Origin of the sequence: Pedobacter antarcticus (assembly GCF_900103515.1) — a bacterium.
Classification (GTDB): domain Bacteria; phylum Bacteroidota; class Bacteroidia; order Sphingobacteriales; family Sphingobacteriaceae; genus Pedobacter; species Pedobacter antarcticus.
Map to the genome: position 1 here is coordinate 1 of NZ_FNGZ01000002.1, position 115,343 is coordinate 115,343.

The following is a 115,343-nucleotide window of genomic DNA, read 5'->3' on the forward strand; positions in this document are numbered from 1 at the left end:
TTCGTATGGTACTCCTTGAGCTGATATTGTATACGATAACGGCTTCCTTTATACTCATCCCCCCATGGATAGCTCGAACAATCGATCGTTTTTCTGCAGTACTGTGAAGCTTGCGTTTATGCAAAATTGAACTGTACTTGTCCAACCACATCCCAAGGGTTTCTCCGGTCATTTTATAAGTCTTTATCAGATCCCTCCGGGGCGTCCCTTCTTCGGCCAGCTTAACAACATGAGCGATCAGTCGCTTGTCAAACTTCTGATTTTTACTCGTTCTTTCTGAGTAGAACAACTCTTCTTCTCTTTCCATACACTGTTTTATAGTGTATAGCTTTTTCAGGAATGGACATTGAAATGTAAAAAATAACGCCGTTGATAGCATCAGTGATATATTGAAATACCTTTGCGCTAAATATTGAAAATACAATGCATTCAGGAATAGTAAAAATACAGGAACATATTGAGCCTTTAAGGCAGGAAATTATCCATCACCATGTCTATAATGAGATAGAAGATCTGGAATCTTTAAGGGTATTTATGGAGTTTCATGTATATGCAGTTTGGGATTTTATGTCGCTGCTTAAAGCTTTGCAGCAAGGCCTGACTTGTACTACTACACCCTGGTTTCCTGTGGGTAACGCAAATACCCGCTACCTGATCAATGAAATTGTAACAGGTGAAGAATCAGATCTCGATCACCTGGGGGTCCGTAAAAGTCACTTTGAATTATATCTGGAAGCTATGGATCAGTGTAAGGCAAATACAGCTCCTGTTAAGACTTTCCTTTCTCATTTACAATCCGGACACTCCATAGAAGAAGCCTGCCAGATAGCAGAGGTGCCTTTGGCGGCACAGGAATTTATGAAGTTTACTTTTAGTTTGATTGACAGCCTTGACTATCCGCTTCAATCGGCTGCTTTTACTTTTGGTCGTGAAGACCTGATTCCCAATATGTTCATTTCAATCGTTGCAGATCTGAATCAGAAATTTCCTGATCAGCTGGGGATTCTCAAATATTATATGGAAAGACATATTGAAGTAGATGGTGATCATCACAGTAACCTTGCGCTGGAGATGACGGCTGAGCTTTGTGGTGAAAACGCGGAAGTCTGGTCAAAAGCGCAGCAGGTGACTATAGAGGCGCTGCAGCAGCGAGTGAAGCTATGGGACGGAGTTTATGACTCAATCAAAAAGATACGTTCTTACAAAGCGTAAATCTTGCAGCCTTACATAACCGAAAAGCGTTTTATCTCCGGAACGGAGGGTTGCAAATGCCCAGTTTCCAGGGAATACTTCTTCAATCTGCCATTGGTCACCGGCTTTCAGGAAGCCTTTCTTTCTGGATTGCAGGTTTGGTTTGCTGAAATAATAAGAGATATTCGCACTAACCTGATAATCGCCGGTCACCTGATCGGCGATTTTAGTATAGGTACCTGAGAAGTGTTCAGGAATCCTGTTAGCGTCACAATTCATAAATTCAATCTGAAGACCGGTTTCCGTGAAGTTTAGTTTGACTTTACAAGCATCACTATCGCTGCTGATCACAGCCTGCCCGTGTTCTAGTTTTCCTTTGCCATTAAATTGTCCATATGTTTCGGCCTGATCATTCCAGCGTGCCAGGATATTGATTTGAATTTCATCGCCGGTTTTGCTAACTGATACAGTATTTGATGACCCATCTTTTGGATTTTGGAGCTGGTAGGTGATGTTTTGCGCAGTAACCAGATTTGTAAGGCTTGTCAGAAGCAAGAATAAGCCAATTTTTATGTGCATTTCAATTGTTGTTTATTTTTTATACATTGTCCGCCAGGCCTGTTTATAAGGAATGCCTAAGCGGTCATTCGAGCTCAATCTGTTACAACGTATTTTGAGTAAAAATGTTCTGAACAATTTCAGATTGTTTATTTTTGTTTGTTTAAAATTTCACCAATGACGCAGATCACTATTAGAACCATAGAACCGCAGGACAATGAGGCGATAGCTGCTATTATCAGAAGCAGTTTAGAGGAATATGGGTTAAATCTCCCAGGGACAGCTTATTTTGACGAGAGTCTTGATTATATGTATGAGGCATTTCGCGAAGCATCAAGCCAGTATTTTATAGCGCTGGATGGAGATAAAATTATCGGAGGAGTAGGCGTTTTCCCTTCTGCAGGCCTGCCGCCGGATACTGTCGAATTGGTAAAAATGTATCTGCTTCCTGAGTATAGGGGACAGGGTTTAGGCAAGCTGCTCATTCGTAAATGTATAGGGCAGGCTCAGAATCTGGGTTACCGGTATATTTATCTTGAATCCTTAACGGAATTGAAAACTGCAGTAGGCGTGTATGAGAAACTAGGTTTCCGCTTATTAGACAAACCAATCGGCAATACGGGTCATTATTCCTGTACTATCTGGATGTTGTATGAAGTTGAAGCCTGAGACGTACCCGTAATTAATTATTGCTTTCAAAAAACATGAGGCCGAATATTAAATATCCGGCCTCATGTTTTATATTATAATCTGTTCTTTATTCGGATAACAATCTGATCTCATGATCACCAATTGTAATAATCCGTTCTTTATATAAAGCCCCTGTTGTTTTCTTGAATGCTTTTTTACTGATTTTTAAGAGGTCGTAAATATCATCAGGTGAACTTTTATCGCCAAGGTGGATAATTCCCTGGTTTTCTTCCAGCATTTTTAATAGGATTTCTTTCATGTCCAGGATGTGGCCGTAACCCATTGGCTGCAGGCTAAGATCTATTTTACCTTCAACGCGTACTTTTTTGATCCATCCTTTACGTACTTCACCTGGATTTAACTGATCAAATAATTCATTTGTGTACAGTAATCCGATATATTTATTATCAACGATCGCATTATATCCCAGGTCACTGCGGTCGGCTATTAACAAGCTGACTTCATCACCTTCTTCAAAATTGATCTCTTCTTCTTCCACGAAATTGGTCAGCCTGGAAGAGGCTACCATCCGGTCATTACTGTCATCAAGGAAAACATAAACAACATGTTTATCTCCTTTGAACATAGGTCTTTTTTGTTCTTTTTCAGGGACATAAACATCTTTATCGATTCCTATGGACATGAAAACACCATTTTCTCCGGCTTCAACTACTGTCAGATAAGCAAAGTCACCAACGCAGGCCAATGGTTTTTGAGATGTCGCATGAAGCTTTCCGTCTTTATGCATATAGACAAACACATTGATGTTTTCTCCTACTACTGCATCCGCAGGTACATGGTTATAAGGAAGAAGTGCCTCTTTGTCTCCATCAGAGAGAATCAGGCCCGCTTCAGTTTTATTGATTATTCTCAGTTCGTTGTATTGTCCGATTTGTATCATGGGTAATTTTGGTATAACTTCTGCAAAGGTAGCATTATCCGGGCTTAAACCTTACAGGTTCTTAACGGGATCTGTGCTCAGGGGAACATTTTTATCTTTGCGTTGTTAAAAGTATCAATGGATAAGAATAATTCACTCAAAATAGCTTTCCCTCCAATCATTCATCAGGATTGCACAGTTTTACTTTTAGGAACCATGCCGGGAGAGCGTTCATTACAGCTGGGACAATATTATGGACATGCGGGTAATCATTTTTGGAAGCTTATTTATGGTCTTTTTAATTTGCAGCCAAGCCTGGAATATACTGAACGTACTTCTTTTTTACTCGGGCACGGAATTGCGCTTTGGGATGTGTTAGAATCCTGTACTTGTGTTGGAAGTCTCGACAGTCAGATCAGAAATGCCACTGTAAATGATTTTGCCCGATTTTATCTGGCTTATCCGAATCTGAAGCATATCTTTTTTGATAGTAAAAAGGCAGAAGAGTTCTATCGAAAGCAGGTAGGATTTAGCGCCGATAAAAGTTACCATTTACTTCCTTCACCAAGCCGGGCTAACGCGGGTAAAACATTTGAACAAAAGCTAGAGGCCTGGCAGGAACTATTATTGTATATATAGTTATCTTTGCGGCTTTCTTACGATAATGATTTCTAAAAGTAAACACCGCATTTTTCTAAGTTTGTTTTTCTTCATGTCGGGATTCAGCTTTGCGACCTGGGCTTCCCGTATTCCAACTATTAAAACAGCATTTGGTTTTAACGAGGCCGAACTCGGTGCTATATTACTGGCGATGCCCGTGGGCTCGTTGATTGGTCTTCCAATTTCAGGTTGGCTTGTAGCAAAATATAACAGCCGGGTACCACTGGCAATCGGTTATGGGTTAAACGCATTGTCGCTGGCCCTGATCGGATTTACCCAGCAAACGTATTCTTTGGTAATTGCTGTAGTTCTTTTTGCCTTTACCACCCGTATTTTTAATATCTCGGTTAACACACAGGCTATAACGCTGCAGCAACAGTTTGAACAAAAAATTATCGGTTCATTTCACGGTTTCTGGAGTACTGGCGGAATTGCCGGAGTAGCATTCTCTACTTTATTGATTGCGCTGAACATATCTCTGCAGCTGCATCTGGTTATTGTAGCAGTTATTGCGCTGGCGCTGACATGTTATGCCTTTAAATACCTGTTGAAAGATGACAGGTCTTCAACTGGAAACAAAATAATTATGGGTAAACCAGATCCATATATTCTTTATCTTGGACTGGTTGTTTTTTGTTCTGCAATTTGCGAGGGTGGAATGTTTGACTGGAGTGGGATATATTTCCAGGAAGTTCTGAATGTGAAGATCTTCACTTATGGATATCTGATCTTCATGACCTTTATGGCGTTGTCGAGATTTCTTTCTGATCTGATTATTGCCCGGTTCGGGATGCCTGCCACTTATATTATGAGCGCATTATTCATCGTGGCCGGTATTGCAATGGCTATTATTGTCCCTACATTCTGGACAGCAATGATTGGCTTCTCGCTAGTGGGTTTTGGAACGGCAGCTGTAGTGCCTATGTCTTATGCACTGGCCGGTGCTTCATCTAAATATTCTCCTGGCATGGCTATCTCAATTATTGCAACCTATTCCATTACAGGTATGCTGCTCGGGCCACCTTTAATCGGTTACCTTGCTCATGCTTTTAATCTAAGAGTTTCTTTTATAATTTTCGGCTTATGCGGATTAATGCTCATACCAATCTCACAGATGTTTTTCAGACATCGGAAAACGCTGGGTGTATAATCTCGATCTTTTTTTGAAAAAAAATAATTACTACACAATAAAAGGATAAATAACGCGTCTTTATATGGAGAGCGTTAATTAAATGGCGGGGATATTCTTCTGGAATATCTCCGCTTCTTATTTTAAGGGGTTTTTCAGTTTTCTCTCCGGTTCACAGGTTTAACAGCGAAAAATTCCTATATTAAATATTGCATTTTTAAAATTTCTGCGCATGTCGAATTTTAATTCAATTATCCAGGCAGATCAGCCGGTGCTGGTCGATTTTTCTGCTGAGTGGTGTGGTCCATGTAAAATGATGGCGCCTATACTCAAGCAGCTCAAAGAAATGATAGGAGAGGATGCTAAGATCCTTAAAGTTGATGTGGACAAGAATCCTGCTGTTTCTGCGCAATACCAGATTCAGGGTGTTCCGACTTTGATTCTGTTTAAAAACGGACAGATTAAATGGCGGCAGTCAGGCGTGATTCCTGCTGCTCAGCTCCAGGAAATTATTCGCCGGTACATTTAATGCGCTTAAACCTGTGATTATTGGGTTTAAACGCATTTGAATTTGTATCAGTTGTTTTTATTCAGCCTGCTGATCATCTCCGCACTTTGTATGCGACCTTCTTCCAATCTGTCTGCAAAAAATGCTTTTGCCGCATCGAAATGTTGTTTGTAACCGTTTAAGTCACCATAACCTATTATCGAAGACCATTCTCTCACCGCAGAATGGAATTCCAGATCGTCTGCTCTGATCTGTTTATCATAAATAGCAGCTGCTATAGATTCTTCCAGCAAATCTTTATCTCTGAAAAGGTATTCTACTATTCCCAGTCTTAACCGGAAAGGAGGAGTCTGGCAAATCAGATTGTCATACGGATTGATCTGCAGGCGATACCAGGCATCTGCCATACTCAGTAAACTCAAGTGTGAGTTTGCCGTGTGTTGCGTTCCTAATCCTGAAAGTGAATATTCTTTCATGATCTGATTATCCAGCAGTAAGAACTGTTTGTCATCAGGGAAAAGATAATCCCGCACTTTATAAATCCGTTTGCGAAAATCGTCTTCCTTCTCCATAATCATCATCTTAAACAAGTCAGACTCTGATTGTGCGTATTTTTTGACCTGCAATTTCGCGTATGGGTTTAAAATAGCCAGGCCTGCATAAATGTGTGATTTATAACTGAAGATCCGCAGCATAGTTAAAATTTTCACATTGTCGATCCCGCCTTTATAGGCGCCATTTTCCCAGGGAAATATACCTGCTTCCTTCCAGGCTGTTCCCATACTTTCAAAACCCATATGGGTTACAGCCTGAGTATCTGCCACTATTTTATCGTGAGTATGATAGTCGGATATTTCTACAAGCTCAGAACCTAAAACGGTTAAAAGATCTACCATACGCATATACGCTTCCGCGCTACAACGATGTGGGATAACAATCAGCGTCTGTCCTACAGGTGCAAAGCCCGGCCCGTGTAAAGAATGACAGGTAATTATTTGCACGTCTTTTGGAAGGTGTTTTTCAAAAGCTGCTATTTCAGGTGTCTTAACTGAGGTCTGGCCGGCAACGATTGCCCCGTATTTTGTAGACGGACCGAACTTTGCCGCCACTTCATCTATCTTCTCCGCCTCAACAGCGTAGAAGATAACATCGCTTCTGCGTGACACTGCATTGCCATCTACCAATACCTGAATGCCGGATGGAGCCAGTTCTTCACTCAGTTTTTCATTAAGATGAGGCAAATCCGATCCACATACATCATATCCCGCTTTAGCGAAATGTTTCGCGTAAAGTTTGCCCATGTCTCCAAGGCCGATTATTCCTATTTGCATTATTTATTAATATGTGGCAAATAAGTGATTTTTTTGGCGAAAATAAAACGTTTTCAAGGTTTAAATCTAGGTAGAGGTGTAAAACTAATTTATATTTACAATATGGAGCAAACGAGTAAGGATGTCCTGGACATTTTCGCGGCCAGGGCAGCAAGTAATGCGGCGATAGCAGCTGCCGACGCAAAAGCAGTAGCGGCTTTCTGGATGGACGATGTCCATGTGCAATCCGGTGAGGGTGGACAGTATAAGGGAAAGAAAGAGTTGGAACAGATATTTTTTTCAATGTTTAAAAAAGATCCGCCTTTATTCGCCCGGAACCCCGAGGAGGTAATTCTTGGCGAAAGCGGCATTCTGGCCTGGGAAAAAGGCAATTGGAGTTATCAGACAGCTCCCTTCCGTGGCTTTTATGCAGCCATGTGGCGTAAAATTGGTAATAGATGGCTTATTCAATCAGAACTTTTTGTGTCGCTCGATTAGCCGCATCACTTGTATACCGGGCATATCGCGTGTATACCGGGCATATTGTGGAGAATGTCTACAGGTTATAACCAGAAGGGTTATGGTTAACTGTCTGTAAAACAATGTCTTGTTTATGTTGTTATGGTTTGGCATGTATTTGTTATATACCTTATTATAATACCAACAAATTATTTTGAAATCATGGAGCTAAACTGCTCTGCGGATGTGATCCATGATCTTTCATTAACAGTTAAACTTAAATTATATAGACATGAAAAATTTAATTTTATCCGCTGCCTTTATTGCAATGGCAGGTATCACGACAGTAAAAGCAAACGAAAATATCTCCACTCCGGTAATTATTCAGCAGGATAGTACGCAGAAGGTTCCAGTTAAATTGGAAGAGCTTCCAGCTCCTGTCACAACTACGCTCCAAACAGATGCGTATAAAGAATGGGCTCCAAGTGCAGCGTTTCTGGTTACTAATGCCGACAAATCTCAATATTACCATATCGATGTTAAAAAAGGTACTGAAGTAGCTTTTATTAAAATTAGCAAAGAAGGTGTGGTTGTACAATAGTATTCGCATAAAAAAACTAGCACAAATACAATAATAGAAGCCGGCAGGTCAGACTGCCGGCTTTTTGCGTAGCATAGTTTTTTACCAGATAGAGCAAACTAATCCGGTTGTTACCTGTTCTGTAATAAATTTCACCTATGAATTCATTTTTCAAAACTATTATTGCCGGTTACGGAGCAAAAAAACTAGGAGGAGGTTGTCTCTCTACTATCGTAATTTTTATTGTAATTTATATGGCTTTGGGCCAGTGTAGCGATAAGCCGAGACAGCGTGCTTACGAACCCGTAAAACCGGTTGCAGCCCAGCATAAATTCTAAGAGAAATTTTACCGGGAATCATTCATTCCAGGGATATTTAGGCGAATCTTGGTAAAAAGAGGTTAGATTTGTGCTAATAATAAAGCCATGCTAACCAAAATAATTACTACCTATAAAACTTCGTTTTCCGGATTGAGCAGGGAAACCTGGCTCTTGAGTACTGTAATGCTAATTAACAGGAGCAGCAGTATGGCTGTGCCTTTTATGAGTTTGTATATGACCCAGTATCTCGACCGGTCACCTTCGGATGCAGGTCTGATTATCACTCTTTTTGGTGTTGGCTCAATCGCCGGTGCTGCTGCCGGAGGTAAGTTAACTGATATGATTGGTTTCCGGCTGGTTCAGATTCTGGCTTCTGTGATCGGGGGACTGTTTTTTATTCTTTACGCTTCCATCATCCATTTTGATACTTTGTGTTTACTAACGCTGGTAATCAGCTTTTTTTCTGAAGCATTCAGACCTGCAAATTTTGCAGCGATTGCGACTTATGCTGCTCCCGGAACGCAAACACGTTCTTATAGTCTGAACCGGCTTGCTACAAACCTAGGATGGGCAGTGGGGAGCGGAATAGGCGGCATTGTTGCTTCATTCAGTTATCCAATGTTATTTATTTTGGATGGCACCGTGAGTATGCTTTCGGGCCTGCTGATTGTGATTTTATTACCAGCTGCAGTTGCCAGAGTTGCAATAGATAAACCGGAGCCCAGTGATCAGGAGATGTTGGGAACAGAAATAATGAAGCCCTGGAAAGATATGCTTTTTGTGAAATTTCTGCTGCTGACCACAATGCTCACCACTTGTTTTTTTCTAATGTTCCGAGTAGTGCCTCTGTATTACAAAACAGTGTGGCATATTAATGAGCTGCATATCGGGCTGATACTTGGATTTAATGGGTTAATCATAGCTGCTTTCGAAATGGTCATGATTAGCAAGATCCAAAATAAACGTTCAGGAACTTACTACATTGTGAAAGGTGTGCTCTTAATCGCGCTGGCCTATCTGATGCTTATGCTTCCTGGATTTACACCGGTAATGGTCGCACTGATTTCTATAGTGCTGTTTACGATGGGTGAAATGTTTGCGCTTCCGTTCATCAACACTTTCGTTATGAGCAGATCTAATAGTTATAACCGTGGGCAGTATGCCGCAGGATATACCTTAAGCTGGTCAGTTGCACAGGTAATCGGCCCCTCGGCTGGATTTTACCTGGCAGAAAGATTAGGGTATAGCTGGCTATGGGTCATGATCATCGTTCTGCTTCTGCTATGCGCAAACGGTTTCCGCTTACTTGGTAGAAGGATGGACTATTAATTAAGGTTTAATTCTGGGCTGTATTAGTATATTTCTCAAGATCAGTGCAAGCACAAATAAACCGAGTAGAATAATCATAATCTCGGAAAGGCCGACGTTTATACCGTATAAAACAAAAAGGGAATTGAACATTTTAATCTAGATTAGTTTGGAATTAGCTTAAGGTAGTGTTCTGTATACGGTATCGGGCAATATTTTTGATATCCATCAAACAATTATCCCTGGTATTCCTTTTATGTATATACATTTCTAAACACGCAATTATGGATAGGTTAGTAATCGAATCAATACTGGCAGAAGCAGATCAGATTCAGTTTGACGGTGCACAGCCGCAGGCTGATTCTTCCTGCGCTTTAGTTTTAGGTTTTAAGGCTGCACATACCGATCAGGTAATTCTTGCTTTTCAGGAGCTGAAGAAGATATCTGATGAAATTTCATTACTGGTCTGCCATACACAGGTACAGGGAATTTACGACCTGGAGATCCGGACGGCCGCACTTGATGAGCCTGTCAGGATTCTAAATAAAAGTATACCTGCAGAGGCTCTTGCGGAATTAAAGGAGTACCTAAGCCACAGCAATACACTTATATTGGGTTGTAACGTCTCCGAGCAAGATTCCTGGATTACATTAAGCAGTGTCGAAATTAAGGTTTGTGAATCTTAAAAGCTGCATGCAAAAAAAAAGCTCCTTAAAGAGGAGCTTTTTTTTAAAGGTGTGTATGTATGCCTATGATTAGAGGGAGAAATCTTCACTGTTGTTTCTGCTGGTACCTTCATGGTTTTCTGAATATTCGTAGCGTTTTTCTACTACATCCTGATGGTTTTTAATATAATCCACAGTTTCATTCAGACCTTCAGCAAACTTTTCGAAGTCTTCTTTATATAAAAAGATTTTATGCTTTACGAATACTCCGTCTTCAAGCCTTTTTTTGCTTTCGGTAAGGGTCAGATAATAATCGCCTGAACGTGTCGCTTTCACATCAAAAAAATAAGTTCGTTTACCAGCCCTTACTTTCTTCGAAAAAACTTCTTCTCTCTCTTTGTTGTCAAATTCTCCCATGTTTGGTATTACTGTTGGTTTTGGTTTGGGTAAATATAAAGTATTAATCAGTAAACTTCAAAATAGAAATTAAAGTGATTTTTTTTCTTCTTCAAGCAACTGGTTTCTATACATTTCTTCATAGATCCCATTTACTGCAAGTAGCTCTTTGTGTGTTCCTTTTTCGGCTACGCTGCCTTTGTCCAGCACGATTATAAGATCTGCTTTCTGAATTGTAGAGATCCGGTGCGCAATGAGAATACTGGTTTTTTTATGCATTACCCTACCTAGATTTTGCAGTATTTCCTCTTCTGTGCGGGTATCGACCGCGGAAAGACAGTCATCGAAAATAAGCAGCTGAGGAGATTTAATAAGTGCTCTGGCAATGGATACTCTTTGTTTTTGTCCGCCGGAAAGTGTAATTCCCCGCTCTCCAAGCATCGTTTGAAACCCGAGTTCGAAGCCTTTAATATTATGATATACGGCCGCATCTTTCGCAGCCTGTTCAACTTGTTCATCTGTGGTGCTGTCCAGTCCGAATGCGATATTGTTATATATGTGGTCGGAAAAAAGGAAAACTTCCTGCGGTACAAAGCCGATATGGTTACGATAAGGTTGTAACTGAACTGATGGGAGTGGCTTCTCATCTACGTAAATGGTGCCCTGATCAGTGTCATACATACGCATAATTAAGTTCGCGAGGGTAGACTTCCCTGAGCCTGTTCTCCCGATGATAGCAACAAACTGCCCGGATTTAATTTCGAAATTCAGATCTTTTAACGCAGTGATGCCAGTGTCCGGGTAAGTAAAGCTTACATTTTCAAAGCGGATATTGCCTTTGAAGTTGTCAATAGCCAAATCCCCTGATTGTATGTCGGGCTGCAGTTCCAGAAATTCATTAATCCTTTTCTGAGAAGCAGATGCCCGCTGTATGAGTGTGGTCACCCAGCCAAGCATGGTCACAGGGAAGGTTAACTGAGTTACATAAACAATAAATTCTGCGATGTTTCCGGCAGTGATAGAGCCGTCCAGTACTTGTTCTCCCCCTATATATACGGTTAAGATGGTGCTTAATCCGACGAGTAAAAGCATGGTAGGATAGAAAAGCGCCTGAACTCTAACCAGGCTCATAGAGCTTTCTTTATAGTTTTCACTTTCCTGAGCAAAGATTTTCCGGGTGTAATTTTCTCTTACATAGGACTTGATAACCCGGATTCCTGAAAAGCGTTCCTGCACGAAGCTGGACAGACTGGATAGTTGCTCCTGAATCTGCTCGCTTTTCTGATTGATCTTGGTATTGACCATATATATGATAATAACCAGTGCCGGGAGGGGCAAAAGGCTAAAGGTTGCCAGTTTCGCATTTACAGAATACATGGCGCTGATGATTAGCAGGAACAGCACAATAGTATTGATTGCATACATAATGGCAGGCCCTACATACATTCGGACACGGTTAACGTCTTCTGTAGCACGGTTCATCAGGTCGCCTGTATTGTTACGCCGGTAAAAACCCATACTCAGTTTCTGGTAATGTGCATAGATTTCATTCTTCATGTCGAACTCAATATGTCTGGACATGAGAATAAGGGTTTGGCGCATAAAGAAAAGAAAGAGTCCGCGGAGTAAATAAAGCAGGAGTACAAGCATGCCGAAGTAAAACAGGCTGTAACTGAAAATATCATAAACAAGCTGCTGCCTGTCAAATCCATTGAATAAACCGTAGATCTGGATGTTTTCCGTGATCAGGTTAAAAGCATGACCGATTACCTGGGCTGGGATGACACCAAATATATTCGAAATCACGACAAAAAACACGCCTGGGATGATCCACCATTTGTATTTATAGAAATGTTTGTTAAGAAAACGGAGGTGTTTCATGAGCTGGTAAAGTTAGCCAATTGAGTATGATTTTTGTAAACTGTTTCGTTAAAACAATGTAATTAATGTTTTTTATCGTTAGTTTTGCGGCCTGTCTGATAAACACATTTCTTATGACTGGTAATAGTTCTGCGGTAAACTCAATTTTAGATCAGCTCAGTGCCCTTGGGCATAAAAAGGTTGTTTTTTGTAATGATCCTGACACCGGATTAAAAGCCATTATTGCTATTCATGATACTACACTCGGACCAGCTCTGGGTGGAACCAGGATGTGGAGTTATGCTACAGAGAATGAAGCGTTGCAGGATGTTTTGCGTTTGTCAAGAAGTATGACTTACAAAGCCGCTATTACGGGTTTAAACCTGGGTGGTGGTAAGGCGGTAATCATAGGTGATTCCCGTAAAGGGAAATCTGAAGCCATGATGCGTAGTTACGGCCGTTTTATCCAAAATCTAAATGGTGAATATATCACTGCCGAAGATTTGGGTACAACGACCAAAGACATGGAATACATTCGTATGGAGACCAAACATGTTACCGGGGTTCCTGAATCTATCGGTGGAATGGGCGACCCTTCTCCAACTACTGCTAAAGGCGTTTACCTCGGAATCAAAGCCTGTGTAAAGGAAGTTTTTGGTACCGATATTCTGGCTGGCCGTTCTGTGGTCGTTCAGGGAATCGGTAATGTCGGCGAACAGCTGGTAGAATTGCTCAGAAAAGATAATGTAGAGGTATTTATCAGCGACATTAATGAGGAAAGGCTTGCTGAGGTGGCCAGGAAGTATAAAGCTAAGCCTGTAAGCGCAGACAAAATTTTCGGTCTTGATGCAGATATCTACGCTCCATGTGCTCTGGGTGCTACAGTAAACGAGAGAACTATTCCGAAAATGAAATTTGCAATTATTGCAGGTTCTGCAAACAACCAGCTGGCAGATGAACAGGCAAACGGTCAGTTATTGCTTGAAAAGAATATACTTTTTGCGCCTGATTACCTGATCAATGCAGGTGGATTGATTAATTGTTATTCAGAACTGACAGGTTTTGGAAAGAAAAGAACTATGCAGCTGACTGAAAATATTTACGAGGCAACCAGAAACGTAATACGTTTATCCAAAACAGATAATATCCCAACTATCCTGGCAGCAAACCGGATAGCTGAACAAAGAATAATAGACATCAAAAAAATAAAATCATCATTTTAATAACCGGTATTTATACCAAATCGTTCTTACATTCATGTTAAATAGAAGGCACTTAAGAATCAAAGTCCTGCAAAATATCTTTGCGTGGCAAATGACAGAGAAGAAAGATCTTATTTCTGCAAAGAAAGAGGTCATGCACAGTATTGACCAGGTGTATGAAATGTATGTCAGAATGCTGGCATTACTTTCAGAAATCACGGAATATACAGAAATCGACGCCATCGAAAGATCTCACAAACATTTTCCTACTGCGGATGACCTGAATCCGAATAAGAAATTATTGCACAATAAATTCATCGTGCTCCTGCAGGGAAATCCTGAATTTAAATCTGCTGTAAATAAATACCAGATTAACTGGCATGCAGATCCTGAGTTTATCCGTACAATCTACAATAAACTTAAAACTACGCCTGAATACACGGCCTATCTGAACGATCCCGATGAAAGTCTGGAAGGTTCTAAAGAAATTATCAAATTTATCTTCCGTAAAATTATCCTGAAAAGTCAGAATATTATCCAGGCTTTTGAAGACCGTTTTATAAACTGGTCTGTTGACAAGGAAGTAATGCAGGGAATGGTTGCTAAAACATTAAAGAATTTTGTTTCAGAAGACCCGTTCCAGAATAAGCTTACCCCAATTAGCGGAGACTGGAAAGAAGATAGCAAATTCGTTGAAAATCTATTTGTTTATACTGTCAAAAATAATAAAGAATACCAGGAGCTTATTGCCGAAAGAACCAAAAACTGGGAATCTGAAAGGATAGCTCTCATGGATACAATCTTAATGAAAATGGCTATCTGTGAATTGCTGAATTTCCCTTCCATTCCAGTTAAAGTGACGATTAATGAGTATCTTGATCTATCAAAAGATTACAGTACTCCGAAAAGTAATTCATTTATTAACGGTATCTTGGACAAAATTTTAGGCGACCTGAAACGTACAAACAGTATTAAAAAAATAGGCCGCGGTTTAATAGATGAATAAAATTAATTCCATGAAGAAAATTGTATTAATGGCCATTGCGGCTTTTGCTTTTACAGCTTGTCAACAATCTCAACCGGAAGCTGCACATGATAGTCATGAAGGTCATGATCACGCAGCGCATGCTGAAGCGGCACCTGGACAAACGGTAAATGCAGTGGCTTCACCTGATGCTCCTGTGATGAGTTTTGAACAAGGGTTGCATAATTTCGGCGCTATTCAGCAAGGGGAGTCTGCAACGCATGAATTTAAATTCAAAAATACAGGAAAAACTCCTTTGATAATCACGAATGCAACAGCTACTTGTGGCTGTACAGTTCCTGAAAAACCTACTGCACCTATTAAACCAGGTGAAACAGGAGTGATCAAAGTTGTATTTAATAGTGCAGGTAAAATAGGATTACAGGATAAAATCATCACAATCACTTCTAATGCAAACCCGTCAATTTCTGAAGTTCACATGATTGGTGACGTGAAGGAAGTTGGTTCTAAATAATTTATTTTTCAATATAATAATTTTATGACAGCTACAGTAATTTTACAAGCAGGCCAAAGCAGCATGCTGAGCACCCTGGTTCCAATGGTTTTAATCATGGTTGTTTTCTATTTCTTCATGATCAGACCTCAGGTAAAAAAAGCAAAAGATCACAAAAAATTAGTTGCTGACCTGAAAAAAGGTGATAAAATAGTGACCACAGCTGGTATCCACGGCAGAATCGTTGATATGAATGAATTAACATTCTTAATTGAAGTTGAGGGTGGAACTAAAATCCGCTTTGATAAGTCTGCAATCTCGCTTGATGCTACAAAAGCTTCTACAGAGTTGCCAAAAGCTTAATTTAATGCTATTAGTAAAAGCCGCTCCAGTATTGGTGCGGCTTTTTTGTTTTATTAAATTTGATTACTTTCAGCCATGCCATTCATTAAACTGACAAAAATAGAGCGGAAACGTTTCTTGGTGCTGCTTACTTGTGTGCTGCTGGCAATCGCGGGGTGGTTATTCCTTGCCCTCAATAATAAATACGTATACACGGCGAAAACTGTGCTGATGTATAAGAATTTCCCTCAGAAAAAAGCATTTCATCCACTGCAGTCAGATACAGTCGATCTTTTAGTAGAAGGAACCGGCTGGCAATTATTATTTGCCCGGCTGAGGATTAACCCCCAATATATTAGTATCAGCCTGGATAAACTAAATAACAGAAACTACGTTTTGTTCTCGGAACAGCTATATGCAGTTAATAATCAGCTGGAAACCTCCCAGAAAATTATATCTGTAAGACCCGATACCCTCTATTTTGATTTTTCTAAGAGAACGGTTAAAAAGGTGCCTGTAGTTTTGGTTCCTGATCTTAAGTTCTCCAGGCAGTTTGATATTTCAGGACCGATAGAATTTACACCGAATTATGTTACGGTTTCTGGTCCGCAGGAGGAGCTGGAGAAAATAGATTTCTGGAAAACGGATACGCTCCGTCTACAGGATATTCATAGTAACCGGGTTAGCAGGATTGCGGTGAAGCAAAATGTAATGAAAAACATCAGCGTCTTCCCCGGAGTGGTCGAAGTGAGGCTCCCCGTGGATGAGTTTACAGAAAAGACGGTCGAAGTTCCGTTGAAAATATTAAACAATAAGGAATTCTACAATGTGAAACTTTTCCCTAAAAAGGTAAAAGTGACATTTTTAGTTGCCTTGTCAAGCTATCAGCAGGTTAATGAAGATTTTATCGAAGCTGCAGTTGATTTGAATGAATGGAAGGAAAACCACCATGGTCAACTGACGGTGCGGTTGACCAGATTTCCAGAGTACTGCAAAAAGGTTATGCTTACGCCAGGTAAGGTGGATTTTATTATCGAAAAATAGATCATACAAATGAAAATAGGAATAACTGGCGGGATAGGGAGTGGAAAAAGTACAGTTTGCCGTGTTTTTGAAACATTGGGTATCCCTGTTTTTTATGCAGATACTGTGGCCAAACAAATTATGGTTAGTGATGTAGAACTGGTATCTGGCGTAATAAGTACATTCGGCGAAGAGAGTTACCTGGAGAGTGGTGCGCTTAATAATAAACATATCTCAGCAATAGTTTTCCAGGACGAGGCAGAACTAAAAAAACTCAATGCATTAGTACATCCGGCCGTAGCGCGTGCTTTTGACAGCTGGGCCGGGATGCAGGATATTTCACTGCCTTACCTGCTTAAAGAGGCAGCACTGCTTTTTGAAAGTGGTTCTTATCGGCAATGCGATCTTAACGTGGTGGTTACCGCTCCGCTGGAATCCAGGTTGTTCTGGGTAGAAAAAAGAGATGGGCTTAGCCGAGCCCAGATTATGGCACGAATGGATAAACAATGGCCTGAAAAGAAGAAACTTGAAATGGCCGACCGCATAATACACAACGATGATTCTACATCGGTTATCTTACAGGTGCTCGATCTGCACCAACAATTTATAGCGAAAAATTCTAAATGATATTAAACGATTTTGTGGTTTTAACCACAACCGGGCTGTATTGCAGCTACGGAAAGTTCTACCTTGATCCTAAAGAGATGGTCAGGGATGCCGTGATTTCACATGCACATGGCGATCACGCAGTGAGTGGTAATCAAAATGTATACTGTACCAAACCTACTTCTTTATTTATGTTGCACCGGTATAAAAAATTTGCTGCCGGTGAATTTCATCTGATTGATTTTAATGAATCTTTTACATTGAATGATGTGAAAATTACATTTTTGTCTGCCGGTCATATGCTGGGATCAGCAATGGTGCTGATGGAATATAAAGGGGTATCTTATTTGTATACTGGAGATTATAAGCTGCAACCGGATCCTACTTGCGAACCTATAGTTTTTCCTATGGCAGATGTACTAATTACCGAGACTACTTTTGCAGATCCTGAAGTATTACATCCGGATCCGGAACAGGAGATTCGTAAATTGAGTACAACGACTGGTAATATTATGCTTGGTGCTTATGCCTTAGGTAAAAGCCAGCGTCTGATTCGCATGATTAATGATTTTTGCCCTGAAAAGCGTATTCTGGTACATCATAATATTATTCCTTTTGTCCGGATCTATGAACAGGAAGGATTCAGTCTGGGCAATTATGAGGTCTATGATAGAAAGGTAATGAAGAATAATCAGGAAAACCTGATTTATCTTGTATCTCCTTTAGTCTTCAGAAGCTATATCCGTGCGGTTAATGTGATCAGGGTATTTGCAAGTGGATGGAAGAACCTCCAGCGGAGTAACGGAATGGAACTTTTGATCTCTGATCATGTGGACTGGAACGATATCATCTATACGATCGATCAGATAAAACCGTCAGAAGTCTGGACAATACATGGAAACGGGTCTCAATTGCAGGATTATTATGTAAACAATTTAATTGTTAAATTGCTTAATTAATGACAGAGGGCATTGACTTTTATTTCAATGAAGATGGATTAATGGTGTTTACTGCTGCCTATCACCTGAAAAGGGGATACTGCTGCAAAAACAAATGCCGACATTGCCCCTGGAACTATGGTAAATCTAAACAAGATACACATCCCGACAAGGATGCCAAAATTGACGAGTAATGCAAATTGAAAAAGAGGTCAGATTACCACGCTATGAAAGCGTTTTCCACGAAGCAATGGTTAACGTTGCATTTACCCACAATTGGTGCAGTGAGCAACTTAAAAATGCGGTACAGCCGTTTGAAATTACAGCACAGCAATTTAATGTGCTGAGAATATTACGTGGCCAGTACCCGAGTCCGTCAACCATAAATCTGTTGAGATGTAAAATGCTGGACAAGATGTGTGACGCCTCGAGGATTGTAGAACGTTTACTTCAGAAAGAGTTAGTTGTTAAGCGGCTAAATTCAAAAGATAAGCGCTCTGTTGATATACTGATTAGTAAAAAAGGATTGGATTTACTGGACAGGATGGATGCGGATCTGAATTTGTCTGGAGTATTATCTTCTCATCTTACTGCGGTTGAGGCCGAGCAATTGGTGCAGCTCCTAAAGAAAGCAAAAGGGGGCTAATGCGCGTGGCTATGCCCCTGTCCCGTGGTATAATATCCGATCAATGCAACAGCGATACCTAATAATACCGCTATCATTTTTCTTCTTGTTACTTTATGGTCAACACTGGATTCAAATAAGATAGTGGTGGAGATATGTAGGAAAATACCGATTACAATACCCATCATTTTATTGAAATAGATCTCTATTCCACCGATACGTCCGGTACTTATTCCATTGCTCACCCAGAATCCAAGGGGAGCCATCACAGCAAACACAGCTAAGTAAAACACGATTCCTCCCGGTTTGAATTTATTCTGCATCAGAATACTTGCCAGTGCAAAGGCTGCAGGAATATGATGCAGTGCAATACCAAATATAAGTGCATTATGCTGATCTGCGGCTAAAGGCATTCCCTCCAGAAAAGCATGAAGGCACAAACTGATCATAATTCCGTATGGGAAAACCTGTTCATGGTGATGACTATGGATATGGCCGTGCTCTACACCTTCAGAAAATTGTTCAAGCAGTACCTGCAGCAAAAAACCGATCAGAATGTAAATACCTATTTGCTGATGGTCAGGGCCGCTGTACGCATCGGGAATCAGATGTAAAACTGTAATGGCAAAAAGATATGCACCACTAAATGATAGGATCAGTTTTAGCAATTTTGACTTATCACTTCTGACCAGGAAAATAGTTAAGCCCCCTAAAAAGGCACATAAAAATAAAACGAGCAGCTTCCAGGATTCCATTAATATCTTTTGATAACGTATTTATAAATTTGAAACGTCAGCAGGCCTATACTTGTGCCCAGTGCTGCTCCTGCTATGGTGTCTATAGGATAATGCACACCTACATAGATCTGTGCAAAGGAGATAATAAAAGCCCAGGCCAGGCCGATAGGGAGGATAGGCTTCCATTTCGGGTAAAAAACCAGGATCAGGAATATAGCGATTCCAAAATGGTTAGTGGCATGTGCAGAGGGGAAACTAAAACCGCTTCCACAGGGAACCCGGCGGATAATCTCATCTGCAAGGGTAATTTCATTGCAAGGCCTGATACGGGAAATAAAGGGTTTGATCAGCCTGGATGAAATCAGATCTCCGATCGCAAATGTGAGCAGCACACCTCCAACAATATACAATCCCCTTTTTTTATATTCTTTAATGCAGAATATAATGATGAAAAGATACAATGGTGACCAGAAAAACCTGTTTCTGGTTAATGGCAGCAGCCAGTCGAAAAACCCATTGGATAATCCGCGGTGGATGCGCATAAAAAGCTCCACATCGAAGGTATGCAGCTGCTCGATCATATTTTTTTGCAGAGAAGTATCAATCTATCAGATTTAATCTCGTCAAATGGTTCCAGATTATAACTTCCAAAAATCTCTGTTATTTTTAAACCGCTTTTTTCCATCATCCTTTCGAAGTCTGCCAGCAGGAAGGCTTGTACGCGTTCTTCAAAGGCAAAGTTCTTCTGCTTGTGTTCAAAATTAATCTGTTTGATGATTTTTCCGTCGGCAACGAATTTATGAATATCGAATTCTATACCTTCAAGGGTTTTGCTTTCCCGGTGAGTCAGATTGCTTATGATCTTTTTGGTATTGAAATAATCCAGTACCAAGGTACCGTCTTCTTTTATGCTTTTACGGAATGATTTCAGGGCATTAACATGGTCTTTTTCTGTATCAAAATATCCGAAGCTGGTAAATAAATTCAGCGCAATGTCATAATAATTGATGTAACTCAGTTTACGCATGTCATGCACATAAAAATGCAGGTGCTTTTGTTCAAACTGCCGGGCGTAACGGATACTTTGTTCAGAGAGATCAATTCCCGTCACATCAAACCCTTTTTTGTTCAGGTATACAGCATGTCTTCCTCTTCCGCAAGCGATGTCTAGTATCCTGGCGTGTAGAGCAGGCTTTAAATGGGCTGTTAAATTGTCTATCAGATACTCGGCCTCGGCATCATTCCGCTGACTATAAAGGATATGATAATAAGGGGAGTTAAACCAATATTGAAACCATTTACGCTGCATAAATATTCAGGATTTAAAAATATGGGAGCAAATATAGTGATTTAGATGCAACGAAGTGGATATTCGATCTGATATTGTTTATTTGGGTTCCCTTCTTAATTTTTACTATTTTTGGGAAACAAAAATTATAACATTGACACTGATAAAATCAATCTCTGGAATCAGGGGAACCATTGGCGGATTAGCCGGAAATGGATTAACCCCTGTCGATATCGTAAAATTTACCGCTGCTTATGGCGCGTGGGTAATCAAAAATACCAATATTAAGAAAATAGTCCTGGGCCGCGATGCGCGTATTTCTGGTGAAATGGTTAATCATCTCGTTACTGGAACCTTAATGGGACTAGGAATCGAAGTTATTGATCTTGGTTTGTCGACCACTCCAACTGTGGAAATAGCGGTGCCTATGGAAGGGGCAGGAGGTGGAATCATACTTACTGCGAGTCATAATCCGAAACAATGGAACGCTTTAAAACTCTTGAATGCAAAAGGTGAATTTATCAGCGATGCAGATGGAAAAGAAGTTCTTGACATGGCAGAGCAGTCTGATTTTAACTTTGCTGAAGTAAATAGCTTAGGTAAGGTCATTCAGGACGACTCTTATCTTCAAAAACATATTGATGCTATTCTTGCGTTACCACTGGTAGATGTAGAATTGATCCGTAAAGCAGATTTTAAAGTTGCGATCGACTGTGTGAATTCAACCGGGGGTATATTTATTCCGGCTTTGTTAAAGGCACTAGGAGTAAATACGGTTTACGAACTATACTGTACGCCTGATGGTGAGTTTCCGCACAACCCGGAACCGCTTCCGGAGAACCTGACGGAAATAGCCAAAGTCGTTCAACAGAAAAATGCAAATCTGGGTATTGTTGTAGATCCTGATGTGGATAGATTGTGTTTCGTTTGCGAAGACGGTACAATGTTCGGTGAAGAGTATACACTGGTAGCTGTGGCAGATTATGTGCTGCAGAATACTAAGGGAAATACAGTATCCAACCTTTCTTCAACACGTGCATTGAAAGATGTGACGGTGAAAGCTGGTGGCGAGTATCATGCTGCTGCAGTAGGAGAGGTAAACGTTGTCAATCAGATGAAGGCTGTAAATGCAGTTATCGGCGGAGAAGGCAATGGTGGTATTATATACCCGGAGCTGCACTATGGAAGAGATGCCTTAGTTGGGATCGCTTTATTTCTAACCCATCTGGCGAAAACAGGTTTAACTATATCCAGACTTAAAAGTACTTATCCTTCTTACCACATATCGAAAAATAAAATTACCCTGACTCCTGAAATGGATATTGATGCTTTATTGCTAAAAGTTCAGGAGAAATATAAAAATCAACCATTGAGTACAATCGATGGGTTGAAAATTGAATTTGAGAATGAGTGGGTACATTTAAGACGCTCGAACACGGAGCCGATTATCAGGATTTACAGTGAAGCTGTCAACGAAACAGTGGCTGAAAATCTGGCTGCCAAAATCATTGCAGATATCAAAGAAATTTTAAAATTGAATTAATTCAAATGAACAGGATCTATTTAGATAATGCCGCAACAACACCTCTTGATAAAGAGGTCATAGCGGAAATGGTTAACGTAATGGAAAACTACTATGGTAATCCATCTTCTATTCATGCTCAGGGCCGCGAGGTCCGTACTTTGATTGAGAAGGCACGTAAGTCTGTTTCCGGTTTGCTTAACGCGGCACCTGCAGAAGTATTTTTTACTTCCGGAGGTACTGAGGCTGACAATACAGCAATCAGATGCGGTATTGCGGCATATGGTCTTAAACACGCCATTACGTCTAAAATTGAACACCATGCTGTTGAGCATACACTGGATGAATTATTAAAGAAGGGCGTTATTGATAAACTTAGTTTTGTAAATATTGACAGCAAAGGGAATATCGATTATGCTCATCTGGAAGAATTGTTAGAGAACAACCCGCGTACTTTCGTTTCGCTAATGCATGCTAACAACGAACTGGGTACTTTAACAGATTTGGAACGCGTAGGTGATATCTGTGAAAAGTATGATGCTATTTTGCATTGCGACACAGTACAGACTATGGGACATTATGTACATGATGCCAAAAAATTAAAGGCTCATTTTATGGTATGTGCTGCGCATAAACTGCATGGACCTAAAGGTGTTGGGTTTATTTATGTTAGCCATAAGGTTAAAATAAACCCTTTAATTTTTGGTGGTGCACAGGAGCGAAATATGCGTGGAGGTACTGAAAACGTGTATGGTATTGTCGGGCTTGCTAAAGCTCTGGAGATGGCATATCAAGATATGGGAGCTCATCAGCAGGTTATTCAGGAATTAAAATCTTATATGAAAACACGCCTGGAGGAAGAAGTTCCTGGTATTTCCTTTAATGGGGAGACCGAACCGGAAAAAAGCCTGTATACAGTACTCAATGTTTCATTCCCGGAAATGGAAATGGCAGATATGTTACTATTTAATCTAGACATCAATGGTATTTCGGCATCAGGTGGCAGTGCCTGTTCATCGGGGTCCAATATTGGATCACATGTGCTGACAGGTATTGGTGCAGATCCTAACCGTCCGTCGGTTCGTTTCTCGTTTTCAAAATTGAATACGAAAGAAGAAATTGATTTTGTAGTGGAAAAAGTTAAACATATCGTAGAACAGAATATTGCTGTTTAATACGACTCAATTCCATTTACTATAATATTATAACGCTGGTTTTCTCTGAAAGGCCAGCGTTTTTTTGTAACCAAAATATGAATCAGATGTATTTTCAATCTGTTGAATCCGCTCAAGATCCAAATCTGGATTATGTTTTTAAGTTGTACACGTCGGCATTCCCAATCAGCGAACGCAGGGACTGGCCGCAATTGCTCAGTATGATCGGTAACAGGCGCGAGATGGATTTAAATCTCATTCTGGAAGGTGACCGGATTATAGGATTTGTTATTCTCTGGCATCTTAGAGGTTGGGATTATATTGAACATTTCGCCATCGATCCGGATCAAAGAGGGAAAAGTTATGGAGAAAAGGTTATGCAGATGCTGTTAAAGGATACGCGTTTGATTTTGGAAGTGGAACCGCCGGAAACGACAGATGCCGTACGCAGAATACGCTTTTATGAAAAGCTCGGTCTCTATTGCCTGGAAGTACCTTACCAGCAACCTTGTTACCGGGATCCGGAAAGGGAATACAAATTGATATTAATGAGTAATTATCCGCAGGAAAGTGTGGATTTATACCTTTCAGTGATTAAAGAAATCAAAGAAAAAGTATATGGCAGGCAGTAGGTTTTTTTCTTTAATCTGTTTTTTTGACAAACAATAGGTTTATGCGGGTGTTCTCCTGATAACTAGTCTAATTGCTAATATTAAATTTTACTTAAATGGGAAATCAGGAAGAATTAAACCGCAATGATAGAGATAAGCTGAATCAACAGCATAATACTGAAGAGGAAAAGAAAACTGTTTATAAAGAGAATACGACAGACGAAGACGAGACGCTAAGCAGTGGAGAAACATCCTCTACAAGACATTCCGGACGTTCGGAATTCAGTAATCAGCCGCAAAGGAAGAACAAGCCACTGGGCTCCGGGCATGAACCTGGAGTAACACCCGGCAGTGATTTCTAAGATATAACAGAAGCCCATATTGAAAAATATGGGCTTCTTCCGTTCTGGGATAGGTTGTCATTTATCGTCACAATTCAGTTTCATTTTAGCTTGTGCATATCAATTCGGGTACATTAGCTGCCGGATAAAGGTTAAATTTCTATCCGATATATATATGAAGATGAAACGTGAATTTTTTGGAGTAATTACTGGTATCACCTCTTTATTGCTGGCGACTGGTTTTACTGCTGTAGCTCAAGACAAGGAAGTTATTAAGAAAAATGGATTTACTCTAAACTGGGAGATCAAAGACCCCAATTTTCCCTCAGCACTTAAAACGCGGATGACGGAAACTTTTTTTAAAGTTTATCCGGTGTTGAAAAAACAATACAATAAAAATACAGCAAGCGAAGTCACTTTTGTAATTGATACAGCTTATAAAGCAGTTGCTGAAGCCTCCAATGGAAGAGTACTTTTTAGTCCAAGCTGGTTTGGGAAAAAACCAGGTGACATCGATGTGGTTACACATGAAGTTATGCATATTGTTCAGGATTATGGTTCCAACAGCGGTCCTTGGTGGGTAACAGAAGGTATTGCAGATTATGTACGATACACGTATGGTGTTGACAATGCAGGGGCAGACTGGACCTTACCAGCATATAAAGCGGGTCAGAAATATGATCAGGGTTACCGCATCACCGCAAGGTTCTTCGTATGGCTTGAGAAAAACGGGTATCCTAATTTTGTTAAATCCATGGATAAAAATATGAGGGCACATACTTATACAGAATCAACCTGGAGAGATATCACCAAAAAGAGTTTAGATGAACTTTGGACGGCATACCAGGCCAATCCAGCAATCTAAAATTATTGCATAAAAAAAGCTCCGTTGATCAACGGAGCTTTTTTTATGCAATAATTTTATTAGTTCTTAACCATTTTAAGGAAGTTCGCCAGTTTGGCCTTCATCTCTCTTCTGTCGACGATGAAGTCAAGGAAACCGTGTTCCTGAACAAACTCAGCAGTCTGAAATCCTTTTGGTAAGTCTTTTTTTATGGTTTCTTTAATTACCCGGGGACCTGCAAAACCAATTAAAGCACCTGGTTCTGCGATATTAATATCTCCAAGCATAGCGTAGGAAGCGGTAACGCCGCCCGTTGTTGGATCTGTTAATAATGATATATATGGGATTTTCGCCTGACTAAGGAGCGCAAGTTTAGCAGAAGTTTTTGCCATCTGCATTAAAGAGAAAGCTGCTTCCATCATCCTTGCACCACCAGATTTTGAAATCATCAGGAAAGGAATTTTATGTTTAATGCTGTAATCAATAGATCTCGCTATTTTTTCACCAACTACAGATCCCATGGAACCTCCAATAAAATTAAAGTCCATGCAGGCAATTACAAGCTCTTCGCCATCAATTTTTCCTACAGCAGCGCGAATTGCGTCTTTTAACCCTGTTTTAGCTTGGGTGTCGACCAATCGTTCTGTATATGGTTTGCTATCTGTAAAGTGAAGCGGATCTCCCGATGTAAGATTGCTGAAAAGTTCAGTAAATTCATTTTGATCAAAAAGAACCTGGAAATATTCTTTGGAACCTACTCTTAAATGATAGTTGCAATAGTGGCAAACGTACTGATGTTCAGTTAAATCTGCACTGTGTAATGCTTTTTTACAATTAGGACACTTGTTCCATAAGCCATCCGGCGCTTCTTTCTTTTCTTCTGTCAGCGTACTGATACCTTTTTTTTCTCTCTTAAACCAAGCCATGTTATGTATGAAAAATGCGATTACAAAGAAACAAAAAAAAATCAGAACAGTTTAATCTCACGCTGACAAATCCTTTCTGATGAATTATTTAGCCCCGGAGATTTGCCCGGCCTGATATTTTTCCTAACTTCGGCTAACATAAATCTAATAATAATGAGTTTAAAAGGCTATAAAGGCGTAATTTACGGAGATGCCGTTCAGGAATTATTTGAGCAGGCTAAAAAACATCAATTTGCTTTACCAGCAGTAAATGTTACCGGTACAAATACGATTAATGCAGTTATGGAAACTGCTAAAGCAGTGAATTCACCGGTGATTATTCAATTATCGAATGGTGGTGCACAGTTCTATGCAGGAAAAACCCTGAATAATGATAATCTTCAGGCTTGTGTACTGGGTGCAGTTTCTGCAGCTAAACATGTGCATTTACTGGCAGAACATTATGGTGTTGCTGTAGTATTGCACACTGATCACGCTGCTAAAAAGTTATTACCATGGATTGACGGCTTACTTGATCACGGAGAGAAATTCTTTGCTGAACATGGTAAACCTCTTTTCTCATCGCACATGCTCGATCTTTCTGAAGAGAGCATTGAAGAGAACATGGAGATTTCTACAAAATACCTGGCACGTATGGCTAAAATAGGTATGACTATCGAAATTGAACTGGGTGTAACTGGTGGCGAGGAAGATGGTGTGGATAACAGTGATGTAGATAGTTCTAAATTATATACACAACCTTCAGAAGTAGCTTATTCTTATGAAGAATTGAGTAAAGTGAGTGATAAATTTACTGTTGCAGCTGCTTTCGGTAACGTTCATGGTGTTTACAAACCAGGAAACGTGAAATTACAACCGGTAATTCTGAAAAATTCTCAGGAATATGTAAAAGAGAAATTTGGACTGACTGCAGAGAAACCAATTAATTTTGTTTTCCATGGTGGTTCAGGCTCTTCTCAGGAAGAAATCAGAGAAGCAATCTCTTACGGCGCGGTTAAAATGAACATCGATACTGATATGCAATGGGCATTATGGGAAGGTGTATTAGATTACTACAAAGCAAATGAAGCTTATCTTCAGGCGCAGATTGGTAATCCAGATGGCGACGATAAACCAAATAAGAAATTTTATGATCCACGTGTATGGTTGCGTAAAGGTGAAGAAGCATTTGTTAAACGTTTAACTCAAGCTTTTGAAGACCTGAACTGCAGAGACGCAAGTGATAAATTATAATTTAACCCATTAACCTGTAATTTCAGGTAAATTTTATTCTAAAGGCCCCGGTATTCTACCGGGGCCTTTTTTTATTCCGGGCCCCACATAACCCACATTATTTATATGAAATAGTGTTTATTATTACTGACATTTAGCATAAAAAAATATGAAAAACAGTGATAAAAATTTTGTGTTCGAAAGATTCGCCAATGCTGCTACTAGATTTACCGGCAGTTCAGCTGCATTTATTATCGCATTGATGATAGTAATCATATGGGCAGTTTCCGGGCCGCTATTCAAATACTCAGAGACCTGGCAGCTGGTTATCAATACCGGTACAACTATTATTACTTTTCTGATGGTGTTCCTGATTCAGAAGGCACAAAACAAGGATGGTAAAGCAATACAACTAAAATTAAATGAATTGATTGCGGCACATGAAAGGGCAAGTAACCGAATGGTCGACATCGAAGATCTGACGGAGGCAGAATTGGACCAGCTGCATAAGTTTTATGTCACATTGTCAACTCTGGCGAAACAAGAAACAGATATTCATTGTTCTCATTCTATAGATGCAGCCATAGTCGTGGATCAGAATAAGAAAAAGCATATTTATAAACACAAAAGTGATGGAAATACTCCAAGTCAATAAAGCCAGAACTAAAGAAGAACTGGAAACGGTCTTCGCAATCCGAAATCAGATCTTCGCCGGGGAGCAGGGGTCTCCTGCACCAATGGAGTCTTCAGATGATGATGATGCAGTACATTATATTGCTTTGATGGACAATAATCCATGCGGCGCTTGTCGCTGGCGTAAAACTGAAGATGGCTATAAACTGGAACAGTTTGCGGTTTTACCTGAATTCCGCAATAAAAGGGTAGGGCAAGCTTTGCTGGCTGCGGCGCTGGCTGACATCCCTCAGAACTCAGAGTTAATTTACCTCAATGCACAAGCGGACGCGGTTGGGCTTTACGCCCGTTTTGGTTTCGCAATAGAAGGAGATCTTTTTGAAGAAGACGGTATACAGCAGTATCGAATGGTTAAGGTATAACGCATTAATTATAGCTAAATACTTCAGTAGATAATTGTAACGCTTCATTCCAGTAATAATCATCTATCCCGGTTGATTCCTTTCTGCTTTCCAGAAACGCCAGCAGCTCTTCTGTGGCTATGTTACCTGTCAGGTCATCCTTTGCCATAGGACAGCCACCAAAACCCCTTAGAGCACTGTCGAAGCGTCTGCATCCGGATTCATAAGCTGCCGTTATTTTTTCAATTCTTTTTTCAGGCGTACTGTGCAGATGCAGTCCACATTCAATATCCGGAAATTGTTTCTGAAGCATAGGCATGAGTATGCGGATCTGCTCGGCAGTAGAGACTCCGGTTGTATCGGCCAGTGAAAGTATCTTTGTCCCCAAGCCTGCTAAACTGGAAGCCCATTCTCCGACGATATCGAAACTATATGGGTCTCCATATGGATTGCCAAAACCCATCGACAAATAGATTACCGCAGTCTTTTGATGCCTGTCACAAAGTTCCAGAATCTGATCTACCGTGTTGAGAGAAGCAAGCATGCTCGAATTCGTATTCCGGTGCTGAAACGTTTCTGAGATGGAGAAGGGGAAACCTACATAACTGATCTCTGGACAAGCTACCGCTTCCTCAGCCCCCCGGAGATTAGCAGCAATTGCAAGTAATTTTGTAGAAGTACTGCTCAGATCAAGTTTTTCAAGCACATCTTTAGTGTCCTGCATTTGAGGAATAGCCTTTGACGAAACAAAACTTCCAAAATCAAGCGTGTCAAATCCGGCTTTCAGTAACAGGTTAATATAAGCAGCCTTGAGTGCCGTTGGTATAAATTCATGAATTCCCTGCATGGCATCTCTTGGACATTCTACCAGTTTCAAAGTGTTTTCTGTATTCATATGTTTTTGACTGATCAGGTGTTTCACACAAGGTATCAAAAAATGTGTATAACAAAAAAAGGCATCCCTGGGGATGCCTTTTTTATGCATTTATTATGAATTAATGCGCCGGATGTTTCTCTCCTTTTCCTAAGTCAATAACAATAGGAGTAGAGATACACAGTGACGAATAAGTACCGATAACACGTCCGATTAACAAGGCGAAGATGAACCCTCTGATGCTTTCTCCACCGAAGATGAAGATAACCAGTAATACAAAGAATACAGTTAAAGATGTTAAAATGGTACGGCTTAAAGTACTGTTCAGTGCAAAGTTGATTAATTGATTACGCTCTTCACCGTAAAGATCGTCTTTACCAGATTCAGCAAGTTTCTCACGGATACGGTCAAATACAACAACCGTTTCTGTCATTGTGTAAGACATAACTGTTAAGATTGCAGCGATGAAATCCTGACCAATTTCTAGAGAGAATGGTAACACCCCGTCCAGGATTGTATAGAATGAAAGAACAAGCAGTACATCATGAAATAATGCGATAACTGCACCTAAACCATAGTTTAGTTTTTTGAACCTTACGATGATATAGATAAACATCAGCAGACAAGAGAAAAGAATGGCACCATAAGCGCTGTATACTAAATCACTTGCGATGATCGGTCCTACCTTCTGGTTACTTTCGATTGAATATTTAACGTTTGTTTTATCCAGACCTGCTTTCAGTGCGTTTTCGACAAGTTTGTCTGCACCTGCATCCTGATCAGTAATATGATAAGTTGTAGTGATTTTAAGTTCATTGTCATTACCTGCCGTTTTAACCTGAATTTCTTCATGTTCAAAGCTTGGCGCAAGGACCTCCTTCACATCTTCGGTATTCATGCCTTTATCGAAATGAACGATATAAGTACGGCCACCTTTAAAATCAATACCTAATCTTAAACCACCATTTTTAAAGTAGAAGACAAAACCTAATACGATGATGATTGAAGAAATAGTATAGTAGATCTTTCTGTGTCCAACAAAGTTGAATGCAATATTTTTGAAGGCATGAATGGTGTATTTATTACCGAAAGTGATATTTGCATTTTTACCAAGCAGTGAGTCGAAAACCAGACGTGAGATTAATACCGCACAGAATAGGGACGAAAGAATACCGATACATAAAGTAGTTGCAAAACCCTGAACCGGGCCGCTACCAAAAACGTAAAGAATAACACCGAGGATTAATACTGTAACGTTCGAGTCAATAATAGAAGGCATTGCATGTTTGAAACCTTCGCTAATAGAAGCAGAAACAGATTTCCCATGATTTAGTTCTTCCCTTACACGCTCAAAGATCAGAATGTTTGCATCGACCGACAGACCGATTACCAGAATGATACCAGCAATACCAGGTAAAGTTAATACAGCACCCAGCGAAACCAGGATACCCATAATGAAGAATAAGTTGATAACCAATGCAAGGTTAGCTACCCATCCGGCTTTGTTGTAATATAAAGCCATGAACACCAGGATTACCACAAATGCAAGTACAAATGAAAGTAAACCATTGTCAATTGCAGCCTGGCCTAAAGAAGGACCAACAACAAATTCACCAACGATACGTGCAGGCGCAGGTAATTTACCAGCTTTTAAGATATTGGCTAAATCCTGAGTTTCATTCACTGTAAAGTTACCGGTGATTGAAGAGATACCGTTTGGAATTTCGTTCTGAACAGTAGGTGCAGAATAAACTGAATTATCAAGGACAATAGCGATTGATTTTTTATTGTTAGGATCTGCAGAAGCTTCAGCTGTGATTTTTTTCCATTTCTGAGCGCCATCGCCAGTCATGTACATTGTTACCTCAGGTTTACCTTTCTGATCGTAATCATGACGGGCATCACTGATTGCTTCACCACCTAAATCTGGTTTGCCATCTGGAGATAAAGATTTGATTGCGTATAATTCAAATACTTTAGTGCCGTCCATCGGTCTTACACTCCACATGAATTTGAAACTTTGTGGAATGATAGATTTTACTTCAGGTAAATTGAAATAGGCATTTACTTTGGCAGTATCTTTTTGAGCTACCCAGCCAACAGTCGGGCCTGGGCGTAAAGAAGGTTGTCCATTTTCAGCCTGGTAAGTCGGGATGTTTAAAACAGAGAACAGTGGGTTGCTTTTAGCAAGGTCGGCAGTTTTAGCATCAACAGAGTCTTTAGATCCGGCTTTCTTTGCCAGATTTGCTAAAGCACTTCCGCTTTTTGCCGCTGTATCAGTTTTTACTGCAGCAGTAGCTGTAGTGTCTTTTAAAGTGGAGGCAAGGGTTTTGTTGATGTTTTCCATCACAGAATAAACTTCTTCATTCTGATAAACCTGCCAGAATTGTAATTCTGCAGAACCCTGTAATAATTTATGAACCCTTTCTTTATCCTGAACACCCGGCATCTCAATCAGGATACGGTTAGTACCTTCTTGTTTCTGCATGTTCGGACTTACTACACCAAAACCATCGATACGGCTTCTGATAATAATGAAAGAGCGGTCAATAGCACTGTTAGCTTCTTTAGAAAGATAAGTCTTAACGTCAGAGTTGCTGGCGTTAGCTTTCAGCTGTTGTGCATTATCCTGATTGGAGAAATAATCAGCTAACTTAACGTTGGGGCTAAGCTTTTCAAATTCATTTACAAACAGGTTGATAAAATCTTTACCACCGGCATTCATCTGATTTTGTGCTGTTGTGATAGCTTTGTTGAAATTAGCATCATCCGGGTTACCAGCTAAAGATTTAACCAGTTCGCCTAATGAAATTTCCATAGTAACGTTCATACCACCTTTAAGGTCAAGACCAAGGTTGATCTCTTTACCTTTACAGAATTCGTAGTCGAAACCGAAGACCGGATAGACAGGTACACTAGACATGGAGTCTAAGTAAGCTTTTTCTTTAACCAGGTCACCTTTGGCATACGCTTTGGCGTCTTTTTCTACCTTCGAGGTGACTAGATTGAACGAGAGTGAATACACACAGACAATACCTAATAGTATTGCCATAAATTTAATGAAACCTTTACCTTGCATTTTTTGTTTGTAATTATTTGTCTATGCTGTATTATTTTTCAACAAGTCGGCAAATCTAATTAAATTTTTAATTTAATAGTCAGCCTAATATAATATTCGGACCGTTTAATTGAATTTAATTTCTTATGCAGCTTTTAGCTGCATTTTAAGCCATTTTTACGGTTTGGACATTTTGAACGGGCAGATCATTTAAATTAATTATCTGCGTATCAGGGTTAAAAAAGTATAATTCAATTGATTCTTTTCGTCCGCCGGAAAAGCCGTTCTTGACACCTCTTTCCATTGTGCAGGATCTGTTTCCGGGAAGAATGTATCTGCCTCAAAATCTCCTTCCACAATAGTGATCTCTAGTTTTCCTGTAACTGCTAAAGCAGCTGTGTATATTTGTGCGCCGCCAATAATGAAAACTTCTTCTTCGCTATTGCACAATGCAGTCGCATCTTCCAGGCATGAAACGACTTCTATCCCCGGTATTTCCAGATCCTGTTGTCTGCTAATCACAATATTTCTGCGGTTAGGCAGTGGTTTCCCGATGGAGTCATAAGTTTTCCTGCCCATGATTACGGTATGGCCGCTAGTCAGGGATTTGAAATGTTTCAGATCGGCCGGCAGATGCCATAGTAATTTATTATCCTTTCCGATAGCCCTGTTTGTGGCCATGGCGACAACTATAGTTAACATCATACGGCTACGGCTCCTTTAATATGCGGATGGGCCTCATAATTTTTCAAACTGAAATCTTCATATTTGAAATCGAAAATATCCTTTACGTCAGGATTTATGTCCATCTGTGGTAATGCAAAAGGAGTTCTGGTCAGTTGAAGCTTGGCCTGTTCAATATGATTATTGTATAAATGGGCGTCGCCAAGGGTGTGAATGAAATCGCCATACTGCAACCCGCATACCTGAGCCACCATCATAGTCAGCAGTGCATAAGAAGCAATATTAAACGGTACCCCGAGGAAGATGTCGGCACTGCGCTGGTAAAGCTGGCAGCTTAATTTACCATCGGCAACATAGAATTGAAAGAAAGCGTGGCAGGGTGGAAGGGCCATCTGGTCAATTTCTGCGACATTCCAGGCAGAAACAATAATCCTTCTGGAATCCGGATTAGTCTTGATGGTCTGGATAATCTGGCTGATCTGATCGATATGTGTACCGTCCGGGCGCGGCCATGAACGCCATTGTGATCCATATACAGGTCCCAGGTTACCCTGTTCGTCTGCCCATTCATCCCATATTTTCACCTGGTTATCTTTGAGGTAGGCTATGTTCGTATCCCCGCTCAGGAACCAGATCAATTCATGAATGATAGATTTGAGGTGTAATTTCTTGGTGGTGACCATCGGAAAACCATCCTGCAGGTTAAATCGCATCTGGTAGCCGAAGACACTGATTGTTCCTGTACCGGTGCGGTCATGTTTCTGCGTTCCGTGATCCAGCACATGCTGCATCAAGTCCAGATATTGTTTCATGTGTAGTATTTAATGTTTCCGCAAAATAACATAAAAAAAACACAGACACCCAAAATACCAGGGACATGATCATTTAATTTTGGCTATTACAAGGTAAAAATTACAAGAATGCTATTAATTTATTTTTCAGGGCAGATGCCTTAGCGCTTTTTGGTTTTTGTAAGTTTGCAGCAGAAACGACCTGCTATGCTCGCATTTGCCAACTGTAAAATTAATTTAGGTTTAAATATTACTGCACGCCGGGCTGATGGATATCATGAGCTGGAAACCATATTCTATCCGGTAAAACTTTATGATGTCGTAGAACTCAATGCGGCGGAACATACCAGTTGCCAGATCAGGGGACTTGACATTCCTGGCAGCGGTGAAGACAATCTCTGTCTTAAAGCCTTCCGCTTACTGCAAAAGGAATTCGATCTTCCGGAGCAGCAGATTACTTTACTGAAAAATATACCGATAGGTGCAGGTTTAGGAGGTGGTTCAGCAGATGCCGCGTTTTTGCTGAAGATGATCAATTCAAAATTTAGTTTAGGTATCACAGAAACGGAGCTGGAGCGCTATGCAGGGACTTTAGGTGCCGACTGCCCTTTTTTTATTCAAAATAAAGCAGTTTATGCTGCAGGTATAGGAGATGAATTCTCTGCAGTGAATGTGGATTTGTCCGGCTATCACATAACCATCGTCAAACCACCTGTTCATATTTCAACTGCCGAAGCTTATGGTGCAGTCCGGCCGGCAGCCCCACCGATATCACTTAAAGACGTAATTAACCTGCCGGTAAGTGAATGGAAAGGCAAAGTCAAAAACGACTTTGAATCACCTGTTTTTCAAAAATATCCTGAAATTGCACAAATCAAACAAATGCTTTACGACTCAGGTGCTACATTTGCCTTGATGAGTGGTAGTGGATCCAGCGTTTTTGGGATATTCGAAAATAACGTAAAACTGCCGGAGCTTGAGCAAAATAACCTAATATTTTACACCAGACCTTAAATTATGGAAATCAACCTGACCAGAAAAAATAATAAATTCAATTTTGAAGCGGAAAATTCATCTGGATTTAAAGTAGAATTAGATGCTAATCCAGCAATCGGTGGTGACGGAAAAGGATTCAGGCCAATGGAGATGCTTCTGGTAGGACTCGGTGGTTGCAGCGGAATTGATATGGTCAATATCCTCAGCAAACAAAAAGAAGAACTTTCGGATATCCGTATCCGGATTAATGCCACCCGGAAAGAAAAGGAAGTTCCAGCGATTTTTGAGGTGATCAATATTCACTTCGACCTATACGGATCACTTAGCGCACAGAAAGCAGAGCGTGCACTCGATCTGACATTTGAAAAATATTGCTCCGTATCCCATATTCTGGGGCATTCAGCGAAAATTAACTTCACCTATACCATCCATACAACATAACCATGCCGAACGATAACTTTGAAACCATTGCTATACGGCTGCAGACGGAACGCAGTCAGTATAAAGAACATTCAGTTCCGCTCTATCTGACTTCAAGCTATAAATTTGATGATGCAGAAGAAATGCGCGCGCTTTTCGCGAATGAAAAAGAAGGAAATGTTTACAGCCGCTATGCTAATCCGAATACAACCGAACTGATTGAGAAAATGGCAGCACTTGAAGGTGCGCAGACGGGATGGGTGACAGCGACAGGAATGGCTGCCCTGTTTACTACTTTCGCAACTTTCCTGGCTGCAGGTGACCATGTATTGTCCAGCCGCTCAGTTTTTGGCTCCACACATCAGTTACTGAATAATATTTTCCCAAAATGGAATATCAGCTATTCCTATGCAGACCTTGATAAAAAAGAGCAATGGGAAAATGGAATCCAGGAGAATACTAAAATGATCTTTGTAGAAACACCTTCCAATCCAGGGATCGATATCATTGATCTGGAGTGGATCGGGGCGCTTGCTAAAAAGCACGGTATCCTGCTGGTAGTAGATAATTGTTTCGCTACACCCTACCTGCAGCAGCCACTAAAATATGGTGCAGACCTTTCCATACACTCTGCCACTAAATTTATTGACGGACAAGGCCGTACACTCGGCGGGATTATCCTGGGGTCGGACGAACTGATTCGCCAGATTGAGGGCTTCGCCAGGCATAGTGGGCCGGCAATGTCACCGTTTAATGCATGGATACTTTCTAAAAGCCTGGAAACACTGGCTGTCAGAATGGACAGACATTGTGAAAATGCGCTGAAAGTTGCGAACTTTTTGGAAGCACGTGAGGAGATCAAACAGGTCAGATATCCATTTTTACCATCCCACCCACAATACGACATTGCTAAAAAGCAGATGAAGCAGGGCGGTGGGATTGTTACACTAGTGATTAATGGTGGTGGAGCGGCTGCTGGTCGTTTTATGGACCGTCTGAAAATGTTCTCTATCTCTGCCAACTTGGGAGATACCCGTTCGATTGCCACACATCCTGCAACCAGTACACATTCCAAATTAACTGAAGAGCAGAGACTGGAAGTCGGCATTGAGCAGGGTACAGTAAGGCTTTCTATTGGTCTGGAGCACATTGATGATATCATTGCAGATATCAGTCAGGCATTACAGGTTGATTAATTTGTTAATTTAAATTTTAATATTCAATAAAAAATGCCGGTTTCCTAATAGAGGACCGGCATTTTTTTATTGAATTCATTTTGAATCAGATCCAGCTTAGCTGATATAATCCCGGTCTTCGTCTGAAAGTGTGTTTTTTGGGTTTTCCTGAAGATGACCATCTTCATACCTGCCTTTTTCAAGCTGGTTATCATCGAAACGATTATCATAAGTGCTGATTACAGTTTTAGGCCTTCCCACCCAATATCCCAGTATAAATCCAACAAAAGTGCAGATCCCCACTACAAGGAGCTTAGAGATTTCACCAGTTCCGAAAATAAAGTTGAATTCGACAGCCTCTGTATTCATCATCAGGAAGATTGTGATCAGGACTGTGAAAATGATGATTAGAATAGTTTTAAAGCGCATAGGTTAAAATGTATAGTTGACAATCAATTCAAATATAGGATTCTGATGGTATTCCCGGTTTACAAAAATAAATCTGGTACCCACATCCACTATCGGCTGGTAACGCAGTAGATTCATGCTGCTGAATACCTCAAAGCCATATGTTTTGGGCTGCCCCAGATTTGATTCCCTGCCCAGATTCTCATAATGTGCAAACAGGCCCGCTCTCACACTGCGGATATAGGCCAGCGAGCTTAATTCTGCGTCAGGAAAGAATAACGGGAATCTGTAATTCATCAGCAACGAATTTTTCATCAGACTTTTTGCCCGGATATTATTATAGCCATAGACCGTGCTAACCTCATTGTTAAAGCTACGGATTCCGGAAGCAGACTGATAATTAAAATTAGCCATAAAACTGTGGTTGCGCAGTATTCCGGGGAAATAAAGAAAACCCTCCGCTGCGAACACATCTCCACTCAGCAATGCATCAAATGGCTGGCCAAGATAAGTTAGTCTCAGAATTTGTGCCCAGCGCGGTGCAAAATCTCTGGCTGAAGAGCGCACGATATGAGAAAAAGAAACTCCGGTTTCCAGTGGGAATCTGATTCTGGTAATATAGTTTTGCGGCATCTGTTCAGGCATATAACGTTGCGTGTAACTAGTGCCCGCTCTTACACTTATGCCGTAGTTGTGGTGGCCACTGCTAAAGTTAAAAGGAACCAGTGCTTCCAGTTTAACATAATTCTCCCGCCAGTCTCCTTGTTTAATTCCGGTGGGCGGAGTGCCGTAGAAAGTTCTGCGTGCTCTGTTACGGTAGGTCAGGTTGAAAATAGGGTAGAAGGTTTTTAAACTTATTCCGGCATTATACTCGAATCTGCCAAGGTCACTCTGATAAGCAATCCCTGCGTAGGAATCTACAGTGTTCAGCAGGTTATTCGAGACTAGCTGGATACCGCCTTTGTGTTCATCTTCAATAACCGGAATTACACTATGTATGCGGAAAAGGTTTCCCAGGGCATTATATCGCTTGCTGGTGTAGGTGCTGTCAGGGATGTTTTCGAACACACTGCCCGTATTTTCCTGTTTTTCAGCAGCCTGACCAAAGTAAACGAAAGTATTGGTTCCGGTTTCTTTAGGCTTATAGCCCATTTTTGCGATCGCATAACCATAAGAGCGATAATCGTTGAAGATTAAACTGTCTTTACCAGGAATGGCCGAAACATTAAATGCGCCGTATTTAGAGGCGCTCAGTGCCATTATCTTCTTGCCGGCTGAGTCTATGCTGTAAATGTTGTTTATTCCATTGTAATGCGCGTTAAATGCGATTGAGGATTTAATGAATACCGGTCTTGTTAGCTGCTGTCTGGTTTCTGGTATGAGAATCGTGGTTTTTCCGCTGCTATCCACAGTATTTAAAGTTTTTCCTGCTTCGCTACCGGTTATGTAGGCAATCAGGGTCCCTTTATCATTGTAGGCTGGCGTCTGGATCTGCAGATTCTTTGGATTAGGAAAAGTTCTGATAATTTTTCCTGTAGCTGCATCCAGTTCGATCAGGTTAATTTTGTTAGAAAGATCAATTTCCACTGCAGCTATTTTGAGTCCGTTGGCAGAAAGGGTGGGGGAGAAGATTCTTGTCCTGGTTGTTAGCTGTTTAACTTTTTTGGTTTCCAGATCGTAGATACAGACCACGCTATAACTTCGCTGGCGGAATCTCATATCGTAACGGATTTCATTCCAAACGATCTTGCCTGCTGAATAACTGAACCAGGGTTCTTCCTGCTGACCAATTGATTTAAGTCTGGTCTGTTTACCTTCAGGTGTCAGAAGTACAAAAGCCGGAGTTTCTGCTTTACTTTGCAGCAGACTTAAAATATTGCCGTTCTTCAGTTGAACCGGCAGCATGTAGTTAGTCTCGAATGTAGCAGGCGGGCTGAGCTGAGGATAAGTCTCCGATAAGTTCTTCCGGTCCTGCTGCAGCCACTCTTTTCCAATTTCACTGTTGACAGCATCGTACCATTGACGGCCGGTTTTACCGGTGAATTTTTGCAGGCTGCCTGCAAAAGGATAAAGCCTGAATGGTCTCTTTTTAATGTCTGTCAGTACACTATCAAATACAAATTTACCAGCCGATTTGCGGATGCCTGAAGACAGCAGGTAGCCTAGCTGATAATAGCCGGGGGTAATGTCTTTTTCCGATCCGAAATTTGCCTTGCTGTAGCTGAACTTTCTACCCTCCAGTAAGGCTGTTCTGTAGGGCATGATCCATGCAGGTTGCCTGCCGCGACCGGAGTAGGTAAGGGCTGTTTCTGTCGTTACGGCATCACCTTCAAAAAACCACATTGGGATGCTGGCTCCCATCCAGGCAAAGTATACTTGTTCAGGGAAGGGGTAGGGTCTGCTTCCGGTTAATTTGTCGAACTGTGCAGCATGCCGGAGCTCGTGAACAGCCAGGTTATTCAACCAGTCCTGGCTGTCGAAATTCTGAGGAGGTGTGCTGAAGAATTCGGATTTTTTAGGACCTAGCTGGACGAAGCCATTAGCGATTACTCCGCGATTTTGCAGGAGTATCGGAATGGGCGAAATCTTTACGTTAAGGCTATTTCCGATGGCAGGGGCAATATGTTGGAAAGTATTAGCCATACGCTGTGCATCTGCCTCCATTTCCAAGGGATAAATGATGCGGAAACTTCCGCTGGTAATTTGCTTCCATTTTACACTAAGTGGGTTCTGTTCCCCAGAATATACCTGTCCGATCGCCGTATGTGATGTACATATGGAAGTCAGTAGTACTATTTTGCTGATTATTAAATATTTATTTAGTGTAAAAAAACGCATTCAAGAGTTGTGCTAAAATAATTAGTAAAATTTAAAAATTAAATCCATTATTATATGATGTTTAACTTTATTTGTTTAGTTTAAATATCTGATAGTTAGTGTAAATATTTAAATATTTTATTCGAGTATTTTATAAGGTATTTTCTTTTTTTAATGCCGTTCTCCCGTAGTTTGTATTTGTTTTATTCTATCTTTTTATTTGGAAATAAAATTTGATGAATATACACTAATATTAGAAAATAAATAGAATGATTTTGTTTATTCCAGTTTGAAATAAGATGGCTTTCTACGACTCCTGCTTCCCCTACCCTCACGGAGTTTCCATACTTCTTCTGCCGGATAAACTGAGTATAGACCCCTTTGTTTGTGCTTGTTTTATTCCGCTGCGGAGCGCTGTTTCATCAGTCTGATCGCCTTATTTTTTTCTGAATTCTATTTGAAAATTGGCACCTGTATTAACTGTCGTATTGATTGAAGATTTCCTTTCGGATGCTGGGCTTAAATCTTAAGATATGAGTTTTGAGCGCGCATAAAAAAGGCCTCAAAGAGGCCCGGTCAATATAATATTAAGCTTGTTTTTATTTGGAGGGTCCGAGTTGACTTTGTCTTTTTTTATAGATTGGATAAAGAAAAACTGCACCCAGAATAAGGACAGTTCCACCGTAAAATCCAAGCGACATTGTCTCTTTATGATCAAAGAATAAATAGGCTAATATGATGCCGTATACCGGCTCCAGATTTGTGATTAATGCAACGCGGAAAGCAGACAATGTACGCATCACAGATACGCCGGCAATGTAGGCCAGTGCAGTACAAACAGTTCCTAATATGAACAGGTAAATCCAATCGGATGTGCTCAGGTTAAACGTTTCATGAGACAATGTTCCATCGAAAATTCTATATAATGTTATCCATACAAATGCGCCGGATATCTCATAAAACCCAATGATTTTGGCATCGCTTTTTTGGGCAAACATAGAGTTGAAAACAGAAAATGTTGCCGAGCAAAGTGCAGCAGATAAACCCACAATGATACCCATTGTGTAATTGCTTTCAAATTTAAAGATCATGTAAATGCCGGCAATAATTACCAGACCGATGATAATATCACTTAGCTGGATCTTTGTTTTTCTGAAAAAAGGTTCTAAAATGGCTGTAAATAATGTGAATGCAGACAGGCAGACCAGGGCGACGGAGACGGTGGATACTTTAATAGCCTCGAAGAAAAGGATCCAGTGCAGTGCTACAATACTTCCTGTAAAGAAGAATTGCAGAAATTCTTTCCGGCTTATTTTAAGGTTAAACTTACTCGCTTTAAAATAGAAAAAAAGGGTGATGCTGGCAATCATAACCCTATACCAGACCATTCGTACCGGATCTATCGATATTAAGGCACCCAGGATCCCCGTGAAGCCCCAGATTAAAATTGTACCATGAAGTATCAGTAAACTTCTGTTTTCTTCGTTGAGAGCGGGCTTTGTCATTTATTTTGGAGCTTTTCTTAAAAGATAGTAGCCTAGTAATCCGAAGAAAATGGTTGGCACCAGGACAGCGAGTAGCGGAGGAATTCCACCTTTAATGGAAAACATCTTGGCAAACTGGTTTAATACGATATATGCGAAACTCAGAATAATACCCACTCCGAGTGGCAGGCCAACACCTCCGCGAACCTTTCTGGACGAAAGCGCAACCCCTATGAGCGTCAATACAAAGGCCGATAATGGCTGTAACCACCTTTTGTATTGTTCAAAAAGCAGGTCATTCCTTATACCAGTTCCCCTGGTCTTTTCCTTCTCTATTTTATCGACTAACTCTCTATTGGTAAGTGTTTCGTATACATTCTCATAGGCTGAGAAATCGTTTGGACTCATGTCCAGAACAGTATCTTTGGTTTTGGTTAGCCCGTTTTCAAAGCTTTCTTTTAATCCGTTGATATGGCGTACCGTATAATTGGTTATTTTCCAGCTTCGTTTTAAGGAATCCCACTTAATATTTTCCGCAACTAATTTTTTAACCAGAACATCACCTTTAAAGTTATCCAGCATAAATTTATACCCGGATTTACTTTTGTTTTCGAAAGATTCGATATAGATATAGGTGTTGTCATCGAGCTTCATATGAATATTCAGCTTACTGGATGGGTCATTTTTCTTTACGTATGTATTTTCGAAGGTAGTCTTTAACTGATTAGTGTAGGGTAAAATATAAAGATTAGAACCCAGGTTAGCAGCGAAAATGATAAATGCTGAGATCAGGTAGGGCTGCAGGAACCGGTTAAAGCTTACACCACCGCTGAGGATAGGTACGATCTCTGTCTGATCGGCCATTTTTGCTGTGAAAAAAATCACAGCAATAAAATTGATCAGCGGGGACAGCATATTCACATAGAAAGGAATTGAACCCGCGTAATAAAGTGATATAACTTGCCAGAGCGTAAGGTTGTTGCCTAAAAAATCATCCAGTTTCTCTGAAAGGTCAAAGATTACAATGATAACCACGAACAAAGTCAGGGTATAGATAAACGTACCCAGATATTTGCCAATGATATAGCCGTCAATAATCTTAATTCTGCCTTTCAGGAAGTTCATTTACAGTTTATTACCTAATATAGTTACCATTTTATTTTTCCAGGCGTAAAACTCGCCGCTAATAATTTTTTCCCTTGCTTCTTTAACCAGCCAAAGGTAAAAATGTAGATTGTGCAGTGTTGCAATTTGTGCACCAAGCATTTCTTTAGAATGCATCAGGTGACGCAAATATGCTTTCGAATAAACCTGATCCGCATACAGATCACTATCTGCGTCAATAGGAGAGAAATCATCTGCCCATTTTTTATTCCCGATATTAATAATCCCGTTGCGGGTAAAAAGCATACCGTTTCTTGCATTTCTTGTTGGCATTACACAATCAAACATGTCAATGCCTAAAGCGATGTTTTCCAGGATATTAATTGGTGTGCCAACACCCATAAGATAACGTGGTTTATCTTCTGGAAGTACATTGCAGACCACTTCAGTCATACCATACATCTCTTCTGCAGGCTCGCCCACCGACAAACCACCAATTGCATTACCTTCGCGGCCCATGCTGGCAATAAACTCTGCAGACTTTACACGCAGATCTTTATAAACAGAGCCTTGCACGATAGGGAACAGGGTTTGCTCAAAACCATACTTTGGTGTAGTCTCATCAAAACGCTTGCAGCACCTCCTTAACCACCTGTGGGTCATGTTAATGGAATTTGCTGCGTATTTGTAGTCACAGGGATATGGTGTGCACTCATCAAAAGCCATGATAATATCAGCTCCGATAGTGCGCTGAATGTCCATTGCATTTTCAGGCGTGAACAAGTGTTTTGATCCGTCAATATGGGAGCGGAATGTAACACCTTCTTCTTTAATCTTATTCACCTTACTCAGGGAATATACCTGATAACCACCGCTATCCGTTAGAATAGGACGGTCCCAACCTATAAATTTATGCAAACCACCGGCCCTTTCCAGAACATCAAGTCCCGGTCTGAGGTACAGGTGGTAGGTGTTTCCCAGTATAATTTGTGCATTGATATCATTTTCCAATTCACGCTGATGAACAGCTTTAACCGTTCCGGCAGTGCCCACAGGCATGAAAATGGGTGTTTGAATCTCGCCATGAGCGGTAGTAACTGTTCCGGCTCTAGCTTTAGAGTGGATATCGTTTGCCTGTAAAGTAAATTTCATTTATATATACGCTTCCTAAAATCTCGGCAAAAGTAGCAAAAAACAGCCGGTTTACCGCCTAAATTTTTTATCAACAAAGGGCTGCAATACAGATTAAAAACCTGAAATTTGGCAGCTGTCAAAAACATCAATGTGGAATTAACTCTTATTGAAAGCTGTTTAACCGGCGCTCTCCTTTTTTGCTTTGCTATTCAACTCTATTTCAGTCTTTTTGTACACCTGAAACTAGTCACTGTTAGCGTGGAAGAAATTCCCGACCAGTCATTAGAACCGATCAGTGTAATTATTTGTGCCAGAAATGAAGCCGATAATCTCAGCCAGTATTTACCTCTGGTGCTGGAGCAGAACTATCCCAATTTCGAGGTTATTGTCGTCAATGACCGCTCGTGGGACCGAACCCGCGAAGTTCTGGAAACCTTGAGTGAGCAATATAAAAACCTAAAAATAGTGAAGGTTCCCGAAGGTGAAAAGTTTATTGCGGGCAAGAAGTTTGCCGTAACTATGGGTATAAAAGCAGCTTCGAACGAATGGTTGGTTTTCACAGATGCAGATTGTTCTCCAGCGTCGCCAAACTGGCTTTTGGGCATGCAGCAGCCTGCAGATGAGCAGGTTTCTATCGTTCTGGGTTACTCGCCTTATATGCGTAACAGGGGGATTTTAAACAGCCTTATCCGTTTCGAGACCTTTTTTACCGCTATTAATTATCTTTCTTTTGCTTTAAAAGGCATGCCCTATATGGGGGTAGGCAGAAATATGGCTTATAAAAGGTCGCTATTCTTTAAGAATAGGGGGTTTGCTGCACATATGCATATCCCTTCAGGTGATGACGATCTCTTTGTAAACGCAAATGCAACATCACGTAATACGGAGATCAGAATTAATCCAGATGCACACGTCTGGTCTGTTCCGAATACAACGCTAGGCGCCTACCTTCGTCAGAAGAAACGTCATTTCGGGGCCGGTAAGTTTTATAAGAAGAGTCATCAGTTTATACTCAGTCTTCAGATTATAGCACAGTTCCTATTTTATGCCTTGCTGACTGCGCTTTGTTTTTTCAAGTCAGGAATTTTGGTTGCGGGAGGGGTTTTTGGCCTGAGCCTGTTAATCAGATGCCTGATTTATCCCCGTTTATTAAAACGCCTTAATTATGCAGAATTACGCTGGTGGTTCCCGGTTCTGGACCTACTATTGTTTGTTTTCCTGATAATTAACGGCATTCTCTCTATATTTATTAAAAAAGTCAAGTGGAAATAAAATCAGCCCTACTGCAGAAGTATTTTACAAATCTAACAGAAGATCAGCAACAAAAATTTGAACAGTTGTATGATTTATATGTATTCTGGAATGCACAGATCAATGTGATTTCCAGGAAAGATATTGAAGAATTATACGAAAGACATATTTTACACTCACTGGGAATAGCTAAATTCTGTACATTCCAGCCAGGCGCATCCATCCTGGATGTTGGTACAGGTGGTGGTTTCCCCGGAATCCCCCTAGCCATATTATTCCCTGAAACTAATTTCCATCTGGTCGATTCTATTGGCAAAAAGATAAAGGTTGTAAATGAGGTAGCGGCGGCTTTAGGCCTCAAAAATATTAAGGCGACGCATTCCCGGGCAGAACAGGTAGAAGGGAAGTATGATTTTGTAGTTTCCAGAGCAGTAACCAGGCTCATCGATTTTTATCCATGGATTGCAGATAAGTTTAAAAAAGACTCTATTCATGCGATCCCAAATGGCATCCTTTACCTCAAAGGAGGTGATCTGGCAGAAGAAATCAAGGAATCCAGGTTAAAAGCAGAATTATATCCGCTCTCTGAATATTTTGATGAAGAATTTTTTGAGACTAAATACGTCGTATATATACCGCGTTAATCACACATAAAATGCTGATCCGTTCAAACGTCGCTTAAAGAAATTTAACAGGTTTCGTCTGCTATAAACTAATTTAGCAGATGAGCCTTATACATCAGATAGCACTTACACTGATCCCGTCAGTCGGTCCCGTAAATGCGAGAAAGCTAATCAGTCACTTCAAAGATGCTTCAAATATCTTTAAGGCAGGATCTTCCGCATTAATTTCAGAAACAGGGATGAGCGCTGCGATGGCGGCGCAAATATGCAGTTCCTTACCGCTGCAGTTGGCAGAAGAGCAGCTTCTGCTGCTCAATAAATACGGCTGCCGCCCACTATTTTTTACAGACCCTTTATATCCAAAGAACCTGAATCAGTGTCATGATGCACCCCTGTTACTTTATAGTAAGGGCAATGCGCAGCTAGAACAGGATCGCATTGTTAGTATCGTGGGTTCCAGAAAGACCACCGCATATGGGTTGCAAAGCTGTGCTGCGATCGCTGAGGTCTTGCAGGATTACGATGTAATGGTGGTTTCCGGGCTGGCTTATGGTATTGATGTTTGTGTCCACCGTGAGTGTCTGCGTCTAAATATTCCTACAGTCGGCGTTTTGGGTCATGGCCTGGACCGGATTTATCCTGCTGTACACCGGGAAACTGCGGTTGAAATGTTAAACTGTGGTGGTCTTCTTTCAGAGTTTCCATTTAAAACTTCGTGCAGGCCGGAGAATTTTCCCCGGAGAAATAGAATTATTGCTGGTATTGCCGCAGTGACGATCGTTGTGGAAGCAGCAGAAAAGGGTGGCGCCTTGATTACTGCCGATCTGGCAAACTCTTATCATAGAGATGTTTATGCCGTTCCTGGCAGAATTACAGATGTGGGATCGGCGGGATGTAATTATCTGATCAGGACAAATCAGGCAATTTTATTGCAGCATACAGCAGAAGTAATGGAAGCAATGGGCTGGAATAAAGTTCATAAGCGGCAACAGGAAGCGCAGCTTGCCAAAGAAAACGAAAAGGCTAACCAGCAAAAAATATTATTAACAGCAGAGCAGCGCGCTGTATTTAACGCACTGAGCGAAAAAGGATTGCAGGCAGATCAACTTTCAGCCGCACTTAAATTGGGAGCCGGCGCATTAGCGCTAACCTTACTTGATCTGGAAATGAAGGGTTTAATCTGCGTGAAACCAGGTGGATTGTATCAGCTATTGCATTAAGGATTGTGAAAAATGCCATATAATTGTTGCCTATCAATCAATATGACGGGGCTAATCAGAATTATATGCGGTATAGATTGATTATTCGGAATAATGTAATGATTATTTGTATTGATTAAATATCTAGGAATCAAGTCGTATTTTTGTAATATGTGGTATAACAATATATTGGAAACTATAGGCAACACACCGTTGGTGAGGTTGAATACAATTACAAAAGATATTCCGGCTACTGTGCTGGCTAAAATAGAAACTACTAACCCGGGTAACTCTATTAAAGACCGTATGGCTTTAAAGATGATCGAGGTAGCGGAGAAAAATGGGCAGCTGAAACCTGGTGGAACCATTATAGAAGGTACTTCCGGGAATACCGGAATGGGTCTGGCTATGGCTGCCATTATTAAAGGGTATAAGTGTATTTTTACAACAACAGATAAACAATCCAAAGAAAAGGTAGATGCCTTAAGGGCATTTGGTGCAGAAGTTATTGTCTGCCCTACGAATGTAGAACCAGAAGATCCACGCTCTTATTATTCCGTTTCTTCCCGTTTGGAGAGAGAGGTTCCTAATTCATGGAAGCCTAATCAATATGATAACCTTGCCAATTCTTTAGCTCATTATGAGCAGACAGGCCCCGAAATCTGGGAACAGACCGAAGGTAAGATCACGCACCTTGTGGTGGGTGTCGGAACAGGAGGGACTATTTCCGGTGCCGGAAAGTATTTGAAGGAGAAGAACCCGGCAATTAAAGTTTGGGGTATAGATACCTATGGTTCTGTGTTCAAAAAATACAAAGAGACTGGTATTCTGGATAAAAACGAAATATACCCGTATATCACAGAAGGAATTGGTGAAGATTTTCTTCCTGAGAATGTGAACTTCGATGTCATTGACCTTTTTGAGAAAGTAACAGATAAAGATGCTGCTTTGATGACCCGTGATATTGCCCGTAAGGAGGGTATCTTCGCCGGAAATTCGGCGGGATCTGCAGTTGCAGGACTTATGCAGCTTAAAGATCAGCTAAAAGAAGGTGATCTTGTTGTAGTTATTTTCCACGATCATGGTAGCCGTTATATGGGTAAAATGTATAATGAAGACTGGTTGAGAGAACGAGGTTTCTTGAAAGATGAGAAGCTAACTGCAAAATCTATTCTTGCCAAGAAGGAAAAATTGGAAATTGTGACTGTAGATTGTGAAAAGACGATTGTAGAAGCGATCAATACGATGAATGCTTTAAATATTTCGCAGATACCAGTTACTCAAAAAGGCATGGTTGTCGGTAAACTGGCAGAAGGAGATATCCTAAGAGCATTGATGGAGAACCCGGCTTTGAAGTCATCTCCGGTAAAAGAAATTATGTCTGCTACTTTCCCATTTGTTGATCTTAATACGTCAATAGATAAGATTTCGGCGCTGATCAATAAAGAAAATAGTGCCGTGTTAGTTGAAGATGAGCAAGGCAATTTTGATATTATCACCCAATATGATATCATTAACGCTATCTCTGCTTAAGTCTAATAATTTGTAATTCTATTAGATAGATACAAAAAAAGGCTTCCTGATTTTTATTCAGGAAGCCTTTTTGTTTAGAGTTAATACTCTTAATATAAATTAATGACTTGGTGCAGAAGCATCTACACGCTTAATCTGCGCACCTATTGCTCTTAAACGGGTGTCGATATCCTGATAGCCTCTTTCTATCTGTTCGATATTAAATATAGTCGATTTACCTTCCGCTGAAAGTGCTGCGATTAATAGAGAGACACCTGCACGAATGTCGGGAGATGTCATACTGATACCTTTTAACTGGTATTGTTTGTTAATTCCATTAACCGTAGCTCTGTGTGGATCGCAAAGAATAATCTGTGCGCCCATTTCAATTAGCTTGTCTACAAAAAACAGGCGGCTTTCAAACATTTTCTGGTGGATTAATATCGATCCTTTCGCCTGTGTAGCTACGACAAGTACAATGCTCAGTAAATCAGGAGTAAATCCTGGCCAGGGAGAGTCTGCTATAGTCAGAATCGAACCATCAATAAAAGTATCGATGATATAATGTTTCTGAGAAGGGATGTAGATATCATCGCCTCTGCGTTCAAATTTGATACCCAGTTTACGGAAAACATCAGGTATAACACCTAATTCGTCATAACAAACGTTTTTGATCGTAATCTCTGATTCAGTCATTGCCGCCAGGCCTATAAATGAACCGATTTCAATCATATCAGGTAACATCCTATGTTCTGTACCACCCAGTTTAGTTACTCCCTCGATAGTAAGAAGGTTGGAACCAATGCCGGAAATTTTAGCACCCATGCGGTTCAGCATTTTACATAACTGCTGTAAATAAGGCTCACATGCTGCATTATAAATCGTAGTTACACCTTTTGCCAGTACTGCTGCCATTACAATGTTGGCAGTTCCGGTTACTGAAGCTTCATCCAGCAGGATATATGCACCCTGAAGATTAGTTGCATCAACATTAAAAAAGGATGCTTTACTGTCGTAAACGAATTTAGCACCCAGTTTCTCAAAACCCAGGAAATGTGTATCCAGTCGTCTGCGGCCAATTTTGTCGCCACCTGGTTTAGGGATTGCAGCCTTACCGAAACGTGCCAGTAATGGACCTACAATCATAATGGAGCCTCTCAGGCTTCCGCCTTTAGATTTAAATACATCTGATTTAAAAAATTCCAGATTTATGTTTTTGGCTTCAAAAGTATAGGTATCTTTTGAAATTCTCTCCACCATTACACCGAGGTCACTTAAAAGTTCAATCAGTTTATTAACATCTTTAATGTCCGGAATATTACTTACTGTAATCTTTTCCTCCGTTAATAAGACGGCCGAAAGAATTTGTAAAGCTTCATTTTTGGCTCCCTGAGGGTGTATCTCACCCTTTAGTTTCTTCCCGCCTATAATTTCAAATGCATTCATATTGTGCTAACCTCGTATTTTAAATCTGCTTCCTAGTGCCTTTGCTTCGGATTGTTGTTGTTGCTTCTGGGGCGGTTATTATTGTTGTTGTTTTGTCTGCCCTTGTTGTTATTGTTATTATTACTGCGACCGCGGCCGGCATTCATAGATGGTCTGCTAACCGGAGGTCTGAATTCAACCTTGGCCAGGTTAATGTTTTCTTCCAGTTGCAGTTTTCCTCCCGAAAGTTCATAAAGGTTTTTAAGGATAGTTTCATCAGCTACTGTATCCTTATTCCAGGTTACGTAAGCCATTTTCATGAAATTAGCTATTCCCTGAACCATGGCTGCTCTGCGTTCCGGTTCATCTACAGCAAGTGCCCTGTCAATCAGAACTTCCACAGTTTTACCATAGTGTTTATACTTTATACGTTGCTGAGGATAACCAATATGTGCAGGTTTTACCAATGCTGCTTCGGGAGTTGGTTTAGGGTAAGGACTGTCAACTTCAATCTGGTAACCTGAAATAATATGCAGGTGATCCCATAATTTGTGTTTAAAATCTGCGACGTCTCTTAAATGCGGGTTTAGAAAACCCATCAGATCAATCACCGCCTGAGCGTATTTGTTTCTTTCTTCCAGATCGGACAGGCCACAGATATATTTGACCATATTCTGCACATTACGTCCGTATTCAGCAAGAATTAATTCGTTTCTTGTGGTATTATAATCGAAATTCATTCAAATTTATTTCTAATGGCCCTAACAGAAGGGGAGGTTAATAAACGCTTCGGGCCCTGTTATCGTATTATGGTCTTAAGGTAAGACTTATTTTACAATGCGCAATTTAGCAAATTTTAATAACAATTGCTTGTTTCCCAGACCCTGAAAAAATACAGTTGCCTTTACATCCGGTAAATTGCCCTCCAGATTCACAATTTTACCAAACCCGAATTTCTCGTGCTCAACTTCCATACCATTCTGGAAAGAGGCTGCCGCATCCGGTGTGAAACCAGGAGTGGGGATATGCGCTGTAGGCAATACCGTCGGTTTAGGACGATTCGCAATAGTTGAGCCGGAACTTTGTCCTGCAGGTTTTGGCTTGCTGAAACTATCCCGCTGCTGAGACCAGGATCTTCTTTCCCCGTCAAAACTATCAGAATCTATACTTGTTTTAGGTGCTTTAACCACTTCCAGCTCGAGGTATTTAGCGTTAATTTCACTAATAAAACGGCTCGGCTCGCAATTTGTCAATGTGCCCCAGCGATATCTTGAGGTGGCATAAGTTAATGTGAGTTTCTTTTCGGCGCGCGTGATAGCTACATAGAAAAGACGGCGTTCTTCTTCCAGATCTGTCCTGGAATTCAGTGACATCTGCGAAGGAAAGAGGTTTTCCTCCAGTCCAACGACATATACATTCTTAAATTCCAGACCTTTCGCAGAGTGGATTGTCATGAGAGAAACGGTCTCTTTATCCTTCTCATCTGCCCGGTCGTCATTGGTTAGAAGGGCGATATCCTGCATAAAAATAGCCAGGCTGCGGTCTTCAATATCTTCACGCTCTGCAAATTCTTTGATACCATTCAGTAATTCCTGAATATTCTCGTAGCGACTGCGGCCTTCGACACTTTCATCGATATGTAGTTCTTTAAGAATACCTGAATGTTGTGCTATGTATAAAGCAGTTTCATATGCATCCAGTTTTTTAGACTCAGCTGCAAAACTCTTAATTAACATCGAAAAATCATTCAGCTGATTGGCAATACGGCCGGCAATATATTTTTGCGGATCACAGATTACTTCCCACATGGTAATATCATGTTGGTCGGCTGCCACGATAATTTTATCAACGGTGGTGTCGCCAAGTCCTCTTCGCGGATAGTTGATTACTCTTTTTATGGCTTCTTCATCACTCGGATTGAAAGTTAGACGGAAATAAGCGATTAAATCTTTAATCTCCTTACGCTGATAGAAAGATAGTCCGCCATAGATTTTATAAGGAACATTGAGCTTTCTCAGTGCTTCCTCCATTGCCCTTGATTGCGCATTTGTACGATACAGGATCGCGAAATCGCTATAGCTAAGCCCGTTTGAAGTTCGGTCTTGCATAATGGATTCTGCAACAATCTTGCCTTCTTCGTTATCTGTAAAAGCACGGGAAACTTTAATCCTGTCACCAGATTCATTGTCTGAAAAGACATTTTTCTCCAGTTGGTTCTTATTGTTGGCGATAATGCTATTCGCCACTTCTACTATATTTTGTGTAGAGCGGTAATTCTGCTCCAGTTTATAAACTTTTAAGTCCGGATAATCCTTTTCGAAATTCAGGATATTCTGAATATTGGCACCCCGGAATCCATAGATACTCTGCGCGTCATCACCAACAACACAGATGTTCTGGTATGCCGCTGCCAGTTTTTTAACAATTGTATACTGCGAGAAGTTCGTATCCTGATACTCATCTACCATCAGGTATTTAAACTTCTGCTGATACTTATTCAGCACATCCGGATTATTCTTTAAAAGCACGTTGGTTTTGAACAGTAAGTCGTCAAAGTCCATTGCACCAGCTTTAAAGCAACGTTTGGTATAAGTTTCATAAATAGCACCAAGCATTGGCCTTTTATTAGAAACATCTTCGGCCTGTATTTCAGCACTGTTAATATACTCCACATGACTCACCAGATTGTTTTTGGCAGAAGATATACGGTTATATACAAAGTTGGCATTGTACAATTTATCGTCCAGCTGCATTTCACGGAGAATGGCACGGATCAGACTTTTACTGTCATCAGTATCATAAATTGTGAAGTTAGACGGATACCCTATTTTTTCGGCTTCCACACGCAGAATTTTAGCAAATACCGAGTGAAAAGTACCCATCCATAAGTTTTTTGCTTCCGTACCAACTACTTTCGAAATACGTTCCCGCATGTCTTTTGAAGCCTTATTCGTAAAAGTAAGTACGAGAATATTAAATGCGTCGACTCCTTTTTCGATCAGATGGGCTACACGGTAAGTGATGACCCTGGTCTTTCCCGATCCCGCACCCGCGACAATCATTGCTGGTCCCTGGGTGTTTTCTACTGCTGCACGTTGCTGAGGGTTTAATCCTGCTAAATAATCCAAATCTTTGTTGTTTTGCTTGATGTGCCGCTGTCAATTAAATTTAACAGCAGATGAAATGCAAAAATAATAAAACGTGCTCTCTTATTTTAAGGATAATGGAAAAATAGGTTAAAAACAATTTATGCGCTTAACGTTGCGGGTTCATAGAACCAGACTACTATACGAGGGGCGATTTCCCCGCAGAATAATAAATTATAATCTGGTTGCATTGCATATTACAAATGAAGTCTGCAGCAATTTTTGATGCGGATTAAAATTTGATGCGAACCGGAAAATGTGTCCAGGAAAATCGCGTTTAAACAAATACCATATATTTGCAGAAATTCAATTGTTATGCAAGAGATCAAAAAATATGTAGAAGACAATAAACAACGATTCCTGGATGAATTGTTTGAATTGTTACGTTTTCCGTCAGTCAGTGCTGATCCGAAATACAAAGCTGATGTACTTAAAACAGCCGATTTCGTAGCTGCAAAGTTGCAAGAAGCTGGTGCAGATAAAGTAGAAATCTGTCAGACTGCAGGTTATCCGATTATTTACGGAGAGAAAATAATCGATCCTTCTCTACCTACTGTACTGGTTTACGGGCATTATGATGTACAGCCTGCCGATCCTGTTGAATTATGGGATACTCCGCCGTTCGAACCTACCATTCGCGATGGTAAAATTTATGCGCGTGGTGCATGTGATGACAAAGGACAGTTTTATATGCATGTTAAAGCATTTGAACTGATGATGAAGACCGGTACTCTGGCTTGCAACGTGAAATTCATGATTGAAGGTGAAGAAGAAGTGGGTTCATCTAACCTGGGTGTTTTTGTGAAGGCAAATGCGGAAAGGCTGAAAGCAGATGTGGTTTTAATCTCTGATACCTCGATGATCAGCATGGAAAATCCGTCAATAGAGACTGGTTTACGCGGTCTAGCTTATATGGAAGTAGAAGTAACAGGACCTAACAGAGACCTGCATTCTGGCGTATATGGTGGTGCAGTTGCGAATCCAATTACCATTTTATGTAAAATGATAGCTTCTCTTCATGATGAAAATAACCATATCGTAATTCCAGAATTTTATGACCGTGTCGTAGAATTAACTCCGGCTGAAAAGGAAGCTTTAAATTCTGCTCCTTTTGATCTGGACGAGTATAAAAAAGATCTGAATATTCAGGCAGAATGGGGTGAAAAGGGCTATTCAACATTAGAGCGTACTGGTACAAGACCAACATTGGAGGTGAATGGTATCTGGGGTGGTTATATTGGTGAAGGAGCTAAAACAGTATTGCCTTCTAAAGCGAATGCGAAAATTTCCATGCGTCTGGTACCGCATCAGAATTCTGAAGAGATATCTGCAATTTTCCAGAAACATTTCGAGTCTATAGCGCCGGAGTTTGTGAAAGTAAAGGTAACGGCACATCATGGTGGCGAACCCGTAGTTACGCCAACAGATAGTATAGCTTACCGCGCAGCGGAGAAAGCTATTTTTGATAGTTTCGGTAAGAACCCAATCCCGACAAGAGGAGGTGGAAGTATTCCGATTGTAGCTTTGTTTGAAGACGTATTAGGCATTAAGTCTGTATTGTTAGGCTTCGGTCTGGATAGCGATGCATTACATTCACCAAATGAAAAGTACGATATATTTAACTATTATAAGGGTATTGAGACACTACCTCTGTTCCATAAATATTTCGCGGAACTGAGTAAATAATAGCAGTACCACATTTAATCTTTATAAAAAGGGTGGCCATAAGGCTGCCCTTTTGTATTTTTGCGCTGTGCCACCAGTTCAGAAGAAAACAACAAACCCAGCCCAGCGTCAGGCTTCAGCTAAAAAAGTCTTACAACCCAATAAACCAGCTACACGAAAGCGGAAAGCGCCGGCTAAGAAAAAGAAGCCTGTTCCGCTTGCACTTAAATTTGCTATAGCGGCTTTACTTCTTGTTCTGGCATCACCTTTATATTACGGCTATATTCTGAAAATGTTTATCTCTGCGAAGCAGTGGGTAATGGATATTGGCGAAGACCCAAATTACCGGTCCTACAAAAGTTATGCAATCAGAATACCCAAAGGATATGAAATTCATGGAATTGATGTCTCTTCTTACCAAGGTAAAATAGATTGGAAAATGGTTAGGGCAATGAAGGAGGATAAGGTTAAAGTTGATTTCGCATTTATTAAAGCTACGCAGGGAATATCTGGTGTCGACCCTTATTTTCAGCGGAACTGGAGAGAGGCGCCGAAAGCTGGCGTCGTCTGTGGTGCATATCATTATTTCATTCCAAGGAAGTCAGGTTTATGGCAGGCCAGGTTTTTTCTGCAGACCGTTAAATTCGATACCGGCGATTTGCCTCCGGTAGTAGATGTCGAAGAGTTAAGTGGGGTAGAGCCCGAAAAAATGCGTGCTGAGCTGAAGGATTTTCTGGATCATATTGAGCAGAAGACCAAGGTAAGGCCCATCATTTATTCCGGGCTTGTATTTTACAGGGATTATTTAAAGGGCCATTTTGATGACTATCCACTTTGGATAGCTCATTATTATCAGGCAGAACTCAAAGCTGGAGCGAAAACCAAGTGGTTTTTCTGGCAGCATTCCGATCGCGCTAAAATCAGTGGAATTAACCATGTGGTAGATTTCAATGTGTTTCGCGGAGATAGTCTCAGCTTTCAGCAAATGCTGATCAAGTAATTATATCCTTTTTATTCTGCAGTTGAATGCTTCTGATTTTTCATTTGATTTTTGTGAAGTCTCTTTTGCATTTCTTCGGGGTTGCTATACCGTTGCGATACCCTTGCTATACCGTTGCCATACCCTTGGTATACCCTTTGGGTAAAGGAAGGGTATCCCAAGGGTATGGCAAGGGTATATCAACCAAAGAGAACAAAAGAAGAAAGCCTGGCGTGAGGACACGATTCATTAACTGCGTATAGGAGCATGTTTTTATTGTTGGCTATTGTAAATCAATAGAATATGAAATAAGCGGGAACAATTATATATTTCCGTTGTTAAAACATAGGCGATGAAATAAAACAAAAATATATATTTGCCTGAATAAATCAGATCGGCTGGAGGTAACAAAGGTTGAAGAATCAATAAAATTAAAATAAAACAAGATTCCAATGAGTATTAAACCCAATACAGTAGTTTCATTAACGTATGAACTGCATACGACTAATGAAGAAGGACAACAAGTTTTCGTAGAAAAAGCTGATGAGCAGAATGCATTGGTTTTCTTGTATGGTACTGGTATGATGTTGCCTAAATTTGAAGAGCATTTAGCTGGACTGAATGTTGGTGATGAATACAATTTTGAGCTAACTGCCGCTGATGGATACGGAGAGAAAGATCCTGGTGCATTTGCAGATCTGCCAAAAGACATGTTTAAAGAAGTGGATTTACCTAATGTAGGTGATGTTATTCCTTTACAGGACAATGAAGGTAATCATTTCAGAGCAGGAGTTACTGCAGTAAATGATACAACTATTGCTGTAGATTTAAACCACCCGATGGCAGGTAAAAACCTGATTTTCGGTGGAAAAATCCTTTCTGTACGTGAAGCAACTGAAGAAGAATTAAGCCACGGTCATGCACATGGTGCTGACGGTCATGCTGGACACTAATCCAGAATTGGTATACGTATAAAAAAAGGCTGCAGATATCTGCAGCCTTTTTTTATTGTAGCTCTGTGCCGGATTCTGTCTCCAGCTGAGCACATTTCTCACATATACCGTAAGCAGTTGTGTTAGTCGTGACAGCTTTGAAGCCATGTGGCATTTTTAAATGCGGAGCTTTAACCTCCAGGCAATAGATCTTAAGGCAGCAAGTGCAATTAAAATGCACATGATCATCATGGTGATGATCTTCTGAACAGGCAGCGGAGCAAATGGCGTAATTTGCCGTTCCATTTATATCCATAATCCTGTGCAGGATGCCTTTATCCTGATAAATATTCAGGATTCTGTATAGAGTGACCCTGTCAATTTCCTTTCCTAGTTTCTTTTCCAGTTCAGGTTGCGATATTGCAACGGTGTCCAGTGCTATTTCTTCCAGTACTCTTACTCTTTGTCTGGTATGTTTCAGACCATTTTCTTTCAGTAGTGCTGTGGGGTTAATCTTAGTCATATCAGATAGATTTGGCATTTATTAATGCAACCGGCGGATTATCCATCGCATTGCCTTCAGTTAACCGGAGAGTTCCTTTTACTGTAATAGTGTGGTAGGTAAATTTAATAGGTTCGGCCAGTTCTACCAATACCATAATCGGTACGCCATTCTGACCGCAAAAGAAACACTGATTAATTGGAAGGGTAGACAACATAAACTTAGTCTGTTTCATTCCATCTTTGATAGGAACGAGGTATCCTTCCAACTCAAATGGCTTGTTAGCATACTTTTTAATTTCAGGCGTAAATTTCGCCACCATATGCGTGTCCTTAATAATCTTGAAATCCACCCCGCCGATAATATCCCAGTTCTGAGACATGATCTGATCATTCGGATCATGTTGTGCGTAGGTTTTAAATCCAATAAATAACAGGCAGATCAAAAATAATTTTTTCATGAGGTGTTTATAGGTTAGTTTTTAGCCAGTATTGCAGCGATATCTGCGCGATAAGCTTGCCAGGCAGGGATAATAGCCGCAAATATACCGATAGCCAGACCAGCGGCAAATAAATAAATTTCTTCTTTCAGAAAAACCAGCCCACTAAGCCTTGCCTGGCTGCTTTCCTGTCCTGAGCCAATCAGCTCTACGGCGATATGTCCAAGAAGGATGCCTGCAATTGTGCCGGTAAATGTTAATAGGAGGCCTTCTTCTATAACAATCCTGAACAATTTGATCCTGGAGGCACCCAGTGTCCGCATAATGGCCAGGTCATACTGTCTTTCTTTTAATGAATTATAGAGGTTTACAAAAACGCTAACCGCCGCAATGAGCATGATCAGAAATGCAAACCACTGCAAGGTGTCAATCCCTACGCCAATTAGGGAGAACAGTCTTGTGCTTTCCATGGCAGGGGAGGCCGCCTGTAGCTGGGTAGCCGAATTAACCATTCTTGGGAACATGACAACAGACATTGGCGAACGGTACTGGATAAGTAAAGAGGTAATTTCCCTATTTCCGGCTGGCTCTTCTTCTGCGTGTTCATGTTCATTCTCATCGGCATGATCATGCTGCGGTTCTTCATGCATCTTCCATACACTCGCTATGTTGGTAAGGATCAGATTATCTGTTACATTTCCTTGTTTCTGAAGGATTCCCGTTACTTTATAGGTATGGTGATCATGGACGTGTGTATTTTCCGTTAAGCCATGTGCACCCAGAAAGGTATCTCCGATTTTAAGCTGCTGCTGTTCTGCAACAGAAGCACCAATGGAAACTTCGAAATCTTTTTTCCAGAACTGGCCTGATGCGTTTTTCAACTGGTAAAGTGCGATATAATTACTGTCTGTACCGATAATCCGAAAGCCTTTGTAATTATCGCCCATGGCTAATGGCACAGCTCTTTTGACAAAGGGGCTGCGGGAAAGTCGCTGGGCATCTTCTAAAGGGATATTGCCGGTAGGATTGTCCATATAATAGATACTGCTCAGGATGAGCTGCAAAGGACTTCCTTTAGCACCGACAACCAGGTCGATATCTTTTGAGTTTTGTGTTAATTTATCGCCGATCTGTCTGGAAGCGAGTAATAAAATAGTAAGTATGCCTGTTCCAAATGCAATGAGCAATATATTTAGTCCCGAGGACAGCGGTTTTGATTTTAAGCTTTTCCAGCTGATTTGTAAAGGGCTCATTACAGGGTATAAGTATGTGTAAACGCTTCTTTAATTCGCTGATCATGAGTGGCAATGACCAATGTAGACTGGTTCAGCTCAGTTTGTTCTTTTAACAGGCGGAGAACAGTTCCGGCATTCTGGTCATCGAGACTGGAAGTGGGTTCATCAGCAATCAGTAAGGCTGGCTTATTAATCACAGCCCGGGCTATAGATGCACGTTGTAGCTGTCCCTGGCTGAGGGTAGAAGGGTATTGGTGTGAAGAAGCTGAAATTGCCAGCGATTCAAGTACTTCCTGAATCCTGTTGCGGTTTTCCGGGAGCCCGGCAAAACTCTGGGCCATCAACAGGTTTTCCTGAATGGTCAGGCTTTTGATCAAATGCGGACGCTGAAATACAATCCCGATATGCAATGCCCTGAAACGGTCAAGCTCTCGTGGTTTTAACTGATAGATTTCTGTTTCATTAATCTGTACCTGACCGGTTGACGGGGAAAGGATACCTGTCAGAATATGCAGGAGCGTACTCTTTCCGCTACCCGAATTACCCAGCAGCAACCATTGCTCTCCCTTGCTCACCTGCCAGTCGTCGAAGTTAATCTTCTTATCCTGGTTATAGGCATGTGCCAAAGCTTTAATACTGATCATCTGCTGCATACGGGTATGACCTGTTTTTTAACAGATTCCGGCTAACCCGGAAAAGGCGGTCATACAAATATACTAAATGCAATACATTTGCAAAAACTCAGGATGTAAATACTTTGTTAAATGAAGATTGGAGAGAATTAGTAATTTTCCAGGAATTCTATACCTTTTTGTGTGATCGTAGCAGAGGGATGTGCACTGTCATCATGGAGAATTACATAACCCAGATCGGCCAGTTCCTGATAAGTATCTTCCATTCCTCCAAGGATAGAAGAGCTCACTTGTTGTTCAATTGTTTCTAATAGTGTTTTGATTTCTGCTCTTTCCATGATTATAAGTTTTGATTTTCTATTAAACAAAAAAAGAGCCACATTGTGTGGCTCTTTTAAACAGACGGGATTAATGTCTGTATTCAGAAATCAAATTTATTTATATAAGTCAGCACGCAATTGTGCTACATCATCACTATTGATATAATCATCATAGCTCATCATTTTATCGATTGAGCCATTTGGCGTCAGTTCGATAACGCGGGTAGCAACAGATTCGGTTAGGGCATGGTCACGTGAAGTGAACAGAATAGTGCCTTTAAAATCTTTCATACCGTTATTCAATGCAGTAATCGACTCCAAATCAAGGTGATTCGTTGGCTCATCAAATAGCAGAAGGTTAGCCTGTTTCAGCATCATCTGAGAGAACATACAACGCATTTTCTCACCACCGGATAATACTTTACAGTTTTTTAGTACTTCTTCTCCTGAAAACAGCATTCTGCCTAAGAAACTTCTTACGAATTGTTCATCTTTATCGGTATCTGAATATTCTCTCAGCCAATCTACAAGATTCATATCCTTCCCTTCGAAATAAGAAGAGTTGTCGTTTGGAATATCACCGATATTAATAGTTACACCGTATTTAAATTCACCTGTATAATCGGTATCACGTCCGGTTAGTACGTTATAGAATGCAGTAGTTGCTAAACTGTTCTGAGAAACAACGGCAATTTTATCGCCTTTGTTAACCATAAAGTTCACTCCTTTAAACAGAAATTCACCATTCACAGATTTGGACAGGTTTTCTACCTGCAGGATCTGATCTCCAGCCTCTCTGGCCAGGTTATTAAACATAATTGCCGGATACTTACGGCTGGATGGTTTAATTTCCGTTAAATCAATTTTATCAAGGGCTTTCTTTCTGGAGGTTGCCTGTTTGGATTTAGAGGCATTCGCACTGAAACGCTGAATAAATTCCTGTAATTCCTTTACTTTCTCTTCCAGTTTTTTGTTCTGGTCACTTCTTTGTTTCAACGCCAGCTGACTGGACTCATACCAGAAAGTATAGTTACCGGAATAAGTATTCATTTTGCTGAAATCGATATCTACGATATGTGTACATACCGCATCCAGAAAGTGCCTGTCGTGAGATACAACCAGTACTATATTCTGATAGTCTGCCAGGAAGTTTTCCAGCCAGGCAATAGTCTCAATGTCCAGGTCATTCGTTGGCTCATCCAGTAAAAGAATATCAGGATTACCAAAAAGGGCCTGCGCTAACAAAACGCGGACTTTTTGCTTTCCGTCCAGTTCTTTCAGTTCTTTATAATGGAATTCTTCTTTAATCCCCAGATTGCTTAACATGGTCGCTGCATTGCTTTCCATGTTCCAGCCATCCATTTCTGCAAATCTGTTTTCCAGTTCTCCTGCACGTTCGCCGTCTTTATCTGAAAAATCTTCCTTCAGATAGATAGCGTCTTTCTCCTTCATGATGTCATAAAGCTCTTTATGACCGATCATAACCGTTTCTAAGACAGAAAAATCATCAAACTCATGATGATTCTGTTTTAAAACCGCCATACGCTCTCCAGGGGTAAAAGCGACGCTACCAGTGGTTTGGTTCACTTCTCCGGAAAGGATCTTCAGAAAGGTGGATTTACCCGCACCATTTGCCCCGATTACGCCATAACAGTTGCCATGAGTAAATTTAAGGTTAACATCTTCAAATAAGGTGCGTTTTCCATAACGCAGGGATAAATTAGAAACTGAAATCATATTGCACAAAAATAAGCCGCAAAGGTAATGAATATTTCATAATATGCCCGAATGCCTTCAGAATCATTAGATCATACGTAATTGTTCAATTTGTTTTTTTAATCTTGTAATTCTCAGATCGGCCTTTCGTCTGATTTAGATAGATTTTCCTTATCTGAGCCTAAACGGAAGATCCGTTCAAAATTTGAAACTGATTTAAAATGGAAAAAGAGATAGATATACTTGAATCAATTATTAAACGCCGCCGTAGTATTTTTCCGGTTTCCTATACTGCTGAAGAAATACCTGATGAGCAGATCAGAAGAGTATTGGAAAGTGCAAATTATGCACCTACTCATAAGCTAACTCAACCCTGGAGATTTGTCGTCTGCCGCAAAGAGGCTAAAACCAGACTGGGAAATGAGCTGGCACGTTTATATAAAGAAGAAACTCCGGCAGATCATTTTCTGCAGAAAAAATATGATAGTATAATCAGCAAGGCAGCGCAGTCAAGTTGTATTATCCTGCTTAATGTGCAGTTACATCCGGAGCTGATCCCTGAATGGGAGGAACTTGCGGCATTGGCCTGCGCTGTGCAAAATATGGCACTAACAGCCGAAGCCCTGCGGATCGGGGCATACTGGAGTTCTCCGGGAATGATTGAAAGCCTGCCCGCAGTATTTAACCTGCCGGAGGGCCAGAAGTGTTACGGACTTTTTTATATGGGATATCATCAGGATGTCCCGCGGGACGCTAAGCGTACCGCAATTGAGCACAAAATTACCTGGTTAGAGGACTAAAGAAGATGGAAGATTTGAAAATAGCATTATACCAGGCCTGCCTGGACTTTATACACCAAAGGATCCAAACTGCTGAAACTGCACTGGAGCAGGCGAGAGAAGCGAGTAATGACGATACCAAGAGTAGCGCGGGAGACAAATTCGAAACAACCCGTGAAATGATGCAACAAGATATCTCCAGAAATAAACGCCTGCTGGCAGATGCACAGCAGAATTTACAGATGCTGGAATCACTGCAAGATGTACCGGTGAGTCTGCAGGTTAAAAATGGAAGCCTGGTTCACACAGATAATGGTGTTTTTTATATCAGTATAAGTGCTGGTCAGATTAAGCTGGACAGTATTCAGGCTTTTGCAATTTCGGCAGTATCGCCTATCGGGCAACTTTTACTGGGGAAGAAAGAAGGGGAAAGCTTTAGCTTCAACCAGAATCATTACCTGATTGAAAAGATCAGCTAAGTATTCCGGGTACTATATAAAGATGAATTATAAAAAAGGCGGCCATTAATGGCCGCCTTTTTTATTAAAAGCTATTTTTAATACTGTTGCTCAATGTTTTTGGAGTCCAGTAACCGCTTGCTATAATTCTGCGGATGGTAAATAAAGGATCGTTCTCATCTCTCTTTGTGGAAAGTATAAAGGCAGATTTAAAACCTCGTTTTTTGAGTTCCGGGATAGCCTCCGGATTCCACAGACCAAAAGGATAAGCGAAATGATGAATGTCTTTTCCTGTAATATCTTCCAGGGTTTTAGTTGGTTTGTCTATTTGGGTTTCCCAGTCTTTACCCTGATATTTCTTAACATTTTGATGGTCCCAGGTATGGGAGCCTATTGTGTGTCCCTGGTCTGAAAGAGTTTTGATCTGCTCTCTGTTCATGTAATTTGGTCTGCCAATGGAAACAGTCATGATGAAGAAAACTCCCTTAAAACCATATTTTTTCATGGTTGGTTCAGCAATTGTAAACTGATCCAGGTCTGTATCATCAAAAGTAAGCATGATCGGTTTTTCAGGAAGAGGGGCGCCTTCATTCAGATAGGCATACAACTCATCTGGCTGAATCGTATGATAACCGCTGTCTGCCAGCATTTTCATCTGGGCTTTAAAAGTTTCTATTGGAATGATATAGTCTTTGGCCGATTTCGAATCTTTCGGTCTCCAGTCGCGAATCTGGTGATAACATAAAACAGGTACTTGCTTGCGTGCGAGGATAGTTTTAGCATCGGCAACTTTTATATTGGCCGTATTGACAGGAGTTTGCGGTTGATCTGCATTTGTGGTTGTCGTTTCTACGGTAGCGGAGGTGCTGTCAGTAAGTGTGTTTTTCTCTTGTGATTTGGACTGGCAACCTGCGCCGAATAATAAGGCAGCAGCAGTCAGACTAAGCAATTGTTGTTTCATATAGGTGAATAGTAAGATTGCTGCAAAACTAGGAATTCGAGGTTCATAACCCAAATATTACCTCTCAAATGATTAATCCATTTTTAAAATGGATAATTTAGGATTTTTAATATCCGCAGCCCCTCGGGCTGGTATAAATTCTATTGACTACATGAAACATAATTACCTGTTCCTGTTGTTTTTAGCAGGCTTAGGTGGTCAGAGTATTGCTCAGACCAAGACCTACACTCTGACAGAAACTATCAGCGAATCACCGAAAGCCAACTATCAGCTGGCATCTAGATTTTCCCCTGAAAAATTAAAAAAAATCGTTTACTCTACTTCTGTTGATCCGCACTGGTTAAAAAGTAAACGTTTCTGGTATGTTTATGAAACTCCTGCCGGAAAAGATTGGTTTATCGTCGACCCGGGTGCAAAGTCTAAGAAGAAATTGTTTGACCCGGTTAGTCTCGCAGCCGAAATAACTACGATTATCCGTGATCCTTTTGACGGGCAGCATTTGCCAATTGAAAACTTAACCTTCTCTAAGGATGAAAAATTCATCCGGTTTGAAGTGAAAAGCTCTGTTGATGAATTGAAAAAGGATCGTAAAGATTTAAAGGATGCCGATTCGATGCAGAAGAAAACCTATTTCTTTCAGTATGAACTGCAGAATTCAAAACTGAAAGTTCTGGAAGATTTTGAAAAGCCTAAAAAAAGACCGGACTGGGCTTCAATTGCACCAGATTCTTCGGCCGTTATTTTCACACGTAACTATAATCTCTTCTGGATGGATAAGGTGAATTACCTGAAGGCCGTTAAAAATGAAGAAGATAGTACCGTAGTTGAACATCAACTAACAAAAGATGGCCTTAAATATTATCCTTATGGCCGAAATGGAGATGGAGAAAATAATGAAGAACAGGAAAAAAATGATAAAAAGAGACGGGCTAGTTCTGTACTCTGGTCACCGGATTCACGGTATTTTGTATTAACGCGCGCCGATACAAGGAAAGTTAAAGACCTGTGGGTAATTAATAATATTTCGAAAGGCCGACCGACACTGGAAACCTATAAATATCAGATGCCCGGCGAAAAAGATGGTCCGCTGGAAGAAGTTTACTTATTTGATTTCAAGAATAAAACGGGCAAAAAATTAGCCGTTAATTCTTTTAAAGATCAGAGTTTGAGTGTTTGGAATACACCTGTGCTTAATACTGACAGGGACAATGAGTTTAAACCTGCCGTCTGGCTGGGAGACAACAATAAATTCTATTTGTCCAGAACAAGCCGTGATTTGAAAAGGGTGGACATCTGTGTTGTCGATCCAGCGACAGGTGCAGTTAAGTCTCTAATTGAGGAACGTTTTAACACTTATGTAGAAGTTAACCGCCCGGCAATAATTAAAGGAACCAATGAAATTATTCACTGGTCTGAGCGCGACGGCTGGGGGCATTTCTATCTGTACGACCAGAATGGTAAGCTGAAAAATCAGATTACAAAGGGACCGTTCCACACCGAAGAAATTATTAAAGTAGATTCCAAAAGCCGTGTCCTGTATTTTACCGCCAATGGTAAAGAGGCAGGTGAGGATCCTTATTACCTGCATTTTTACAGAATTAATTTTGATGGTTCCGGTCTGAAATTGCTAAACAGTGGTAATTTCGATCATACAGTAAGTATGCAGGACGACGGACCTTATTTTGTAAACAACTTTTCCAGGGTAAATACGGCTCCGGCTGCGACAATAATGGATCAGCAGGGCGGCCTGGTAATGAAGCTGGAAACTACCGATCTTTCTTTACTGATGGCAACGGGTTATAAATTTCCGGAGACTTTTAAGGTCAAAGCCGATGACGGGATTACTGATTTGTATGGTGTATTATATAAGCCATTCGATTTCGATCCTAAGAAGAAATACCCAATCATAGAGTATGTATACCCCGGTCCGCAGACTGAGGCTGTGAACAAGGCGTTCAGTAAGAGCATGGACAGGACGGAAAGGCTGGCACAGTTTGGTTATATCGTAATAACTGTCGGGAACCGTGGTGGTCATCCCGCGCGTTCTAAATGGTATCATACCTACGGATACGGTAATTTGAGAGATTATGGTCTGGCCGATAAAAAGGTAGCTGTTGAGCAACTGGCTGACAGGTTCAGTTTTATTGATATCTCCAGAGTCGGTATTACCGGGCATTCCGGCGGTGGATTTATGTCTACGGCGGCAATGCTGGTTTATCCCGACTTCTTTAAAGCAGCAGTATCTAATGCAGGTAACCATGATAACAGTATTTACAACAGATGGTGGAGTGAGAAACATCATGGTGTAAAAGAAATAATATCGGCCAAAGGCGATACGACTTTCCAGTACAGTATTGATAAAAACCCGGATCTGGTTAAACAATTGAAAGGACATCTGTTACTAATGACTGGAGATGTAGACAATAATGTCCATCCGGCTAATACCATTCGTGTAGCAAATGCATTGATGAAGGCTGGTAAACGTTTTGAATTCGCTATTATCCCCGGCCAGCGACATAGTTTTGGTACAATGACAGAATACGCTTTCTGGAAACTGGCAGATCATTTCAACAGGTATTTGCTCGGAGACTTTACGACACCTGCACAGGTAGATATCCTGGAAATGGATCGTGAGGTAGAGAAGAATGGTAAGTAATCTACGAATCTTCTAAACAGAAAAGGCCCCGCAATTTGCGGGGCCTTTTCTGTTTTATTCTGTTGTGTATAATTTCTACATATTATAAGTAGAACTGAACACCTAATTTAGGAGCGAAAAAGTTTGCACCTACACTGAAGTTTTTAGAACCACCTACTTTGTCACCGTCAGCATTTTCTAAACGGTTATCATTGTAGCTGATACCTCTAACTGAAAACTCAATACCAATTTTTTTGCTTGGGAAGAATGCAAAACCTGGAGATAAAGCTACACCAACTTGGTTGTTGTTACCAGTTTTAACCATGTTGTTACCTTCAGCATCACCAACTTTAGTGTTACCAAATGTCATTGGAACTGATAATTGACCGAAGAATTTAAATTCATCAGAGATACCTTTATAAGCACGTGCAAATGGGCTAACCTCAAATGCGTTATTTTTAACAGAAGCTGTAGTGCTATAAATCTTAGCGTAAGAGTAACCAATGCCTGTACCTACTGCGAAGTTATCAGAAACAAAATAACCAACTGAAGGAATAACTGCGAAATTGAAATCAGTTTTCTTAGCACCACTTGTTTTATTAGTGTTTAATTCAACGTTACCGCCGATCATAAATTTACCTTGTTCTGTTTGTGCTTGTGTAGTGAAAGCTAAAGCGGAAACCGCTACGAGTGATAATAATAATTTTTTCATTTTATTGTGTTTTTAATTTAACCTTAGCCAGAGGGTTAGTTTTTTAGTTTCTGACTATGTTTGTCATATAGTCAAGCTTGGTGCCAAACAATTATTTAGCTAGTGTGCAGGAAATGAGGTTTTTTGTAAACCGCTATCAGATAGGGAGATAATAAAAATTAGAAATTCCTTTATTATTTTGTTATGACATTCACAGAAAAATAACAATTTGTTAATTTTCTGTTCATACAGACACTTTGACTTTGATTAGTACGATTGTCAGTTTTTTTACGTTCTTGTCATGAAGATGTGACAGGAAAAGAAACATTTTATCTTGCTTTTCTGTGAACTAAAAAAAACTTAAATTCAGGAAATCATTCCGGCTACCTTAGGTGTTAATTAATTATGAGACTATTTATAGAACGCAAACCCGTTAAAGTTTATCCAGACCCAAAACGGGTTATCGCGAGATTTTTCTTTAACGGAGATGATCGTGCAAAAGATGTTATCCGGAAAGTTCTGGAACTATCACCCAAAGATGTTTTTGGACTGATATCACCAATTCTTCAGGAATACTCCAAAAGGCATCGCAATATCACCAAGATCCTGACCAGGCACTGTAAAAAAATAAAGCATGTAATGGACGATATCGAGATTGACTATGAAAGTCTCAGCAAAAATCAGCGTCTACTACTTGGATCGTATTTTACACATGAATATTCTATAGAATCGGCTGCTTTCTTTAATCCTTCTGTGGTCGAAGATCCGGATCAGTCGGAATTGGTAGAAGGGGAGAAGAGATTAATTATAAGTTTTAGGGCTGTAGGGGAAGGACATATTTCCTCCGTTGTATTTAGGCGTGCAATGGTAGATAAAAATGGAAATATAACAGTTAATCCTGCCGGTAATTATATTGATGAGGCGGAGATTATCAGAAATGCGGTGTATAGTAAAAAGCTATTTTTTAAGAAGGCGGCAGATGCTAGTATCGATTTAAGTATTTTGGACGAAATAGGTAATCAGCTGGAAGAAAAGTTTGACTATGCATTGTTGCGCAGAATTATTCACTCTTCTAAAAATCTGACAGAAGATGATCTGAAGAAGCTGGAATATGATAAAGTGCTTTGGTTATCGGACACTTATCATGAAATTAGTTTCTCCCGCGACACGGATATTTCAGACCGGGTTATTTTCCCCATTTCAGAATTTGAGCGGAAAGGGATTGAAGATGCCCGTTTTGTACGTTTTATTAAGGAAGATGGTTCCGTTATTTATTATGCAACCTATACCGCATTTGACGGCGCAATGATTCTGCCTAAATTGCTGCAAACTACAGATTTTTACGATTTTAAAATAAGCCCGTTACATGGGGCCGGAGCACAGAATAAAAATCTCGCTCTGTTCCCACGTAAAATTAACGGTAAATATGTGATGATGTCCAGAATTGACGGTTGTAATAACTACCTGATGTATTCTGATAAAATAAATGTCTGGGATAATCCTGTTAAATTGCAGGAGCCTAGATTTCCATGGGAGCTGATCCAGATCGGGAATTGTGGCTCACCAATCGAAACTGAGGCTGGCTGGCTGGTTATTACACATGGTGTGGGGCCAATGCGCAGATACTGTCTGGGCGCTGTGCTGCTGGACCTTGAAGACCCCTCAATTGAAATAGGGCGTCTGGATGAACCTCTGGTTATTCCAAATCAGGACGAGCGGGAAGGATATGTACCCAATGTGCTATACTCCTGCGGATCTATTATTCATAACGGAGAGCTGATTATCCCTTATGGTCTTTCTGACTACTGCTCTTCTTTTGCGACGGTAAAAATAGATTTGCTATTGGCTAAATTATTAGAAACGGGCCCTTAGGTTTCCGTTTCTAATAAGTATGTTTAAGATATAATCTGATGGTAGAGGCTTATATAGTCTGCTACCATTTTTTCTTTAGAGAATTGCGCAGCTGACCATTCCCGGCACAATGCCCTGCTGAGTGAGGGGACTGTGCTAACAGATTCTGCTGCCTCTTCTATATTATTCACCAGAAATCCCGTCTCGCCATCTTTGATGAGCTCTGGCATCGATCCGCGGTTAAACGCGATCACCGGGGTTCCACATAACATGGACTCTGCAACGCTCAGCCCAAATGGTTCATCAAAGCTTATAGGGTGTAGTAATGCAATTGCATTTCCCATTAATTCATTGCGCTTATCCGGGCCGGCAGAACCGGCATAAATGATCTGATCGCTAAGCTGCGGTTCTATTTTGTCAGTGAAATATTGCTGATCCTGTATAATACCTGCAATAATTAATTTCTGTTTACTTTTCTTAGCGATAGCAATGGCTTCTTCAGTTCCTTTATGCGGATGGATTCTACCGAAAAATAAAAGGTAAGCCTCTCCTTCGGGTTTATCCTGAAACCTTAGCGCAGCGGTGTCTATCCCGTTATATACGGTTGCCAGGTAGTTGAGGTCCGGATGCCGGTTTGACTCGCTAATGGATACATAATAATTTTTTGCATTGTATTTTTTATACACTGGAATAATCTTCTCTGAAGAGAAGCCGTGGATGGTGGTGACTACCGGTGTATCAATTAACCCGGTATAGCTCAGCGGTAGAAAGTCAAAGTGATTGTGAATAAGGTCAAAATCGGCAGCTGATTCCATCAGCTGCGCGATATGTAAGCACTCTATGACTTTGGCATCCTGATTACGGTCTTCTTCGTAACCTTGCTCAGTAATACTTCTTAGTTTTGCATTGGTCTGAGAACTTCCCGTAGCGAAAAGTGTTACCTCATGACCAGCCTCCACCAATCCTTCAGTAAGGTTTGAGGCCATCTGTTCCCAGGGGCCATAATGTAAAGGCGGCGTACGCCATGCGACAGTGGACAGAACGGCTATCTTCATTTCAGGAGCTCCTCTTTAATGGAAGCTTCTGTTTTATCGCTGAATTCATATTCCTGCTCCAGTGCTTTCAAAACAGTCAGGTGAGAAATCCAGTAGGCCAGCGTGCTTTCTGCACCCTGATTCCGGTTAACACCATAGGTTTGCAGCCCGTCACCACAACCCTTAGTTTCGTAGTCATACAGCGGCAGTCTCAAGCTGTTTTCGCCCAGGAACCATTGATAACTAAGGTCCATCTGACGAATATACTTCAGATCGTGTGTAATTTCATAGGCTTTAAAGTACATCAGTACCATAGCCATAGTTTCTATTGCCTGCTGATCATAGACGGCCATTTCCTGGTTCTGATACAACCATCCATCATTTCCTACAGGATTCAGATACCCTTTGTTCAAGGTTTTGCTGGTCAGATAATCCATACTTTCCAATGCTATGGCAAGTGATTCTTCATCATGGCTGATCTCATAATGAGAAAGTAGAGCCAATGGTAAGATCGCATTGTCATAAGTCAGCTGGCCTTCGTACCAGTGCCAATCATCTGTCCTGTTTTCTTTGTATGCTTTTTTAAGTGGAATGGCGAGCTTATTAAATTCTTCTTTAATAAATTCATCATGTGGATGGGCTTTCAGGAAACTGCTTAATCCGATCATTGTATTACCCAGCCCACGCAGATGTTTCAATTTTCCAAAATGAGGAATCGATCGCGCAAATAATTCTTTAGCGAATTCCCGGTACGAATTATTTGGTGCATTACTGCATAAGTACCCAAGCGCCCAGATTGTCCTGCCAAATGAATCTTCGGATCCAATCTCATCCAGATATTCTCTGCGGAAGCTCAGGAAGTTCCTGAAGTTTCCGTCATCGCACTGCATATATTGAATATAACTCAAATAAACGGGTAAGAGTTCTAGCGCAGCCTTACTCTTATTCTGCTGCCAGGCCATAATAACCATAATCAACGCTCTTGCATTATCGTCCAGGCAGTAGCCTTCTTTAAGATTGGGAATTCCGTATTTAGCATGCTGTACAATCCCGGTATCGTCGGTTAGACGCTGAACATGAGCCATGCTAAAAGCCGGCATCATATCAATATCAATAACCGGGCGCACTTCTTTCTTCCTTTGTATTGCAGCTGCGATAGATTTTCTCAGCGTATTAATAAATACACCACCAGTTTTCGGCCAACGTAGTTTTAAACCGTAATTATACGCATTGCTTTTAAGTGTCTTTAATTCTTCAGGATTATCCAGCAGGTCGTTAACAATGACAGCGAGATTTTGTGAATCTTTAAAGTCAAATAACCTTCCACGGTTGTCTGCCAGCAGTTCCTGAGCATGCCAGTACGGCGTTGATATCACAGCAGCCCCAGCTCCGATCGCATAGGATAGTGTACCGCTGGTAATCTGAGCTTCGTTCAGATAAGGCGTGATATACATGTCTGCCGCGGTTAGGTAGCCATATAATTCTTCTTCGGAGACAAATTTATTAACGAAGATGAGGTGATCTTCCACATCCAGTTTTTTAGCCAAACGTTTCAGACTGTCTCTGTATTCCTCTCCGGAATTACGAATAACACCCGGGTGAGTTGTCCCAAGTATGACATATACGACATCTGGGTGTTTGGCAACAATAGCCGGCAATGCTTCGATCACCGTTTCCAGCCCTTTATTTCTGCTGATCAGCCCGAATGTAAATAGTACAGTTTTGTTTTTAAAAGGGAGGGAGGCTTTGACGGGGTTATCTGCTCTGGGTTCCAGATCAGGAACACCATGTTCAATCAGTTGTATCTTCTCTTCAGGAATACCGTAAATCGTAGTGAGAAACTCAACTGCCCTGTTGCTCATAACAACGATCTTAGCAGAGTATTTGGCAATTTCCCTGATAATGGTCAACTGCATATAGGTAGGATCCTTCAGAATCGTATGTAGAATCGTTACTAGCGGTACCTGCAATCTGGCAATGAGCGGTAAGATATATACGCCGCTTTCTCCACCGTAAATGCCAAACTCATGCTCCAGTATACAGGAATCTGTAAAGCTGGTATTAATGTAGTCTGCAGCACGGATATAATCATTCTGATTTTCTTGCTGGATACTGAACTGCACCTCAGGCGGATACTCATATGGATTAACCTGTTCTGTGTCAGTTTCAGAGTCCGTCATTGCAACTACGAAGCTTTCTGCGGATACGGATGCTTTATCTGTTCCGATCGCATGCAGTAAATTCTGATTAAAAGTAGCAATACCGCATTCCCGCGGTGGATAAGTAGAGATATAGGCTATTTTCATTGATTAAACGAAATGTGTTAGTTTCTAGCTGTACAAGTAAAAAAGCCGGCAATTGTTTTAGAAAAGCCGGCTTTTGACAAATAAATGGTATTGGAATTACGTAGTTGGTTTTTTATTATTCAGAAACACAAATTTGTTATCGAACATATCCAGTTTAATTCTGCTGTCTTTATCTATAGTACCAGCAAGGATTTCTTTAGAAAGTTCATTCAGTATTTTTTTCTGAATAACTCTTTTCAGTGGTCTTGCACCGAATTGAGGATCATAGCCTAGTTCTGCAAGCCAATCAAGTGCCTCAGGACTTGCTTCTATCTCGACACCCATTTCTGCAAGGCTATCCTGAACATGTCTGAATTGTAAAGCTGCAATATCGCGAACTTCCTTCCTGTTTAATGGTGTAAACATAATCAGTTCATCGATCCTGTTCAGGAATTCTGGTCTGATCGTTTGTTTCAGTAATTCAAACAGCTCATTTTTAGTTTTGGCAACAACCTCATCATGATTAGTTTCATCCAGGTTTTTAAAGTTTTCCTGAATTAAATGAGACCCAATATTGGAGGTCATAATGATAATGGTATTTTTAAAGTTAACCAGTCTGCCTTTATTATCGGTTAGCCTGCCATCATCCAGAACTTGTAAAAGAATGTTGAAGACATCAGGATGAGCTTTCTCAATTTCATCCAGCAATACAACTGAATATGGTTTACGTCTGACCGCTTCAGTTAACTGACCACCTTCATCATAACCCACATATCCCGGAGGCGCACCGATTAATCTGGATACCGAATGCCTCTCCTGATACTCACTCATATCTATACGGGTCAAAGCGTTATCATCGTTGAAAAGGAATTCCGCTAGTGCTTTAGCTAATTCTGTTTTACCTACGCCGGTTGTACCCAGGAAGATGAAGGAACCGATTGGCTTTCTTTTATCCTGTAAACCAGCTCTGGATCTTCTGATCGCATCGGAAATAGCCTCAATTGCTTCCTCCTGTCCGGCAACTCTTTTGTGCAGCTCGTCTTCCAGGTGTAGTAATTTCTCCCTTTCACTGGATACAAGCCTGGTTACAGGAATTCCCGTCCAGCGTGCTACAACTCCGGCAATATCTTCTGCAGTCACTTCTTCCTTAAGCATTCTGCCTTCTCCCTGCTGCGATTCAAGCGTAACTTTCAAAGCCTCTACTTTATCCTGGGATTCTTTAATTTTACCATAGCGGATCTCAGCGACCTTACCATAATCTCCGGCACGTTCTGCCTGTTCTGCCTCAAGTTTGTAGTTTTCTATCTTCTCAAGTTCACTGTTAATGCCATCTACTACATCTTTCTCACCCTGCCATTTTGCCCTCAACTGATCGCGTTCTGCAGAAAGATTAGCGATTTCCTCACCAAGTGATTGTACTTTCTTATCGTCATTTTCTCTCCTGATAGCCTCACGTTCTATCTCAAGTTGCATGATCTTTCTATCCAGTTCATCTACATTTTCCGGTACGCTATCCATTTCAAGCCGAAGTTTTGATGCAGCTTCATCCATTAAATCAATTGCTTTATCCGGTAAGAAGCGATCTGAAATATAACGTTGTGACAATTCTACTGCCGCAATGATAGCTTCATCTTTAATGGTCACTTTATGGTGTGTTTCATATCTCTCTTTCAGTCCGCGGAGAATAGAAATCGCATCCTGAGTGTCTGGCTCATCTACAATTACTTTCTGGAAACGACGTTCCAGGGCTTTATCTTTCTCAATATATTTCTGGTACTCGTTTAATGTTGTCGCACCAATAGCTCTTAGTTCACCGCGTGCCAGCGCTGGTTTCAGAATATTAGCGGCATCCATCGCACCTTCACCGCCACCGGCACCAACAAGAGTGTGAATTTCATCAATGAACAAGATAATGTCTCCTTCGCTCTGCGTAACTTCTTTAATCACCGCTTTAAGCCTTTCTTCAAATTCGCCTTTATATTTTGCTCCGGCAACTAAAGCTCCCATATCCAAGGAGAACACGGTTTTTGATTTTAGGTTTTCCGGTATATCACCTTTGATAATCCTAAAAGCAATACCTTCTGCAATAGCGGTTTTACCGACTCCGGGCTCTCCAATGAGGATAGGATTATTTTTAGTCCTTCTGGATAAAATCTGAATTACGCGGCGAATTTCTTCATCCCTTCCGATTACCGGATCAAGTTTACCTGACTCCGCATATTCATTCAGGTTCCTGGCATATTTATTTAAAGCATTATAGGTCGCTTCTGCATTCTGATCGGTGACGCGGTTATCCCCGCGCAAAGATACTATGGCAGTTTTTAAGTCTTTTTCATTAACTCCCTGTTCTTTTAGAAATTTAGAGGTCTGGTCATTGACAGCCAGAATACCCAATAATAAGTGTTCTACGGAAACAAATTCATCCTTAAACTCTTTCAGATACGATTGAGCTTTCTGTAAGGCGGAATTCGCTCCGGAAGAAAGATATCCATTGCTGCCACTTACCTTGGGGTATTTCGCAATCTGGGTATCAAGCTGCTGGTTAAGCACGTTCATGTTAACATTCAGCTTCTTTAATACATACGAAACGACATTTTCGTCAACAGTGAGCAGACCTTTTAACAGGTGTGCTGTCTCAATAGCCTGTTGCTGATTGCCCTGGGCTATTTCGGAAGCCTGTTGAACTGCTTCCTGGGCTTTTATCGTAAAGTTGTTAAAGTTCATACAGCTCTTTGCTCAAAATAAATGCCACATCACAATAAGGATCAAAGACTGTTAAAATGTCGTTCAATGATATTTTATACTGAATAAATGTCTGATTTTAAGTTATTTGTACTGAATTTTTGTCTGAATTACAATCTGATTTAAAAATTTCTTGGTTTCCTGTCAGCGTTATTGTCCCTGAAATAGGTTGATTCTAAATGATTGATCTGTATCAGAAGGGTTTGCAGATAAGCTTACAATATTCTGCTATTTTATTAATCTGGATTGATTTCCTTTGCACCTGATTTTAGTAAGATATAATTAATGAAAAAGAACGCAATAAAAGGGGCCTTGTTAGTTGGCCTTGGTGCATCTAGCTATGGAGCACTCGCGACAGTAGTAAGGCTTGCCTACGACAAAGGTTTTACAACAGCCGAGGTTACAACAGCCCAGTTCAGTATCGGGTTAACAGGTATGTTTCTGATTAATATGCTGATTGGAAAAAAGAGTGGCAACACAGAAAAAGTAACCGGCAGTTCCATCTGGCGGTTAATGCTTGGAGGCTGTTCTTTAGGCCTGACCAGTATCTTTTACTATTATGCGGTTAAATTTATACCGGTTTCGGTAGCCATTGTACTGCTCATGCAGTCGGTCTGGATGGGTTTGCTGCTGGAGGCCGTACTTGATAAAAAAGTTCCTTCCGGGCTCAAAATTCTATCTACAGTAATTGTATTGCTCGGAACCGCTTTCGCAACCAATATTTTTTCTGATGTCCATGCCTTAAACTGGAAAGGTGTAGCCTGGGGATTTGCTGCTGGAATGTCCTATACGTTATCGCTGTATTCTTCAAACAGTATTGCTACGTATCTCAGACCAATGCAGCGTAGTTTATGGATGCTAATGGGTGGCTTATGTATAATCGTGCTGATCTTTGCATCTAACTCTTATGGTGATTTCAACTTCGGTATTTTTTGGCCCTGGGGTTTATTTCTGGCATTTTTCGGAACGATCCTACCACCTTTATTATTCACGAGCGGCATGCCTTTAACCGGTATCAGCCTGGGAACTATCGTCGCTTCAATTGAACTTCCGGTTTCTGTAATGTTTGCTTTCATACTTTTGAAAGAGCCAGTAAACCTTACCCAATGGCTGGGAATTGCGCTGATTATCTTTGCAATAGTCCTGATGAACGTCAAAAATATTATTCAATCCAGACAGGACATCGGTTCCTGATCCAGCGTTTTGTGCTATTCCTCTAATATTATTTAATGAAGAAGTTCCTTTTATTATTTTTATTCCTGATCAATATTTCTGCTTTTGGTCAGACGATCCAGGTTTGTTCCTGGAACCTGCAGAATTTCGGTAAATCCAAAACTGACGAGCAAATTACTTTTATTGCCAAAACTCTCCGGGAGTATGATATCATAGCCATACAGGAAGTTGTGGCCGGTCCTGGTGGCCCTCAAGCTGTAGCCAGGCTTCACGATGAGCTAAATAGAACTGGTGCCAAGTGGGATTATACGATTAGTCACGGGACATCCGGAGACAGATACAGTAAAGAGCGCTATGCTTACTTATGGAAAACGAGTAAAACTTCTTTAGTAGGAGAGCCATGGCTTGAAAGAAAATACAACCTGGAGATTAACAGGGAGCCATATATGGCAAGATTTAAATTGGGTGAGAAACAATTCACACTAGCTAGTCTGCATGCGGTACCTAAGGCTAAACAGCCAGAAACTGAGATCAAATACCTCCAGTACCTCCCAGCTGTTTACCCATCCGATATTTTGATTTTCCTGGGTGATTTTAATCTTCCGGAATCTCATACTGTTTTTAAACCCTTAAAAAGGATGGGTTATCCGCCTGCTTTTCAAAAGCAGAAAACGACGCTGAGGCAAAAATGTATACAGGGTGATTGCCTGGCTTCAGCCTACGATAATTTCTTCTATCAAAAAGCTTTTATCAATTGTATCAACTCGGGTGTGATACATTTCTATACTGCTTTTGAAGATCTGAAGGCTGCGAGAAAAATATCGGATCACGTACCGGTATATTTTAAATTCAGCTTATTGTAGCATTCTGTTTCGGTTCCAAACTGATAGTTGGGAAACAATTTCTGGGCATAAAAAAAGCTGATCTAAAGATCAGCTTTTTTTATGCCCAGAAACGGGATATTGAATATTGTGATATTAGGCTAATATTTCTGCTAATCTGCTTGTCTGGTGGTCTGCAAGTTTTTGTAAAGGACCTGCTGCCAGCATTTTCATCATCATATTAAGATCTGCCGATATAATATGTGTTGCGATAGTTGTCCCATCTCCATTATCGGATACGGTCCACTTTAACTCCAGATCAAAGGGTGCTTTTTCACTAGGAACAGCAATCAGCTCCTGATTTTCGATACGGCTTGATATCTTTAATGTAAGCTTAGCCATGTTTTGGATAGTAAAGTTGGCTTCATCTGTGGTAGAGGTCCAGTTATAGATATTCTCAGGCATCAGCTGCTGGTGATTATTCATGTCTGCTAAAAAAGCATACACCTGATCTACAGGACGATTAATAGTGGCAACACTTTCGATTACAGTCATCTTAGCTAGTTTTTTTGGTCTGCATTTTTACCCCATTCTGCCGGGTTTCTTCTCCATTGGTTCAACAAGTCTACTTCACTTTGTGCGATGAAGCTGTTTTCCGCAGCATATTGAATTAATGTATTATAGTTGGATAATGTAGCAAAGCGACATTTAGCTTCTTTGAAATTCTCTTCGGCGATATCAAAGCCATAAGTGAAAATAGAAACTAATCCGGCTACAGATAATCCTGCATCTTTCAATGCCTGAACTGCCTGTAGACTGCTCTTGCCGGTTGATATAAGATCTTCCACAACAACTACGCGCTGTCCTTCAATGATTTCACCTTCGATCAGGCTACCTGTTCCGTGTTCTTTTGCTTTCGCTCTTACATAAGCAAATGGCAGGCCTAATTCCTGTGCAACAAGGACACCCTGAGGTATTCCTGCAGTCGCAACGCCGGCTATCAGATCTACCGATCCGAATTCTTCCTGAATAAGCTGGGTAAGTTTTTGTCGGATGTATGTTCGTACTGAGGGATGGGAGAGCGTCACCCTATTATCGCAATAAATTGGAGATTTCCAGCCTGAAGCCCAAGTAAACGGGTTATTTGGCTGTAATTTTATTGCTTTAATTTGAAGTAAAAATTCAGCTACCTTTAATTCAATATCACTTTTATTATACATGATCCAAAATTACTCAAAATAATAGCTTTATTCCATAAAGCATTAGTTCTTTTTTTGCCAGTTATTGATACTCAGGGGTATAATTGCTAAATAGTCTTGTTTGGCAAAAAATATCCATTGACTTTGCGCAGCATACAGAATTTATTTACTTTTATTTCCTGATTTTAATTTATAAACATGAAGACCTACAGGATCTATATCAATAATAATGCACTGATTATTAGTAAGCAATTGCCAGTGATGAACGTTCCTGTACAGGAAGTACCCGTGAAAGGATTTAATTTTCTGAACTTTTATGCACAGCTGGATCTGGCTGGAAATAAACATTATGTACTAATTACTGATGATACCAAAGCTGTTTTCAAACAGCTTAAAAGTAGCTGTACGCTGGTCAAAGCCGCTGGCGGTTTGGTGAAAAACGCAAAAGACGGATATCTTTTTATATACCGGAATAAAAAATGGGATCTGCCAAAAGGTAAGGTCGAAAAAGGCGAGGGAATGCGTGAAGCAGGGTGGCGCGAGGTAGAAGAGGAATGTGGTGTTAAAGTATGGAAGAGCGGTAAAAAATTATGCAGGACTTACCATATCTATGTTTTAGGTAATAAATTGGCCCTGAAGAAAACGAACTGGTACGCAATGTCCGTAAAAGGGATTCCTGTATTGATCCCACAAAGGGAAGAAGGTATTACTAAAGCTGAGTGGCTTAGTGCAGATCAGGTGAGCGCTGTTTTGGAAAACACCTACCCGTCAATTATGGATGTGATGGAAGCAGGAAATCTGACAACTGATCGCCTGCTCCAATAATTTATAAACTTAGGCCTGCCGAAGGAAGGGAAACGCTTCCTTCGGCAGGAATGGGGTAACATCACCATGGTTTCGAAGTATATCCCGAACTATGGTGGAGCTGACTGCCGAATATTGCGGTTTGCTTAGTATAAATATAGTCTCCACTTCTGGCATCATCGTCTGATTAATCTGTGAAATAGCCCTTTCATATTCAAAATCACCAACAGATCGGATTCCCCGAATCATATAAGTAGCATTGATCTTTCTGCAAAAATCTACCGTCAGTCCTTCATAAGACTGTACTTCTACATTATCAAAGTCGTGGAATACAGCCTCTACAATTTGTTGTCTGACCTCTCCGGACAAGAAACTTTGTTTAGAGCTGTTCAAGCCGATACCGACTATTATTTTATCAAATAAAGGTAATGCACGTTTAAGAATGTCTGCATGTGCAATGGTCAGCGGGTCAAATGAACCAGGGAAAAGTGCTATTTTCATGGGATATGCTTATGGGATATAGTTGAAAAAGCTGAAAGAGGAATTTCCGTATCTTCTGGTCTCTGTATAACCTGGCTGATTATTCAGTTTTAGGAATGACGGGTGTTCTACCACAAGTAAACCGTTTTCGGTTAGTAATTGTCTTTGTGCAACAAGTTCCGGGATACGCGGGATAGTCGCCAGATCGTAAGGGGGGTCCGCGAAAATAATCTGATACTTTCCGTTATGCTGCTCTAAAAACTTGAATACATCTGCTTTTTGCAAATTGATGCCTTCGAGTTTATAATGCTCTATTACAGACTTTATCCAGTGGATGCAGCCTGAATGTTTATCAACAGAAGTAACGGACTTAATTCCCCGGGAGACAAACTCTATACTGATATTTCCCGTTCCGCAAAACAGGTCCAGGACGTCACAATTATCAAAATCGTAAGTATTATAGAGAATATTGAACAAGGCCTCTTTGGCCATATCGGTGGTCGGTCTTACCGGAAGGCTTGCAGGTGCATTCATCCTGATACCTTTGAGTGATCCTCCGATTATACGCATAAGTCAAAAGCTATTAAACTGCTGTAATAATGTCCCGGCATATCATCTAATATGGTGTGGTCGATATCGCCTGCAGGAGGCTGTGTAAAGTTAATTTTGCTGAAATATTTTAAGAGACAATTGTAGGTATCATCATTTTCATGAATAATTCCACTCAACTGCAGTTGGATGATTTTTGTATCCAGTTTAAGCTGTTTTATAATTAGTAACAGGAAATAATTGAATTCATCTGTATTTTCGAATTCAAAGTTATTGAGATAAACAAGCTTTCCATTCTCTAAAACAACAGCATGAAACGAGGCCGCAGTAAAGTCGAGGGACAAACTGCTGGTTTCGGATTTACCGGCTAATGCAAGCGCTGGCGCATGCTGATCGAATAACTCCGCTCCCGGCAGATGATCTTCCAATAACTTTACAGTAGACTTTTCAATATTGAACACTGAAGTAAATCCAAATTCTTTACAAGGACGTGTATAGAGATTCCCTGTTAATCCGGACGGAAAGAAATTACTGTATTCGGCGGCTTTTTCCGTCTGGTAAACAGCGTCTGGTACACTCAGATGATAAGAGGTGTAAACTGCAGCCCTTATTTTTTGAAATGGAAGCTGCAGGTAGCTGTCATTCTTAAGCGTATGCAACAGAGCTCCTGAAGCCGGATCACATTCCTGCATATCGAAGACCGCCTTCAATTGCCTTTTCTCCAAATCTATTATCGCGTAGGAAAGACTGTCTCCGGTTATTTTCATTAGCAAGCTGCAGGACGAGGCAGTCTTTGGATCAAACTCCGGATCTACCAAAAGTATACTGTTTTTGCTCTTGTTCATCTTAGCAAAATTAATTCTTTTTTCTATAACAACACCATTGCATATTTGTAAAATGGATAATGCAGTATTAATTGCCAGTTCTTACCAGTACGAGCCGACAGCCGAACAACTGAATTTTTGTGAACAGGTAGCTTCTTTCCTCACCGGGCGGGTTGACCAACGTTGTTTTATATTAAGGGGATATGCAGGAACGGGAAAAACGACTTCAATTGCGGCACTGGTAAAAGCTTTGCCACGTTTTAAAATGCGTAGTGTGCTGCTTGCGCCGACGGGTAGGGCCGCGAAAGTAATGCGTAATTATTCGGGCAGAACCGCATTGACTGTCCATAAGCGCATCTATAGAAAAAGGTCGGCTGTTTCTACCGAAATGGCTTTTCAGCTGGCGCCAAATCTTGCCGAGAATACGCTCTTTATTGTAGATGAAGCATCTATGATTGCTGATGAATGGAATTCTAAAAGTGGATCGTCATTCCTGAAAGATATTGTGGATTATATTTATAACGGAAAAAATTGTGCTGTTCTTTTTGTCGGCGACACAGCGCAGCTACCTCCGGTAGGCAGTCTGGAGTCACCCGCATTAAACAGGGATTATTTAGCTCAGACTTTCGGTTTTGAAGTATTTCATACAGAATTAAAAGAAGTGGTCAGGCAGGGAAGGGAGTCTGGTATTCTGGCTAATGCGTCTATGCTTCGTGTATTAATTAATGAAATGGAGCAAGAAGATGACCATTCTGAAGACAAGGCATTGATACCAAAGTTTTTCACTAAAGGATATAATGATATTTTTAGAATGACCGGGCTTAAGATGGTAGAAGGGCTGGAGTATGCATACCGGAAGTTCGAGATGGAAAATACGTTGGTTGTTTGCCGGTCAAATAAATCGGCAAATATATATAACCAGCAGATTCGTACAAGGTTGTTATACCGGGAGGAGGAACTCACGGGTGGCGATCAAATTATGATTGTCAGGAATAACTATTTCTGGTTACCTGATAACGAGGCGGGTTCTTTTATTGCTAACGGTGATATGGCGAGAATTGTGCGGGTAAGAAGGGAAGAGGAACGTTATGGTTTTCGGTTCGCTGAAGTTCAACTGGAGTTCTTTGATTATCCTGATGCGGGGCAGATTACCTGCAAGGTTATGCTGGACACACTTCAGGGTGAAACCCCTAATTTGAGTTATGAGGATAGTAAAAAGTTGTTTGAGGGGCTTTCAGCAGATTATGAACACATTACAAATCGGCGCGAACGGATGCTGGCAATCAAAGCAGACCCATTTTACAACGCACTGCAAATCAAATTTGCCTATGCTGTAACCTGTCATAAAGCACAGGGTGGACAATGGGATGCCGTTTTTGTAGATCAGGGTTATCTTACCGATGATATGATCGATATAGAGTTCCTCCGGTGGCTGTATACAGCTGTAACACGTTCGCGGAAAGAACTCTTTTTAGTAAATTTCTCCGCAGGCCTCTTTGAAGAGGCTGCTGAAGATCAGTATTAATTGTGTTTTTTCATACCGAAAGACCAGTAAAAAGCTAAAACACAAATTATTACGGTTAATACGAGCATGATCGCTGTAATTTCGCCGTTTCCTAAAACTGAGCTAATAGTTGTCATAATCCTTTTTTTTGGTGAAGATAGCTATTTAAATTTGTAATGATAAATTCAGAATCCGTCGAAAAGCCATTTATGTGCTGCTCAATGGGGATTGAAAGTAACAGTCGGGGATGTTTTTTCCTAAATTACCACATCAAACTTTTGTTCTATGATCTTACCTAGTGTATTGATAGGCAGAGTTATTGAGCTATTGCCCGGAGCTAATATCTTCCAGGTTCCATTGCTACGGGTTCTGGTGATTTCAAAGTTGCCTTTCTCACTGAACACCTGATAAAGGTTGATTTTAGCGAAATTTTGCACTACCTGATAGATTTCTTTTGCGATTTTAATCTGAATACTTTTCATAATTAATGTCTGATAAGATGTTTCCAGCTTTCTTTTCCCTGGTCTTTTAACCGTAGTTTTTAAAGGATTGCTACCTGTTTTTAACATACTGTCTTCTTAAGAATTTGCATTTTTCCTGCCAATCAGATATTATATTAGATATACAGGTTCCCTGCAGATAAAATGTATCTGTAATATTCATACTTAATTAAATATTTCAGGTAATTTAGTTTTATAATTACCCGATATGTGCCCAGATTATTTGGATAATAGATTACAGTTTATGTGTGGCGGAGGAGAGACCGGCAGGCTGGTCCGTAACTACAGCTGGAAGGAAACTTCTTTAGGAGCCCCTCATGAATGGCCTGAATGTATCCGCACTGCAGTGAGTATCTGTCTGAATTCCGCTTTCCCGAATGCGGTTTATTGTGGTGACGAATTTAATCTGATCTATAATGACTGTTATATTCAAATAGCAGGAAACAATCACCCCGATATCCTGGGGCTGCCCAGGTACAGGGCCTGGCCTGAATCCTGGAAACAAACTCAGGCTTTATTCGAACAGGTAATTTCTTCCCGGTCAGCCGTTAATGCAGTTGATGAGTTATTTCTGCTGAACAGATACGGTTTCATTGAACAAGCTTATTTTAATTATACTTTATCCCCGATAATAGATGCTTCAGGTAAGGTCTGCGGAATTTTTAATTCTCTTATGGAGACTACAGACCGTGTGCTGGCTGAGCGACGGGCGTCACTTCTAAAACAGTTCAAATCAGCATCTGCAAAATTTGATAAGCTGGGCAGCGCTTTTGAAGAAGTGCTCGGACCTTTACAACGGGAAAGAAGAGACATTCCTTTTGCGGCATTATACGAAACGGATAAGCATGGGGAATTTAATCTCAAACAGGTAGCAGGCGAGCTTATTATTGAAACAGATAGACTGGAATCTGCTTTGCCGGACGTAATTGCTTGCGGAAAGCCGTTGTTTCTGAAGCTGGAAAATAACAATGTGTTCTTAGTACCGGTAATACAGGGTGAGTTTCAGGTAATAGGTGTTTTTGTCGCCGGGCTGAACAGTCAGATCTATTTTGATGATAATTACAGGCAGTTTCTTGAAAATATAGGTTTCCTGATCGGTACAACCATTTCTTACTCTCTAAGGCGGGAAAAAGACAAGTTTGTTTCAGATCAGATTAAGTATAATGAAGATCAGTTTCAATTTGCTGTGGATGCAGCTGGACTGGCCACTTGGGATTTTAATACTGGCAGTCAGTTATTTACTGGAAACAGACGGTTGTATACTTGGTTCGGATTTCCAGAAGGTGACGGGATTACTCTACGTCAGGCTCTGAGTCGGATTGCCACCAAGGATCGGCCACACGTGGAAAAGGCATTAAATGATGCTTTGAAATTTGAAACCGGAGGATATTACAGAGTAGAATATTATATCTTAAATCCTGAACAGTCTGAGCCACGGCTGGTAAGAACGACCGGGCGTGCTTTATTTAATGACAAAAACGAGGTTACCAGGTTTAGTGGAACTTTGCAAGATATCACTGCGGAAAGAAATACATTGCTCGTTCTTGAAGAGACTAACAGCCGCCTTCAGATTGCTTTAGAGGCCGCAAGCCTGGGATCTTACGAATTGGAACCTAAGACGGGTAAAATGCTTTGCACGGCTCAATTTCTTGCTAATCTTGGCCGGCCTGCAGATGATTCTTTTGCTTACAACGATTTGATTTCGCAAATACTGCCCGACTATCATCAGTTAGTGAGTGATACAATACAAAAGTCGATTGCCGAAAGACAGATTTATGAGATAGAATACGCCGTGCGCTGGGCCGACGGTACCTTGCACTGGATAGAAGCCTATGGCAAACCGCAGTATGATGAAAATGGTGAGATCCTAAAAGTAGTTGGTGTGACGCAAGATGTTACTAAACAAATCAGTGATAGAAAGGAATTGGAGCGTGCATATGAGAAGGCGCGGTTATCCCGTGAAGCTGCACAATTCGGTACATTCGATCATGACCTCGTCAACAGCCGCATGGAGTGGGATGAACGTTGCCGCCAAATGTTCGGAATTACCCACCAGAGGCCTTTAAATATGGAACGAGATCTTATTAACGGGATGCATGAGGACGATCGGGAAAGAATGAGTGATCTCATTAAACATACTTTGAATCAGGAAAAAAGTAATGGAGACTATGATGCTGAATACCGTACTATTGGTGCGGAAGACGGAAAAACCAGGTGGATCAGAGCAAAAGGGAAAGCATTTTTTAATGAATATGGTGTCCCCTTACGTTTTATAGGAGCGGTCCTAGATATTACTGCTCAGAAAGAAAATGAAATCAGGAAGAATGACTTTATAAGCATGGTTAGCCATGAGCTTAAGACTCCATTGACCTCATTAAAAGCCCATGTTCAGGTGCTGAACAGGAAAGCCAGAATTCATAATGATAATCACACTTCTGCATCACTTGATAAGGTCGAATTGCAGATAGGGAAAATGAGTACCATGATTAATAGCTTTCTCAGTGTGGATAGACTGGAATCAGGACAGATTCATCTTGAAAAATCTGAATTTTTGCTAAATGACTTGATTTTGCAGCAAATTGAGGAAACCAGGCTGATTGTTTCCAGCCATAAATTATTTTTTGAACCGTCTGTACCGGTAAAGATATACGCAGATTTTGAAAAGTTAGGTCAGGTGCTGACAAACCTGATTAGCAATGCCGTTAAATATTCACCTCAGGGGGGCATAATAACGATTACTTGTGGTTTCAGAGCGGGGCAGGCATTTGTCAGTGTCAGTGATACTGGAATCGGGATCAGTAAAAGAGATATCGGCCATCTTTTCGACCGTTTCTATAGAGTGGAAGGGAAATATACCAAACAGATTTCTGGATTTGGAATTGGCCTATATCTGGCTGCGGAAATTGTACGCCGGCATGATGGTAAGATCTGGGTAGAAAGTGAAAAAGGTCAGGGATCGACGTTCTATTTCAGTATCCCTCAGTCAGTGGTATAAGTTTTTTCTGAAATCTTCTTTTAATTTAATGTATTTTACATTATTTTTAACTGTAATACAGGTTGTTCGCCTGTTTGGTGTATTTTTTTATCTAAATTATTCAATTATGTCAAAATTTGAAATTAAAAAGAGAAGCAATGGAGAATTCCAGTTTAGCCTGAAGGCGGGTAATGGAGAAGAGATTTTGGCGAGTGAGGGATATACGACCAAAGCTAATTGTGAAAACGGAGTTCAATCCGTCAAGAAAAACTCCGTATATCCAGAGCGTTTTGACAGGCTGGTTTCAAAAAACAATAAATTCTATTTTAACTTAAAGGCTAGTAACGGTCAGGTAATCGGCAAAAGTGAAATGTACGAAAGTGCCTCCGGAAGAGATAACGGGATCGAATCAGTAATGAAGAATGCCCTTGATGCCAAGGTAGTTGACTTAACGGTCTGATATCGTTCAAAAACGTTCATGCTTTTTTTATTTTTCTTAAACCCCTTCTGATTGAGTTTGGTATATTTATTGTACTTTTGTGGCAAGGAAAGCAGAAAAGCCTATGTTTTAAGTTTTCTTTACATATGGGGCCGTTTTGGATTTGACAGGGTGGAGGTACGTATGTTAGCATGCAGTGCGTTGTACGGAGAGCACTTAAAGTGAACGTTCACACTATAATTGGCGAAAATAACTACGCCTTAGCTGCCTAATTTAGAATTAGATAGCTTTTGTCCCTCTGGTTGCTGCGTTTTTAGGCCAGAATCCGGGGCATCGAAATAAATGACGCTGGCGATTGTAAGGTACGATACAGTCGCGAGATAAAGTACCTAAGGAGAAAGGCAAGGTAGGTTTCCGGCCCGTCTGATCCCGAAAATAAAGTGGAAAATAAGCATGTAGAAGGCATAATTTGCCACACAACTGGACAAGGGTTCGAACCCCTTCGGCTCCACCAAAAAAGCCTCTGAGATTATCTCAGAGGCTTTTTTTATTTAGAAACTTTTGTATAAATGCGGGTGTCTAATAAATTGATTAATTCCAAACCAATTGGCAAAACATTCAAAGAAACGGATTTTATAGGCTTGGTGAAAATCTTCGTTAGCTTTCCCTTCTTTGCCGTTCTGATGTGCCTCCCGCAAATGTTCTTTAAAAGCCTGGATCATCTTAGCGCTGTAGAAGTCACTTTTTCGAGAGCTATCTCCTTTTTTTGCTAAAAGCACTAGTGAATATGTCCAACCCAGCTGACCGTATTTACCATCATACTGAAGTTCATAGAAATTATTCCAATGAGTCGGGGTACAAAGTAATTGAAGGGATCTTGTGCTAAAATATTTAACTTTTACTCATATTTCAACGCGTCTACAGGGTTAGCTGTTGCCGCTTTGTAAGCCTGAAAACATACTGTTAAAAATGCGATTAATAAAGTTCCTGCGATTGATATCAGCACAATCGATAATGATATAGTTGTCCTGAAGTCAAAATTAGTGAGCCATTTGGTCATCAGATAGTAGGCTAGGGGCACACCAATAAATGCAGCCACCAATACCATTTTCAGAAAGGAAATGGAGAGCAGTTTCATAATACTGCCGACCGAGGCTCCCAGTACACGTCGTACGCCAAACTCTTTTGTCCGCTGTTCTGCACTATAAGTAACCAGGCCGTAAAGTCCAAGACAAGAAATTAAAATGGCTATGCCTCCAAATAAGTTGACCAATATGCCCAGGACTTTCTCTGAATGCAGCTTTCTGGAATACAGCTCATTGGCGAAACTTATTTCTACCGGATAATCCGGATTGATACTTTTGGCGACGGCTGAGATCAGTTCGATATTTTTTGTCAGACTGTTAGCTGTATTTAATCGCATATTTACGATTCCGCCCGGATCTTTATTGAAATCAATCACCATTTGGCGTCCGGAACGATAGGGAGAGTCCCAGACGAAATCCTTGAAAACTCCAATCACTCTCAGCTGTTTTCCAAAGAGATTTACATTCGTCCCTATCGGATCTTTAAGCTTCATGGCTTTCACAGCTGTACTGCTTAGTAAAATTGCTGCAGTATCTGAAGCGAAATCGCGGGAAAAATCACGTCCTGCAAGCATTTCCACCCCATTTGTTTTTACAAAATCATACCCCGTCTGCAGGCGGTTAAAAACAATATCCTTTCCCTGCTCTTCCATTCCTGGCCACTGAAAGCCATAAAACCATCCACTTGCATTAGTCATGCCTTGCGATGCCTCATTGACGGCCGTTACCGCACCGGTTTTCAGCAATTGCTCTTTAAACAATTCAAATTTGCCAGACAATTCTCCATCTTGAGGCATTTGAGCAAGTAAATCGATATTGTACCCCACTGGTCTGTTTTTTATAAACTGCATTTGTTTATAGATTACAAGCGTGGCAATGATCAGCATGATGGCAAAACAAAATTGCCCGACCACTAGTACCTGTCTTAGATTAAAGGGAATGGCTTTCGCACGGGCCGTTTTCTTTTTTAAAGTTTGAATCGGGCTAAATGCAGATAGGTATAATGCAGGGTAAGTACCTGACAAAAGTCCGGTCAGGATTGCTACCGTCAGGATTCCCAGCCAATAACCTGTATTAGCATAATCAATTCTTATATCTATTTCCAAAAGGTTATTGAAAAGGGGTAGACTAGATTCGGTAATGGCAACAGCAATCAACACAGCAATTGTAGTAAGGACCATTGCTTCAGTAAGGAATTGGGTAACCAGTGAGTTTCTGGTTGCGCCCATAGTTTTCTTAATACCCACTTCTTTCGCCCTCCGCTCTGATTTAGCAGTGGCCATATTCATGAAATTAATGCAGGCGACAAGCAAAATACCAAAGGCTAATGCCGTAAAAAGGTAAATGCGTTCGATGTCTCCACCTATGCTCTTACCATTCAAAAATTCACCATGTAAATGTTTATCGGCTAGCGGGAATAAGAAATTCTCATTCTTTTGTGCCGTGTAATTCTCGTTGAAAAGCTTTTTTACCTTCGAATTAATCAGGTCAATATTGGCCGGATTATTAACTTTTGCCATTGCCAGGAAGTTGAAATTTCCCCAACCTGGATTTTTAAGGTAATCGTTTATGCTTTCGAAGAAAGACCAGGGCATTAAATAATCAAACCTGAGAGATGTATTGGTAGGTAAATCTCTGATCACACCAGTAACATTTAGATCTTTTGCATTTTTATATCTCACGGTTTTATTCAGTACATCTGTAGTGCCGAATAATAATTTCGCTGTCTGAGCAGTTAATATAACCGAATTTGGCATACTGAGTGCAGATGTAGGATCGCCGGCGATAAACTCGTAGTTGAAAACTTTAAGAATCTCGGGATCTGCAAACAGGTCTTTTTTCTTAAATACATTTTGTTTATTGGCAATGAGCGACTCATCGCCACCTCCGATTCGGGTTATTGCGTCTACCTCAGGTATTTTGGACCTGATAGTCATTGCAATTCCATCTCCCGGCGAGCCTCCGGTACTTGTTATTTTCCCACTGGCATCCTGGAAATTAGTCATCACCTGGTAGATTTTGTCTGCATCCTTAAAACTACGGTCAAAATTTAATTCATAATTGACGTAAAGCAGCAGCAGCAAACACGCAGATAAACCAGCCGCCAGACCAACGATATTAATAACGGAAGAAGTTTTATTTCTCCAGAGATTACGCAAAGCGATTTTTAAATTGAGTCTGAACATAGCGGCATTGGTTTCAATGAAATAAATACGAGTTAGTTCGCAGTCTACCAAGTTTGTGCCAAGAGTAAATTAGCGTTCAAATAACTGTTGTACAGGTTTTTATGTTTTTTCGCTAACTGAATTTGTCCGTTATCGAACGATATACGTACACTGCCGGACATTTAGCTAAATACAGTTCAGCTTATTAGTCTCAGCTGAAGCTCAATTTTTCTTCTTCCAGATCAATAAATTGAAGGTGCTTACGAATAATATCTTCATCAAGTGCCTCCTCTTCCTGGTTTTTATTTAGCAGCCATAACCGCTGCTCGTTCAGGATATCCAGATAAATTACTTTACACTCTTCAGCCATCAGTTCATTACCTGCGGGTGAACTATTGGCTTCCCATTTAACAGCCATCTGTTGCAATATCGGTTGATTTTTTAATTGTGTGCTGTAATTTGTCCGCAAATGGGTAAGCGAATGCTGTGCTAGTTGCTTACGGATACCCTGATAAACTTCCTCTTCCGGTAAAGTTTGATCCAGATTGGGGATTCCGATTTTTCGGATAAGGTAAGGTAAAGTCAACCCCTGCAATAACAGCGTGACCAGAATAACAATAAAAGTGATAAAAAGAATAAGGTTGCGCTGCGGGAAGGCACTTCCGTCAGCCAACTGTACAGGTATTGATAATGCTGCTGCTAGTGAGACCACCCCGCGCATGCCTGTCCATCCAAGAATGAGGGGTACCTTATAGCCGGGGTTCCTGTTGTCGGCGACAGTGATAAACCTGCTTGCTATTAACGTGATAACCACTGCACCATATGCAGATAAGATCCTTCCCACGATCAGCACTGCGGTAATCAGCAGACCGTAACCCATCGCAGATGAAATACTGACACCTTCCAGGCCGGATACGATCTCCGGCAAATCGAGGCCTATCAGCATAAATACCAGACCGTTTAGCACAAAACAGAAGCTTTCCCAGAAGTTTACTCCACGCAGGCGTGATGTGCTGCTAAGGAAGAGATGCCTGTTATTAGATAATAAAAGGCCGCCGGCAACTACAGCAAGTACACCAGAGCTATGCACCTCTTCCGCTGAGAGATACATGATATAAGGAGCTAAAATTGTTAATACAATATCTGTATTAACGTCGGTAGGCAGATGTTTATGGATCTTCATGAAGACCCATCCGATTAGTACGCCAATACCTACACCACCAATCACCATCCAGCTAAAACTCAGTGCTGCTTCCTGCCATACGAACTGACCTGTTGCCACAGCTACTAACGCAAAACGGAAAATAATTAACGAAGAGGCATCATTCAGCAGACTTTCACCTTCCAGGATTGAAGACATCCGCTTGGGTATTTTTACGAATTTTAAGATAGCACCAGCGCTTACGGCATCTGGTGGCGAGACAATGCCGCCCAGTAAAAAGCCAAGGGCTAGAGAAAAGCCGGGTATAAAATGATTTGCGACAAAGGCTACCGACATGGCCGAAAGAAATACGACAACAAAGGCAAAGCTGGTAATAATTCGTCTCCAGCGCCACATTTCCTTCCAGGATACAGCCCAGGAGGCTTCATAGAGCAGTGGGGGAAGAAAGATAAAAAAAATAAGCTCGGGGTCGATATGCAGGGTTGGGATCCCGGGGAGGAAGCTGATCGCTAGTCCGGCTACAACAAGCAGTACAGGATAGGCGACCTTTATTTTATTAGCCAGCATAATCAGTAGTACTATGGCTAAAATTAAACTCAGGTAAAAAGGGAAATTTTCTAACATTATGCTGAGGTTATCATACTAAGTTAAGGTAGGAATTATTTTAGTGGATTGAATAGATCGGTACCGGCTTATTCTTAGTATTTTAAAATGTTTAAAAAACAATGCAACATTAATTCATGTGCTGCGACTACCCTATATAAAACATGTATTTTCAGGATTCTAACCGATAGATTATAAAATTATAAATGCAGTCAACAGAGAAGGTAACTGATCAGACGCTTATTGCCATGTGCCAGGCGGGTAACGACTCGGGGTTTACCGCATTATACAATAAGTATGCAAAGAGAGTGTACAACTCAATTACGCGTATTGTATCGCATACCGGGGAGGCCGAAGATATTCTGCAGGACACATTTTACACCGTATTTAATGATATGGGGAAGTTAACTGGAGTTTTGAGTTTTGAGGCATGGGTGAGAAGGATAGCGATTAACCGTTCGATATCGCACTTGAGGAAGAAGAAAATCCTGTTTTCAGATTTAGAACATACTGAATTTGCAGATGAAAATGAATATAGCATAGAAGAGGATGAATTATTCGATTGTCGGGTAGAGGATGTAAGAAGCTGTATTGAGCGTCTACCACCAGGGTATAAGACCATTCTGAATCTATATTTATTTGAAAATATGCAGCACGAGGAGATCGCAGGCGTATTGGGAATATCCCATAGTACTGTAAGGACGCAGTATCACCGCGCTAAGAAAAAAATATATCTACTATTAAAAGACAAGTCATATTATGATTGATCCTATAAAAAAATTTGTAGAAGAAAACAGAGCAGAGTTTGACCATATGGAACCGCCTGCCCACGTACTTCAGCAAATCAAAAGCAGATTGAAGGAAAGTAAGGAGCAAGAGAAAGAAGTAAAAACGGTTCCATTGTTCAGGAGGGAAATTTGGTATGCGGCGGCGGCAGTCTTAATTGCTATAAGTACAGTTTATCTTTTTAACACGAAAAACACTGTCGAAGGCAACCTTGAGCAGGTGGTACATCAGACCGCTCCAAAGGTTGAAACAGAAAAAACAGATGAGACCGGAGACTCTGGTTCGGCAGTTACACTAAGCCAGTCTGATCGTGTTACAGAACCCGGTAGTGTACCCTTGAAACCTGCAAGGGTTGTGAGGTCTGGGGCCGGAATGAATGGGATGCTGGCAAACCAAAATAGCAAACCTGTTTCTGTTCCAAAAGATGTGTATGTGCGTTTGGGAGATAGCAGTTCTGCAAGCGTCAGATTAGCAGCAGTATTAGATATCGAGAAAACTGGCGATGCTGGTAAGCACACGCTGGATAGATTGGCCAGAACTTTAAATTATGATGGAAACAGTAACGTACGTCTAGCAGCTCTTGGTGTGATCGGACAATATGTAAATAACGAGTATGCATCTTCTCTTCTGGTCCGATCATTATCTAGTCAGGAAGATCCAATGGTACAGTTAGAGTTAGTTGGATTGCTGGGGAATCTCAAAAATGCTAAAGTTGACGCCAGACTAATTGCTCTGGCAGATGATCCAAAAACATTTAGTGCCGTTAAGGACGAGGCATACACATTACTACTTAATAAAAATAAAATTTAAACATACTTAATATGAAAAAGCAATTTATAATACTATTCACCTTATTAACATTCAGCATCTCTGCCTGGGCGCAGAAAGAGTATAAGGTATCCAAATCTTCAGGGCGTCTTAACCTGAATGTAAACGGGGCGGTTGTAGAAGGATATAATGGGAATGAGATCGTATTCAATATTGTTAATGGCAAAGAAGAGCCTGTTGATGAGCGCGCTAAAGGTCTTAAGCCGCTAAGTGGGTCCGGATTCACCGATAATACAGGTCTGGGGCTGGATGTAAGCGTTAATGGTCAGGATATCAACGTAAATTCAGTTGTAAAAGAACAAAGTGGAATTCTTCAAATTAAGGTTCCTCAGAATGTGAAAATATCCTTTACTAATAACAGTACACTGTACAGCAGTGAACTTCTGCTGAGAGATTTGAAAAATGAAATTGAGGTGTCAGCAACGCACAATAAAATTAAGCTGGAGAATAACAGCGGACCGATGAATATAAAGGCAATATATGGGTCAGTAGATGCCAGTTTTACTAATGAGGTAAAAGGACCGATATCTATCATATCTGTTTATGGTTTGGTAGATATTTCAATGCCGGTGTCCACGAAAGCCAATATTGAGCTGGGCACATCATATGGTAAGCTTTTCGCTGCAGAAGATTTTAAAATAGCAGTAGACAAAAACAGAGCGCAAAACAAAAATCAGAACGATCGCGGCCGAACAAATGTTACAGGATTTGAGGGTACCGACCGTACGAAAAACATTACTGACAATGCAGCGACGACTGTCTCTGGTGCTAATATTGAAACCGTAACACTGAGAAGATCTGACAATGCAGGAGAGAATATCAAAGGAACCGTTAACGGCGGCGGTGTTGATCTGATCTTCAAATCAAATTATAATAATGTATATCTGAGACAGAAATAAATCAGCATATGAAACTTATCATCACCGGCTTTTTGTTAGCCATTATACCAGGTGCTACTTTTTCCCAGAGCACTGTTAGCAGGACTTATCCGGTAGCAGCTGGTCAGAAAATAGAATTAAAGTTTGACTATCCGAAGATTATTCATGTTAGCACATGGGATAAAAAAGAAGTCGAGGTTACTGCCTCTGTGAACATAAATGATGGTGAAAACGACGGTGCATTCACACTGTTGGAGAGCAGGAAGGACGGGAAAATATCAATTAGCAATAAAGTCGATCTTTCACAGATTCCCGACGCCTATTATGTAGTAGAGAATGGCATAAAGATCCGTATGAATAGTAAAGCAGAATTAGATGCATACCGGAATAAACACCCGGGCGTAGGTGCCACTTATCAGCAAAAGGATATGGCAATCACCATTGAAGTTAAATTGCCGGCTAATACGAATGCAGATATCGTTTCAACCTATGGAATTGTCGAACTCGAGAATTTAAACGGGAATATCAGGGTCGAAGCCATATATGGCGGTATAGATGCTTCCCTGAATGAAAAAAAGATTGGAGAAATCAAATTGACTAACCGCTTCGGTAAAATATATAGCGACCTGCAACTGAAACCAACACAGCAGACCGAAAAAAACTTTTATACTTCTATAACCGCTTCTCCCGGAACTGGTTCTACTTACGACATCAGCTCTTCTTATGGTAATATCTATCTGAGAAAAGGGATGAAATAATTACCACCGGGACAATTAAAGAGCTGATATTATCATCAGCTCTTTAATGCGTACAAGCCTTAGGTCTGGGTTCTGCCTAACTGATAAATTTGTCTCAACCATTTATCACGGCGCTGGGGGTTAGCTTGTTTTATAATCCCTAAATAAGTGACTTTTACAGGCCTGACACCACAAAAACCTAGAATACTTCGCTTTAACTGATTTACGCTGGGACTGGAATAATATAACCAGTAGTACCATGCAGGCTGATCCAGTGTGGTAATGATTCTGGCTGTTTTACCGACGAGTAATTTATCCCACCAAAGTGAGTTCTCCCGGTATTTGAATGTAATTCCTGGTAAAAAAATTCTATCAATGAATCCCTTCATTACTGCTGGAAAGCCACCCCACCAAACCGGATGTATCCATACCAAATGATCCGCAGCCATAATTTTTGTAATACTCGATTGCAGATCAGGTTCCAGTTCAATCCGCTGTGTATAACCGAATTCCAGGTTCGGATTAAACTTCAGCTCAGCCAGATTGATCTGCTCAACATACGCACCTGTAGAAGACGCTCCTTCGCGGTAGGCTTCTGCTAATGCAAAATTATAGCTTTTAAGGTTTGGATGTCCGTTTATAATGAGGATCTTTTTCATGCTAAATTTCAGTTTGCGTAATGGTTACACCAAATTCCTTCAGCGTTTTTACTGCATTGGTTGCATTCAATAAAGTTTCTGGCAGATATATCCCACCATTTGAGGGAGGCAGTTGCCCTGAAAGGCCAAATATTCCTTCGACGGAAATTAACACCCCGAGTGCTGTTAAATGAGATTGTCCGGCTGGGTCTGAAACGATTGTCCTCATTTTTGCTGGTTTCCCGGAAACTAATATGCCTTCAATATCGATATAAAGATCGTGTGATGCGTTTTTACCCTGATTGGTGCCTATTGACTGCCCGATCACAATATCAAACCGCACATTTGAGGCATCTGTAAGGGATGCAAGAGAGGGGACATCCAGTGTACCCATTGGATATCCCCGGGCTGCGGTACCATTTGCCAGATAAAAATCTCTTGGATATTCCGTTGCGTCAACAAATATCCAGTTCTTTTCATTCCTGATCAGCGCCCTGGTTACAAAGCTATCCATTTGGGCTGCAATCATAGGTCCGATCGGGTCGAGCTCGTCATATACACAGGCAGTTTCTATGGTGTTGATTTGCTGAAACTGTTCTGCTACCTGTTTGGCCACAATGGTCAACACTCCAGCCTGCCAGTGGTCTGTGAGAACTAATTTAGATAAAGGCTGTTTTTGTAAAGCTTTAAATATCATTGGTGCAACTTCATCGGCAGTTCTGGTGATGCTGATATACGATATATTGTTTTCCACTGCAGCGTCAAATAACATGTTTTTATGGTCTTGCAATGCAGCTATAATCAGATCTGGACTGCCAGCAGAATCAGAATCGAACGGCTTATTCACATCTAGAAAAATGCATTCAGTCCGGCCTATCTCCGCAGCAAATTGATGCCCTTTTTCAGGATGTCTACCACCTAATATTAAATTAATTTCAGGATGTTTTTTGCGTAGATGTCTGGCAATATTACTCCCGACATGGCCATACCCGCCTGCAATCAATACTTTTAATGCTGCTGTGTTCTTAAGATTTGTCATAATTATAAATTTTATATTTGTAGGTCAATAGACCTATTTCAGCTAAAGTAGGTCTATTGACCTACATTAAGAATTCTAATTATTTAATTTAGATTTGTATGACAAATGGGAAATAGACAGCAGAAAACGGATAAAATAATTGAGACGACGATCAATATCCTTGGAAAGGAGGGAGCTACCGCTTTATCTATGCGGAAGGTATCTGAGTCGGCGGGGATTTCGTTGAGCAATCTTCAATATTATTATAAGACCCGGGAAGACTTAATTATCGCTACGGTTCAATTCTATTTTAAACAATGCCAGGAAGAAGTTTCCAGAGAGTGGGAGGGGTTTAATCCGAATAAACCTCATACGGCAACTCTTTTTTTGAAAAAAATCTTGAGTGATTTACTTGTTGATGGAAATCATCATTCACACTGTACTATGTTTCGTGAAATCTGGGCACTATCAAGCCGGGATCCACATTTGGCGGAGGAGATGAAAAGCTACTATCAGCAGTATGCGGAATGGCTTGTGGATTTGTTAGCCTCGTTCTCAGATAAACCAAAAGATATTGTTGCTTTGTTGTTGCCATATGTAGAAGGCTACTCTATAATGGGTTCAGCGCTTCCGTTGGATAAAAACGAAGTTGTAGACCTTTTAGTCAAGCTTATTTTAATAAATTAAATCGCTGATATTTAGAACCAACCAAATAACGGTAAATGTTTTTTTACGCTGGATTTTGCATAATGTATTTTATTTCTAATCTTAGCTAACCCAAACAAAAGATCCTTAGGGGTCTGATAGCGATCAGGGAGATTAGCTCAGTTGGTTTAGAGCACTACCTCGACAAGGTAGGGGTCGCTGGTTCGAGCCCAGTATCTCCCACATTTTAACTGTAAAAACCGGAAGCCTTCCTAAGAAAAGTGCTCCGGTTTTTGTTTTTAAGCTGATTTTCTATTTTTAACTTTGGTACAATTCGGCTCAATCAATTCCCAGTGGAATAGATTTCAAGGTTTGAGATAGAAAATAAAAACAAAGATCAAAGACATCAAATGTTAGGTTTAAATGCAACTGGTAGCTATTGTTCCTGTCGAAACTCTTTATATATTTGTGCGTTATTTTTAATTAATCTAAATAGTATTGCATGAAGATTCTCTACCCTGTGTTCTCTTTTTTTTGTTTGTTGTTATTTACTCAGGCTGCATCAGCCCAGTTAAATATAAATGGCAAAGTCACCGACAAGTCCAATAAGCCCATTCCAGGAGCTACAGTTAAATTAGTAGAAAAGAACTTGGTTCAGGTTACTGATCAGGAGGGAATTTTCGAGTTTAAAGACCTTACTCCAGGCACTTACAGCTTGTCCACTTCCTATATTAGCTATGTAAGCTCCATTACCCCATTTATCCTTAAAAATGGGAAAACACAGGTAAACATTCAATTGGAAAATAAAGACAACCAATTACAGGGAGTAGAGATAACAGGAAGGAAGGAACAGGCTTACAAGAATACCAAGTCTTTTTCAGGGACCAAAACGGAAACGCCTTTGCGGTATGTACCACAGTCGATCAGTTATGTGACCAAGGAAGTAATAGAAGATCAACAGGCTTTTAAAGCTAGTGACGTCATCAAAAACATCAGCGGTGCTACCAATTTTTCTTACTATAATAATGATATTTCATTGAGGGGATTCCGCTCCAGCAACGCGCTGATCAATGGATTGAGAACGCCAACAAGCAGTTGGAGCCAGCCTTTGCTGCCCAATGTAGAACGCATTGAGGTGATCAAAGGCCCTGCTTCTGCACTGTTTGCCAATGCAGACCCAGGAGGTATTGTAAATACTGTAACGAAAAAACCTTTGGACGAGGCACGCAAATCGATTAATTTTGCAACGGGAAGCTGGAATACCAACCGCCTGATGGCCGACTTTACAGGCCCCATGAATGAAAGTAAAACTTTGCTCTACCGCTTGAACCTGGCTTACCAGAATGCAGAATCCTTTAGGGTATTACAAGGTGGTGAGGACATCGTGATTGCACCTTCCATTTCATTCATTCCCGATGAGAAAACTTCCGTGAACTTTGATTTTGTGTATTCCAAGACCAAGAGCAGGTTGGATCGCGGTCAGCCGATATTTGGGGCTACTGCAGGTACAAACCTCAACTCTACCCCTATTTCATTTGCCGTGGGAAAAAGAAATGATTTTGAGAATGAGCTCAATTTATATGTAACTACTTCATTGCGCAGAAAGATCAGTGAAAAGGTAACATTTAACGTTTCTTACATGAAGTTCCTGTATGATGAGGATTTATTGGAACACCGTACTTCGAACCGTTATGCGGTGGATGGTTTAAATAGGCCAATCCCGACTAAGATGGAAATGCAAACCATCCGCAGACAGGGTAAAAATTACAGCGATAACATCACTGCGTATTTTGTGACTGATCTGAAAACCGGCCCGGTTACCCATAAAATTGTAACGGGGTACGACTATATCCAAAATGAATCGCCAATAGGGAATTCAAATTACAATGCTACAGGCTATCGTAGAATAGATGGTACCGCCGCAAACTTTACCGTCCCTGATCCGACCAAGCCACTTCCAGCTAACTATGTAGCTTTTGTCCTTGATAAGAGCGGCAATCCTGTTCCAAACGTTCCTCATTTTGATTTGGTAAACCCTGATTATTCCATTTCTGAAATCTCCGGTTACATCAACACCTCTTCACAGATTGATCCGGCAAAGTATTATCAGCATGGCATTTATATCCAGGATCAGATCAGCGTGGGTAAATTCCAGGTGCTATTGGGATTGAGACAAGAGTATTATACCGATATGGTGAATTACAAGAAGGCCACTGAGAAAAAAGTAGAGCAAAAGGCACTCCTTCCTAGAGTTGGACTGGTTTATACGCCGCTGGAACAAGTGAGTCTTTACGGAACTTATACCGAAGGTTACCAGCCTCAAAGTGCTGCCCAAATTGGCGATCCGGCTCGTTTCGGAGGACCATTTGATCCTCTGATCAGCAACATGTATGAAGTAGGTGCCAAAACGGAATTGTTTGAGAAAAGATTATCTGCTAATCTGGCATTTTACAGAATAGAACAAAACAACGTGTTGGTAAATGCTGGCAATCCCGGAAATATAGAACAGCTTACTCAGATTGGTCAGCAACGCTCTAAAGGTATTGAACTGGATGTGAACGGTGCCATCATGCCCAATTTCAGCATCACGGCAAACTTCGCGATCAGCAGAAACGAAACAACGAAAAGCGACAACCCCGAACTTATCGGAGTACTAGCAGCCAATGCACCAAAAGCGCAGGGCGGACTGTGGGCAAAATATACGTTCCTGAATCCTGAATTAAAAGGCCTTGGTCTTGGTGCTGGTGTAAACTATACCGGAAAGAGAAATACTTTGAATACGATTCTGGAGCTTCCGGAATATACTTTATTCAGTGCAGCGCTTTATTACAACGTCGATAAATTCAGGATATCTGGTAACCTTAACAATGTGTTTAACAAAACGCACTGGGTGGGTGGCTATGATTTTAACCGTCTCTATCCTGGTGCGCCAAGGAATTTCCTGATCGGTATAGGTTATACATTCTAATTGCGTAGCATGAAACCGATTAATAAGCACAAGAAAGACCATAAACTCCTCTGGAAGATCCACCACTGGTCGGGCCTGTATGCAGGAATTGTGATAGGCATACTCTGCTTCACTGGCGCTGTGGCAGTTTTTATCCCTGAGATAGATGGATTGATCCAAAGTCGTTATTATTCGGTTCATGCTGCTACTCCCGCGCCTGGTCAGCTTTTCAAAATAGACCAGGCATTGGCCGAAGCCAAAAAACAATACCCCAAGATGAGCGGTTTGCTGATCGATATGCCAGATAAACCAGGTCGCGTGGCTACGTTTAGTTTTGCTGTAAAAGGCAAAGACAAAGCTTCCAGTAAGTCTTATTTTTTGTTTGTAGATCCGGTAAAGGATCAAATACTGGGTAGTTGGGATCGCCAAAATTCTTTGGCCAATTACCTCCGGCAGATGCATGTGCGCCTGTATGAGGGCTTCTGGGGCAGACAACTGGTCGGCCTTGCTGGTGTGGCCTTCATCGTGGTTACCGTGACGGGTTTCCTGATCTATGGGCAGTTCATGAAAAAACAAACCTACCCGAAAGTGCGGCGCAAAGGAATGCGAATCCTGATGGGCGACTGGCACAAGATACTCGGCATCAGTGCATTGGCCTTCAATTTTGTAATCGCATGTACAGGAGCCTGGTTGGGACTTCAACCCAAATTAATGCAGTGGTTTGACATCAAAGCACCCAATGATCATGATTTCCCTAAACTAATGAAACCTAAGGCAGATGCCGCAACCTTAGTGCATTGGGATCAGGTTTTTCTTGTACTGCGCAAAGAATTTCCTGACCTGAAACCTGGTTACCTAAGGGCTTCTGAAGATGGTACGTCTACGATTGAGGTACATGGGAGTATTGATGGTCAGATATATGAGAAAAATATCAATGCTTTAGTTTTGGCAAAGACGAGCTATAAACCGCTGTTTAAGTGTGATGTGCGGACAATGTCTTTCAGTCAACGCTTTTATTCGGTTCAGGAAGCTCTCCATTTTGGAGACTATGGTGGCCTGGGATTAAAGATTGTGTATACGGTTTTGGGCCTAACGAGTGCATTTTTGTCAATCAGTGGTTTTGTGGTCTACCTTTATCGTACTGATAAAAAGCAACAACGCCGGATGAGCCCTTGGAAAACGACATTTGTGTATTGCCTGTTGATTTTGATTGTGCTCGTGGTGATTGCGCTGATCAGCATGTTTATTGGTTATCGTCAGGCATCTGCTGTAGCAGCCTGGCTGGTCAATGGCAGTTTATTTGGCTACATCATCTACGTCATTGTGGTAGCTATACTCAAAAAAAGAAATTCTAATACTAAATCTATCGGCATATGAAAGAGGCTAAAATCATTGAGCAGACATTGATACCCGTTGCGCTTATTGCGGGTAATATCGCGCTTTCTCACTTCATTTACCTGTTGGCAAAAGGGGATTATAATTCTCCCCTATGGGCAACGGTTATTTGCATTATAGCCTTAACAATTGGAATCTTACGCGGCAATAAATACTTGTTAATTGGAGGAACAGGATTTTATAGCATTGTGTTATTGGTGGCAATTTGTCTTTAACCCCGACCGTATGTAGCTGACTCTGAACCAAAAAATTGAATCAACTACGAAACTATAGGGCAAACTTCTTCCCTTAAGATCCATTCACCGCCTTTCTTCTCATATATAAGAACACTTCCATTGCCGCATCTTCCGCCACAGTAGAAGTACTTATTAAGAATAGCAAAACGATGATCCTTAGAAAAAATTGGATTTGAAATAACATAGAATGTTTTATCAATGCTTTCGTCCCCACCAAAGGTTGGTGTCTCCTTAATAAATTTCACCTCCGCAGAATTCAGAATTTTAACGGAATCGGTATCTATTATCGCTTTAGTCCAAGCTACAGTATCAGTTTCCTGGGCCTGAAATGTTTCTTCAAAAGGGACATCAAATTTATACTTAGTGAATATTTCATTTAAACAATCTCTATTTACCGCTCCACAAGGCGAATCAGAAATCTGAATTACGCCTTGAGAATGAATAGATTTTATGTACGTGTTTACCAATGAGTTTGTCTCTATATTTTTCGAATTTTGTAAATTCGAATTGCCACTGCATCCCATTAATAAGTACGACAATGTTGCTAATGCAAGGTGTTTTATGATTAATGTTTTATTCATTCTGTAGTCTTTATATCTTCCGCCTTCAGTATCTTCCATTTTGCCTGCTATACTTCGGTAAGCGACGTAATATGCCAGACCTGCAATGATTTTTTATGGGTCTCGTTTTTCGGATCTCAAAAAAAGGCACTAACATTAAATTGATTAGCGTTATATAGGTATGGAGAAATTTGATAACGGTTGGGTGAACAAAAAGGAAACTTATTCTAAATGTCCAAAATGTGGTAAAGGTGAGTTAAGCAACAGAGTTCCACAGTCTGCTTTTTATAAGTACATAATTTTTTGGCAGGCATATAAGAGGTATGAATGCTTTTCCTGCAATACCAAAATACATATTAAGCAATCGGTCTTAACTAATTAGGTTATGGCTTCATAACGCTATCAATAATCAATTGTAGATTGCCCGATTCCCGGGCATAATAAAGGAGAATAAATGCTAACCCAAATGCTATCATAAGATACATCCGGCGTTTAGCTTCCGCTTCCTGCTTTTTTATTTTTGCAATTGGCCGGTTACACCCAACGCATATTTTGGCAAGCCGGCTGTTATAGGCCGGACAATCTGGACATTTTAAAAGGGTCATAATATTTGGTCTACACTCAAATTTAAAAATAATTTATAGAATGAGAGACCGGATCTGATAAAACAGCAATAAATTCATGTCAACAGAGCAAGCTTACTATACTATTATTGCAGATATAATCATTGGTCCTTTTACTGAGGTACTTCTACGAATGACGTGTGATTCGTATACTTCACCAGTAAATCGATGATTTCAGATTTGTCGGCTAAATACCGGTCGCACAAAAAGACTCCACCCAAGCCGGTTGCAGGATTAAAGAAAAGGAAAGAACTTACGCCGGGGTCGTCTCCGTCATGGCCAATCGTGCCGTTGTTATAGAGGTTCCAGAAGATTCCTTTATTTCTATGAGTCAGGCTAATCCCTTTAGGTGGATGTTCTTTGGAGAACTGTGGCGTAAACATCGTTTGGTATGACGCTTTGCTTAAAATAGTCTGATCTCCATTATAGCCGTTGATCATAGCTATCAAGTATTTGCTTAAGTCGGCAGTGTTCGTTCTGAGTCCGCCGTCAGGGTAAGTGATACATTGGTAAAACGGGAATGACCTTACAAGATCATAATAGTGTTTGGCGTATTTGTCTTTTTGCCGCGCGTCTAAAAACCAACTTGAATTTCGCATCTTAAGTGGTTTTAAGATATATTTTTCTGTAAAGCTGGCGTAAGTCATTCCCGATTTAACCTCGATCAGGTACGCTGCAAGTGCAGATGCGATATTGCTGTAATGTGATGAGCTGCCCGGCTCGCTGCTAACGAAATTGTCAGCGCTGTAATATTTTCCATCTGCAGAGAGGTATTCATATAAAAAGGTCTTGAGCGAGCAGGGGGCAATCTTATTACGATAACCCATACCTTGCAATATTTTGTAAGCAGAAACATCATAATCTGCAAATGCTTCATCAAATTGATAGGTGTCAGGAAGAATAGCAGGATTGTCTACGATGCTGGAGGTATGGTTACTTAACTCCCTTACCGTAATGCCGGCCATTTGATAACCGGGGTTTGCAACCTTAAAAGGGAGTATCTCGTTAATATTAGTTTCTAACTCAAAATAGCCCAGCTCAACTGCTTTCATCAAGGCGACAGCGATAAAAGTTTTACTTACAGAACCAATTATTTGTACGCTTTGCGAAGTGTACCTGGTTTTTTTCGCTACATCAGCATAGCCAAAATTGTGTTCGTAGATCATTTCTTTTGAATTGACCAGGACCACCGACATTCCTGTTAGACTGTCTTTTTTGACTATCTGTTCCAGTGCCTTGGTGAGCGGGTCAAATCCGGACTGTCCGCGAGCATCTGGTGTGTAAACAGAAAGCAATGTGCATCCAATAATAATAATATGTTTCCATCTTTTCATAATGATTAATCTTTTCAGGTCGCAAAATTAGCAGAGAGGAAGTTGTTATAATTGTAAAAAATCGAAATGTCCGGAAAATGGCAACAGGTATTCATTTGCATTAAATTGAGAAGGCGATTCTTTAATAATACGCTGATATGATCTGATAAAATGAGATTGATCGTAATATCCATGCTGCAGGGCGAGTGCACCCAGGTGACCGTTGTAAACAGGATTACTCAAATCATCTATTAATTTCCTGAGCTGTAAAATAGACTGAATTTCTTTAGCGGTAAGACCGATCAGCATTTTAAACTTTTGCTCTACACGTCTTTGTGAATACCCGGAGGCGGAGGCTATATCGGCGATGCTTGCCGGTGATGCACTCGCACTCAGTTTTTTATACGCCCATTGAATAAAATGAGTATCGGCATCTACATGCAGGCATGTATCCAAAATCTTATACACGGCCTGGATTACAGATCTATCGTCTGCCAAGTTAAGATCTGTAAGCCGCTGGTTAAAAAAAGGATTGAATGTATCCAGACTCACTATATTGTCAACCAGCTCATCCATAGAGATATTGGATATGACGGGAGGTAACCAGGGCTTTACTTGTGCCATGATTGCCTTGGAAAAAGGCTTTACTGAGATACTTGTGCGTTTAGTTATCTGGCCTGAAAGATACACACCGGCCGGTAATTCAACCGGTTTACCGGCTAAATTTAGTAAGACCCCGTTACCGGTGACGAACACAATTGTACAGCAGCCATTAGGTAGTGCATAGCCGGCAGGTTTAGTTAATGAATTGTGGCTATTGTCTAATATCCAGAATTTCTGAACATATTTTTTATAACGATCATCAGCTGCTGCTTCTTTATAAAACCCACTCATTTTTAGCCTGTTCTTACAGTAATCAATATTAATAAAAAATATGCTGGAATTAGAAAAACATAATTTTACTTTCAGTTGAAATGAGTATACAAGGTAAAATGCTATCATTGCTATTTACCAATAATAAAAATCATAATGGATAAACACCTATTGCAGATCGGTTCCCAGGCATTAAGAACTGCAGCATTAAATGAAGATTCGAAAGCGTATATATTGGCTAACCCGGTCCTGTTCCAGCTTTTCAAGAAGGCGGCCAATAGATATATCGGCGGAGAAAATTTGGAGGAGACTATTGTTAAAGTCAAAGCTTTAGATAACCTGAAAGCCTCTATCGAATTTATGGGTGAAAGTACCAGGACGGAACAGGAATCAAACAATGCTACTAAAGAGTTTATTCATATCTGTGAACAAATAAGATTGCAGCATTTAAATGCTACCGTGTCTCTTGATCTATCTCATATAGGGTTAGCGGTTTCAAAAGAACTCTGCTTAAATAATTTAAACGCTATTTGTAATGAAGCCTCTAAATCAGGCATTGAAATTATTATAAGTGCAGAAGGAACTGAAAGGACAGACGATATTCTCGAAACCTATAAAAAAGCAATTAAAAATTATGATAATCTCGCTATAACCCTGCAGGCATATCTATATCGAACGAAAGATGATTTTGCAGAGATTAGAAAAGAGACAGGAAGAATAAGAATCGTAAAGGGTGCATTTGAGACTGCTAATGGACTTTCTATGTCCCGAGGTGAAAAACTTGATGACGTCTATCTGGATTATATTGCGCAGTTACTTGCAGAAAATCATAAATGTTCGATTGCCACACATGACAAAAAAATACAGTCAGCTGCGAAATTACTAATTCAGAAACATAACCCTTCAAAAGAAAACTATGAGTTCGAAAGTCTATTTGGTATGTGCAATGACCAGCTCTATTCGCTCAAGGACGAAGGTTATCAGACGAAGCTTTATTTTGTTTACGGAAAGGAGTGGTACTTATATCTATGCAATAGAATAGCAGAATACCCGATGAGCATATTTCAAGCCTTAAACGACGTTGTACAATAAATGATTTAATGCGTAGGTTTTACAGGTATGATATTTCCTTTTTCATCAAAATACATGCGATCTATACAAACCTCACGATTGAATCCTGCCGCATCACCCATATTTATTCCATCCGGATAGCTAAACCTATGGTAAACCATATACCATTCATCTTTCCCGGGAATTTGCAATACAGAGTTATGCCCTGTACCGTAAATACCCTGGGAAGGATCCTTTTGAAGAATTAAATTATTTTCGCGAATCTCTATCGGCCCGGTTGCGGAGTTGGAGGTTCCATAACGCACGCGGTAATTCTCACTGCGGGTATCCTCTTCTGACCAAAGGAAATAATAGGTTCCTTTGCGGTAAAATACATAGCATCCTTCTCGGAATGTCTCATCAGTCTGAAGTACTTTGGTTGTATTCTTTTTCAGAGAGATCATATCTTTATTCAGTTCGGCTACGGCAAGATATCCATTTCCCCAATACAGATAACTTTTGCCTGTTTTGGGGTCGGTAAATACAGCCGGATCAATTTCCTGTCCTTCTTTTACACCATTGGGTTTAGTGCTGACCAGCGGTTTTCCCGAATCTGTAAATGGACCTGTTGGCTGCTCAGAAACGGCGACTCCGATCTTTTGAGCAGCTGTGAAGTAATAGTAGTATTTATAAACACCATTAATCTTTTTTTCTGCAATCGTCGGTGCCCAGGCGTTGCGGTCTGCCCAGCTCACATCTTTCTTCAAATCAAGAATCACGCCTTCATCGGTCCAATTCTTCAGATCCGGAGAGGAGAAAGTTTTAAAGTAAGTGCCTCCCCAGCCGTCAAAACCATCGCTGGTTGGATAGATATAGTATTTCTTGGTTTTATTGGAGTATAATACATCCGGGTCAGCATAGAAACCGTCAAGCACCGGGTTGGTTTTAAGCGTCAGTTCCATGCCTTTTGGTATGCCCCAGCGATTTGTCAGGTTCTTCAATTCCTGACGGGAGACCGGAATAATCGTTCCGTGCCGCGGATGAAAATCCATCTTCACCTCATGATCTATCACTTTGAATTTATCCAGATCGTAGCTTTCACAAAACTGATATTTTCCTTTACCATAAACATCATACATGAGGATGTATTTGTCGGAATTGTTTAGCTTAAACACGCTGGAGCCTTCCACTGCATCTTTCGTCTGCTGTTTGTATCCTTCTTGTTCAATCCATTTTCCGGAAGTCAGGGAATCGGTAAGTGCCAGTTTTATCCCGTTTCCGTGTCCTTCAGTTTTATAAAACAAGTAAAACAATCCATTTTTGTTAATAATGTCACCATCGATACAGGATTTGCCGTTTTTTGGATTGAACAGTACTCTGGGTTCTGATTCGAAGTCCGTAAAATCACTGTTTACGTAAGCATAATAGATTATATCCGGACCTGCGCCATGCTGCATAGACCAGTAGACCATATATTTTTTTGCTGCGGGATCGAATATCGTTTGCGGTGCCCAAACACGTTTCAGGTCTTCTTGCCCTTTATAACGTTGTTGTATATTGATAACTGTATGTTTCCAGTTCACCAGATCATTAGATTTCATCAGGATGAGGGCCCGGTTAGAATCCCATCCTTTTGAGGAAGTCATATCTGTCAGTACCATATAGAACGACCTCCCATCCTCTGCGCGAAGTATGTGTGGGTCACGAACGCCGCCGGTAGAGCTGATTAGCTTCGAATCAACAACCGGCTCATTATTATTTAATGCGCGGTAATTGTAACCATCAGTACTGATGGCAAAACAGACAGACTCATCTTTAACGTCATTCCCTTTAAAGTAGGCGAACAAATAACCAGCAAAATCCTTATCGGCCGGCCCGGATTTATAAACCTGACTGAATGAGTTACTGATAAAGGCTATTTTTAAAAAGGCAAGAAGGATCAACCGCGGACGTAGAAATTTTTTCATCATGAAGTACTGAAGTTTTTAATTAAAATTTATAAACCTGTTATCTGTTTTCCGGTAATAACAGCACCTCCGCCAGATAGTAATTTGAGCGTTATTTGCTTATTCTTTTGAAGATTTACCTTTTTTATTTGTGGCTGCTTATCACTCTTGTCCGAGTATAGCGTAATCATTTTATCAGATAACATAGGTAAAGACACCGTTATTGTTTTTTCCTTCTCTTCTGCGTTGATGGCTGCGATGTACCAGGTTTCTCCATGGCGTCTCGCCAATACACAATATTTTCCCGGATAACCGTCAACAAATACCGTCTCGTCCCAGGTTGTTGGAACCTGTTTCATGAAATCTATCACATGGGTTGATATATCGTTCAGATTATTAGGCGTTATACCGAAATTCTGCACAGGGGTTTGAAATAAGACAGCTGTCGCCAATTGAAAGGTTTCACTGGTCTTCCTGATGGTTCCTCCATTATTTTCCCGGTTATGACGTTTGTTCAGCAGGACAGGACCAAAGTCCATTGACCCCACAGCATTACGTATGAAGGGGTGTAAACTTGCATTAAATGCCTCTGCATCATTTGCCTGCTGGGTGAAAATTAGGTTTTCAGATGGCAGTACAGCTTCACTTCCCACAAAATTGGGGTACATCCTTTCCCAGCCACGCGGCAGGGTACAACCATGAAAAATAACGGTGAGTCCATAAGTGTTTGCATCCGATAGAATATCCTCGTACAATTTCATCGTTTCCTGCTTGTCGCCGCCGAAAAAATCTACCTTGATACCTTTTATGCCTATACGCTGCATCCAGGCCATTTCACGCTTCCTTGCAACAGCGGTATTCATTCCGTTTTTTGGCCCTTGCGGCGCGTCATTCCAAAAGCCATTTGAATTGTACCAAAGGCATACGCCCACATTTTTATCTTTGCCATACGCTACCAGTTGCTCTATTTTATCACGGCCTATTTTTGTATCCCACCAGTTGTCAACCAAAACAAACTCGTAGCCCATATTGGCTGAGAGATCGACAAACTTCTTTTGGTCATCAAGGTTAATACTGTCGTCCTGCCACAATAACCAGCTCCAGGTTGACCTACCGAATGAGTATTCTTTAGACGCTTTATACTGAGGCTCAACCACGTCAAAAGGTATAGTTGTTTCGACAATTGGCTTAAGGTTATTCCCTACAGTGAGGGTTCGCCATGGCGTGGCGCCGGGCAAAGCCATAGTGGGGTTTGCACTTCCGATTCCGTTGTTTTCGCCAGTTTCGGGAAAGGCTAATTTATACATCCCGTCTTTGGTTCCTTCGCTCAATTTCGAGCCGCAGTAGAGTGCATTTACACCAGTTTCTGAGAGTAAAATCCAACCCTTGTCGCCAACATGAAAAAGGGCTGGGAAGGTATATCCTACGCCATATTTCGAAGGAACGCCCATCGCCTGATCTGGTATGTATTCTTCTTCATAGCTGGGTTTCGTTTTCATCCAGCCAATCATGGGAGAGGCTTGTGGAGTTAAAAAAGTTGTGGTTGCCAAAGGGAACTTATATCCGGTTAGTTCTTCTTCAATAGTAAAATTGGCAGGTTCACCGGTTTGAGGAACTTGATAACGGAAAGCAATATTATTATTGCTCACCCGAAAGACTACCTCTAATTGCTGTTTATTTGGATTTTCGAATTTACAGATCAGTTCATTGGCCTGATACCTAACGGTACTTATTTTAATTTTTGGTTCCGAATAGGTCTGATCAATCTGTTTTGAATTGCTGCTGATCAGAAGAAGATTTGAAGACAAATCTACCTGACTGCCGCGCAACCCTAAAGGGGACTTTTCCAGCATTTCATTTTCTTGCAGAAGCACATTATAATACAGTTTGCCCTGGTCTAAGAATAATTTGACAGTCAGTTTTTTATCCGGGCTGGAAATATGGAGATCCTGAGCAGAAGATTTGGAAAAGCAGAATGATAATATAAATACGTAAAGAATACTCCTGATAGGGGACATAAGCAAGATCAGCTGTTTAGATATTTGGTTAGTTGGGCCTCAAAGTAAGCATTATTTTTTAAACGTAGAAAAGACATTTAAAAAACATGAAATGATACGAACAGGTAAAAAACGCTTCGCTTCTTTTTGCCTAAAAAACCTGATCCGGCTAAGATCTTATCCTTAAGGATTGAAAATCAGCATAATAAAGACTAGAAACAGCACGAGGTGCATGATGCCTACCATTGGCGTTGTTCTTTTGCCCAGAAAGGTCATCAGGCTTAATAACAAAGTGATAATAAACAGGATCATTTCTGTAGCTGTAAGTCCGAATAATACTGTTTTACCTGTGATCAGTCCGACAATAAGGACAGAAGGAACTGTTAGCCCAACAGTGGAAACAAAAGCTCCGTGGCAAAGATTGATGGCACGCTGAAATTCGTTGTTAAGTGCGGCTTTAACCGCTGTCATGGATTCCGGAGTGAATACGATAATTGCAATTAAAACGCCCCCCAATAAAGGTGGTAGATTGGCGGCTTTAATTCCGTAGTCAACCACTGTAGCCATATTATGCGAGAGCAGAACAATTGGTAATATTGTTACGATCAAAACGGCGGAACGGATAATGATCTCGTTTTTATTACTTTTGGAAGGATCATCTACAGGGCCTGTAATCGTAAGCAGATCACTATTCCGCTCAGCAAAAGGGATCTCCATCTTTCCTTTTTGGGGCTGTATATAGAGATGCCTGTATCCCTTCATCTGCAATAGGAGGAAAAATCCATATAAAATAATAATCAACGAAGAAAGAACGATGGCCTGTGTATTGCTGAAAATTCCATTTCCGGCCCCCTCTATGAAATTTGGGAGCATCATCCCGATACTTCCCAGCATGATAATCATCCCGAGGTAAGACATTGCGCCCTGTGCATTGTACTCCTGTTCTCCATATTTTAGCCCACCTAACAGAATACATAGTCCGATAACCAGGTTCATAATAATCATCATCACTGAAAATATAGAATCCTTACCAATCGTCGGGAATTCTCCGGGGCCAAGCATAACTGCCGAAATCAGAATGACTTCAATGGAAACAATAGAAAGTGTTAATATTAATGTGCCGTACGGTTCGCCGAGTTTATGAGCTAGCTCATCGGCTTCTTTTACAACACCAAAGGCAGCTCCTACAATCGTCAGAAGGAGGATCAGGAAAGCTATTACTGCCGTAGTAGAAGACATAGATTCGCCTAGTAAAGAATGGCCAAACACCGTGAAAAGCCCTACAATTAACCATATTGCGATTAATTTAAACCGGGTCTTTGCAGGGATGATTTCTGCTATTGATAAGGTGTTTTTTATTTTACTACCTGACATAATTTATTTCTGTTTAAACTATTAATAAACAGCGCAAAAATATCAAGAATTAATCAAAGCAAAATTATCCTATGATAAATAGTAGTTTGTGACGATGACTATTTCTCTTTGCGAATCCGGCTTAAGCTTACGGGTGTAATTCCAAGATAGGAAGCGATATACTTTAGTGGAGCACGTTGAATGAGGCTGGGTGAGTCTGCCATTAGTCCATCATAACGTTCTTTAGCAGATAATAACGCTGTTGATACAAATCTGCTTTCTAATTTCAGCAGTTCTTTTTCGGCCAGTTTTCTTCCCCAGTTAGCTATGTTTATATCCCGGTTATAGAGCTCATTTAAACGGTCTATCTTCAATTCATAGAGCTCGCAATCTTCCAGAAGCTCGACATTTTCATAACTTCTTTTGCGTTCCACGTAACTCCGCATCGATAGAATTGTTTCTCCTTCTTCACCAAACCAAAAGGTGATATCCATTTCTTTTTGTGGCGCGAATGCCCTCACAATCCCTTTTTTTATAAAGTAGATACTGGTTTCGATTTTGTCAGCTCTTAACAGAATATGGTTTTTAGGATGGGCGATTTCAGAAATATTATCTTTTAATGTGGCCTTGGCATTGGCAGGAATGTTATGGATCTGCTCTATAATTTCATCTATCTTCATTCAGCTCATTTTTTAATTTTTTCTCTATGGTCGAAAACAGGTGATCATAACCACAATACAAATTAAGATAAAAAATCAAGGACTACTTTATAAAAAGGGGAATTGAAAGCACTCTTATCTCTTGAATAAGATAATTAATCTTAGCTTGAAGTTAACTTAAAGTTAATCTGGTTATGTGTTGGTGTTGTCAACATTTCAGACACACTTTGTTCGGACTTCCTTCGGACTTCCTTCGTTGTTCCTTCAATCGGAATCGAAGAAATAACGGAGGAAGTTCGAAGAGGATTTAAAGTGAATACGACTAACACACCAGATGCATTGTCGTATAAGGATAATTATCTGTTCAGCGACTTGGCTTTTGGTTTAAACAAAAAAAACCAGGTAGTTCTGTTACGATACTACCTGGTTATACTATTTATTTAGCCTGTTTTTTTTTAAGCTGTCTTTGTACCTTCTGCGTATGGCTTAAGTGATTCGTTTAAGATAGAATTCCAGCCTGCAGTGAAACTCTCCCTTGAAAAATTAGGGTCACCATCAGGGAAACTTTCAATACCGCTGTGAATGATAGTAACGCGGGTTTTGTTTTTTCCAACCGAATTGAGCTGAAATGTAACCTCCGATTCACCAGGATATTCTTTATAACCCCATGAATATGTTAGCCGGTACAAAGGCACAACATCCAGAATTACACCTTTGTGGAGATATTTCTCTCCTTCACCCTTGCCTTTAAAAGTAAAATTAGTACCCTCAACCAGACTAAAGTCAGGAATATCGAAGTACCAGATTTTCATGGCATCCCGGTCTGTAATTAACTTCCATAATTCAATCGGGGACGCATGGACTACGGTTTCAGTTATTAAAGAATTCTTATTCATCATATTTAATTTGGCTTGGGAAAATCCCTTTATACTTATTCAATTATGCTTGATATTGTTTCAATGCTTCTTCTAAACAATCCATCGCATTATTCAGATCATCAGTATTCAATACATAGGCCATTCTCACCTCGTTCTTTCCTGAACCAGGACTTGAATAGAAGCCTGTTGCCGGTGCCATCATCACAGTGGCGCCTTTGTACTCAAAATTTTCAAGAATCCACTGACAAAATTTATCAGAGTCGTCAATCGGTAAAGAGGCAACGACGTAGAATGCTCCACCTGGATTCGGGCAAAATACACCATCTATAGCGTTAAGGCGTTTTACTAAAGTATCGCGTCTTAAAGTATATTCTTTGTTAACTTCTTCGAAGTAACTGTCTGGTGTGTCTACGGCTGCGGTTCCGGCAATCTGTTCAACCATACCCGGACTGAGTCTTGCTTGCGCAAATTTTAGTCCAGATTGTATAACTGCCTTGTTTTTTGTAATTAAACAACCTAATCTTGCACCACAGGCACTGTATCTTTTAGATACTGTATCCATAATTACTACATTTTCGTCCAGCCCTTCCAGATGCATCGGCGAGATAAACTCCCTTCCGTCATAACAGAATTCACGGTAGGCTTCATCAGAAAACAGGAATAAATCATATTTAAGACAAAGTTCCTTTAATGCTTCCAGCTCTTCTCTCGAATAAAGGTAACCTGTTGGATTATTTGGATTACAGATAATAATCGCTTTGGTTTTAGCTGTTATTAATTTTTCAAATTCGGCTATTGGAGGTAATGCAAATCCGTTCTCTATGTAGGACAATATAGGCTTTACGACTACATTACTCATACAGGCGAAGCCATTGTAATTAGCGTAAAATGGTTCAGGTATAATAATCTCGTCACCTTCATTTACACAAGTTTGCATGGCAATAGTAATTGCTTCAGAACCACCAACTGTAACCAGGATATTATCCGGAGTAATATTATAGCCTAATTTGTTATAATATTCCGTCAGCTTGGTTCGGTAAGAAAGGGTTCCTTCAGATGCAGTATAAGCCCAGACGTTGAAATCTATATTTTTAATGGCATTCAGCATACCTTCCGGCGTGGCAATGTCAGGTTGGCCGATATTTAAGTGATAAACTTTTTTTCCTTCTTTTTTTGCCTGATCAGCAAATGGAGTAAGTTTCCTGATTGGCGAAGCGGGCATTTGCAACCCTTTTTCTGAGATATGTGGCATGTTACAAAAATAAAAAACCTCGTTAATTAACGAGGTTTAATTGAATAAATTATAAATGACTTAAATTACTTTCCAGCGACAGTTTCGCCTTTAATATATAAGACTTTTACCGGCGTTTTAGCATTGGAAGAAATTGTTACGCTCTTGCTGAACGGTAAAGGAGAGCCTGCTGGTGTATAGGTAACTTTAATGGTTCCGGTCTCACCCTTTTTTATTGGAGTTTTAGTATAATCAGGAACTGTACACCCACATGTAGACTCAACTTTAGTTAAAATCAATGGCTGATCTCCAATGTTGGTAAACTTAAATTCTACGGTTGCAGGGCTCGCCATAGAGATTTTTCCAAAATCGTGCGTTTCTTTTTCAAATTTAAATTCTGCTGGTTTGCTCTGTGCAAAAGTTGCAGTACTGACACCCAATACGAAGGTTAATAATACGATTAGCTTTTTCATTTATGTGTTAATTTAAAATTCAGTAGTAAATATTTACGGGATTGATCACCATTGATTTAACCCCGTTTTGAACAAATTTAGTCTTTTCATTCAGATTTCCAATTGGCTGAAGGAATATATAAATTACGTTCGGTATCGGGACGTAATTTAGAAAATTAGTATCTTTGCCCAATAAACTTTTGTGCTTATGATGCTAAATGACAAACTTACCACGAACCCTATTGATGCTTCAGAATTAAGTTTTGACGACTTTAAAACTATTGTGATCGCTGATTATAAGATCGCATTTGAAAGTAGGCAAGCCAGTTTACTAGGCCGTAAGGAGGTTTTAACAGGTAAGGCAAAATTTGGCATTTTTGGTGACGGGAAAGAACTTCCGCAGATTGCCATGGCCAAAGCATTTCAAAATGGAGACTGGAGATCGGGGTATTACCGTGACCAGACTTTCGCATTTGCCACAGGTATTTGTACCATTAAGGAATTTTTCGCTCAATTATATGCTAATCCTAACGTGGAGGCCGATCCGGCTTCGGCGGGCAGACAGATGAATTGCCATTTTGCAACACGTTCTTTAAATGAAGATGGTTCCTGGAAGGATCTGACGGCTATGAAAAATTCATCCTCAGATATCGCTCCCACGGGTGGACAAATGGCCAGATTAGTTGGCTTAGCTTATGCTTCTAAACTATATCGCCAGAATCCGGAGTTAAATTATCTTAAAAACTTTTCTGTAGAAGGAAATGAGGTAGCTTTTGGAACTATAGGGAATGCTTCGACTTCTGAAGGGGTCTTTTTTGAAGCGATTAACGCAGCTGGTGTATTGCAGATCCCGATGGCTATGTCCGTCTGGGATGATGCTTACGGAATTTCTGTTCCTGCTAAATATCAGACCACTAAGGAAGATATATCTGAAATACTGAAGGGATTCCAGCGCGACGAAGACAACGCTGGTTTCGAAATCTATAAAGTCCGTGGCTGGGATTACCCCGCCTTATGCGAAACATACCAGCAGGCAATAAAAGTTTGCAGGGAGGAGCATGTTCCGGTACTAATCCATGTTACAGAAGTGACACAGCCACAGGGTCATTCGACATCTGGCTCGCATGAACGTTATAAAAGTAAAGCACGTTTGGAATGGGAGAAAGAATTTGACTGTATCCGCCAGATGCGTATCTGGATGCTGGAATCGGCGATAGTAACGGAGGAAGAACTATCAGCACTGGAAGATACGGCCAAGAAAATGGTGCGGGAAGCGCAGAAAGAAGCATGGAATGAGTTCTTGAACGATATTAAAGTCGAAAAAGACCAGGCGATTGCTTTGATCAATGCGCTTGCTGTTTCCAATCCTTTACTCAAAAAGTTATCTGCTAATCTGGCCGCAACGCCGGATGCGCAACGAAAAGAGGTTATTTCTGCCGTCAGAAAAGCATTACGTTTAACACTGAGCATAGAAAGCGAAGAAAGAAATGCACTGTTGAGCTGGTATCAGGAAGAAAAAACAGCCAACGCGGAAAGATATAACTCCAAGTTATTTACAGATGGGCTGGAATCTCATATACACGTTAAAAATGAGGCGGCAAGCTATCATGAAAACAGTAAAATGATCGATGGCAGAGAATTACTGAATGCCTGCTTTGACGCCA

The 115,343-nt window shown here is 40.6% G+C and carries 110 protein-coding genes, 1 tRNA gene and 1 other RNA gene (1 of these 112 running past the window's edge); 59 read left to right on the forward strand and 53 right to left on the reverse strand.

Features of this window, described 5'->3' with window-relative positions; all coding sequences use genetic code 11:
• Positions 1-307 (reverse strand): hypothetical protein (locus BLR53_RS03575; RefSeq protein ID WP_143007821.1); only part of this gene is annotated, 307 nt, incomplete at its 3' end.
• A 116-nt stretch (positions 308-423) separates the two neighbouring features.
• Between BLR53_RS03575 and BLR53_RS03580 the strand changes: the two genes are divergently transcribed.
• On the forward strand, positions 424-1,212 hold the full coding sequence (locus BLR53_RS03580; protein WP_074587380.1) for a DUF3050 domain-containing protein: 789 nt from the start codon (positions 424-426) through the stop codon (positions 1,210-1,212).
• On the opposite strand, the gene BLR53_RS03585 is transcribed toward BLR53_RS03580, so the two are convergent.
• Positions 1,180-1,770, reverse strand: coding sequence for a hypothetical protein (locus tag BLR53_RS03585; protein ID WP_074587382.1), 591 nt, complete (start codon positions 1,768-1,770; stop codon positions 1,180-1,182). The genes BLR53_RS03580 and BLR53_RS03585 overlap by 33 nt on opposite strands.
• A gap of 156 nt (positions 1,771-1,926) precedes the next feature.
• On the opposite strand from BLR53_RS03585, the gene BLR53_RS03590 reads away from it, so the two are divergent.
• Complete coding sequence (locus tag BLR53_RS03590; protein WP_037439083.1) at positions 1,927-2,418, forward strand: GNAT family N-acetyltransferase; 492 nt, start codon at positions 1,927-1,929, stop codon at positions 2,416-2,418.
• An 88-nt stretch (positions 2,419-2,506) separates the two neighbouring features.
• Here the strand turns inward: BLR53_RS03590 and BLR53_RS03595 are convergent, their stop codons facing one another.
• On the reverse strand, positions 2,507-3,340 hold the full coding sequence (locus tag BLR53_RS03595; RefSeq protein ID WP_074587384.1) for a CvfB family protein: 834 nt from the start codon (positions 3,338-3,340) through the stop codon (positions 2,507-2,509).
• A gap of 117 nt (positions 3,341-3,457) precedes the next feature.
• Here BLR53_RS03595 and BLR53_RS03600 point away from each other — a divergent pair, with 117 nt between their 5' ends.
• The 3 genes from BLR53_RS03600 (at position 3,458) to trxA (ending at position 5,637) form a co-directional block, all read left to right on the forward strand.
• Positions 3,458-3,958: a DNA-deoxyinosine glycosylase gene (locus BLR53_RS03600; RefSeq protein WP_037439081.1), complete on the forward strand. Its 501-nt coding sequence runs from the start codon at positions 3,458-3,460 to the stop codon at positions 3,956-3,958.
• A 25-nt stretch (positions 3,959-3,983) separates the two neighbouring features.
• A complete protein-coding gene (locus BLR53_RS03605; RefSeq protein ID WP_037439080.1) occupies positions 3,984-5,129 on the forward strand; it encodes an MFS transporter in 1,146 nt (381 codons plus the stop codon).
• Between the two features lie 211 nt (positions 5,130-5,340).
• Entirely contained in the window at positions 5,341-5,637 is a 297-nt protein-coding gene (gene trxA / locus BLR53_RS03610) for a thioredoxin (protein ID WP_037439079.1), read from the forward strand.
• A gap of 47 nt (positions 5,638-5,684) precedes the next feature.
• On the opposite strand, the gene BLR53_RS03615 is transcribed toward trxA, so the two are convergent.
• On the reverse strand, positions 5,685-6,947 hold the full coding sequence (locus tag BLR53_RS03615; RefSeq protein ID WP_037439078.1) for a prephenate dehydrogenase: 1,263 nt from the start codon (positions 6,945-6,947) through the stop codon (positions 5,685-5,687).
• A 102-nt stretch (positions 6,948-7,049) separates the two neighbouring features.
• Here BLR53_RS03615 and BLR53_RS03620 point away from each other — a divergent pair, with 102 nt between their 5' ends.
• The 5 genes from BLR53_RS03620 to BLR53_RS03640 all read left to right on the forward strand — a co-directional run bounded on the left by BLR53_RS03620 (position 7,050) and on the right by BLR53_RS03640 (position 10,279).
• Complete coding sequence (locus BLR53_RS03620) at positions 7,050-7,424, forward strand: DUF4440 domain-containing protein (protein WP_074588423.1); 375 nt, start codon at positions 7,050-7,052, stop codon at positions 7,422-7,424.
• Positions 7,425-7,677: 253 nt separating this feature from the next.
• Entirely contained in the window at positions 7,678-7,986 is a 309-nt protein-coding gene (locus tag BLR53_RS03625; protein ID WP_037439074.1) for a hypothetical protein, read from the forward strand.
• A gap of 137 nt (positions 7,987-8,123) precedes the next feature.
• Entirely contained in the window at positions 8,124-8,303 is a 180-nt protein-coding gene (locus BLR53_RS03630) for a hypothetical protein (RefSeq protein WP_037439072.1), read from the forward strand.
• A gap of 87 nt (positions 8,304-8,390) precedes the next feature.
• Positions 8,391-9,614 (forward strand): MFS transporter, encoded by a 1,224-nt coding sequence (locus tag BLR53_RS03635; protein ID WP_074587387.1) that lies wholly within the window; start codon positions 8,391-8,393, stop codon positions 9,612-9,614.
• Between the two features lie 263 nt (positions 9,615-9,877).
• Positions 9,878-10,279: a hypothetical protein gene (locus tag BLR53_RS03640; RefSeq protein WP_074587389.1), complete on the forward strand. Its 402-nt coding sequence runs from the start codon at positions 9,878-9,880 to the stop codon at positions 10,277-10,279.
• Positions 10,280-10,348: 69 nt separating this feature from the next.
• Here BLR53_RS03640 and BLR53_RS03645 read toward each other — a convergent pair whose 3' ends face one another.
• Both BLR53_RS03645 and BLR53_RS03650 read right to left on the reverse strand, forming a co-directional pair.
• Positions 10,349-10,675, reverse strand: coding sequence for a DUF3276 family protein (locus tag BLR53_RS03645; RefSeq protein WP_037439068.1), 327 nt, complete (start codon positions 10,673-10,675; stop codon positions 10,349-10,351).
• 69 nt (positions 10,676-10,744) lie between these two features.
• On the reverse strand, positions 10,745-12,535 hold the full coding sequence (locus BLR53_RS03650; RefSeq protein ID WP_037439065.1) for an ABC transporter ATP-binding protein: 1,791 nt from the start codon (positions 12,533-12,535) through the stop codon (positions 10,745-10,747).
• Positions 12,536-12,648: 113 nt separating this feature from the next.
• Here BLR53_RS03650 and BLR53_RS03655 point away from each other — a divergent pair, with 113 nt between their 5' ends.
• The 9 genes from BLR53_RS03655 to BLR53_RS03690 all read left to right on the forward strand — a co-directional run bounded on the left by BLR53_RS03655 (position 12,649) and on the right by BLR53_RS03690 (position 18,749).
• Entirely contained in the window at positions 12,649-13,737 is a 1,089-nt protein-coding gene (locus BLR53_RS03655) for a Glu/Leu/Phe/Val family dehydrogenase (protein WP_037439158.1), read from the forward strand.
• Positions 13,738-13,828: 91 nt separating this feature from the next.
• The gene (gene nusB / locus BLR53_RS03660) at positions 13,829-14,722 is read left to right on the forward strand and encodes a transcription antitermination factor NusB (protein WP_234797531.1); all 894 of its coding nucleotides are present in this window, start codon (positions 13,829-13,831) and stop codon (positions 14,720-14,722) included.
• A gap of 10 nt (positions 14,723-14,732) precedes the next feature.
• Positions 14,733-15,215, forward strand: a complete 483-nt coding sequence (locus BLR53_RS03665) for a DUF1573 domain-containing protein (RefSeq protein ID WP_037439156.1) — start codon at positions 14,733-14,735, stop codon at positions 15,213-15,215.
• Positions 15,216-15,239: 24 nt separating this feature from the next.
• Entirely contained in the window at positions 15,240-15,557 is a 318-nt protein-coding gene (gene yajC / locus BLR53_RS03670; protein ID WP_037439061.1) for a preprotein translocase subunit YajC, read from the forward strand.
• 75 nt (positions 15,558-15,632) lie between these two features.
• Entirely contained in the window at positions 15,633-16,580 is a 948-nt protein-coding gene (locus BLR53_RS03675; protein WP_037439059.1) for a YbbR-like domain-containing protein, read from the forward strand.
• Between the two features lie 9 nt (positions 16,581-16,589).
• Entirely contained in the window at positions 16,590-17,186 is a 597-nt protein-coding gene (gene coaE, locus BLR53_RS03680; protein WP_176763512.1) for a dephospho-CoA kinase, read from the forward strand.
• Complete coding sequence (locus BLR53_RS03685; RefSeq protein WP_074587393.1) at positions 17,183-18,124, forward strand: MBL fold metallo-hydrolase; 942 nt, start codon at positions 17,183-17,185, stop codon at positions 18,122-18,124. Before coaE ends, BLR53_RS03685 begins: the two co-directional genes overlap by 4 nt.
• A complete protein-coding gene (locus tag BLR53_RS19905; protein WP_176763513.1) occupies positions 18,124-18,297 on the forward strand; it encodes a C1orf53 family protein in 174 nt (57 codons plus the stop codon). The genes BLR53_RS03685 and BLR53_RS19905 overlap by 1 nt, the downstream gene beginning before the upstream one ends.
• A complete protein-coding gene (locus tag BLR53_RS03690) occupies positions 18,297-18,749 on the forward strand; it encodes a MarR family winged helix-turn-helix transcriptional regulator (RefSeq protein ID WP_037439050.1) in 453 nt (150 codons plus the stop codon). The genes BLR53_RS19905 and BLR53_RS03690 overlap by 1 nt, the downstream gene beginning before the upstream one ends.
• Here the strand turns inward: BLR53_RS03690 and BLR53_RS03695 are convergent.
• Genes BLR53_RS03695 through BLR53_RS03705 form a run of 3 tightly spaced genes read right to left on the reverse strand, consistent with a single transcriptional unit; the run spans position 18,746 to position 20,774 of the window.
• Complete coding sequence (locus BLR53_RS03695) at positions 18,746-19,483, reverse strand: ZIP family metal transporter (RefSeq protein WP_037439048.1); 738 nt, start codon at positions 19,481-19,483, stop codon at positions 18,746-18,748. The genes BLR53_RS03690 and BLR53_RS03695 overlap by 4 nt on opposite strands.
• Positions 19,483-20,046, reverse strand: coding sequence for a phosphatase PAP2 family protein (locus BLR53_RS03700; RefSeq protein WP_037439046.1), 564 nt, complete (start codon positions 20,044-20,046; stop codon positions 19,483-19,485). Before BLR53_RS03700 ends, BLR53_RS03695 begins: the two co-directional genes overlap by 1 nt.
• Positions 20,043-20,774 carry a class I SAM-dependent methyltransferase gene (locus tag BLR53_RS03705; protein WP_037439044.1) on the reverse strand — a complete coding sequence of 244 codons (732 nt, stop codon included), beginning with the start codon at positions 20,772-20,774 and terminating at the stop codon, positions 20,043-20,045. The genes BLR53_RS03700 and BLR53_RS03705 overlap by 4 nt, the downstream gene beginning before the upstream one ends.
• Before the next feature lie 133 nt (positions 20,775-20,907).
• On the opposite strand from BLR53_RS03705, the gene glmM reads away from it, so the two are divergent.
• The 5 genes from glmM (at position 20,908) to BLR53_RS03730 (ending at position 25,246) form a co-directional block, all read left to right on the forward strand.
• Positions 20,908-22,296: a phosphoglucosamine mutase gene (glmM, locus tag BLR53_RS03710; protein ID WP_037439154.1), complete on the forward strand. Its 1,389-nt coding sequence runs from the start codon at positions 20,908-20,910 to the stop codon at positions 22,294-22,296.
• A 5-nt stretch (positions 22,297-22,301) separates the two neighbouring features.
• Complete coding sequence (locus tag BLR53_RS03715) at positions 22,302-23,450, forward strand: cysteine desulfurase family protein (RefSeq protein ID WP_074587395.1); 1,149 nt, start codon at positions 22,302-22,304, stop codon at positions 23,448-23,450.
• An 86-nt stretch (positions 23,451-23,536) separates the two neighbouring features.
• Positions 23,537-24,061 (forward strand): GNAT family N-acetyltransferase, encoded by a 525-nt coding sequence (locus tag BLR53_RS03720; RefSeq protein ID WP_176763514.1) that lies wholly within the window; start codon positions 23,537-23,539, stop codon positions 24,059-24,061.
• 95 nt (positions 24,062-24,156) lie between these two features.
• Positions 24,157-24,402: a hypothetical protein gene (locus BLR53_RS03725; protein WP_051759692.1), complete on the forward strand. Its 246-nt coding sequence runs from the start codon at positions 24,157-24,159 to the stop codon at positions 24,400-24,402.
• Positions 24,403-24,562: 160 nt separating this feature from the next.
• Entirely contained in the window at positions 24,563-25,246 is a 684-nt protein-coding gene (locus BLR53_RS03730) for a basic secretory protein-like protein (protein ID WP_037439149.1), read from the forward strand.
• 59 nt (positions 25,247-25,305) lie between these two features.
• Here the strand turns inward: BLR53_RS03730 and accD are convergent, their stop codons facing one another.
• Entirely contained in the window at positions 25,306-26,151 is an 846-nt protein-coding gene (gene accD / locus BLR53_RS03735; protein ID WP_037443287.1) for an acetyl-CoA carboxylase, carboxyltransferase subunit beta, read from the reverse strand.
• A gap of 153 nt (positions 26,152-26,304) precedes the next feature.
• Here accD and fbaA point away from each other — a divergent pair, with 153 nt between their 5' ends.
• The 3 genes from fbaA to BLR53_RS03750 all read left to right on the forward strand — a co-directional run bounded on the left by fbaA (position 26,305) and on the right by BLR53_RS03750 (position 28,418).
• Entirely contained in the window at positions 26,305-27,384 is a 1,080-nt protein-coding gene (gene fbaA, locus BLR53_RS03740; RefSeq protein WP_037443288.1) for a class II fructose-bisphosphate aldolase, read from the forward strand.
• Between the two features lie 148 nt (positions 27,385-27,532).
• Entirely contained in the window at positions 27,533-28,018 is a 486-nt protein-coding gene (locus tag BLR53_RS03745) for a low affinity iron permease family protein (RefSeq protein WP_037443290.1), read from the forward strand.
• On the forward strand, positions 27,996-28,418 hold the full coding sequence (locus BLR53_RS03750) for a GNAT family N-acetyltransferase (RefSeq protein ID WP_074587399.1): 423 nt from the start codon (positions 27,996-27,998) through the stop codon (positions 28,416-28,418). The genes BLR53_RS03745 and BLR53_RS03750 overlap by 23 nt, the downstream gene beginning before the upstream one ends.
• 4 nt (positions 28,419-28,422) lie before the next feature.
• Here the strand turns inward: BLR53_RS03750 and BLR53_RS03755 are convergent, their stop codons facing one another.
• The 4 genes from BLR53_RS03755 to BLR53_RS03770 all read right to left on the reverse strand — a co-directional run bounded on the left by BLR53_RS03755 (position 28,423) and on the right by BLR53_RS03770 (position 33,825).
• Entirely contained in the window at positions 28,423-29,292 is an 870-nt protein-coding gene (locus BLR53_RS03755) for a hydroxymethylglutaryl-CoA lyase (RefSeq protein ID WP_074587402.1), read from the reverse strand.
• Positions 29,293-29,392: 100 nt separating this feature from the next.
• The gene (gene secDF, locus BLR53_RS03760) at positions 29,393-32,350 is read right to left on the reverse strand and encodes a protein translocase subunit SecDF (protein WP_074587404.1); all 2,958 of its coding nucleotides are present in this window, start codon (positions 32,348-32,350) and stop codon (positions 29,393-29,395) included.
• Between the two features lie 198 nt (positions 32,351-32,548).
• Positions 32,549-33,034 carry a dihydrofolate reductase gene (locus BLR53_RS03765; protein ID WP_037443299.1) on the reverse strand — a complete coding sequence of 162 codons (486 nt, stop codon included), beginning with the start codon at positions 33,032-33,034 and terminating at the stop codon, positions 32,549-32,551.
• A complete protein-coding gene (locus tag BLR53_RS03770) occupies positions 33,031-33,825 on the reverse strand; it encodes a thymidylate synthase (protein ID WP_037443301.1) in 795 nt (264 codons plus the stop codon). The genes BLR53_RS03765 and BLR53_RS03770 overlap by 4 nt, the downstream gene beginning before the upstream one ends.
• Before the next feature lie 186 nt (positions 33,826-34,011).
• On the opposite strand from BLR53_RS03770, the gene ispE reads away from it, so the two are divergent.
• From ispE to BLR53_RS03785, 3 genes are read left to right on the forward strand one after another with little or no spacing between them, the layout of a single operon-like run.
• Positions 34,012-34,818: a 4-(cytidine 5'-diphospho)-2-C-methyl-D-erythritol kinase gene (ispE, locus tag BLR53_RS03775; RefSeq protein WP_074587409.1), complete on the forward strand. Its 807-nt coding sequence runs from the start codon at positions 34,012-34,014 to the stop codon at positions 34,816-34,818.
• A gap of 3 nt (positions 34,819-34,821) precedes the next feature.
• On the forward strand, positions 34,822-35,241 hold the full coding sequence (locus BLR53_RS03780; RefSeq protein ID WP_037443303.1) for an OsmC family protein: 420 nt from the start codon (positions 34,822-34,824) through the stop codon (positions 35,239-35,241).
• Between the two features lie 2 nt (positions 35,242-35,243).
• Positions 35,244-36,416 (forward strand): trans-sulfuration enzyme family protein, encoded by a 1,173-nt coding sequence (locus BLR53_RS03785; RefSeq protein ID WP_074587413.1) that lies wholly within the window; start codon positions 35,244-35,246, stop codon positions 36,414-36,416.
• Positions 36,417-36,512: 96 nt separating this feature from the next.
• On the opposite strand, the gene BLR53_RS03790 is transcribed toward BLR53_RS03785, so the two are convergent.
• The 5 genes from BLR53_RS03790 to tgt form a co-directional block, all read right to left on the reverse strand.
• Positions 36,513-36,824: a LapA family protein gene (locus BLR53_RS03790; RefSeq protein ID WP_037442823.1), complete on the reverse strand. Its 312-nt coding sequence runs from the start codon at positions 36,822-36,824 to the stop codon at positions 36,513-36,515.
• A gap of 3 nt (positions 36,825-36,827) precedes the next feature.
• Positions 36,828-39,641 (reverse strand): TolB family protein, encoded by a 2,814-nt coding sequence (locus BLR53_RS03795; protein WP_074587419.1) that lies wholly within the window; start codon positions 39,639-39,641, stop codon positions 36,828-36,830.
• Between the two features lie 578 nt (positions 39,642-40,219).
• On the reverse strand, positions 40,220-41,125 hold the full coding sequence (locus BLR53_RS03800) for a DMT family transporter (protein WP_037442819.1): 906 nt from the start codon (positions 41,123-41,125) through the stop codon (positions 40,220-40,222).
• Positions 41,126-42,229 (reverse strand): LptF/LptG family permease, encoded by a 1,104-nt coding sequence (locus tag BLR53_RS03805; RefSeq protein WP_170844848.1) that lies wholly within the window; start codon positions 42,227-42,229, stop codon positions 41,126-41,128.
• On the reverse strand, positions 42,230-43,360 hold the full coding sequence (tgt, locus tag BLR53_RS03810) for a tRNA guanosine(34) transglycosylase Tgt (RefSeq protein WP_037442817.1): 1,131 nt from the start codon (positions 43,358-43,360) through the stop codon (positions 42,230-42,232).
• Positions 43,361-43,492: 132 nt separating this feature from the next.
• On the opposite strand from tgt, the gene BLR53_RS03815 reads away from it, so the two are divergent.
• The 4 genes from BLR53_RS03815 (at position 43,493) to BLR53_RS03830 (ending at position 47,948) form a co-directional block, all read left to right on the forward strand.
• On the forward strand, positions 43,493-44,614 hold the full coding sequence (locus BLR53_RS03815) for a glycosyltransferase (RefSeq protein ID WP_074588432.1): 1,122 nt from the start codon (positions 43,493-43,495) through the stop codon (positions 44,612-44,614).
• Complete coding sequence (gene rsmG / locus BLR53_RS03820; protein WP_083331993.1) at positions 44,605-45,237, forward strand: 16S rRNA (guanine(527)-N(7))-methyltransferase RsmG; 633 nt, start codon at positions 44,605-44,607, stop codon at positions 45,235-45,237. The genes BLR53_RS03815 and rsmG overlap by 10 nt, the downstream gene beginning before the upstream one ends.
• Positions 45,238-45,317: 80 nt before the next feature.
• A complete protein-coding gene (gene dprA / locus BLR53_RS03825; protein WP_074587423.1) occupies positions 45,318-46,436 on the forward strand; it encodes a DNA-processing protein DprA in 1,119 nt (372 codons plus the stop codon).
• 150 nt (positions 46,437-46,586) lie between these two features.
• Positions 46,587-47,948: a pyridoxal-phosphate dependent enzyme gene (locus BLR53_RS03830; protein ID WP_037442811.1), complete on the forward strand. Its 1,362-nt coding sequence runs from the start codon at positions 46,587-46,589 to the stop codon at positions 47,946-47,948.
• Positions 47,949-48,047: 99 nt separating this feature from the next.
• On the opposite strand, the gene murA is transcribed toward BLR53_RS03830, so the two are convergent.
• The 3 genes from murA to BLR53_RS03845 form a co-directional block, all read right to left on the reverse strand.
• Entirely contained in the window at positions 48,048-49,373 is a 1,326-nt protein-coding gene (gene murA, locus BLR53_RS03835; protein WP_037442809.1) for a UDP-N-acetylglucosamine 1-carboxyvinyltransferase, read from the reverse strand.
• 32 nt (positions 49,374-49,405) lie between these two features.
• Positions 49,406-50,092 carry a DUF4290 domain-containing protein gene (locus tag BLR53_RS03840; protein WP_037442807.1) on the reverse strand — a complete coding sequence of 229 codons (687 nt, stop codon included), beginning with the start codon at positions 50,090-50,092 and terminating at the stop codon, positions 49,406-49,408.
• A gap of 87 nt (positions 50,093-50,179) precedes the next feature.
• Entirely contained in the window at positions 50,180-52,480 is a 2,301-nt protein-coding gene (locus tag BLR53_RS03845; protein WP_037442805.1) for an ATP-dependent helicase, read from the reverse strand.
• 333 nt (positions 52,481-52,813) lie between these two features.
• On the opposite strand from BLR53_RS03845, the gene BLR53_RS03850 reads away from it, so the two are divergent.
• From BLR53_RS03850 to BLR53_RS03860, 3 genes are all read left to right on the forward strand, one after another.
• Positions 52,814-54,184: a dipeptidase gene (locus BLR53_RS03850; protein WP_074587427.1), complete on the forward strand. Its 1,371-nt coding sequence runs from the start codon at positions 52,814-52,816 to the stop codon at positions 54,182-54,184.
• Positions 54,185-54,251: 67 nt separating this feature from the next.
• Entirely contained in the window at positions 54,252-55,163 is a 912-nt protein-coding gene (locus BLR53_RS03855) for a glycoside hydrolase family 25 protein (RefSeq protein ID WP_051760077.1), read from the forward strand.
• 431 nt (positions 55,164-55,594) lie between these two features.
• Entirely contained in the window at positions 55,595-56,095 is a 501-nt protein-coding gene (locus tag BLR53_RS03860; protein WP_037442799.1) for an FKBP-type peptidyl-prolyl cis-trans isomerase, read from the forward strand.
• Positions 56,096-56,147: 52 nt separating this feature from the next.
• Here the strand turns inward: BLR53_RS03860 and BLR53_RS03865 are convergent, their stop codons facing one another.
• The 6 genes from BLR53_RS03865 to BLR53_RS03890 all read right to left on the reverse strand — a co-directional run bounded on the left by BLR53_RS03865 (position 56,148) and on the right by BLR53_RS03890 (position 60,939).
• Complete coding sequence (locus BLR53_RS03865; RefSeq protein WP_037438126.1) at positions 56,148-56,597, reverse strand: Fur family transcriptional regulator; 450 nt, start codon at positions 56,595-56,597, stop codon at positions 56,148-56,150.
• Between the two features lies 1 nt (position 56,598).
• Positions 56,599-57,036, reverse strand: coding sequence for a hypothetical protein (locus BLR53_RS03870; protein ID WP_037438125.1), 438 nt, complete (start codon positions 57,034-57,036; stop codon positions 56,599-56,601).
• A 14-nt stretch (positions 57,037-57,050) separates the two neighbouring features.
• The gene (locus tag BLR53_RS03875) at positions 57,051-58,268 is read right to left on the reverse strand and encodes an ABC transporter permease (protein WP_074587431.1); all 1,218 of its coding nucleotides are present in this window, start codon (positions 58,266-58,268) and stop codon (positions 57,051-57,053) included.
• Positions 58,268-58,903: an ABC transporter ATP-binding protein gene (locus BLR53_RS03880; RefSeq protein WP_342342059.1), complete on the reverse strand. Its 636-nt coding sequence runs from the start codon at positions 58,901-58,903 to the stop codon at positions 58,268-58,270. Before BLR53_RS03880 ends, BLR53_RS03875 begins: the two co-directional genes overlap by 1 nt.
• A gap of 128 nt (positions 58,904-59,031) precedes the next feature.
• Positions 59,032-59,220 (reverse strand): hypothetical protein, encoded by a 189-nt coding sequence (locus tag BLR53_RS03885; RefSeq protein WP_037438123.1) that lies wholly within the window; start codon positions 59,218-59,220, stop codon positions 59,032-59,034.
• A 96-nt stretch (positions 59,221-59,316) separates the two neighbouring features.
• A complete protein-coding gene (locus BLR53_RS03890) occupies positions 59,317-60,939 on the reverse strand; it encodes an ABC-F family ATP-binding cassette domain-containing protein (RefSeq protein WP_037438122.1) in 1,623 nt (540 codons plus the stop codon).
• A 200-nt stretch (positions 60,940-61,139) separates the two neighbouring features.
• Here BLR53_RS03890 and BLR53_RS03895 point away from each other — a divergent pair, with 200 nt between their 5' ends.
• Together BLR53_RS03895 and BLR53_RS03900 are read left to right on the forward strand one after the other, a co-directional pair.
• Positions 61,140-61,718: a nitroreductase family protein gene (locus BLR53_RS03895; RefSeq protein WP_037438121.1), complete on the forward strand. Its 579-nt coding sequence runs from the start codon at positions 61,140-61,142 to the stop codon at positions 61,716-61,718.
• A 5-nt stretch (positions 61,719-61,723) separates the two neighbouring features.
• Positions 61,724-62,176 (forward strand): 3-oxoacyl-ACP synthase, encoded by a 453-nt coding sequence (locus BLR53_RS03900; RefSeq protein ID WP_037438120.1) that lies wholly within the window; start codon positions 61,724-61,726, stop codon positions 62,174-62,176.
• A gap of 64 nt (positions 62,177-62,240) precedes the next feature.
• On the opposite strand, the gene BLR53_RS03905 is transcribed toward BLR53_RS03900, so the two are convergent.
• A complete protein-coding gene (locus BLR53_RS03905; RefSeq protein WP_037438119.1) occupies positions 62,241-63,116 on the reverse strand; it encodes a polysaccharide deacetylase family protein in 876 nt (291 codons plus the stop codon).
• Between the two features lie 151 nt (positions 63,117-63,267).
• Between BLR53_RS03905 and BLR53_RS03910 the strand changes: the two genes are divergently transcribed.
• The gene (locus BLR53_RS03910; RefSeq protein ID WP_074588441.1) at positions 63,268-65,772 is read left to right on the forward strand and encodes a S9 family peptidase; all 2,505 of its coding nucleotides are present in this window, start codon (positions 63,268-63,270) and stop codon (positions 65,770-65,772) included.
• An 82-nt stretch (positions 65,773-65,854) separates the two neighbouring features.
• On the opposite strand, the gene BLR53_RS03915 is transcribed toward BLR53_RS03910, so the two are convergent.
• Positions 65,855-66,463: an outer membrane beta-barrel protein gene (locus BLR53_RS03915; RefSeq protein WP_037438118.1), complete on the reverse strand. Its 609-nt coding sequence runs from the start codon at positions 66,461-66,463 to the stop codon at positions 65,855-65,857.
• Between the two features lie 384 nt (positions 66,464-66,847).
• Here BLR53_RS03915 and BLR53_RS03920 point away from each other — a divergent pair, with 384 nt between their 5' ends.
• Entirely contained in the window at positions 66,848-68,314 is a 1,467-nt protein-coding gene (locus BLR53_RS03920; RefSeq protein ID WP_074587435.1) for a glycoside hydrolase family 130 protein, read from the forward strand.
• A gap of 23 nt (positions 68,315-68,337) precedes the next feature.
• On the opposite strand, the gene BLR53_RS03925 is transcribed toward BLR53_RS03920, so the two are convergent.
• The 3 genes from BLR53_RS03925 to clpB all read right to left on the reverse strand — a co-directional run bounded on the left by BLR53_RS03925 (position 68,338) and on the right by clpB (position 74,336).
• The gene (locus tag BLR53_RS03925) at positions 68,338-69,348 is read right to left on the reverse strand and encodes a glycosyltransferase family 4 protein (protein WP_074587440.1); all 1,011 of its coding nucleotides are present in this window, start codon (positions 69,346-69,348) and stop codon (positions 68,338-68,340) included.
• Positions 69,345-71,633, reverse strand: a complete 2,289-nt coding sequence (locus BLR53_RS03930) for a glycosyltransferase family 4 protein (RefSeq protein ID WP_037438115.1) — start codon at positions 71,631-71,633, stop codon at positions 69,345-69,347. Before BLR53_RS03930 ends, BLR53_RS03925 begins: the two co-directional genes overlap by 4 nt.
• Positions 71,634-71,729: 96 nt before the next feature.
• Entirely contained in the window at positions 71,730-74,336 is a 2,607-nt protein-coding gene (gene clpB, locus BLR53_RS03935) for an ATP-dependent chaperone ClpB (RefSeq protein ID WP_074587444.1), read from the reverse strand.
• Between the two features lie 303 nt (positions 74,337-74,639).
• Between clpB and BLR53_RS03940 the strand changes: the two genes are divergently transcribed.
• On the forward strand, positions 74,640-75,548 hold the full coding sequence (locus BLR53_RS03940; RefSeq protein WP_074587448.1) for an EamA family transporter: 909 nt from the start codon (positions 74,640-74,642) through the stop codon (positions 75,546-75,548).
• Between the two features lie 35 nt (positions 75,549-75,583).
• Positions 75,584-76,390 (forward strand): endonuclease/exonuclease/phosphatase family protein, encoded by an 807-nt coding sequence (locus BLR53_RS03945; RefSeq protein WP_074587450.1) that lies wholly within the window; start codon positions 75,584-75,586, stop codon positions 76,388-76,390.
• A gap of 114 nt (positions 76,391-76,504) precedes the next feature.
• On the opposite strand, the gene BLR53_RS03950 is transcribed toward BLR53_RS03945, so the two are convergent.
• Together BLR53_RS03950 and pyrE are read right to left on the reverse strand one after the other, a co-directional pair.
• The gene (locus tag BLR53_RS03950; RefSeq protein WP_074587452.1) at positions 76,505-76,903 is read right to left on the reverse strand and encodes an SRPBCC family protein; all 399 of its coding nucleotides are present in this window, start codon (positions 76,901-76,903) and stop codon (positions 76,505-76,507) included.
• Between the two features lie 5 nt (positions 76,904-76,908).
• Positions 76,909-77,568, reverse strand: coding sequence for an orotate phosphoribosyltransferase (gene pyrE, locus BLR53_RS03955; protein ID WP_037438111.1), 660 nt, complete (start codon positions 77,566-77,568; stop codon positions 76,909-76,911).
• A 177-nt stretch (positions 77,569-77,745) separates the two neighbouring features.
• Between pyrE and BLR53_RS03960 the strand changes: the two genes are divergently transcribed.
• Entirely contained in the window at positions 77,746-78,372 is a 627-nt protein-coding gene (locus BLR53_RS03960; RefSeq protein WP_037438110.1) for an NUDIX hydrolase, read from the forward strand.
• Between the two features lie 9 nt (positions 78,373-78,381).
• Here BLR53_RS03960 and coaD read toward each other — a convergent pair whose 3' ends face one another.
• From coaD to BLR53_RS03975, 3 genes are read right to left on the reverse strand one after another with little or no spacing between them, the layout of a single operon-like run.
• Positions 78,382-78,852, reverse strand: coding sequence for a pantetheine-phosphate adenylyltransferase (gene coaD / locus BLR53_RS03965; RefSeq protein ID WP_074587454.1), 471 nt, complete (start codon positions 78,850-78,852; stop codon positions 78,382-78,384).
• A gap of 9 nt (positions 78,853-78,861) precedes the next feature.
• Positions 78,862-79,401, reverse strand: a complete 540-nt coding sequence (locus tag BLR53_RS03970) for an RsmD family RNA methyltransferase (RefSeq protein ID WP_037438108.1) — start codon at positions 79,399-79,401, stop codon at positions 78,862-78,864.
• A complete protein-coding gene (locus BLR53_RS03975; RefSeq protein ID WP_074587455.1) occupies positions 79,392-80,225 on the reverse strand; it encodes a DUF3822 family protein in 834 nt (277 codons plus the stop codon). Before BLR53_RS03975 ends, BLR53_RS03970 begins: the two co-directional genes overlap by 10 nt.
• A gap of 52 nt (positions 80,226-80,277) precedes the next feature.
• Here BLR53_RS03975 and BLR53_RS03980 point away from each other — a divergent pair, with 52 nt between their 5' ends.
• Entirely contained in the window at positions 80,278-81,729 is a 1,452-nt protein-coding gene (locus tag BLR53_RS03980) for an ATP-dependent DNA helicase (protein WP_037438106.1), read from the forward strand.
• Between the two features lie 236 nt (positions 81,730-81,965).
• On the opposite strand, the gene BLR53_RS03985 is transcribed toward BLR53_RS03980, so the two are convergent.
• A complete protein-coding gene (locus BLR53_RS03985; protein ID WP_037438105.1) occupies positions 81,966-82,277 on the reverse strand; it encodes a hypothetical protein in 312 nt (103 codons plus the stop codon).
• Positions 82,278-82,416: 139 nt separating this feature from the next.
• On the opposite strand from BLR53_RS03985, the gene BLR53_RS03990 reads away from it, so the two are divergent.
• From BLR53_RS03990 to ssrA, 3 genes are all read left to right on the forward strand, one after another.
• Positions 82,417-85,203: a sensor histidine kinase gene (locus tag BLR53_RS03990; RefSeq protein ID WP_083331994.1), complete on the forward strand. Its 2,787-nt coding sequence runs from the start codon at positions 82,417-82,419 to the stop codon at positions 85,201-85,203.
• 106 nt (positions 85,204-85,309) lie between these two features.
• On the forward strand, positions 85,310-85,642 hold the full coding sequence (locus BLR53_RS03995; protein ID WP_074588446.1) for a YegP family protein: 333 nt from the start codon (positions 85,310-85,312) through the stop codon (positions 85,640-85,642).
• A 127-nt stretch (positions 85,643-85,769) separates the two neighbouring features.
• Positions 85,770-86,135, forward strand: a transfer-messenger RNA (tmRNA) gene (gene ssrA / locus BLR53_RS04000).
• A gap of 384 nt (positions 86,136-86,519) precedes the next feature.
• On the opposite strand, the gene BLR53_RS04005 is transcribed toward ssrA, so the two are convergent.
• Both BLR53_RS04005 and BLR53_RS04010 read right to left on the reverse strand, forming a co-directional pair.
• Complete coding sequence (locus tag BLR53_RS04005; RefSeq protein WP_074587459.1) at positions 86,520-88,892, reverse strand: ABC transporter permease; 2,373 nt, start codon at positions 88,890-88,892, stop codon at positions 86,520-86,522.
• A gap of 190 nt (positions 88,893-89,082) precedes the next feature.
• Positions 89,083-90,657 (reverse strand): Na+/H+ antiporter, encoded by a 1,575-nt coding sequence (locus BLR53_RS04010; RefSeq protein ID WP_074587461.1) that lies wholly within the window; start codon positions 90,655-90,657, stop codon positions 89,083-89,085.
• Between the two features lie 185 nt (positions 90,658-90,842).
• Here BLR53_RS04010 and BLR53_RS04015 point away from each other — a divergent pair, with 185 nt between their 5' ends.
• Genes BLR53_RS04015 through BLR53_RS04030 form a run of 4 tightly spaced genes read left to right on the forward strand, consistent with a single transcriptional unit; the run spans position 90,843 to position 93,886 of the window.
• Complete coding sequence (locus BLR53_RS04015) at positions 90,843-91,403, forward strand: RNA polymerase sigma factor (protein WP_074587464.1); 561 nt, start codon at positions 90,843-90,845, stop codon at positions 91,401-91,403.
• A complete protein-coding gene (locus BLR53_RS04020) occupies positions 91,396-92,232 on the forward strand; it encodes a HEAT repeat domain-containing protein (RefSeq protein ID WP_074587467.1) in 837 nt (278 codons plus the stop codon). The genes BLR53_RS04015 and BLR53_RS04020 overlap by 8 nt, the downstream gene beginning before the upstream one ends.
• Positions 92,233-92,243: 11 nt before the next feature.
• On the forward strand, positions 92,244-93,149 hold the full coding sequence (locus BLR53_RS04025; protein WP_037443798.1) for a DUF4097 family beta strand repeat-containing protein: 906 nt from the start codon (positions 92,244-92,246) through the stop codon (positions 93,147-93,149).
• Positions 93,150-93,157: 8 nt separating this feature from the next.
• Entirely contained in the window at positions 93,158-93,886 is a 729-nt protein-coding gene (locus BLR53_RS04030) for a DUF4097 family beta strand repeat-containing protein (protein ID WP_074587469.1), read from the forward strand.
• 59 nt (positions 93,887-93,945) lie between these two features.
• Here BLR53_RS04030 and BLR53_RS04035 read toward each other — a convergent pair whose 3' ends face one another.
• Positions 93,946-94,524, reverse strand: coding sequence for an NAD(P)H-dependent oxidoreductase (locus BLR53_RS04035; RefSeq protein ID WP_074587471.1), 579 nt, complete (start codon positions 94,522-94,524; stop codon positions 93,946-93,948).
• A 1-nt stretch (position 94,525) separates the two neighbouring features.
• Positions 94,526-95,542 carry an SDR family oxidoreductase gene (locus tag BLR53_RS04040; protein WP_074587473.1) on the reverse strand — a complete coding sequence of 339 codons (1,017 nt, stop codon included), beginning with the start codon at positions 95,540-95,542 and terminating at the stop codon, positions 94,526-94,528.
• Positions 95,543-95,647: 105 nt separating this feature from the next.
• On the opposite strand from BLR53_RS04040, the gene BLR53_RS04045 reads away from it, so the two are divergent.
• The 5 genes from BLR53_RS04045 (at position 95,648) to BLR53_RS04065 (ending at position 100,723) form a co-directional block, all read left to right on the forward strand.
• Positions 95,648-96,208: a TetR/AcrR family transcriptional regulator gene (locus tag BLR53_RS04045; RefSeq protein ID WP_037443785.1), complete on the forward strand. Its 561-nt coding sequence runs from the start codon at positions 95,648-95,650 to the stop codon at positions 96,206-96,208.
• 126 nt (positions 96,209-96,334) lie between these two features.
• A tRNA-Val gene (locus tag BLR53_RS04050) sits at positions 96,335-96,409 on the forward strand.
• A 259-nt stretch (positions 96,410-96,668) separates the two neighbouring features.
• On the forward strand, positions 96,669-99,134 hold the full coding sequence (locus BLR53_RS04055) for a TonB-dependent receptor (RefSeq protein WP_074587475.1): 2,466 nt from the start codon (positions 96,669-96,671) through the stop codon (positions 99,132-99,134).
• Between the two features lie 9 nt (positions 99,135-99,143).
• Positions 99,144-100,490, forward strand: a complete 1,347-nt coding sequence (locus BLR53_RS04060) for a PepSY-associated TM helix domain-containing protein (protein ID WP_051760187.1) — start codon at positions 99,144-99,146, stop codon at positions 100,488-100,490.
• A complete protein-coding gene (locus BLR53_RS04065; RefSeq protein WP_037443780.1) occupies positions 100,487-100,723 on the forward strand; it encodes a hypothetical protein in 237 nt (78 codons plus the stop codon). Before BLR53_RS04060 ends, BLR53_RS04065 begins: the two co-directional genes overlap by 4 nt.
• Positions 100,724-100,767: 44 nt before the next feature.
• Here BLR53_RS04065 and BLR53_RS04070 read toward each other — a convergent pair whose 3' ends face one another.
• From BLR53_RS04070 to BLR53_RS04090, 3 genes are all read right to left on the reverse strand, one after another.
• Entirely contained in the window at positions 100,768-101,364 is a 597-nt protein-coding gene (locus tag BLR53_RS04070) for a hypothetical protein (RefSeq protein WP_037443777.1), read from the reverse strand.
• Positions 101,365-102,040: 676 nt separating this feature from the next.
• Positions 102,041-103,261, reverse strand: a complete 1,221-nt coding sequence (locus BLR53_RS04085; RefSeq protein WP_074587478.1) for a serine hydrolase domain-containing protein — start codon at positions 103,259-103,261, stop codon at positions 102,041-102,043.
• Between the two features lie 45 nt (positions 103,262-103,306).
• On the reverse strand, positions 103,307-104,134 hold the full coding sequence (locus BLR53_RS04090; RefSeq protein ID WP_176763515.1) for a helix-turn-helix domain-containing protein: 828 nt from the start codon (positions 104,132-104,134) through the stop codon (positions 103,307-103,309).
• 135 nt (positions 104,135-104,269) lie between these two features.
• Here BLR53_RS04090 and BLR53_RS04095 point away from each other — a divergent pair, with 135 nt between their 5' ends.
• Positions 104,270-105,205 (forward strand): proline dehydrogenase family protein, encoded by a 936-nt coding sequence (locus BLR53_RS04095; protein WP_074587482.1) that lies wholly within the window; start codon positions 104,270-104,272, stop codon positions 105,203-105,205.
• 5 nt (positions 105,206-105,210) lie between these two features.
• On the opposite strand, the gene BLR53_RS04100 is transcribed toward BLR53_RS04095, so the two are convergent.
• From BLR53_RS04100 to BLR53_RS04130, 7 genes are all read right to left on the reverse strand, one after another.
• Positions 105,211-107,133 (reverse strand): glycoside hydrolase family 43 protein, encoded by a 1,923-nt coding sequence (locus tag BLR53_RS04100; RefSeq protein ID WP_218122969.1) that lies wholly within the window; start codon positions 107,131-107,133, stop codon positions 105,211-105,213.
• A gap of 26 nt (positions 107,134-107,159) precedes the next feature.
• Entirely contained in the window at positions 107,160-109,127 is a 1,968-nt protein-coding gene (locus BLR53_RS04105; protein ID WP_074587484.1) for a glycoside hydrolase family 97 protein, read from the reverse strand.
• A 162-nt stretch (positions 109,128-109,289) separates the two neighbouring features.
• On the reverse strand, positions 109,290-110,480 hold the full coding sequence (locus BLR53_RS04110; protein ID WP_074587486.1) for a calcium:cation antiporter: 1,191 nt from the start codon (positions 110,478-110,480) through the stop codon (positions 109,290-109,292).
• 98 nt (positions 110,481-110,578) lie between these two features.
• Positions 110,579-111,139, reverse strand: a complete 561-nt coding sequence (locus tag BLR53_RS04115; protein WP_037443755.1) for a Crp/Fnr family transcriptional regulator — start codon at positions 111,137-111,139, stop codon at positions 110,579-110,581.
• Between the two features lie 434 nt (positions 111,140-111,573).
• Entirely contained in the window at positions 111,574-112,017 is a 444-nt protein-coding gene (locus BLR53_RS04120; RefSeq protein WP_083331995.1) for an SRPBCC family protein, read from the reverse strand.
• Positions 112,018-112,057: 40 nt separating this feature from the next.
• Entirely contained in the window at positions 112,058-113,248 is a 1,191-nt protein-coding gene (locus BLR53_RS04125; protein WP_037443753.1) for a pyridoxal phosphate-dependent aminotransferase, read from the reverse strand.
• 65 nt (positions 113,249-113,313) lie between these two features.
• Entirely contained in the window at positions 113,314-113,700 is a 387-nt protein-coding gene (locus BLR53_RS04130; protein ID WP_037443750.1) for a DUF1573 domain-containing protein, read from the reverse strand.
• Between the two features lie 187 nt (positions 113,701-113,887).
• Here BLR53_RS04130 and BLR53_RS04135 point away from each other — a divergent pair, with 187 nt between their 5' ends.
• Positions 113,888-115,343, forward strand: partial view of an alpha-ketoacid dehydrogenase subunit alpha/beta gene (locus BLR53_RS04135; protein ID WP_074587488.1) — the 5' portion only. 968 nt of this gene lie beyond the right edge of the window; the window shows 1,456 of its 2,424 coding nt (coding positions 1-1,456); its start codon is at positions 113,888-113,890; its stop codon lies beyond the right edge, outside the window.

Coding starts and splice junctions, on each gene's coding strand:
- BLR53_RS03580 (WP_074587380.1), top strand. CDS start 424: ATGCATTCAGGAATAGTAAAAATACAGGAACATATTGAGCCTTTAAGG.
- BLR53_RS03585 (WP_074587382.1), bottom strand. CDS start 1,770: ATGCACATAAAAATTGGCTTATTCTTGCTTCTGACAAGCCTTACAAAT.
- BLR53_RS03590 (WP_037439083.1), top strand. CDS start 1,927: ATGACGCAGATCACTATTAGAACCATAGAACCGCAGGACAATGAGGCG.
- BLR53_RS03595 (WP_074587384.1), bottom strand. CDS start 3,340: ATGATACAAATCGGACAATACAACGAACTGAGAATAATCAATAAAACT.
- BLR53_RS03600 (WP_037439081.1), top strand. CDS start 3,458: ATGGATAAGAATAATTCACTCAAAATAGCTTTCCCTCCAATCATTCAT.
- BLR53_RS03605 (WP_037439080.1), top strand. CDS start 3,984: ATGATTTCTAAAAGTAAACACCGCATTTTTCTAAGTTTGTTTTTCTTC.
- trxA (WP_037439079.1), top strand. CDS start 5,341: ATGTCGAATTTTAATTCAATTATCCAGGCAGATCAGCCGGTGCTGGTC.
- BLR53_RS03615 (WP_037439078.1), bottom strand. CDS start 6,947: ATGCAAATAGGAATAATCGGCCTTGGAGACATGGGCAAACTTTACGCG.
- BLR53_RS03620 (WP_074588423.1), top strand. CDS start 7,050: ATGGAGCAAACGAGTAAGGATGTCCTGGACATTTTCGCGGCCAGGGCA.
- BLR53_RS03625 (WP_037439074.1), top strand. CDS start 7,678: ATGAAAAATTTAATTTTATCCGCTGCCTTTATTGCAATGGCAGGTATC.
- BLR53_RS03630 (WP_037439072.1), top strand. CDS start 8,124: ATGAATTCATTTTTCAAAACTATTATTGCCGGTTACGGAGCAAAAAAA.
- BLR53_RS03635 (WP_074587387.1), top strand. CDS start 8,391: ATGCTAACCAAAATAATTACTACCTATAAAACTTCGTTTTCCGGATTG.
- BLR53_RS03640 (WP_074587389.1), top strand. CDS start 9,878: ATGGATAGGTTAGTAATCGAATCAATACTGGCAGAAGCAGATCAGATT.
- BLR53_RS03645 (WP_037439068.1), bottom strand. CDS start 10,675: ATGGGAGAATTTGACAACAAAGAGAGAGAAGAAGTTTTTTCGAAGAAA.
- BLR53_RS03650 (WP_037439065.1), bottom strand. CDS start 12,535: ATGAAACACCTCCGTTTTCTTAACAAACATTTCTATAAATACAAATGG.
- BLR53_RS03655 (WP_037439158.1), top strand. CDS start 12,649: ATGACTGGTAATAGTTCTGCGGTAAACTCAATTTTAGATCAGCTCAGT.
- nusB (WP_234797531.1), top strand. CDS start 13,829: ATGACAGAGAAGAAAGATCTTATTTCTGCAAAGAAAGAGGTCATGCAC.
- BLR53_RS03665 (WP_037439156.1), top strand. CDS start 14,733: ATGAAGAAAATTGTATTAATGGCCATTGCGGCTTTTGCTTTTACAGCT.
- yajC (WP_037439061.1), top strand. CDS start 15,240: ATGACAGCTACAGTAATTTTACAAGCAGGCCAAAGCAGCATGCTGAGC.
- BLR53_RS03675 (WP_037439059.1), top strand. CDS start 15,633: ATGCCATTCATTAAACTGACAAAAATAGAGCGGAAACGTTTCTTGGTG.
- coaE (WP_176763512.1), top strand. CDS start 16,590: ATGAAAATAGGAATAACTGGCGGGATAGGGAGTGGAAAAAGTACAGTT.
- BLR53_RS03685 (WP_074587393.1), top strand. CDS start 17,183: ATGATATTAAACGATTTTGTGGTTTTAACCACAACCGGGCTGTATTGC.
- BLR53_RS19905 (WP_176763513.1), top strand. CDS start 18,124: ATGACAGAGGGCATTGACTTTTATTTCAATGAAGATGGATTAATGGTG.
- BLR53_RS03690 (WP_037439050.1), top strand. CDS start 18,297: ATGCAAATTGAAAAAGAGGTCAGATTACCACGCTATGAAAGCGTTTTC.
- BLR53_RS03695 (WP_037439048.1), bottom strand. CDS start 19,483: ATGGAATCCTGGAAGCTGCTCGTTTTATTTTTATGTGCCTTTTTAGGG.
- BLR53_RS03700 (WP_037439046.1), bottom strand. CDS start 20,046: ATGATCGAGCAGCTGCATACCTTCGATGTGGAGCTTTTTATGCGCATC.
- BLR53_RS03705 (WP_037439044.1), bottom strand. CDS start 20,774: ATGCAGCGTAAATGGTTTCAATATTGGTTTAACTCCCCTTATTATCAT.
- BLR53_RS03715 (WP_074587395.1), top strand. CDS start 22,302: ATGAACAGGATCTATTTAGATAATGCCGCAACAACACCTCTTGATAAA.
- BLR53_RS03720 (WP_176763514.1), top strand. CDS start 23,537: ATGTATTTTCAATCTGTTGAATCCGCTCAAGATCCAAATCTGGATTAT.
- BLR53_RS03725 (WP_051759692.1), top strand. CDS start 24,157: ATGGGAAATCAGGAAGAATTAAACCGCAATGATAGAGATAAGCTGAAT.
- BLR53_RS03730 (WP_037439149.1), top strand. CDS start 24,563: ATGAAACGTGAATTTTTTGGAGTAATTACTGGTATCACCTCTTTATTG.
- accD (WP_037443287.1), bottom strand. CDS start 26,151: ATGGCTTGGTTTAAGAGAGAAAAAAAAGGTATCAGTACGCTGACAGAA.
- fbaA (WP_037443288.1), top strand. CDS start 26,305: ATGAGTTTAAAAGGCTATAAAGGCGTAATTTACGGAGATGCCGTTCAG.
- BLR53_RS03745 (WP_037443290.1), top strand. CDS start 27,533: ATGAAAAACAGTGATAAAAATTTTGTGTTCGAAAGATTCGCCAATGCT.
- BLR53_RS03750 (WP_074587399.1), top strand. CDS start 27,996: ATGGAAATACTCCAAGTCAATAAAGCCAGAACTAAAGAAGAACTGGAA.
- BLR53_RS03755 (WP_074587402.1), bottom strand. CDS start 29,292: ATGAATACAGAAAACACTTTGAAACTGGTAGAATGTCCAAGAGATGCC.
- secDF (WP_074587404.1), bottom strand. CDS start 32,350: ATGCAAGGTAAAGGTTTCATTAAATTTATGGCAATACTATTAGGTATT.
- BLR53_RS03765 (WP_037443299.1), bottom strand. CDS start 33,034: ATGATGTTAACTATAGTTGTCGCCATGGCCACAAACAGGGCTATCGGA.
- BLR53_RS03770 (WP_037443301.1), bottom strand. CDS start 33,825: ATGAAACAATATCTGGACTTGATGCAGCATGTGCTGGATCACGGAACG.
- ispE (WP_074587409.1), top strand. CDS start 34,012: ATGCTCGCATTTGCCAACTGTAAAATTAATTTAGGTTTAAATATTACT.
- BLR53_RS03780 (WP_037443303.1), top strand. CDS start 34,822: ATGGAAATCAACCTGACCAGAAAAAATAATAAATTCAATTTTGAAGCG.
- BLR53_RS03785 (WP_074587413.1), top strand. CDS start 35,244: ATGCCGAACGATAACTTTGAAACCATTGCTATACGGCTGCAGACGGAA.
- BLR53_RS03790 (WP_037442823.1), bottom strand. CDS start 36,824: ATGCGCTTTAAAACTATTCTAATCATCATTTTCACAGTCCTGATCACA.
- BLR53_RS03795 (WP_074587419.1), bottom strand. CDS start 39,641: ATGCGTTTTTTTACACTAAATAAATATTTAATAATCAGCAAAATAGTA.
- BLR53_RS03800 (WP_037442819.1), bottom strand. CDS start 41,125: ATGACAAAGCCCGCTCTCAACGAAGAAAACAGAAGTTTACTGATACTT.
- BLR53_RS03805 (WP_170844848.1), bottom strand. CDS start 42,229: ATGAACTTCCTGAAAGGCAGAATTAAGATTATTGACGGCTATATCATT.
- tgt (WP_037442817.1), bottom strand. CDS start 43,360: ATGAAATTTACTTTACAGGCAAACGATATCCACTCTAAAGCTAGAGCC.
- dprA (WP_074587423.1), top strand. CDS start 45,318: ATGAGCCTTATACATCAGATAGCACTTACACTGATCCCGTCAGTCGGT.
- BLR53_RS03830 (WP_037442811.1), top strand. CDS start 46,587: ATGTGGTATAACAATATATTGGAAACTATAGGCAACACACCGTTGGTG.
- murA (WP_037442809.1), bottom strand. CDS start 49,373: ATGAATGCATTTGAAATTATAGGCGGGAAGAAACTAAAGGGTGAGATA.
- BLR53_RS03840 (WP_037442807.1), bottom strand. CDS start 50,092: ATGAATTTCGATTATAATACCACAAGAAACGAATTAATTCTTGCTGAA.
- BLR53_RS03850 (WP_074587427.1), top strand. CDS start 52,814: ATGCAAGAGATCAAAAAATATGTAGAAGACAATAAACAACGATTCCTG.
- BLR53_RS03860 (WP_037442799.1), top strand. CDS start 55,595: ATGAGTATTAAACCCAATACAGTAGTTTCATTAACGTATGAACTGCAT.
- BLR53_RS03865 (WP_037438126.1), bottom strand. CDS start 56,597: ATGACTAAGATTAACCCCACAGCACTACTGAAAGAAAATGGTCTGAAA.
- BLR53_RS03870 (WP_037438125.1), bottom strand. CDS start 57,036: ATGAAAAAATTATTTTTGATCTGCCTGTTATTTATTGGATTTAAAACC.
- BLR53_RS03875 (WP_074587431.1), bottom strand. CDS start 58,268: ATGAGCCCTTTACAAATCAGCTGGAAAAGCTTAAAATCAAAACCGCTG.
- BLR53_RS03880 (WP_342342059.1), bottom strand. CDS start 58,903: ATGCAGCAGATGATCAGTATTAAAGCTTTGGCACATGCCTATAACCAG.
- BLR53_RS03885 (WP_037438123.1), bottom strand. CDS start 59,220: ATGGAAAGAGCAGAAATCAAAACACTATTAGAAACAATTGAACAACAA.
- BLR53_RS03890 (WP_037438122.1), bottom strand. CDS start 60,939: ATGATTTCAGTTTCTAATTTATCCCTGCGTTATGGAAAACGCACCTTA.
- BLR53_RS03895 (WP_037438121.1), top strand. CDS start 61,140: ATGGAAAAAGAGATAGATATACTTGAATCAATTATTAAACGCCGCCGT.
- BLR53_RS03900 (WP_037438120.1), top strand. CDS start 61,724: ATGGAAGATTTGAAAATAGCATTATACCAGGCCTGCCTGGACTTTATA.
- BLR53_RS03905 (WP_037438119.1), bottom strand. CDS start 63,116: ATGAAACAACAATTGCTTAGTCTGACTGCTGCTGCCTTATTATTCGGC.
- BLR53_RS03910 (WP_074588441.1), top strand. CDS start 63,268: ATGAAACATAATTACCTGTTCCTGTTGTTTTTAGCAGGCTTAGGTGGT.
- BLR53_RS03915 (WP_037438118.1), bottom strand. CDS start 66,463: ATGAAAAAATTATTATTATCACTCGTAGCGGTTTCCGCTTTAGCTTTC.
- BLR53_RS03920 (WP_074587435.1), top strand. CDS start 66,848: ATGAGACTATTTATAGAACGCAAACCCGTTAAAGTTTATCCAGACCCA.
- BLR53_RS03925 (WP_074587440.1), bottom strand. CDS start 69,348: ATGAAGATAGCCGTTCTGTCCACTGTCGCATGGCGTACGCCGCCTTTA.
- BLR53_RS03930 (WP_037438115.1), bottom strand. CDS start 71,633: ATGAAAATAGCCTATATCTCTACTTATCCACCGCGGGAATGCGGTATT.
- clpB (WP_074587444.1), bottom strand. CDS start 74,336: ATGAACTTTAACAACTTTACGATAAAAGCCCAGGAAGCAGTTCAACAG.
- BLR53_RS03940 (WP_074587448.1), top strand. CDS start 74,640: ATGAAAAAGAACGCAATAAAAGGGGCCTTGTTAGTTGGCCTTGGTGCA.
- BLR53_RS03945 (WP_074587450.1), top strand. CDS start 75,584: ATGAAGAAGTTCCTTTTATTATTTTTATTCCTGATCAATATTTCTGCT.
- BLR53_RS03950 (WP_074587452.1), bottom strand. CDS start 76,903: ATGACTGTAATCGAAAGTGTTGCCACTATTAATCGTCCTGTAGATCAG.
- pyrE (WP_037438111.1), bottom strand. CDS start 77,568: ATGTATAATAAAAGTGATATTGAATTAAAGGTAGCTGAATTTTTACTT.
- BLR53_RS03960 (WP_037438110.1), top strand. CDS start 77,746: ATGAAGACCTACAGGATCTATATCAATAATAATGCACTGATTATTAGT.
- coaD (WP_074587454.1), bottom strand. CDS start 78,852: ATGAAAATAGCACTTTTCCCTGGTTCATTTGACCCGCTGACCATTGCA.
- BLR53_RS03970 (WP_037438108.1), bottom strand. CDS start 79,401: ATGCGTATAATCGGAGGATCACTCAAAGGTATCAGGATGAATGCACCT.
- BLR53_RS03975 (WP_074587455.1), bottom strand. CDS start 80,225: ATGAACAAGAGCAAAAACAGTATACTTTTGGTAGATCCGGAGTTTGAT.
- BLR53_RS03980 (WP_037438106.1), top strand. CDS start 80,278: ATGGATAATGCAGTATTAATTGCCAGTTCTTACCAGTACGAGCCGACA.
- BLR53_RS03985 (WP_037438105.1), bottom strand. CDS start 82,277: ATGTTAAAAACAGGTAGCAATCCTTTAAAAACTACGGTTAAAAGACCA.
- BLR53_RS03990 (WP_083331994.1), top strand. CDS start 82,417: ATGTGCCCAGATTATTTGGATAATAGATTACAGTTTATGTGTGGCGGA.
- BLR53_RS03995 (WP_074588446.1), top strand. CDS start 85,310: ATGTCAAAATTTGAAATTAAAAAGAGAAGCAATGGAGAATTCCAGTTT.
- BLR53_RS04005 (WP_074587459.1), bottom strand. CDS start 88,892: ATGTTCAGACTCAATTTAAAAATCGCTTTGCGTAATCTCTGGAGAAAT.
- BLR53_RS04010 (WP_074587461.1), bottom strand. CDS start 90,657: ATGTTAGAAAATTTCCCTTTTTACCTGAGTTTAATTTTAGCCATAGTA.
- BLR53_RS04015 (WP_074587464.1), top strand. CDS start 90,843: ATGCAGTCAACAGAGAAGGTAACTGATCAGACGCTTATTGCCATGTGC.
- BLR53_RS04020 (WP_074587467.1), top strand. CDS start 91,396: ATGATTGATCCTATAAAAAAATTTGTAGAAGAAAACAGAGCAGAGTTT.
- BLR53_RS04025 (WP_037443798.1), top strand. CDS start 92,244: ATGAAAAAGCAATTTATAATACTATTCACCTTATTAACATTCAGCATC.
- BLR53_RS04030 (WP_074587469.1), top strand. CDS start 93,158: ATGAAACTTATCATCACCGGCTTTTTGTTAGCCATTATACCAGGTGCT.
- BLR53_RS04035 (WP_074587471.1), bottom strand. CDS start 94,524: ATGAAAAAGATCCTCATTATAAACGGACATCCAAACCTTAAAAGCTAT.
- BLR53_RS04040 (WP_074587473.1), bottom strand. CDS start 95,542: ATGACAAATCTTAAGAACACAGCAGCATTAAAAGTATTGATTGCAGGC.
- BLR53_RS04045 (WP_037443785.1), top strand. CDS start 95,648: ATGGGAAATAGACAGCAGAAAACGGATAAAATAATTGAGACGACGATC.
- BLR53_RS04055 (WP_074587475.1), top strand. CDS start 96,669: ATGAAGATTCTCTACCCTGTGTTCTCTTTTTTTTGTTTGTTGTTATTT.
- BLR53_RS04060 (WP_051760187.1), top strand. CDS start 99,144: ATGAAACCGATTAATAAGCACAAGAAAGACCATAAACTCCTCTGGAAG.
- BLR53_RS04065 (WP_037443780.1), top strand. CDS start 100,487: ATGAAAGAGGCTAAAATCATTGAGCAGACATTGATACCCGTTGCGCTT.
- BLR53_RS04070 (WP_037443777.1), bottom strand. CDS start 101,364: ATGGAAGATACTGAAGGCGGAAGATATAAAGACTACAGAATGAATAAA.
- BLR53_RS04085 (WP_074587478.1), bottom strand. CDS start 103,261: ATGAAAAGATGGAAACATATTATTATTATTGGATGCACATTGCTTTCT.
- BLR53_RS04090 (WP_176763515.1), bottom strand. CDS start 104,134: ATGAGTGGGTTTTATAAAGAAGCAGCAGCTGATGATCGTTATAAAAAA.
- BLR53_RS04095 (WP_074587482.1), top strand. CDS start 104,270: ATGGATAAACACCTATTGCAGATCGGTTCCCAGGCATTAAGAACTGCA.
- BLR53_RS04100 (WP_218122969.1), bottom strand. CDS start 107,133: ATGATGAAAAAATTTCTACGTCCGCGGTTGATCCTTCTTGCCTTTTTA.
- BLR53_RS04105 (WP_074587484.1), bottom strand. CDS start 109,127: ATGTCCCCTATCAGGAGTATTCTTTACGTATTTATATTATCATTCTGC.
- BLR53_RS04110 (WP_074587486.1), bottom strand. CDS start 110,480: ATGTCAGGTAGTAAAATAAAAAACACCTTATCAATAGCAGAAATCATC.
- BLR53_RS04115 (WP_037443755.1), bottom strand. CDS start 111,139: ATGAAGATAGATGAAATTATAGAGCAGATCCATAACATTCCTGCCAAT.
- BLR53_RS04120 (WP_083331995.1), bottom strand. CDS start 112,017: ATGATGAATAAGAATTCTTTAATAACTGAAACCGTAGTCCATGCGTCC.
- BLR53_RS04125 (WP_037443753.1), bottom strand. CDS start 113,248: ATGCCACATATCTCAGAAAAAGGGTTGCAAATGCCCGCTTCGCCAATC.
- BLR53_RS04130 (WP_037443750.1), bottom strand. CDS start 113,700: ATGAAAAAGCTAATCGTATTATTAACCTTCGTATTGGGTGTCAGTACT.